The organism is Mycobacterium colombiense CECT 3035 (assembly GCF_002105755.1).
GTDB lineage: Bacteria > Actinomycetota > Actinomycetes > Mycobacteriales > Mycobacteriaceae > Mycobacterium > Mycobacterium colombiense.
Genome location: NZ_CP020821.1, coordinates 1,891,563 through 2,005,899 on the forward strand (window position 1 = coordinate 1,891,563; position 114,337 = coordinate 2,005,899).

The 114,337-nt window shown below is 67.3% G+C and carries 105 protein-coding genes, 2 tRNA genes and 7 pseudogenes (2 of these 114 only partly in view); 53 read left to right on the plus strand and 61 right to left on the minus strand.

The features are described from left to right. On the minus strand, window positions 1-1,125 hold the 5' portion of the coding sequence (locus B9D87_RS08690) for a serine/threonine-protein kinase (protein WP_007770516.1). It extends 348 nt beyond the left edge of the window; 1,125 of the gene's 1,473 nt are visible here — the first part of the coding sequence; it begins with the start codon at window positions 1,123-1,125; its stop codon lies beyond the left edge, outside the window. A gap of 268 nt (window positions 1,126-1,393) precedes the next feature. On the opposite strand from B9D87_RS08690, the gene B9D87_RS08695 reads away from it, so the two are divergent. After that, entirely contained in the window at window positions 1,394-2,779 is a 1,386-nt protein-coding gene (locus tag B9D87_RS08695; protein WP_007770514.1) for an FAD-binding oxidoreductase, read from the plus strand. Window positions 2,780-2,879: 100 nt separating this feature from the next. Here the strand turns inward: B9D87_RS08695 and B9D87_RS08700 are convergent, their stop codons facing one another. Beyond that, window positions 2,880-3,545: a TetR/AcrR family transcriptional regulator gene (locus B9D87_RS08700; RefSeq protein WP_007770512.1), complete on the minus strand. Its 666-nt coding sequence runs from the start codon at window positions 3,543-3,545 to the stop codon at window positions 2,880-2,882. Between the two features lie 120 nt (window positions 3,546-3,665). On the opposite strand from B9D87_RS08700, the gene B9D87_RS08705 reads away from it, so the two are divergent. After that, a complete protein-coding gene (locus tag B9D87_RS08705; RefSeq protein WP_007770510.1) occupies window positions 3,666-4,979 on the plus strand; it encodes a cytochrome P450 in 1,314 nt (437 codons plus the stop codon). Between the two features lie 3 nt (window positions 4,980-4,982). On the opposite strand, the gene trxB is transcribed toward B9D87_RS08705, so the two are convergent. After that, entirely contained in the window at window positions 4,983-5,975 is a 993-nt protein-coding gene (gene trxB, locus B9D87_RS08710; RefSeq protein ID WP_040630182.1) for a thioredoxin-disulfide reductase, read from the minus strand. A 273-nt stretch (window positions 5,976-6,248) separates the two neighbouring features. On the opposite strand from trxB, the gene B9D87_RS08715 reads away from it, so the two are divergent. Both B9D87_RS08715 and B9D87_RS08720 read left to right on the plus strand, forming a co-directional pair. Then, window positions 6,249-7,916 (plus strand): nitrite/sulfite reductase, encoded by a 1,668-nt coding sequence (locus B9D87_RS08715; RefSeq protein ID WP_007770507.1) that lies wholly within the window; start codon window positions 6,249-6,251, stop codon window positions 7,914-7,916. Window positions 7,917-7,923: 7 nt separating this feature from the next. Further along, window positions 7,924-8,640, plus strand: coding sequence for a sirohydrochlorin chelatase (locus tag B9D87_RS08720; protein WP_007770506.1), 717 nt, complete (start codon window positions 7,924-7,926; stop codon window positions 8,638-8,640). On the opposite strand, the gene B9D87_RS08725 is transcribed toward B9D87_RS08720, so the two are convergent. Next, entirely contained in the window at window positions 8,637-9,581 is a 945-nt protein-coding gene (locus B9D87_RS08725; RefSeq protein WP_007770505.1) for a LysR family transcriptional regulator, read from the minus strand. The genes B9D87_RS08720 and B9D87_RS08725 overlap by 4 nt on opposite strands. A gap of 224 nt (window positions 9,582-9,805) precedes the next feature. Here B9D87_RS08725 and fdxA point away from each other — a divergent pair, with 224 nt between their 5' ends. Next, complete coding sequence (gene fdxA / locus B9D87_RS08730) at window positions 9,806-10,132, plus strand: ferredoxin (protein WP_007770504.1); 327 nt, start codon at window positions 9,806-9,808, stop codon at window positions 10,130-10,132. A 6-nt stretch (window positions 10,133-10,138) separates the two neighbouring features. Here fdxA and B9D87_RS08735 read toward each other — a convergent pair whose 3' ends face one another. Next, window positions 10,139-10,495 carry a type II toxin-antitoxin system HicB family antitoxin gene (locus B9D87_RS08735; RefSeq protein WP_007770503.1) on the minus strand — a complete coding sequence of 119 codons (357 nt, stop codon included), beginning with the start codon at window positions 10,493-10,495 and terminating at the stop codon, window positions 10,139-10,141. A 161-nt stretch (window positions 10,496-10,656) separates the two neighbouring features. On the opposite strand from B9D87_RS08735, the gene B9D87_RS08740 reads away from it, so the two are divergent. Further along, window positions 10,657-11,949, plus strand: coding sequence for an alpha/beta hydrolase (locus B9D87_RS08740; RefSeq protein ID WP_007770502.1), 1,293 nt, complete (start codon window positions 10,657-10,659; stop codon window positions 11,947-11,949). Window positions 11,950-11,966: 17 nt separating this feature from the next. On the opposite strand, the gene B9D87_RS08745 is transcribed toward B9D87_RS08740, so the two are convergent. Then, window positions 11,967-12,401 carry a protease inhibitor I42 family protein gene (locus B9D87_RS08745; protein ID WP_007770501.1) on the minus strand — a complete coding sequence of 145 codons (435 nt, stop codon included), beginning with the start codon at window positions 12,399-12,401 and terminating at the stop codon, window positions 11,967-11,969. Window positions 12,402-12,502: 101 nt separating this feature from the next. Between B9D87_RS08745 and B9D87_RS08750 the strand changes: the two genes are divergently transcribed. From B9D87_RS08750 to B9D87_RS08770, 5 genes and pseudogenes are all read left to right on the plus strand, one after another. Next, window positions 12,503-14,107, plus strand: a complete 1,605-nt coding sequence (locus B9D87_RS08750; protein WP_007770499.1) for a Na+/H+ antiporter — start codon at window positions 12,503-12,505, stop codon at window positions 14,105-14,107. Window positions 14,108-14,140: 33 nt separating this feature from the next. After that, window positions 14,141-15,330 (plus strand): annotated as a pseudogene (locus B9D87_RS08755) (AAA family ATPase). A gap of 111 nt (window positions 15,331-15,441) precedes the next feature. After that, a complete protein-coding gene (locus tag B9D87_RS08760) occupies window positions 15,442-16,074 on the plus strand; it encodes a TetR/AcrR family transcriptional regulator (protein WP_007770496.1) in 633 nt (210 codons plus the stop codon). Beyond that, window positions 16,067-17,590 (plus strand): FAD-dependent monooxygenase, encoded by a 1,524-nt coding sequence (locus B9D87_RS08765; protein ID WP_007770494.1) that lies wholly within the window; start codon window positions 16,067-16,069, stop codon window positions 17,588-17,590. The genes B9D87_RS08760 and B9D87_RS08765 overlap by 8 nt, the downstream gene beginning before the upstream one ends. Before the next feature lie 89 nt (window positions 17,591-17,679). Next, window positions 17,680-18,798, plus strand: a complete 1,119-nt coding sequence (locus B9D87_RS08770; RefSeq protein WP_040629752.1) for a glycosyltransferase — start codon at window positions 17,680-17,682, stop codon at window positions 18,796-18,798. A gap of 17 nt (window positions 18,799-18,815) precedes the next feature. Here the strand turns inward: B9D87_RS08770 and B9D87_RS08775 are convergent, their stop codons facing one another. Continuing rightward, window positions 18,816-19,022, minus strand: coding sequence for a hypothetical protein (locus B9D87_RS08775; RefSeq protein WP_007770490.1), 207 nt, complete (start codon window positions 19,020-19,022; stop codon window positions 18,816-18,818). A 141-nt stretch (window positions 19,023-19,163) separates the two neighbouring features. Between B9D87_RS08775 and B9D87_RS08780 the strand changes: the two genes are divergently transcribed. From B9D87_RS08780 to B9D87_RS08800, 5 genes are all read left to right on the plus strand, one after another. Next, on the plus strand, window positions 19,164-20,018 hold the full coding sequence (locus tag B9D87_RS08780; RefSeq protein ID WP_007770488.1) for a sulfurtransferase: 855 nt from the start codon (window positions 19,164-19,166) through the stop codon (window positions 20,016-20,018). Window positions 20,019-20,264: 246 nt separating this feature from the next. Beyond that, entirely contained in the window at window positions 20,265-20,993 is a 729-nt protein-coding gene (locus B9D87_RS08785) for a sulfite exporter TauE/SafE family protein (RefSeq protein ID WP_007770487.1), read from the plus strand. Window positions 20,994-21,047: 54 nt separating this feature from the next. Next, window positions 21,048-21,830, plus strand: coding sequence for an SDR family NAD(P)-dependent oxidoreductase (locus B9D87_RS08790; protein WP_007770486.1), 783 nt, complete (start codon window positions 21,048-21,050; stop codon window positions 21,828-21,830). Beyond that, window positions 21,827-22,705: an LLM class F420-dependent oxidoreductase gene (locus tag B9D87_RS08795; RefSeq protein ID WP_007770485.1), complete on the plus strand. Its 879-nt coding sequence runs from the start codon at window positions 21,827-21,829 to the stop codon at window positions 22,703-22,705. Before B9D87_RS08790 ends, B9D87_RS08795 begins: the two co-directional genes overlap by 4 nt. Beyond that, window positions 22,705-23,433, plus strand: a complete 729-nt coding sequence (locus B9D87_RS08800) for a hypothetical protein (RefSeq protein ID WP_040630176.1) — start codon at window positions 22,705-22,707, stop codon at window positions 23,431-23,433. The genes B9D87_RS08795 and B9D87_RS08800 overlap by 1 nt, the downstream gene beginning before the upstream one ends. 17 nt (window positions 23,434-23,450) lie before the next feature. On the opposite strand, the gene B9D87_RS08805 is transcribed toward B9D87_RS08800, so the two are convergent. Genes B9D87_RS08805 through B9D87_RS08815 form a run of 3 tightly spaced genes read right to left on the minus strand, consistent with a single transcriptional unit; the run spans window position 23,451 to window position 25,716 of the window. Next, on the minus strand, window positions 23,451-23,861 hold the full coding sequence (locus B9D87_RS08805) for an ArsI/CadI family heavy metal resistance metalloenzyme (RefSeq protein ID WP_007770482.1): 411 nt from the start codon (window positions 23,859-23,861) through the stop codon (window positions 23,451-23,453). Between the two features lie 2 nt (window positions 23,862-23,863). Further along, window positions 23,864-25,366 (minus strand): ACR3 family arsenite efflux transporter, encoded by a 1,503-nt coding sequence (arsB, locus tag B9D87_RS08810; protein ID WP_007770481.1) that lies wholly within the window; start codon window positions 25,364-25,366, stop codon window positions 23,864-23,866. Then, entirely contained in the window at window positions 25,363-25,716 is a 354-nt protein-coding gene (locus tag B9D87_RS08815; protein WP_007770479.1) for an ArsR/SmtB family transcription factor, read from the minus strand. Before B9D87_RS08815 ends, arsB begins: the two co-directional genes overlap by 4 nt. A gap of 128 nt (window positions 25,717-25,844) precedes the next feature. On the opposite strand from B9D87_RS08815, the gene B9D87_RS08820 reads away from it, so the two are divergent. After that, window positions 25,845-26,372 carry a lipoprotein LpqH gene (locus tag B9D87_RS08820; RefSeq protein WP_007770475.1) on the plus strand — a complete coding sequence of 176 codons (528 nt, stop codon included), beginning with the start codon at window positions 25,845-25,847 and terminating at the stop codon, window positions 26,370-26,372. Between the two features lie 42 nt (window positions 26,373-26,414). Further along, window positions 26,415-27,404, plus strand: a complete 990-nt coding sequence (locus tag B9D87_RS08825) for an alpha/beta fold hydrolase (protein WP_007770473.1) — start codon at window positions 26,415-26,417, stop codon at window positions 27,402-27,404. A 94-nt stretch (window positions 27,405-27,498) separates the two neighbouring features. Here the strand turns inward: B9D87_RS08825 and B9D87_RS08830 are convergent, their stop codons facing one another. Continuing rightward, on the minus strand, window positions 27,499-28,701 hold the full coding sequence (locus B9D87_RS08830; RefSeq protein WP_007770471.1) for a cytochrome P450: 1,203 nt from the start codon (window positions 28,699-28,701) through the stop codon (window positions 27,499-27,501). A 15-nt stretch (window positions 28,702-28,716) separates the two neighbouring features. After that, window positions 28,717-29,361, minus strand: a complete 645-nt coding sequence (locus tag B9D87_RS08835) for a TetR/AcrR family transcriptional regulator (protein ID WP_007770469.1) — start codon at window positions 29,359-29,361, stop codon at window positions 28,717-28,719. A 227-nt stretch (window positions 29,362-29,588) separates the two neighbouring features. Here B9D87_RS08835 and B9D87_RS08840 point away from each other — a divergent pair, with 227 nt between their 5' ends. Then, the gene (locus B9D87_RS08840; protein WP_007770466.1) at window positions 29,589-30,374 is read left to right on the plus strand and encodes a spirocyclase AveC family protein; all 786 of its coding nucleotides are present in this window, start codon (window positions 29,589-29,591) and stop codon (window positions 30,372-30,374) included. Between the two features lie 172 nt (window positions 30,375-30,546). On the opposite strand, the pseudogene B9D87_RS08845 reads toward B9D87_RS08840, so the two are convergent. Continuing rightward, a pseudogene (locus B9D87_RS08845) lies at window positions 30,547-31,520 on the minus strand (LLM class flavin-dependent oxidoreductase). 44 nt (window positions 31,521-31,564) lie between these two features. Next, a complete protein-coding gene (locus B9D87_RS26485; RefSeq protein WP_415623682.1) occupies window positions 31,565-31,756 on the minus strand; it encodes a hypothetical protein in 192 nt (63 codons plus the stop codon). Between the two features lie 210 nt (window positions 31,757-31,966). Here B9D87_RS26485 and B9D87_RS08850 point away from each other — a divergent pair, with 210 nt between their 5' ends. Beyond that, on the plus strand, window positions 31,967-33,061 hold the full coding sequence (locus B9D87_RS08850) for an NAD(P)H-dependent amine dehydrogenase family protein (RefSeq protein ID WP_040630170.1): 1,095 nt from the start codon (window positions 31,967-31,969) through the stop codon (window positions 33,059-33,061). Window positions 33,062-33,127: 66 nt separating this feature from the next. Then, window positions 33,128-34,276: a MalY/PatB family protein gene (locus tag B9D87_RS08855; protein WP_415623683.1), complete on the plus strand. Its 1,149-nt coding sequence runs from the start codon at window positions 33,128-33,130 to the stop codon at window positions 34,274-34,276. A 30-nt stretch (window positions 34,277-34,306) separates the two neighbouring features. Here B9D87_RS08855 and B9D87_RS08860 read toward each other — a convergent pair whose 3' ends face one another. Further along, a complete protein-coding gene (locus tag B9D87_RS08860; protein ID WP_007770456.1) occupies window positions 34,307-35,035 on the minus strand; it encodes a DUF2652 domain-containing protein in 729 nt (242 codons plus the stop codon). Between the two features lie 111 nt (window positions 35,036-35,146). Here B9D87_RS08860 and B9D87_RS08865 point away from each other — a divergent pair, with 111 nt between their 5' ends. Continuing rightward, entirely contained in the window at window positions 35,147-36,052 is a 906-nt protein-coding gene (locus tag B9D87_RS08865; RefSeq protein WP_007770454.1) for a haloalkane dehalogenase, read from the plus strand. A 197-nt stretch (window positions 36,053-36,249) separates the two neighbouring features. Here B9D87_RS08865 and B9D87_RS08870 read toward each other — a convergent pair whose 3' ends face one another. After that, window positions 36,250-36,978, minus strand: coding sequence for a 3'(2'),5'-bisphosphate nucleotidase CysQ (locus tag B9D87_RS08870; RefSeq protein ID WP_007770453.1), 729 nt, complete (start codon window positions 36,976-36,978; stop codon window positions 36,250-36,252). A gap of 148 nt (window positions 36,979-37,126) precedes the next feature. On the opposite strand from B9D87_RS08870, the gene B9D87_RS08875 reads away from it, so the two are divergent. Then, the gene (locus B9D87_RS08875; RefSeq protein ID WP_007770452.1) at window positions 37,127-37,717 is read left to right on the plus strand and encodes a hypothetical protein; all 591 of its coding nucleotides are present in this window, start codon (window positions 37,127-37,129) and stop codon (window positions 37,715-37,717) included. A gap of 66 nt (window positions 37,718-37,783) precedes the next feature. Here B9D87_RS08875 and B9D87_RS08880 read toward each other — a convergent pair whose 3' ends face one another. Beyond that, window positions 37,784-38,959: a thiolase family protein gene (locus B9D87_RS08880; RefSeq protein ID WP_007770451.1), complete on the minus strand. Its 1,176-nt coding sequence runs from the start codon at window positions 38,957-38,959 to the stop codon at window positions 37,784-37,786. Window positions 38,960-39,107: 148 nt separating this feature from the next. On the opposite strand from B9D87_RS08880, the gene B9D87_RS08885 reads away from it, so the two are divergent. The 3 genes from B9D87_RS08885 to B9D87_RS08895 all read left to right on the plus strand — a co-directional run bounded on the left by B9D87_RS08885 (window position 39,108) and on the right by B9D87_RS08895 (window position 41,624). Beyond that, the gene (locus B9D87_RS08885) at window positions 39,108-40,238 is read left to right on the plus strand and encodes an NDMA-dependent alcohol dehydrogenase (protein ID WP_007770450.1); all 1,131 of its coding nucleotides are present in this window, start codon (window positions 39,108-39,110) and stop codon (window positions 40,236-40,238) included. Between the two features lie 29 nt (window positions 40,239-40,267). Beyond that, on the plus strand, window positions 40,268-40,660 hold the full coding sequence (locus B9D87_RS08890; RefSeq protein ID WP_007770449.1) for a DoxX family protein: 393 nt from the start codon (window positions 40,268-40,270) through the stop codon (window positions 40,658-40,660). A gap of 67 nt (window positions 40,661-40,727) precedes the next feature. Next, window positions 40,728-41,624 carry a DMT family transporter gene (locus B9D87_RS08895; protein WP_007770448.1) on the plus strand — a complete coding sequence of 299 codons (897 nt, stop codon included), beginning with the start codon at window positions 40,728-40,730 and terminating at the stop codon, window positions 41,622-41,624. A 2-nt stretch (window positions 41,625-41,626) separates the two neighbouring features. Here the strand turns inward: B9D87_RS08895 and B9D87_RS08900 are convergent, their stop codons facing one another. After that, window positions 41,627-41,995, minus strand: coding sequence for a bleomycin resistance protein (locus tag B9D87_RS08900; protein ID WP_007770447.1), 369 nt, complete (start codon window positions 41,993-41,995; stop codon window positions 41,627-41,629). A 67-nt stretch (window positions 41,996-42,062) separates the two neighbouring features. On the opposite strand from B9D87_RS08900, the gene B9D87_RS08905 reads away from it, so the two are divergent. The 3 genes from B9D87_RS08905 (at window position 42,063) to B9D87_RS08915 (ending at window position 46,019) form a co-directional block, all read left to right on the plus strand. Beyond that, complete coding sequence (locus B9D87_RS08905; RefSeq protein ID WP_007770446.1) at window positions 42,063-42,812, plus strand: sensor domain-containing protein; 750 nt, start codon at window positions 42,063-42,065, stop codon at window positions 42,810-42,812. A gap of 193 nt (window positions 42,813-43,005) precedes the next feature. After that, entirely contained in the window at window positions 43,006-44,340 is a 1,335-nt protein-coding gene (locus tag B9D87_RS08910; protein WP_007770442.1) for a magnesium transporter MgtE N-terminal domain-containing protein, read from the plus strand. Then, complete coding sequence (locus tag B9D87_RS08915) at window positions 44,337-46,019, plus strand: NRAMP family divalent metal transporter (RefSeq protein ID WP_007770441.1); 1,683 nt, start codon at window positions 44,337-44,339, stop codon at window positions 46,017-46,019. The genes B9D87_RS08910 and B9D87_RS08915 overlap by 4 nt, the downstream gene beginning before the upstream one ends. Here the strand turns inward: B9D87_RS08915 and B9D87_RS08920 are convergent. Then, window positions 46,009-47,030 (minus strand): annotated as a pseudogene (locus B9D87_RS08920) (TIGR03617 family F420-dependent LLM class oxidoreductase). The gene B9D87_RS08915 and the pseudogene B9D87_RS08920 sit on opposite strands and share 11 nt — an antisense overlap. A gap of 167 nt (window positions 47,031-47,197) precedes the next feature. Here B9D87_RS08920 and B9D87_RS27245 point away from each other — a divergent pair. Then, a complete protein-coding gene (locus B9D87_RS27245; RefSeq protein ID WP_238553412.1) occupies window positions 47,198-47,404 on the plus strand; it encodes an excalibur calcium-binding domain-containing protein in 207 nt (68 codons plus the stop codon). 302 nt (window positions 47,405-47,706) lie between these two features. Here the strand turns inward: B9D87_RS27245 and B9D87_RS08930 are convergent, their stop codons facing one another. Together B9D87_RS08930 and htpG are read right to left on the minus strand one after the other, a co-directional pair. Further along, window positions 47,707-47,922, minus strand: a complete 216-nt coding sequence (locus B9D87_RS08930; protein ID WP_007770435.1) for a hypothetical protein — start codon at window positions 47,920-47,922, stop codon at window positions 47,707-47,709. Between the two features lie 68 nt (window positions 47,923-47,990). Further along, window positions 47,991-49,931, minus strand: a complete 1,941-nt coding sequence (htpG, locus tag B9D87_RS08935; RefSeq protein WP_007770434.1) for a molecular chaperone HtpG — start codon at window positions 49,929-49,931, stop codon at window positions 47,991-47,993. A 104-nt stretch (window positions 49,932-50,035) separates the two neighbouring features. Here htpG and B9D87_RS08940 point away from each other — a divergent pair, with 104 nt between their 5' ends. Further along, a complete protein-coding gene (locus B9D87_RS08940) occupies window positions 50,036-50,656 on the plus strand; it encodes a TIGR03085 family metal-binding protein (protein ID WP_007770433.1) in 621 nt (206 codons plus the stop codon). 21 nt (window positions 50,657-50,677) lie between these two features. On the opposite strand, the gene B9D87_RS08945 is transcribed toward B9D87_RS08940, so the two are convergent. The 3 genes from B9D87_RS08945 to B9D87_RS08955 form a co-directional block, all read right to left on the minus strand. Then, window positions 50,678-52,210 carry a class I adenylate-forming enzyme family protein gene (locus B9D87_RS08945; RefSeq protein ID WP_007770432.1) on the minus strand — a complete coding sequence of 511 codons (1,533 nt, stop codon included), beginning with the start codon at window positions 52,208-52,210 and terminating at the stop codon, window positions 50,678-50,680. A gap of 19 nt (window positions 52,211-52,229) precedes the next feature. Continuing rightward, window positions 52,230-53,072 (minus strand): thioesterase family protein, encoded by an 843-nt coding sequence (locus tag B9D87_RS08950; protein ID WP_007770431.1) that lies wholly within the window; start codon window positions 53,070-53,072, stop codon window positions 52,230-52,232. Window positions 53,073-53,189: 117 nt separating this feature from the next. After that, window positions 53,190-53,903, minus strand: a complete 714-nt coding sequence (locus B9D87_RS08955) for a VIT1/CCC1 transporter family protein (protein ID WP_040630168.1) — start codon at window positions 53,901-53,903, stop codon at window positions 53,190-53,192. Between the two features lie 302 nt (window positions 53,904-54,205). Between B9D87_RS08955 and B9D87_RS27705 the strand changes: the two are divergent. Then, window positions 54,206-54,891 (plus strand): annotated as a pseudogene (locus tag B9D87_RS27705) (chitin-binding protein). Between the two features lie 96 nt (window positions 54,892-54,987). On the opposite strand, the gene B9D87_RS08965 reads toward B9D87_RS27705, so the two are convergent. The 5 genes from B9D87_RS08965 to B9D87_RS08990 all read right to left on the minus strand — a co-directional run bounded on the left by B9D87_RS08965 (window position 54,988) and on the right by B9D87_RS08990 (window position 60,528). Beyond that, window positions 54,988-55,623 (minus strand): class I SAM-dependent methyltransferase, encoded by a 636-nt coding sequence (locus B9D87_RS08965; RefSeq protein ID WP_007770428.1) that lies wholly within the window; start codon window positions 55,621-55,623, stop codon window positions 54,988-54,990. After that, a complete protein-coding gene (locus B9D87_RS08970; protein WP_007770427.1) occupies window positions 55,620-56,552 on the minus strand; it encodes a class I SAM-dependent methyltransferase in 933 nt (310 codons plus the stop codon). The genes B9D87_RS08965 and B9D87_RS08970 overlap by 4 nt, the downstream gene beginning before the upstream one ends. Before the next feature lie 566 nt (window positions 56,553-57,118). Then, window positions 57,119-57,550, minus strand: a complete 432-nt coding sequence (locus tag B9D87_RS08980) for a nitroreductase family deazaflavin-dependent oxidoreductase (RefSeq protein ID WP_007770426.1) — start codon at window positions 57,548-57,550, stop codon at window positions 57,119-57,121. A 90-nt stretch (window positions 57,551-57,640) separates the two neighbouring features. Further along, window positions 57,641-57,955: an STAS domain-containing protein gene (locus tag B9D87_RS08985; protein ID WP_007770425.1), complete on the minus strand. Its 315-nt coding sequence runs from the start codon at window positions 57,953-57,955 to the stop codon at window positions 57,641-57,643. Continuing rightward, window positions 57,955-60,528 carry a SpoIIE family protein phosphatase gene (locus B9D87_RS08990; RefSeq protein WP_007770423.1) on the minus strand — a complete coding sequence of 858 codons (2,574 nt, stop codon included), beginning with the start codon at window positions 60,526-60,528 and terminating at the stop codon, window positions 57,955-57,957. Before B9D87_RS08990 ends, B9D87_RS08985 begins: the two co-directional genes overlap by 1 nt. Window positions 60,529-60,673: 145 nt before the next feature. Between B9D87_RS08990 and B9D87_RS08995 the strand changes: the two genes are divergently transcribed. Beyond that, on the plus strand, window positions 60,674-61,414 hold the full coding sequence (locus tag B9D87_RS08995; protein WP_007770421.1) for a Type 1 glutamine amidotransferase-like domain-containing protein: 741 nt from the start codon (window positions 60,674-60,676) through the stop codon (window positions 61,412-61,414). Between the two features lie 37 nt (window positions 61,415-61,451). Then, a complete protein-coding gene (locus B9D87_RS09000; protein WP_007770420.1) occupies window positions 61,452-63,053 on the plus strand; it encodes a bifunctional aminoglycoside phosphotransferase/ATP-binding protein in 1,602 nt (533 codons plus the stop codon). A gap of 58 nt (window positions 63,054-63,111) precedes the next feature. Here the strand turns inward: B9D87_RS09000 and B9D87_RS09005 are convergent, their stop codons facing one another. Further along, complete coding sequence (locus B9D87_RS09005; protein WP_007770419.1) at window positions 63,112-64,032, minus strand: TPM domain-containing protein; 921 nt, start codon at window positions 64,030-64,032, stop codon at window positions 63,112-63,114. 218 nt (window positions 64,033-64,250) lie between these two features. On the opposite strand from B9D87_RS09005, the gene B9D87_RS09010 reads away from it, so the two are divergent. The 3 genes from B9D87_RS09010 (at window position 64,251) to B9D87_RS09020 (ending at window position 67,285) form a co-directional block, all read left to right on the plus strand. After that, on the plus strand, window positions 64,251-65,657 hold the full coding sequence (locus tag B9D87_RS09010; protein ID WP_007770418.1) for an aldehyde dehydrogenase family protein: 1,407 nt from the start codon (window positions 64,251-64,253) through the stop codon (window positions 65,655-65,657). 130 nt (window positions 65,658-65,787) lie between these two features. Continuing rightward, window positions 65,788-67,167, plus strand: coding sequence for a DUF7159 family protein (locus B9D87_RS27195; protein WP_174565071.1), 1,380 nt, complete (start codon window positions 65,788-65,790; stop codon window positions 67,165-67,167). Window positions 67,168-67,211: 44 nt separating this feature from the next. Continuing rightward, window positions 67,212-67,285: transfer RNA gene (locus tag B9D87_RS09020), tRNA-Cys, on the plus strand. A 13-nt stretch (window positions 67,286-67,298) separates the two neighbouring features. On the opposite strand, the gene B9D87_RS09025 is transcribed toward B9D87_RS09020, so the two are convergent. From B9D87_RS09025 to B9D87_RS27200, 9 genes are all read right to left on the minus strand, one after another. After that, window positions 67,299-67,679: a YchJ family protein gene (locus B9D87_RS09025; RefSeq protein WP_007770416.1), complete on the minus strand. Its 381-nt coding sequence runs from the start codon at window positions 67,677-67,679 to the stop codon at window positions 67,299-67,301. Between the two features lie 20 nt (window positions 67,680-67,699). Continuing rightward, window positions 67,700-68,425 carry a hypothetical protein gene (locus B9D87_RS09030; protein ID WP_040629749.1) on the minus strand — a complete coding sequence of 242 codons (726 nt, stop codon included), beginning with the start codon at window positions 68,423-68,425 and terminating at the stop codon, window positions 67,700-67,702. Further along, window positions 68,422-69,327, minus strand: coding sequence for a vWA domain-containing protein (locus B9D87_RS09035; RefSeq protein ID WP_007770414.1), 906 nt, complete (start codon window positions 69,325-69,327; stop codon window positions 68,422-68,424). Before B9D87_RS09035 ends, B9D87_RS09030 begins: the two co-directional genes overlap by 4 nt. Then, window positions 69,324-69,692, minus strand: a complete 369-nt coding sequence (locus B9D87_RS27460; RefSeq protein WP_238553411.1) for a hypothetical protein — start codon at window positions 69,690-69,692, stop codon at window positions 69,324-69,326. The genes B9D87_RS09035 and B9D87_RS27460 overlap by 4 nt, the downstream gene beginning before the upstream one ends. Further along, window positions 69,689-70,300 (minus strand): hypothetical protein, encoded by a 612-nt coding sequence (locus tag B9D87_RS27465; protein WP_238553410.1) that lies wholly within the window; start codon window positions 70,298-70,300, stop codon window positions 69,689-69,691. Before B9D87_RS27465 ends, B9D87_RS27460 begins: the two co-directional genes overlap by 4 nt. Beyond that, complete coding sequence (locus B9D87_RS09045; RefSeq protein WP_007770412.1) at window positions 70,291-70,764, minus strand: hypothetical protein; 474 nt, start codon at window positions 70,762-70,764, stop codon at window positions 70,291-70,293. Before B9D87_RS09045 ends, B9D87_RS27465 begins: the two co-directional genes overlap by 10 nt. Beyond that, a complete protein-coding gene (locus B9D87_RS09050; protein ID WP_007770410.1) occupies window positions 70,754-71,620 on the minus strand; it encodes a DUF58 domain-containing protein in 867 nt (288 codons plus the stop codon). Before B9D87_RS09050 ends, B9D87_RS09045 begins: the two co-directional genes overlap by 11 nt. 8 nt (window positions 71,621-71,628) lie before the next feature. Beyond that, window positions 71,629-72,630 carry an AAA family ATPase gene (locus B9D87_RS09055; RefSeq protein WP_007770409.1) on the minus strand — a complete coding sequence of 334 codons (1,002 nt, stop codon included), beginning with the start codon at window positions 72,628-72,630 and terminating at the stop codon, window positions 71,629-71,631. Between the two features lie 93 nt (window positions 72,631-72,723). Then, the gene (locus B9D87_RS27200; protein WP_174565072.1) at window positions 72,724-73,989 is read right to left on the minus strand and encodes a hypothetical protein; all 1,266 of its coding nucleotides are present in this window, start codon (window positions 73,987-73,989) and stop codon (window positions 72,724-72,726) included. A 475-nt stretch (window positions 73,990-74,464) separates the two neighbouring features. Here B9D87_RS27200 and B9D87_RS09070 point away from each other — a divergent pair, with 475 nt between their 5' ends. Then, a complete protein-coding gene (locus B9D87_RS09070; RefSeq protein ID WP_238553429.1) occupies window positions 74,465-75,151 on the plus strand; it encodes a TylF/MycF/NovP-related O-methyltransferase in 687 nt (228 codons plus the stop codon). 18 nt (window positions 75,152-75,169) lie between these two features. On the opposite strand, the gene B9D87_RS09075 is transcribed toward B9D87_RS09070, so the two are convergent. Then, window positions 75,170-77,716: an excinuclease ABC subunit UvrA gene (locus B9D87_RS09075; protein ID WP_040629748.1), complete on the minus strand. Its 2,547-nt coding sequence runs from the start codon at window positions 77,714-77,716 to the stop codon at window positions 75,170-75,172. Window positions 77,717-77,837: 121 nt separating this feature from the next. Between B9D87_RS09075 and B9D87_RS09080 the strand changes: the two genes are divergently transcribed. The 3 genes and pseudogenes from B9D87_RS09080 (at window position 77,838) to B9D87_RS09090 (ending at window position 81,263) form a co-directional block, all read left to right on the plus strand. Further along, complete coding sequence (locus tag B9D87_RS09080; protein ID WP_040629747.1) at window positions 77,838-78,989, plus strand: alpha/beta fold hydrolase; 1,152 nt, start codon at window positions 77,838-77,840, stop codon at window positions 78,987-78,989. Window positions 78,990-79,343: 354 nt separating this feature from the next. Beyond that, window positions 79,344-80,597 (plus strand): cytochrome P450, encoded by a 1,254-nt coding sequence (locus B9D87_RS09085; protein ID WP_007770402.1) that lies wholly within the window; start codon window positions 79,344-79,346, stop codon window positions 80,595-80,597. Continuing rightward, window positions 80,590-81,263 (plus strand): annotated as a pseudogene (locus tag B9D87_RS09090) (TetR/AcrR family transcriptional regulator). The gene B9D87_RS09085 and the pseudogene B9D87_RS09090 overlap by 8 nt, the downstream one beginning before the upstream one ends. Before the next feature lie 50 nt (window positions 81,264-81,313). On the opposite strand, the gene B9D87_RS09095 reads toward B9D87_RS09090, so the two are convergent. The 4 genes from B9D87_RS09095 to B9D87_RS09110 all read right to left on the minus strand — a co-directional run bounded on the left by B9D87_RS09095 (window position 81,314) and on the right by B9D87_RS09110 (window position 86,746). Next, window positions 81,314-82,486, minus strand: coding sequence for a CaiB/BaiF CoA transferase family protein (locus tag B9D87_RS09095; protein ID WP_007770398.1), 1,173 nt, complete (start codon window positions 82,484-82,486; stop codon window positions 81,314-81,316). Window positions 82,487-82,553: 67 nt separating this feature from the next. Next, complete coding sequence (locus tag B9D87_RS09100; protein WP_007770397.1) at window positions 82,554-84,077, minus strand: aldehyde dehydrogenase family protein; 1,524 nt, start codon at window positions 84,075-84,077, stop codon at window positions 82,554-82,556. A 22-nt stretch (window positions 84,078-84,099) separates the two neighbouring features. Next, window positions 84,100-85,305 (minus strand): amidohydrolase family protein, encoded by a 1,206-nt coding sequence (locus B9D87_RS09105; protein ID WP_007770395.1) that lies wholly within the window; start codon window positions 85,303-85,305, stop codon window positions 84,100-84,102. Window positions 85,306-85,519: 214 nt separating this feature from the next. Then, on the minus strand, window positions 85,520-86,746 hold the full coding sequence (locus B9D87_RS09110) for a cytochrome P450 (RefSeq protein ID WP_007770390.1): 1,227 nt from the start codon (window positions 86,744-86,746) through the stop codon (window positions 85,520-85,522). Window positions 86,747-87,122: 376 nt separating this feature from the next. On the opposite strand from B9D87_RS09110, the gene B9D87_RS09115 reads away from it, so the two are divergent. The 7 genes from B9D87_RS09115 to B9D87_RS09145 all read left to right on the plus strand — a co-directional run bounded on the left by B9D87_RS09115 (window position 87,123) and on the right by B9D87_RS09145 (window position 93,492). Next, the gene (locus B9D87_RS09115) at window positions 87,123-87,812 is read left to right on the plus strand and encodes a TetR/AcrR family transcriptional regulator (RefSeq protein WP_007770389.1); all 690 of its coding nucleotides are present in this window, start codon (window positions 87,123-87,125) and stop codon (window positions 87,810-87,812) included. A gap of 186 nt (window positions 87,813-87,998) precedes the next feature. Beyond that, window positions 87,999-90,347: a CaiB/BaiF CoA transferase family protein gene (locus B9D87_RS09120; protein ID WP_007770388.1), complete on the plus strand. Its 2,349-nt coding sequence runs from the start codon at window positions 87,999-88,001 to the stop codon at window positions 90,345-90,347. A gap of 29 nt (window positions 90,348-90,376) precedes the next feature. Beyond that, window positions 90,377-90,550 (plus strand): ferredoxin, encoded by a 174-nt coding sequence (locus B9D87_RS09125; protein ID WP_238553428.1) that lies wholly within the window; start codon window positions 90,377-90,379, stop codon window positions 90,548-90,550. After that, on the plus strand, window positions 90,547-91,662 hold the full coding sequence (locus B9D87_RS09130) for an NDMA-dependent alcohol dehydrogenase (RefSeq protein ID WP_007770386.1): 1,116 nt from the start codon (window positions 90,547-90,549) through the stop codon (window positions 91,660-91,662). The genes B9D87_RS09125 and B9D87_RS09130 overlap by 4 nt, the downstream gene beginning before the upstream one ends. A 54-nt stretch (window positions 91,663-91,716) precedes the next feature. Further along, window positions 91,717-92,130, plus strand: coding sequence for a limonene-1,2-epoxide hydrolase family protein (locus tag B9D87_RS09135; protein ID WP_040629745.1), 414 nt, complete (start codon window positions 91,717-91,719; stop codon window positions 92,128-92,130). Beyond that, window positions 92,127-93,044, plus strand: a complete 918-nt coding sequence (locus B9D87_RS09140; protein WP_007770380.1) for an SAM-dependent methyltransferase — start codon at window positions 92,127-92,129, stop codon at window positions 93,042-93,044. Before B9D87_RS09135 ends, B9D87_RS09140 begins: the two co-directional genes overlap by 4 nt. Before the next feature lie 52 nt (window positions 93,045-93,096). Next, on the plus strand, window positions 93,097-93,492 hold the full coding sequence (locus B9D87_RS09145) for a nitroreductase family deazaflavin-dependent oxidoreductase (protein ID WP_007770377.1): 396 nt from the start codon (window positions 93,097-93,099) through the stop codon (window positions 93,490-93,492). 308 nt (window positions 93,493-93,800) lie between these two features. Here B9D87_RS09145 and B9D87_RS09150 read toward each other — a convergent pair whose 3' ends face one another. From B9D87_RS09150 to B9D87_RS27000, 3 genes are all read right to left on the minus strand, one after another. Continuing rightward, on the minus strand, window positions 93,801-94,691 hold the full coding sequence (locus tag B9D87_RS09150; RefSeq protein WP_085977792.1) for an NADP-dependent oxidoreductase: 891 nt from the start codon (window positions 94,689-94,691) through the stop codon (window positions 93,801-93,803). An 80-nt stretch (window positions 94,692-94,771) separates the two neighbouring features. After that, complete coding sequence (locus B9D87_RS09155; RefSeq protein WP_007770375.1) at window positions 94,772-95,704, minus strand: alpha/beta hydrolase; 933 nt, start codon at window positions 95,702-95,704, stop codon at window positions 94,772-94,774. Beyond that, window positions 95,704-95,967: a hypothetical protein gene (locus tag B9D87_RS27000; protein WP_007770374.1), complete on the minus strand. Its 264-nt coding sequence runs from the start codon at window positions 95,965-95,967 to the stop codon at window positions 95,704-95,706. The genes B9D87_RS09155 and B9D87_RS27000 overlap by 1 nt, the downstream gene beginning before the upstream one ends. A 112-nt stretch (window positions 95,968-96,079) precedes the next feature. On the opposite strand from B9D87_RS27000, the gene B9D87_RS09160 reads away from it, so the two are divergent. Continuing rightward, a complete protein-coding gene (locus tag B9D87_RS09160) occupies window positions 96,080-96,652 on the plus strand; it encodes a TetR/AcrR family transcriptional regulator (protein ID WP_040629742.1) in 573 nt (190 codons plus the stop codon). 126 nt (window positions 96,653-96,778) lie between these two features. Here B9D87_RS09160 and B9D87_RS09165 read toward each other — a convergent pair. From B9D87_RS09165 to B9D87_RS09195, 7 genes and pseudogenes are all read right to left on the minus strand, one after another. Next, window positions 96,779-96,937 (minus strand): annotated as a pseudogene (locus B9D87_RS09165) (helix-turn-helix domain-containing protein); the annotation flags it as partial. Window positions 96,938-97,050: 113 nt separating this feature from the next. Continuing rightward, a tRNA-Ile gene (locus tag B9D87_RS09170) sits at window positions 97,051-97,124 on the minus strand. Between the two features lie 142 nt (window positions 97,125-97,266). Then, entirely contained in the window at window positions 97,267-97,683 is a 417-nt protein-coding gene (locus tag B9D87_RS09175) for a hypothetical protein (RefSeq protein WP_052002452.1), read from the minus strand. A 334-nt stretch (window positions 97,684-98,017) separates the two neighbouring features. Beyond that, on the minus strand, window positions 98,018-98,443 hold the full coding sequence (locus B9D87_RS09180) for a hypothetical protein (protein WP_007770370.1): 426 nt from the start codon (window positions 98,441-98,443) through the stop codon (window positions 98,018-98,020). Between the two features lie 411 nt (window positions 98,444-98,854). Further along, window positions 98,855-99,712, minus strand: a complete 858-nt coding sequence (locus B9D87_RS09185) for a carboxymuconolactone decarboxylase family protein (RefSeq protein WP_040629738.1) — start codon at window positions 99,710-99,712, stop codon at window positions 98,855-98,857. Between the two features lie 40 nt (window positions 99,713-99,752). Further along, the gene (locus B9D87_RS09190; protein ID WP_007770366.1) at window positions 99,753-101,126 is read right to left on the minus strand and encodes a TldD/PmbA family protein; all 1,374 of its coding nucleotides are present in this window, start codon (window positions 101,124-101,126) and stop codon (window positions 99,753-99,755) included. Between the two features lie 49 nt (window positions 101,127-101,175). Continuing rightward, on the minus strand, window positions 101,176-102,693 hold the full coding sequence (locus tag B9D87_RS09195) for a TldD/PmbA family protein (RefSeq protein ID WP_007770364.1): 1,518 nt from the start codon (window positions 102,691-102,693) through the stop codon (window positions 101,176-101,178). A gap of 73 nt (window positions 102,694-102,766) precedes the next feature. On the opposite strand from B9D87_RS09195, the gene B9D87_RS09200 reads away from it, so the two are divergent. Genes B9D87_RS09200 through B9D87_RS09210 form a run of 3 tightly spaced genes read left to right on the plus strand, consistent with a single transcriptional unit; the run spans window position 102,767 to window position 105,784 of the window. Then, on the plus strand, window positions 102,767-103,636 hold the full coding sequence (locus B9D87_RS09200; RefSeq protein ID WP_174320905.1) for a carbohydrate ABC transporter permease: 870 nt from the start codon (window positions 102,767-102,769) through the stop codon (window positions 103,634-103,636). Then, a complete protein-coding gene (locus B9D87_RS09205) occupies window positions 103,623-104,447 on the plus strand; it encodes a carbohydrate ABC transporter permease (protein ID WP_007770361.1) in 825 nt (274 codons plus the stop codon). Before B9D87_RS09200 ends, B9D87_RS09205 begins: the two co-directional genes overlap by 14 nt. After that, entirely contained in the window at window positions 104,444-105,784 is a 1,341-nt protein-coding gene (locus tag B9D87_RS09210; RefSeq protein ID WP_007770357.1) for an extracellular solute-binding protein, read from the plus strand. The genes B9D87_RS09205 and B9D87_RS09210 overlap by 4 nt, the downstream gene beginning before the upstream one ends. A 7-nt stretch (window positions 105,785-105,791) precedes the next feature. On the opposite strand, the gene B9D87_RS09215 is transcribed toward B9D87_RS09210, so the two are convergent. Genes B9D87_RS09215 through ddaH form a run of 3 tightly spaced genes read right to left on the minus strand, consistent with a single transcriptional unit; the run spans window position 105,792 to window position 109,385 of the window. Beyond that, window positions 105,792-107,246, minus strand: coding sequence for an APC family permease (locus B9D87_RS09215; RefSeq protein ID WP_040629737.1), 1,455 nt, complete (start codon window positions 107,244-107,246; stop codon window positions 105,792-105,794). A 28-nt stretch (window positions 107,247-107,274) separates the two neighbouring features. Further along, window positions 107,275-108,525, minus strand: coding sequence for an ornithine--oxo-acid transaminase (rocD, locus tag B9D87_RS09220; protein ID WP_040629736.1), 1,251 nt, complete (start codon window positions 108,523-108,525; stop codon window positions 107,275-107,277). Further along, window positions 108,522-109,385, minus strand: coding sequence for a dimethylargininase (gene ddaH, locus B9D87_RS09225; protein WP_007770352.1), 864 nt, complete (start codon window positions 109,383-109,385; stop codon window positions 108,522-108,524). Before ddaH ends, rocD begins: the two co-directional genes overlap by 4 nt. A gap of 123 nt (window positions 109,386-109,508) precedes the next feature. Here ddaH and B9D87_RS09230 point away from each other — a divergent pair, with 123 nt between their 5' ends. After that, window positions 109,509-109,955, plus strand: coding sequence for an Rv2324 family transcriptional regulator (locus B9D87_RS09230; RefSeq protein ID WP_007770351.1), 447 nt, complete (start codon window positions 109,509-109,511; stop codon window positions 109,953-109,955). A 3-nt stretch (window positions 109,956-109,958) separates the two neighbouring features. Here the strand turns inward: B9D87_RS09230 and B9D87_RS09235 are convergent. The 4 genes and pseudogenes from B9D87_RS09235 to B9D87_RS09250 all read right to left on the minus strand — a co-directional run. Continuing rightward, window positions 109,959-111,769: pseudogene (locus B9D87_RS09235) on the minus strand (sulfatase family protein). After that, the gene (locus B9D87_RS09240) at window positions 111,762-112,223 is read right to left on the minus strand and encodes an SRPBCC family protein (RefSeq protein WP_007770349.1); all 462 of its coding nucleotides are present in this window, start codon (window positions 112,221-112,223) and stop codon (window positions 111,762-111,764) included. The pseudogene B9D87_RS09235 and the gene B9D87_RS09240 overlap by 8 nt, the downstream one beginning before the upstream one ends. 28 nt (window positions 112,224-112,251) lie before the next feature. Then, window positions 112,252-113,106: a CbiQ family ECF transporter T component gene (locus tag B9D87_RS09245; RefSeq protein WP_007770348.1), complete on the minus strand. Its 855-nt coding sequence runs from the start codon at window positions 113,104-113,106 to the stop codon at window positions 112,252-112,254. Continuing rightward, window positions 113,103-114,337 carry the 3' portion of an ABC transporter ATP-binding protein gene (locus tag B9D87_RS09250; protein WP_007770347.1) on the minus strand. It continues 808 nt past the right edge of the window, so 1,235 of the gene's 2,043 nt are visible here — the last part of the coding sequence; its start codon lies beyond the right edge, outside the window — the gene reads right to left on this strand; the stop codon is at window positions 113,103-113,105. Before B9D87_RS09250 ends, B9D87_RS09245 begins: the two co-directional genes overlap by 4 nt.

Sequence of the window (114,337 nt, forward strand, 5' to 3'; positions counted from 1 at the left end):
CGGTGGCGGCGGAGTCGTCGACGCGGGCGGGGGCGCCGCCTTCAACGTCTGGGACGGCGCCGACGCGTTGTGATGAGTGCCGCCAACCAGATTCATCGACAACACCACCCCGGCGATCAACACCACCACCGCCACCGCGGTCACGATCAGCGGCGTGCGGCCGACCGACGGCCAGTGCCACGTGCGCGCGGGAGGCGGCCCGGGGCGGTCGGCGGGCTCATCGAGTTCGGGGAGGGAGACGGTCGGCAGCGGGCGCGTCCGGGGCGGGGGCCCGCTTCGGCCGGCGGCAACCGGGACCGGCTCGTACGCGGCGAAGACCGCCTCGCTGGCGGCGCGGGCGAGTTCACCCGCGGAACCGAACCGCGCGGCGCCCTGTTTGGCCATGCCCCGGGTGATGATGTCGTCGTACTCCCGGCCCACGCCGCGGCGCATGATGCTCGGCCGGGGCGCCGGCGCCAGCAGGTGCTCGCGCCTCAGCTCCCCCGCGTCCTCGCCCTCGAACGGCGGCTGGCCGGTGAGGCACTCGTAGAGCACGCACGCCAGCGAATAGATGTCGGTCTGCGGCCCGATGCGGCCGGTGGTGAATCGCTCGGGCGCCATGTAGGTGCGCGACAGTTTCTCGTCGCCGGCGGCCTGGGCGATGCCGAAGTCGGCCAGGTAGGTGAAGTGGTCGTGCGTCAGCAGGATGTTCTCGGGTTTGACGTCGAGGTGCACCAGCCCGGCGGCGTGCGCGGCGTCGAGGGCGCGCGCCACCTGCGCGGTGATCGACGCCGCACGCGACGGTTCCAGCCCACCCTGCTCGCGCAGCAGGTCCTTGAGGCTGCCCCCGTCGTCGACCAGGTGCATGTCGATGAAGGGCACCCCGTCGATCTCGCCGAAGTCATGCAGCGGCAGGACGTGCGGCTCCTGCAGCCGCGTCACCTTGCGGCACTCGCGCCAAAGGCGTTGCTGGAAGCCAGGGTCCGCGGCCGTCTCGCCACGTAACAGCTTGAGCGCGACCATCCGGTCCTTAACCGTGTCGTACGCGCGGTAGACCTCGCCCATCGCCCCGGTGCCGATCACCGATCGCAGCTCGTACGGCCCGAACCGGGTACCGAGCCGCGAACCGCGGGACGAGGAGGTCACTGAGCAATCCTTTCTTAAAACGCAGTCCAGCCCGCGGGTTCCCGAATCGGGCGTCGGCATAACGTGCGGAGCCTCACGCGTGTCGCTACCCCGAGACACCACTGATGGCCACTATTGTCCGGCGGCCGGCGCAAACCTGCATCACCAACCGGCCCGCGCGAAACTGCGCCAGACCCACCCTAGCGGCAGCGCACCCGACTTTCCTCCCCGCCGCCATTCGCGGCACCGATACAGTAATTGTCTGGCGCGTAAGAAGGTGAGGCCTTCGATGACCGACATGACGGCGCAGTTCGCGACGATCGTCGGCGAGCACAACCTGCTGACGGGCGACGCCATCTCCGACGACTACGCCCACGACGAGGTGCTGACCAAGCCGCCGCAGAAACCGGCGTACCTGGCCAAGCCGGCGAGCGCCGACGACGTCGCGCGGCTGCTCAAGGTCGCCACGGAAAACGGGGTGCCGGTGACGGCGCGCGGCTCGGGCACCGGCTTGTCGGGCGCGGCGATCCCCCGCGCCGACGGGCTGCTCGTCTCGTTCGAGCGGATGAACGCGGTGCTGGAGGTCGACGTCGCCAACCAGGTCGCCGTCGTCCAACCCGGGGTGACGCTCGCCGAACTCGACGACGCGACCGCCGGCACCGGCCTGCGGTACATGGTGCACCCCGGCGAGCTGTCGTCCAGCGTCGGCGGCAACGTCGGCACCAACGCCGGCGGCATGCGCGCGGTCAAGTACGGCATCGCCCGCAACAACGTGCTCGGGCTGCAGGCCGCGCTGCCCACCGGTGAGCTGATTCGCACCGGCGGCAAGATCGCCAAGGTCTCCACCGGCTACGATCTGACCCAGCTGATCGTCGGCTCCGAGGGCACCCTGGCGCTGGCCACCGAGGTGACCGTCAAGCTGCATCCGCGCCTCGACCACAGCGCCACCGTGCTGGCCCCGTTCGCCGACTTCGACCAGGTGATGGCGGCGGTGCCCAAGATCCTGATCAGCGGCCTAGCGCCCTACATTTTGGAGTACGTCGACAGCGTGACGATGGCCGCGCTGGTGCACACCCAGAACCTGGAGCTCGGCGTGCCCGACGACATCCGCGACAGCTGTCAGGCGTATCTGGTTGTGGCGCTTGAGAACCGGACTGCGGACCGGCTGGACGAGGACGTCGAGACGGCCGGTGAGCTGCTCGCCGAGCTGGGCGCGGTGGACGCCTACGTGCTCGAGGGCGGGTCGGCGCGCAAGCTCATCGAGGCGCGCGAGAAGGCGTTCTGGACGCTCAAGGCGCTCAACGCCGACGACCTCATCGACACCGTCGTGCCGCGCGGCGCGATGCCGAAGTTCCTCTCCGGTGCGCGCGGCCTGGCGGCGGCGGCCGGTGCCGCCGCGGCGGGCTGCGGGCATGCCGGCGACGGCAACGTGCACCTGGCCATCTTCTGCCCGGACCCGGCCATCCGGACCAAGCTGCTGACCGACATCTTCGCGCTGGCAATGGAATTGGGCGGGGCGATCTCCGGCGAGCACGGCCTGGGCCGCGCCAAGGCCCCGTACTTCGTGGAGCTCGAGGACCCGGTGAAGGTCGACCTGATGCGCCGCATCAAGGCGAGCTTCGACCCGGCGGGCATCCTCAACCCCGACGTGGTGTTTACTAGCTCGGGCTCGTAGTCGCGCCCGCAACCGCCCCGATTTGTCGCTATGAGGCGGGCAAAAGATGTGCCGTCTGACGGAGAGGCGCAAGTGGCGCCTGTAACTCACGAACGCCGTATCAGCTCGGCCCCGTGACCATCGGCATCAGATAGTTGCGCACGTACTCGCGGGTGTCATCGATGGTCGCCAGGTTGATGCTGGTGTGCGGAGTCACGATGAACGACAACGTAAGCCGGGTGTGCAGCTCCGCGACGGTGCGCAGGTGACGCTCTTGGGCCGCAGTGGTTTTCGACGCGCCGTACAGCTCGGCGCGCAACAGCCCCACGGTGTGCTCGATCGCGTAATCGAGAATGGCGCCCGCGTCGATGGTCAGGCTGGGCAGGATCGTCTCGGGCTCGGCGCGCAGCAGCTTCTTGAGCAGAGCGTGCTCGCGCATGAACGTCACCGAGAACACCGTGCTGGAGACCATGCGCTCCTCGAACGTCGCGCCGCGCGCCCAGGCCTGCGCGTCGCCCTCGAGGAAGCGGCGCGCCTCGGCCAGCACGACGGCGTCGACGAGCGCGGCCTTGGTCGGGAACCTCCGGTAGAGGGTGGCGCGGCCGACTCCGCTGCGCCGCGCGACGTCCTCCATCGTGATGCGGCGCATGCCGACGTGTTCGGCCTGCTCGATGGTGGCGGCCAGGATGCGGGCGGTGATCTCGTCGGGGTTGACCACCTGGGCGAGAACGACGGGATCGGGTTCGGTGAGGCGCCTGACGAACTCCGCAGTTCGCGTCGTCGTCATCGATCCCTCCTTGCCCGTTCGTCGCGGTCGTCGTATCGTAGCGATCGAAGCTTGTGAGACATTGAGGGTCTCATTGTATCGCACGTATCGCTCGCGGGTCGCCGTTCGGGAGGAATCGTTATGCGAGTCGGACTCAGGGCCCGGTGGGCGGCCATGCACGGTGTGCCGCGGGCCTACTTCGCCGTTCAGGCCCGCCGCGGCGACCCGCTGGCCCGGCTGCTGCGCAGTAACACCTCGGGCGAGGAGCGCTACGCGCTGATGGAGCAGATCAGGGCGCGCGGACCGGTGGTGCGCTCACCGTTCGTGTGGGCCAGCGTCGACCATGCGGTGTGCCGACAGATTCTGCGCGACAAGCGCTTTGGCGTCACCTCGCCCACCGAGATGGAACTACCAGGGCCGCTGAAGAAGCTCATCGCGAAAACCGATCCGGGCGTGGCGAACCCGGTCGAACCGCCGGCCATGGTGATCGTGGATCCGCCCGATCACACCCGCTACCGGCACCTGGTGGCCCAGAGTTTCACCCCGCGCGCCATCGAGTCGCTGGACACCCGGGTGGTCGAGGTGACCATGGAGTTGATCGAACGCATCGCCACCACGCCGCAGCCCGATCTGATCGCCGACTTCGCGATGCAATTGCCGGTCGCGATCATCGCCGAAATCCTTGGCCTGCCGCCCGATTCGTACTCCCGCATGCTGGGGTGGGGCCGCAGCGGCTCTCCGCTGCTCGACATCGGCATCGACTGGCGGACCTACCGCGACTCCATCGACGGCCTGCGGGGCGTCGACGACTACCTGCTGGAGCACTTCCACACGCTGCGCGCCGACCCGCGCAGTGACAACCCGTTCGGCCGGATGGCCGCCGACGGCTCGCTGACCGACCGCGAGCTGACCGCCAACGCCGCGCTGATCGTCGGCGCGGGCTTCGAGACGACGGTGAACCTGATCGGCAACGGCATCGTCCTGCTGCTGCAGCACCCCGACCAATTGGCGCTGCTACACGCCAATCCGGACCTGTGGCCGGGCGCCGTCGAGGAGATCCTGCGGCTCGCCAGCCCCGTTCAAATGACCGCGCGCACCCCGACGTGCGACGTGGAAATCGCCGGAGCCCGCATCGCAGGCGGCGACATGGTCGGCCTGTTCCTCGGCGGCGCCAACCGCGACCCCAAGATCTTCACGGACCCAACCAGATTCGACATCACCCGGCCCAACGCCCGCGACCACCTGGCGTTCGCATCCGGCATCCACGCCTGCCTCGGTGCCGCCCTGGCCCGCATCGAGGGCGCCACCGCGCTGCGCGCGCTCTTCGAAAGCTTCCCCGACCTGCGCCTCACCGCTCCCCCGCAGCGACGGGGGCTGATCAACCTCCACGGGTACTCGCGGCTTTCGGCCCAACTCGGCGGCCGCCGAACGACTTCCGCCGAACTTCCCGTCTAAAGCTCAGCTGCGCAACGGCTCTCGGCCGATTGCCGGTGTGACCGAGGCGTCCACGTCGGTTTCTTCGTGGTCGGCGAGCCAGCGTTCGGCGTCGATGGCGGCCGCGCAGCCGCTGCCGGCGGCGGTGACGGCCTGACGATAGGTGCGATCCACCAAGTCTCCCGCGGCGAACACCCCATCAATCGACGTAGCCGTGGTGCGCCCGCGCACCAACACATACCCCTCGGGATCGCTCTCGAGCACCTCGCGCACCAACTCCGAACGCGGGTCATGCCCGATCGCCACGAACACCCCGCTGACCGCCAACGTCGACACCTTCCCGGTGACCGTGTCGCGCAACCGCACCCCCGTCACGGTCGCCTCACCCTCGACCGCCTCGACCGCCTTATTCGTCACAATCGTGATCTTCTCGTTGGCCCTGGCGCGCTCCAGCATGATCCGCGACGCCCGAAACTCCTGCCGGCGATGCACCAACGTCACACTGCGGGCAAACCGGGTCAAAAACGTGGCCTCCTCCATCGCCGAATCCCCACCCCCGATCACCGCAATGTCTTGATCCTTGAAAAAGAACCCATCACAGGTCGCACACGAAGACACCCCACGGCCCAGCAACTCCTGCTCACCCGGCACCCCCAAATACCGCGCCGCAGCCCCCATCGCCAAAATCACCGACCGCGCCCGCACCGTCTCACCCTCAGCCGTGGTCACCGTTTTGACCCGACCCTGCAACGACACCGACTCCACGTCTTCCATCCGCAGATCCGCCCCGAACCGCAACGCCTGCTCACGCATCTGATCCATCAACTCCGGACCCGTGATCCCCTCACGAAACCCCGGAAAATTCTCCACCTCGGTCGTCGTCATCAACGCCCCACCAAACGACGTCCCCTCAAACACCACCGGCGCCAACTGCGCCCGCGCCGCATACAACGCCGCGGTATACCCAGCAGGACCCGAACCAATAACGATCACATCGTGGACGTCGGAGGAGCTCATAAACGGCCACACTACTGCGAATCCGAGAGGCGCCCGGCCCAATCACTCTGGCCGCCAAGACAAAGACGTGAAGCAGCGCACACAACGCCGCGTTGTGCCTTCACAACACATGACCTCTACTGACGCCGCCATATGGGGTGCACCATGGAAATCGCGACCCGTGGGTCCAACGACGAACCCCGCGGGTGCCTATAGACCCAACATCATCGCGATGCCGCGGCCCGGCAGCCCGCCCCGGGGCCGACAGAGGAATGTTCGCGAAGGAGACATCACATGACCACCGCACGTCCCGTCAAGACCCGCAACGACGGTCAGTGGGCGCTGGGCGATCGCGAGCCGCTCAACCACGCCGAACAGTTCAAGAGCGACGACGCGCCGCTCAACGTGCGCGACCGCATCATCAACATCTATTCCAAGCAGGGCTTCGACAGCATCGCCAAGGACGACCTGCGTGGGCGGTTCCGCTGGATGGGCCTGTACACCCAGCGTGAGCAGGGCTACGACGGCAGCTGGACCGGCGACGAGAACACCGACAAGATCGAAGCCAAGTACTTCATGATGCGGGTCCGCTCCGACGGCAGGGCGATGACCGCGCACACGATGCGCACCCTGGGCCAGATCTCGACCGAATTCGCCCGCGACACCGCCGACATCAGCGACCGGGAAAACCTGCAGCTGCACTGGGTCCGCATCGAGGACGTCCCCGAGATCTGGCGCCGACTCGAGTCCGTGGGCCTGCAGACCACCGAGGCCTGCGGTGACTGCCCCCGCGGCATCCACGGTTCGCCGCTGGCCGGCGACTCGCTCGACGAGGTTCTCGACGCGTCGCCCGCGATCGACGAGATCGTCCGGCGCTCGCTGAACAACCCCGAATACGCCAACCTGCCCCGCAAGTACAAGACCGCGGTCTCCGGCCTGCAGGACGTCTCCCACGAGACGCATGACATCGCGTTCGTCGGCGTCAACCACCCCGAGCACGGCCCCGGCCTGGACCTGTGGGTGGGCGGCGGCCTGTCGACCAACCCGATGCTGGCCCAGCGGCTGGGAGTGTGGGTGCCGCTGGACGAGGTCGCCGACGTCTGGGAGGGCGTAACCCAGCTGTTCCGCGACTACGGCTACCGCCGGCTGCGCGCCAAGGCCCGGCTGAAGTTCCTGGTCAAGGACTGGGGCGTCGAAAAGTTCCGTGAGGTCCTGGAAACCGAGTACCTGAACCGTCGGCTGATCGATGGACCGGCGCCCGCGCCGGTCAAGCACACCATCGACCACGTGGGGGTGCAGCGGATCAAGAACGGCCTCAACGCCGTCGGCGTCGCGCCGATCGTCGGGCGGGTATCGGGCACCGTCCTGTCGGCGGTGGCCGACCTGATGGAGAAGGCCGGCTCCGACCGGGCGCGGTGGACCCCGTTCCAGAAGCTGGTCATCCTCGACGTCGCCGACGACAAGGTCGACGAGCTGGTCGCGGGCCTGGAGGCGCTGGGCCTGCCGTCGCGGCCGTCGTCGTGGCGCAAGAACACCATGGCGTGCACCGGAATTGAGTACTGCAAGCTGTCGTTCGCCGAAACCCGGGTTCGCGCACAGACTTTGGTGCCCGAGCTGGAACAGCGGCTGGCCGACGTCGACTCCAAACTCAACCTGCCGATCAGCGTGCACCTCAACGGATGCCCGAACTCGTGCGCGCGAATCCAGGTAGCCGACATCGGATTCAAGGGCCAGTGGATCGACGACGGCGACGGCAACTCGGTCGAGGGCTTCCAGGTGCACCTCGGCGGCGGCCTGGGCGAGCAGAGCGGCTTCGGCCGAAAGTTGCGCCAGCACAAGGTCACCAGCGCCGAACTGGGCGACTACATCGACCGCGTGACGCGCAAGTACCTCGACGGACGCGAGGACGGCGAGACGTTCGCCGCCTGGGCGCTGCGCGCCGACGAGGAAGAGCTGCGCTGAGGCCGAGATGAACACACTCGTACTCACCGCGCACGGCAGCCGCGACCCCCGGTCGGGCGCCAACGCCGAGGCCGTGGCCGACCGGCTGGCGCTGATGCGGCCCGACCTCGACGTGCGGCTGGCGTTCCTCGAGCTCAACGCCCCGAACTTCGTCGACGTGCTGGCCGGGCTGCCGGATGCCCGCCGCGCGGTGGTCGCCCCGTTGCTGCTGGCCAGCGCCTATCACGCGCGCCTGGACATCCCCCAGCAGATCGCCGACGCCGGCGCCCACGGCATCCGGCAGGCCGACGTGCTCGGCGAAGACGAGCGGCTGGTATCGGTGCTGCGCGAACGACTCGCCGAGGCCGGGGTTTCGGAACTCGACGACGATCTCGGCGTGATGGTCGTCGCCATCGGCTCGTCGAACCTCGCCGCCAACGCGCGCACCGCGAAGGTGACCACCAGGCTGGCCGCCGGCACCCGATGGGCCGGGGTGACAACGGCGTTCGCCACCCGGCCCGAGGCCTCCGTGGCCCGCGCCGCCGACCAGTTACGCCGCCGTGGCGCCCGCCGCCTGGTCATCGCACCGTGGTTCTTGGCGCCGGGCTTCATCACCGACGGGGTATCAAACTTCGCCCGCGACAACGGGATTCCGATGGCGGCGCCGCTGGGCGCACACCGGCTGGTGGCCGAGACCGTGCTGGACCGCTACGACGAGGCGCTCGCCGAGGACGCCGCCGCCTAGCCTTTGGCCGCCGTGCTGAGGATGTGACTGACCAGGTCGCGGATCGCTCCGGCCGGCGGGGTGCGCCCGCCGATCCAGATGGCCCGAAACTTGCGCCGCAGGTCCAACTTCGGGATCTCCACCGCGTGCAGCCGGCCGAACGCCAGGTCGTCCGCGACGGCCAGCCTGCTCATGGTCGCGGGCCCCGCGCCGGCGAGCACCGCGGCGCGCATCGCCGCCGCGGAGGTCAGTTCCAGTACGGGCGGGGCCTGTTGCATGTCCTCGCCGAGCACCTTGCGCAGCGCCACCGTCAGCGAATCGCGGATGCCCGAATGGAGTTCGCGGGCCACCAGCGGCGTCTGCGCGAGTTCGCGCGCGGTCACCACCCGGCCGCGTCGGGCCCACTTGTGGTTGGGCGGCACCACGATCACCAGCTCGTCCTCCCCCACCACGCAGCTTCCCAAACCTTTTGGCGTGCCGGGGTTTTCGACGAACCCGAGGTCGGCGCTGCCGTCGCGGACCGACGCGATGGCGTGGTCGCTGTTGGTGGCGGTCAGGATCACCTGCGGGGCGGTGTCGCCGCGCCGCGTCGCCTCGGCCTGCAGGGAGAGCAGCCAATGCGGCATGAGCTGTTCGGAGATCGTCTGGCTGGCCGCCACCCGGACGCGTTCGCGGCCTTCCTTTCGCAGCGAACCCAGGCCCGCGTCGATCTCGCCCGCCACCTCGAGCAACCGGGTCGCCCAGTCCGCGACGATCAGGCCGGCGGGCGTCAGTTGCGAGCCGCGCGTCGTCCGGACGGCCAGCGTGACGCCGATCTGGGCCTCCATGGTGGCGAGCCGCCGCGATATCGCCTGCTGGGTCAGGCCGAGCTCGCGCGCGGCGCGGCCCAGGCTGCCGGTCTCGGCGATCGCCAAAAACGCCTCGAACGAGGAGAGTTCGGGCAATCGGGGGCTGAGGGGCATGGGCGGCAGCTCACAATCAAATCGTGTGACACAACTATAGCTTGTGACACCACAACGCCAAACCTCTACTCACGCCCCGCGCGAGCCGCAACGATGGGACACATCGCTTCAACCAAGAGGCCGGTAGCCCGCTCGGGCGTCCTCGCGCTAAATTAGCCAGCCAGACCGTGTTTTGACGGCCCGCGGCCGGCTGACCCCGATAGCCAGAAGGAAGGACAACACTCGTGGCCTACGTGATCGCCGAGCCCTGTGTCGACATCAAAGACAAGGCGTGCATCGAGGAATGCCCCGTCGACTGCATCTACGAGGGCGCCCGGATGCTCTACATCCACCCCGACGAATGCGTCGACTGCGGTGCCTGCGAGCCGGTGTGCCCGGTCGAGTCCATCTTCTACGAGGACGACCTGCCGGACGAGCACAGCCAATACCTGCAGATCAACGCCGATTTCTTCACCGAGCTGGGCTCGCCCGGCGGCGCGGCGAAGGTCGGGCTGACCGAGAACGACCCCGCCCCGGTCAAGGCGCTGGAAAGCCGGGCCGAGGCGTCGTAGCCGCCGCTAGTCCCAGCCGGAGAGCCCGAACGTATCGCTGGGCCGTCGTCCCGCAAGCTTCTGAACCACCCACTGGTTCATCGAGACGTGCTGTTCGGCGGCCTCGACGGCCAGGCGGCTGTGCAGCTCCGGGGACGTCCTGATCACGATCGTGCCGCTGTAGTTGCGGTCCGCCATCGGGGTCGGTGGTGTGTCGCCGTCGCTCAGCATGATTTCGACGTGGCGGTCGACGGCCGTCTCGACCTCCTCGATGGCCTCTTGCGCGGTCGGCGCTTCCCGCCGCATGAAGGGCAGCTCGAGGCAAGAGCCGACGTATTGGCCGTGGTACGGCGACCAGGCGACGCGGTAGGTGTAGTGATTCACGCCGGGTTGGTAGCACGGGCGCTAGCGGTTTCGCGAGTCACATATCCACACCGCCGCACCTCTCTCCAGACCAATGTGTCCTTCCCAAATCCGCTAGCGCATGCGCTAGCAGTACAGCTAGCGGATCCGGGGGTCCTCGACCCGTTTCGTAAGGTGAGGCAATGCGGACAGCTCGAATCATCCACGTCATCCGGCAGATCGGGTCGTTGGCGGTCAGCGCCGTCACCGCGGCATCCACCCTCAACGCCTACCGGCCGCTGGCGCGCGGCGGATTCCCCTCGCTGTACGCGTGGATGTTCGGGCTCGTCGTCACCGAATTACCGCTGCAAACCCTGCTGACCCAGCTCGGCGGACTGGCTCTGACGGGGCGCCGCCTGACCCGGCCCGTGCGGATCATCGCGTGGGTTGTCGCCGGCCTCTCAACAGTGGGCCTGCTCAACCTCAGCCGCGCGGGCCATCGGGCCAATGTCCCCCTGGCCGAGGCGCTGGACAGCGGGCTGGGAGACGACCGGCTCACCGAGTCGGCAAACCTGTGGCGCCGCCCGGCCGGCGGCGGCACCGCCAAGACCCCGGGGCTGCTGCGGATGCTGCGCATCTACCGCGACTACGCCCACGACTCCGACATCAGCTACGGCGAATACGGCAGCGCCAACCACCTGGACATCTGGCGCCGCCCCGACCTCGATCCGGCCGGCAAGGCGCCGGTGCTCTTCCAGATCCCCGGCGGCGCGTGGACGACGGGAAACAAACGCGGACAAGCGCATCCGCTGATGAGCCACCTCGCCGAGCTCGGCTGGATCTGCGTGGCCATCAATTACCGGCACAGCCCGCGCAACACCTGGCCCGACCACATCGTCGACGTCAAGCGCGCGCTGGCCTGGGTCAAAGAGCACATCGCCGAATACGGTGGCGACCCCGACTTCGTCGTCATCACCGGCGGCTCGGCCGGCGGCCACCTGACGGCGCTGGCCGCGCTGACGCAGAATGACCCGCAGTTTCAGCCGGGATTCGAAGACGCCGACACCCGGGTGCAGGCGGCGGTGCCCTTCTACGGCATCTACGACTTCACCCGGTTCGACAAGACGCTGCACCCGATGATGCCGGGGCTGCTGATCAAGTCGATCATCAAGCAGAAGCCCTCGACGCACCTGCAGACCTTCGAGGCCGCGTCACCGGTCAACCACGTGCACGCCGACGCTCCCCCGTTCTTCGTCCTGCACGGCACTAACGACTCGCTGGCCTACGTCGAGCAGGCCCGCACGTTCGTCGAGCGACTCCGGCAAGCCAGCACCCGGCCCGTCGTCTACGCCGAATTACCGCTCACCCAACACGCTTTCGACATCTTCGGATCGGTTCGCGCCGCGCACACCGCAGTGGCCGTCGAGCAATTCCTCGCCGAGATCTACGCGGCGCACCTGGGGGCCGACGTCGTTGCGGCGCCCGAGGTGTCGTAAGAGCTAGCGCCGGGGCCCTATTGCACCGTGACGGCCAGCGTGTAGGTGCACGCCGGTTTGGCGTCCTTGCCCACGAAGCTGGTGTAGGCCGTGCTGATCGTGGTGCTCCCCGGCTTCAGCGCGCTGAACGTCCACTCTTCGATGCCCGGTGCTCCCAGCGCGTCGGAGGTGGGCTGGATGAACTGGTGGGTGAGCTGCTTGATGACCGACGAATCGCCGATCTTGGTGTCGGGCGTCCACCGGTACGGAGTGGTGTAGTTCGAACCCAACTCCACCACCAGGGTGTTGCCGACGGCGAGGGTGACGTTCTGACTGATCTCGCTCTGCGTCAGCACATCGGTCATGGGGACCTGGAGAGTTTTGGTCGACGGGGGGTTCCTGGACGCGAAGTGGCAGCCCACCACCGTCGACAACATCAGCACGGCGACTGTTACCAGCAGCCTGACTTTCACCAGATCCCCCTTCCGATTCCGCTCCGGAGCCTAATAGGTCTCGACCCAGACCGAAGATAGGCGCCGAAGCCGCCGAGCGCCGCGTCCGGCAGGATGGGCTGGTGTTTGGCCTCGTACTGATCGTCGCCCTGGTGTCCACCGTCATCGTGGGGACGGTCATCGGCCGGCGCTATCGCGTCGGTCCCCCGGTGTTGCTGATCGTGCTCGGCGCCCTGCTGGGCCTGGTTCCCCAGCTCGGCCAGATACACGTCAACGGCGAGGTCGTGTTGCTGCTGTTCCTCCCCGCGATCCTCTACTGGGAGGGCCTGAACACCAGCTTTCGCGAGATCCGGGCGAACGCGCGCATCATCGTGTTTCTCAGCGTCGTCCTGGTGATCGCCACCGCGGTGGCGGTGTCGTGGACGGCGCGGGCGCTGGGCATGAACCCGCACGCGGCCGGCGTGCTGGGCGCGGTGCTGTCGCCGACCGACGCGGCCGCCGTCGCCGGTCTGGCGAAGAAGCTGCCCCGCCGGTCGCTGACCGTGCTCAAGGCCGAGAGCCTGATCAACGACGGCACCGCCCTGGTCCTGTTCGCCGTCAGCGTGCACGTCGCGGTCGGAGGGGCCGCGATCAGCCCGCCCGAGGTGACCGCCCGGTTCATCGGCTCCTACCTCGGCGGCATCGCGGCCGGGCTGCTGGTCGGCGGCGCGGTGACGTTGCTGCGCAAGCGAATTGACGCGCCCCAGGAGGAAGGGGCCCTGAGCCTGGTGACGCCGTTCGCGGCCTTCCTGCTGGCGCAGTCGATGGACTGCAGCGGTGTCGTCGCGGTGATGGTGTCGGCCCTGGTCCTGGCCTACGCCGGGCCCGTCGTGATCCGCGCCCGCTCCCGGCTGCAGTCCTCGGCCTTCTGGGACATCGCGACCTTCCTGCTCAACGGCTCGCTGTGGGTGTTCGTCGGGGTGCAGATCCCGGGTGCGCTGCGCGGCATCGCGGGCGTCGACGGCGGCATTCGCCACGCGTTGTTCGTTGCGCTGGTGGTGACCGGCGTGGTGATCGTCTCGCGCATCTTCTGGGGCGAGATCACCACGCTGCTGATCCGGCTCATCGACCGCCGCCAGGTGCAGCGCGAACGTCGCATCAACTGGCGCCAGCGCTTCGTCACGGTGTGGGCGGGATTCCGTGGCGCCGTGTCGCTCGCCGCGGCGGTGGCGGTGCCGATCACGACGCTGAACGGCGACCCGTTCCCGGACCGCAGCCTGCTGATCTTCATCGTGGTCGTCGTCATCCTGGTGACCGTCCTGGTCCAGGGCAGCACGCTGCCCGCCGTGGTCCGGTGGGCGAAGATGCCCGAGGACGCCACCCACGCCGAGGAACTGCAACTGGCGCGTTGCCGCGGCTCCCAGGCCGCGCTGGCCGCCCTGCCCACGGTCGCCGACGAGGTCGGCATCAGCGACGAGCTGAGACGCCGGCTGCAAAAGGAATACGAGGAGAAGGCCGCGCTGGTCCTGGCCACCGAAAACGGCTCTCCAGACAATCGCATCCTCAAAGGCCGCGAGAAGGTCCGGCGGGTGCGGCTGGGCGTGCTCGAACACAAGCGCCGGGAGATCACCGCGCTGCGCAACCAGAACCTGATCGACGACATCGTGTTGCGCGAATTGCAGAACGAGATGGACCTCGAGGAGGTGCAGCTCCTGGCCGCCGCGATCGACGACGGCGACGAGGAATAGGGCGCGTCGGTGGCCGACCGTACAGTCGGCCCCATGCTGCACACCGTCGCGATCCGCGGGTATCGCTCGCTGCGCGAGGTGATTCTGCCCCTGGGGCGTCTTTCGGTGATCACCGGAGCCAACGGCGCCGGCAAGTCCTCGCTGTATCGCGCGCTGCGCCTGCTGGCCGACTGCGGCCGCGGCGAGGTGATCGGATCGCTGGCCCGCGAGGGCGGGCTGCAATCGGTGCTGTGGGCCGGCCCGAGCAGCTGGCCGACGCCCGGCGCACCGGTAAGGCCCAGGGCACCGTGCGTACCCGGCCGGTATCGCTCGAATTGGGCTTCGCCGCAGACGATTTCGGCTATCTGGTGGATCTGGGCATCCCGCAGTCGGCCGGGAAGTCGGTGTTCGCCCGCGACCCGGAGATCAAACGGGAGTTGTTGTTCGCCGGTCCCGTGCTGCGGCCCAGCTCGACACTGGTGCGACGGTCGCGTGTGTTCGCCGAGGCCAGTGCGGACTCCGGCGGCGGTTTCGACGAGCTGTCCCGGTCCCTGCCGTCCTACCACAGCGTGCTCGCCGAATACGCCCACCCGCACGCGCTGCCGGAGCTGGCGGCCGTGCGAGAACGGTTGCGCGGCTGGCGGTTCTACGACGGCTTCCGCGTCGACGCGGCGGCACCGGCCCGGCACCCGCAGGTGGGCACCCGCACCCCGGTGCTGGCCGACGACGGCAGCGACCTCGCCGCCGCGATCCAAACGATCCTCGAGTCGGGATTTGACGACCTGAACCGGGCCGTCGCCGAGGCGTTCGACGGTGCCACCGTCTCGGTGGCTATCCACGATGGCCTGTTCGACCTCCAGCTGCGGCAGCGCGGCATGCTGCGCGCGTTGCGCGCCGCCGAGTTGTCCGATGGCACACTGCGTTTCCTGCTGTGGGCCGCCGCGCTGCTGAGCCCGCAGCCGCCCTCGCTGATGGTGCTCAACGAACCGGAAACCTCGCTGCACCCCGACCTGGTGGCCCCGCTGGCGTCGCTGATCCGTACCACCGCCGCTCAGACGCAGGTCGTCGTGGTCACGCACTCCCGCTCACTGCTGGAATTCCTGGACACGACGCCGGTCGCGGATACGGCGGACGCCGCCGACGGCCGGGCCATCGAGATCGAGCTGTACAAGGACTGGGGCGAAACACGGATCAGCGGCCAGACTTTGGTGACGACGCCCCGGTGGGATTGGGGAACCCGCTAGCCGCGGTTCGACGGGTGTGCCCTCGAGGGTGAATCCCGGGGATCCATCCAACGCAAACTTGCCCGTCAGGAAATATTGCCCACTAGGCAAGTTTGGCGTACGTTGGTCGCTGTGACCGGACTCCGCGAGCGCAAGAAGGCCGACACCCGGCGCGCGCTCAGCGACGCCGCGTTGCGACTGGCCTTCGAGAACGGCCTGGAAAACGTGACGCGCGAAGACGTCGCGAACATGGCGGGCGTCTCGCTGCGCACGTTCAACAACTACTTCAGCGGCAAATACGAGGCGCTCGCCTACCGGCAGGCCGAACGCATGCGGCGCAGCGTTGCGGTGCTGCGACAGCGCCCCGCCGACGAACCGCTGTGGGCGGCGCTCACCCATGCGGTGCTCGAACCGTTGGAGGCCGACTTCGGCGACGTGCACGGCGACGAGAACCGCGCGCCCAGCCGCCAAGAGCTTGTCGAGGTCCGCAAGCTCGTCATGCACCCGCAGGTACGAAACTCGGTGCCACACGACCTGTTCGACGAGTTGCTCCACGTGATCGCCGAACGCACGGGCACCGACCCCGACCGTGACCTCTATCCACGATTGGTGATGTCCGTCGTGCGCGCGGTCGGCGACGCCGCCGCCGACGCCTACGTGCGGGCCGACCCGCCGGTGGCCATCACCGCACTGATCCGCGAGGGCTTCGCCGCTGTCAGCGCGGGGCTACCCGAGCCTCCCAGAAAGAAGGCACGCCATGGCTGACGAACAAGCCGACGTTGTGATCGCCGGAGCCGGGCCCAACGGGCTGCTGCTGGCCTGCGAGCTCGCGCTGGCCGGCGTGCGGCCCGTCGTGCTCGATGCCCTGCCCGGCCCCAGCTCCGAGCCGAAGGCCAACGGCCTTGTCGGACAAGTCATTCGACTGCTCGACATGCGCGGCCTGTATCAGGCCTTCACCGGTGACGACGCGCCGCCGCGTCCCAATCCGGGGTGGATTTTCGCGGCCATCGGGCTGAACTTCTCTGACGTACCCGAAAATCCGCTGCATCTCTTGCCCATGCAGCAGCCCCGGCTGGTGCGGCTGCTGGAAAAGCACGCCCGCGACCTGGGGGTTGATCTGCGCTGGGGCCACGCACTCGTCGACATCGAACAGGGTACGGAATCCGTTGCGCTGACGGTCTCGTCTCCCGAACGGGACTACGTTGTCACCGCCGACTACGCCGTCGGCGCCGACGGCGGGCGCAGCCTGGTCCGCAAGACGCTGGGCATCGACTTTCCCGGTTTCACCTCCCCGATGATCGGCCGACTGGCTCACGTCCATATCCCCGACGAGCTCCGCCGACCCAACAGCTGCATCGAGATCCCCGGATTCGGCCTACTACCCTTCGGGCACAACCGGTTTGACCGGGGCGGGATCATCTACGCCGAATTCGAGCCGGGCCGGGCACTACTCGGGACGCTCGAATTCGGCCCACCGGTCCCCGACGTACCCATGACCCTGACCGAGCTGCGCGACAGCGCGCGCCGCGTGTTGGGCGTGGACATCCCCTTCGAGGAGCCGAAAGACGGAGGGACGCATGCCCTTCGACGGATCAACGGGCAGAACACCCGCCAGGTCGAGCGCTACCGGCAGGGCCGGGTCCTGCTGCTCGGGGACGCCGCGCACGTGCACAGCCCGCTGGGCGGCCCGGGTTTGAACCTGGGCCTGCAAGACACGATGAACCTGGGCTGGAAGCTGGCGGCCGAGATCAACGGCACTGCCCCAATTGGATTGCTCGACACCTACCAGTCCGAGCGCCACCCGGTCGGCCGGCGCGTGATGATGCACTCGCTGGCCCAGATCGCCCTCATGGCGCCGGGCCCAGAAGTCGGCGCGCTGCGAACGCTGATGGGCGAACTGTTCAACTTCCCCGACACGCAGCGGCACATGGCCGCCCTACTCGCGGGCGCCGATGTCCGCTATGACGTGGGTGACGGCCATGCTCTATCGGGTCAACTCGTGCCCGATCTGACGCTCGACGACGGCCGGCGGGTCGCCGACCTGCTGCACGAGGCCCGCCCGGTTCTGCTCGACCTCGGCGCGGGAGTCGCGGGCGCGGCGCGCGACTGGGCGGATCGCGTCGACACCGTCTGCGCGGGCATGGCTGACCGGCCGGCCGCGGCGCTGCTGATCCGGCCGGACGGCTATGTCGCCTGGGCAGCCGACGAATTCGGGCCGGCCGACGAGGCCGCCCTGGGCGCTGCGCTGCGGCGCTGGTTCGGGCCGCCGACCGGCGAATAGCGGCGCACCGACGCGAAGTTCACAGAGAGTTCAGGCACGCGTCGGTTCAGCATTGATGAGTGCACACGCGCGACGCGTGTCCTCACGTTATGCGCGTTGTACAGGTCGCCAATTTCTATGGCCCTCGCTCCGGCGGCCTTCGCACCGCGATCGACAGGCTGGGTGCGGAATATTGCGCCGGCGGGCACGAGGTCCTCTTGATCGTCCCCGGCCGCTGCGCGGAGCGTACCCGGCTGCCTACCGGCGTAATCCGAATTACCTTGCCCGCCCGCCTGATTCCTTTCACCGGTGGTTACCGTGCGGTGATGCCGGGTCCGGTCAAAGCGCTACTGGAAGCGCTGCAGCCCGACGCGTTAGAGGTCTCTGATCGGCTCACGCTGAGGTCGCTCGGGCCTTGGGGCCGCGAATACGGCGCGCGGACCGTGATGATCTCGCATGAGCGCCTGGATCGCCTTGTGGGACAGGTACTTCCGCGCCGCCCCGCGCAGAAGTTCGCCGACGTCGCCAACAGGCGCACGGCGGCCAACTATGACACCGTCGTGTGTACGACCGCTTTCGCGCGCGAGGAATTCGACCGGATCGGCGCCCACAACACCGTCACCGTGCCACTCGGCGTGGACCTGCAGACGTTCCACCCGCGCCGGCACTCCCCTCTGGTGCGCGAGCGGTGGGCCGCGCCGCAGCAGATGCTGCTGGTTCACTGCGGCCGCCTGTCGGTCGAAAAGCGCGTCGACCGCAGCATCGACGCACTGGGCGCGCTGTGTCACGCCGGCGTCGACGCTCGGTTGGTCGTCGTGGGCGAGGGACCGCTGCGAGCGAAGCTGCAGCGACAGGCCTCCCGACTTCCGATCGACTTCACCGGCTTCATCAACGACCGGCATACCGTCGCGGGATTGCTGGCATCCGCGGATGTGACGCTGGCGCCGGGCCCGCACGAGACATTCGGGCTGGCCGCGCTGGAGTCACTGGCGTGCGGAACACCGGCCGTGGTGTCGCGCACGTCGGCGCTCACCGAGATCGTCACCCCGGACAGCGGCGCCTTGGCCGACAACGACCCGTTCGCCATGGCGTGGGCGGTCGGCACAATCGTCGACCGGCCCGAACAGCACCGCCGCAGCTCTGCACGACGCCGGGCGGAGAACTTCACCTGGGAACGAGCGGCGGCGGGCATGCTCGCGTCGTTGGGGACTGCTCAGGAAAGCGCTTAGCCGAATTCCTTTCCGCCCTATCCCCCGACCATCGCTTCGACCTGTGCACGCGTCAGCGTGGTGACGCTTCCGTCCGGTAGGCCCAGTATGCGGTCGACGGCGATCCCGTGCAGCCTGAAACGCGTTGCGAGAGCGTCGATCGCGCGCGATCGCGCGGCATCGTCGCTCGCCTCGAGCACATCGAGGACGGCCGAGTTCGTGCGCGCGGCGAGTCCATAGATCATGTCGGCGACCCCTTGGGGGTCGAAGGTGTCGAAGTGTGCGTCGGGTACCCGACGCGGGTGCAGGTGGCTAGGGCGGCCCCGCAGGCGGCAGTTTGCTCGCCGCGCTGGCTAGGCTCGCTGGGGACCGACAAGGAGGATCCGGTGGGAACACGCAATCAGGTACTGATCACCGCCACCGAACTGGCGGGCGTCATCTCCGCCGGTGATCCGGTCACCGTCCTGGACGTGCGGTGGCGAATCGACGCTCCGGACGGGCGGCAGGCCTACCTGGGCGGGCACATTCCGGGCGCCATCTACGTCTCACTCGACGACGACCTGAGCGACCACACGGTCTCGGGCAAGGGCCGGCATCCGCTGCCGTCGGGACGCGACCTGGAGACCGCCGCGCGTGGCTGGGGAATCCGGCAGGACGCGTTGGTGGTGGTGTACGACGACTGGAACCGCGCCGGTTCCGCGCGGGCGTGGTGGGTGCTGACCGCGGCCGGGCTGGACAACGTGCGCATCCTGGACGGCGGGCTGGCCGCGTGGCGCTCGGCGGGACAGTCCCTCGAGACCGGACCCGTGCAACCCCGGCCCGGGAATGTCACTGTGCCGCACCATGATCTGTATGCGGGGAGCCGCCGTACGCTGACGGCCGAGCGGGTCGCCGAGGACACCGTGACGCTGCTCGACGCGCGCGCACCGGAACGCTACCGCGGCGACGTCGAACCCCTCGACCCCGTCGCCGGTCACATTCCCGGCGCGAAGAATCTGCCCAGCACCTCGGTCCTGGCGCCCGACGGCACCTTCCTCGGCGACGACCCACTGGCACAACTGTTGTCCGATCGCGCAGTCGAGCGTCACGACGCGGTGGGCGCCTACTGCGGATCGGGCGTCACCGCCGCGGTCACGATCGCCGCGCTCGCCGCGACGGGCCGGGAGGCCGCGTTGTACCCGGGGTCGTGGTCGGAGTGGAGTTCGGATCCCGATCATCCGGTGGAACGCGGCGACGCGTAGTCGCCTTTGGTCCCCCGGCGGCCGAACATAGGGCGACTCTGGAGAGCGCCAGCCGATCTGCGAGAGACCGCATGGGCGAGAGCGCGAATCTTTGTTAGCCTGTGGTCGACAGCGCCTAGGGTTCCGACGTCACGTGCCTGGTCCGAGCGGCGCCACCGCATCCCCCGACGGGATGCGGTCATCTGAACGGACAAAAGCCTGGAGGACCCCGGCCGGTGCGCGTCGCGCCGGCCAGAAGGTCCTGTCATGCTGGCTCTTGTCGTCCTCTTCGTCATCGCCCTGGCCGCCGGTGCGCTCGGCGGACTGGTAGGCACCGGGTCGTCTTTGGTACTGCTGCCCGCGCTGGTCATGATGTACGGCCCCCGAATTGCGGTGCCCGTCATGGGCATTGCGGCGGTCATGGCCAACGTCGCCCGTGTCGCCGCCTGGTGGCGGCATATCCGCTGGCGGCCGGTGCTCGCCTACGCGCTGCCCGGAACTCCCGCCGCCGTGCTCGGCGCCAACACCCTGCTGAGCATTCCGCAGGCGGTGGTCGACGGACTGCTCGGCGCGTTTTTTCTCGCGATGATTCCGGTGCGCAGGCTCGCGCACGCCCGGCAGTGGCGGGTCCGGCTCTGGCACCTCGCCATCGCGGGCACCGTCGTCGGCTTCCTCACCGGGTTGGTGCTGTCGACGGGACCGCTGAGCGTTCCGGTCTTCACCGGGTACGGACTCACCGGCGGCGCCTTCCTCGGGTCCGAGGCCGCCAGCGCGCTCGTCCTCTACGTCGGCAAGATCAGCACCTTCGGCCAGCTGGGTGCGCTCAACGTGGCCGTCGTGGCCCGCGGCCTTGTCATCGGCGCCGCGTTGATGATCGGCCCCTTCGTCACGCGTTCGCTCGTGCGCCGGGCCCATCCGCGTCACTACGCAATGCTGATCGACCTGGTGCTTCTCGTCGCGGCGGCCGGCATGTTCCTTGCAACCGCGTCGGCGTGAATCACGCGGGCGCTAGAATCTGCCCGGCATGAATCCGCCTGGGAACACGACGTTATGACCGGCCGGCTCGACGGCAAGGTCGCGATCATCACTGGGGCCAGCACCGGTCTGGGACCGGTGCTGGGCTCGCTGTTCGTCCGCGAAGGCGCGAAGGTCTTGCTGGCCGCCCGGCGTGCCGAGCTGGTCCGCGCGGCCGCCGAGGCCGCCGGCCCCGGCGCCATCGCCATGCGCGCGGACGTCACCGACGAGAACGACGTCGCGGCCATGGTGGCGCGGGCGGCCGACGAGTTCGGCCAGGTCGACATCCTGTGCAACAACGCCGCCGCGCCCGGGCAGGACCGCTGGATCTGGGAACAGACGCTGGACAACTGGAACGCCACCATCGCCATCGACGTCACCGCCGCGATGCTGTGCACCCGTGAGGTGCTCAACCAGTCGATGCTGCAGCGCCGCCGCGGCGTCATCCTGAACTTCTCCTCCACGGTCAGCTACACCGGGATGGTCCGCAAAACGCACTACGTCACCGCGAAGGCGTCACTGCGGGCGTTCACCAAGGCCGTCGCGCTCGAGGTCGGCCCCCATGGCATCCGGTGCAACTGCATCGTGCCCGGGGCCATCGACACCGAGCTGTGGCGCAAATGGGTGCAACGCACGGCGGACGAGCAAGACGTCGACGTCGAAACCGTTCGCAAGAAGCAACTCAAAGGCGTTGCATTGCAAGATATCTCCTCGACCCACGACATCGCCAACCTGGCGCTGTTCCTGGCCAGCGACGAAAGCCGCACCATCACGGGCCAATCGATTCCCGTGGATGCCGGGGGGTACATGCAGGGATGAGCGGACACGCCAAACTGTCGGTGGCCACCCCGGTGGTGACGATGTTCCCCGGCAGCAGCGGTGAGTGGGAGAAGACCGCCACCATCGAGGATCTGGCCCAGATCGCCGAGGCCGCAGACCGGCTCGGCTATCACCACCTGACCTGCAGCGAGCACATCGCGTTGCCCGCGGCCGAACGGGCCCGCCGCGGCACCCGCTATTGGGATCCGCTGGCCACCTTCGGCTACCTCGCCGCCCGCACCCAACGAATTCGGTTGGCCACCAACGTGCTGGTGCTCGCCTATCACCATCCGCTCGAGATCGCCAAGCGCTACGGCACCCTGGACCAGATCAGCGGCGGCAGGCTGATCCTGGGGGTCGGCGTCGGCAGCCTGAGGGAAGAATTCGATCTGCTCGGCGCACCCTTCGACGATCGTGGCCCGCGCGGCGACGACGCGCTACGGGCGCTGCGCGCGTCGCTGTCGGTCGACGAACCGGCGTACCACGGCGAGTTCTATTCGTACGGCGGCATGGTCGTCGATCCCTGCGCGGTCCAGCAGCACGTGCCCATCTGGATCGGCGGGCGCACGCTGCGATCCCTGCGCCGCGCCGCATCCCTGGCCGACGGGTGGGCCCCGTTCAACGTGAGCCTGCAGCAGGCGCGGGATTGGCTGGGCCGCTTCGAGCTTCGTTCCGGATTCGACGTCGTCCTGCCCGCCCCGGCACTTCTGGACCCGATCGGCGAGCCGGAACGGACCCGCGACTTGCTGGGCGAGACCTCCGCGCACGGGGCGACGATCGTCAGCGCCGCCTTCCGCCACACCTCGCTGCGGCACTACCTGGACAACCTGCGGGCGCTCGCCGAGCTCCATCCTCCCGCCGACGGTCCCGCGTGATCCGCGTCAGGGCAGGCATTTTCAGCCTCACCGCCGCAACGCCCGACGACGGTGACGGCAGTTACCTGCGCTGGCACCTGCTGGACCACATGCCGGAGCAATACCAGCTGCCGGGCATCGTCCAGGGGCTGCGCTGGATCGCCGACGGCGATTACCCCGCCCACCGCCTGGCCGCAACCGGCCCCCTGGCCGACATCGGCAACGCGGTGCACTACCTGGTCGGCGAACCCGTCGAGGAAACCTTCGACGACTTCGTCACCCTCGGCCGGGCGCTACGCGACGGCGGTCGCTTCCCCGTCTGGCGACCGCCGCTGCAAGTGGCCGGGCTGCGCCTGCTGCAGTGGCAATCCTCGCCGCATGCGCTGGTTTCGCCCGAGGTGGTGCCGTTTCGGCCGCACCGCGGCATCGTGCTGATCGTCGAGGAGCCCACCGGCGGCCGGCCGGATGACTGGCTGCGGTGGTTGCATGCCGAGCACTACCAGGCCCTGCTCGCGACCCCGGGCACGGCCGGCGCGTGGACGTTCGGTTCCAGCGCCGGGTGGAACCGCCTACCGCGCGGCTGGCGAACCGATCACCAGTACATCACCGTCGTCTACCTTGACGAGGATCCGCTGACGACCATCGGGGCGCTCGCCCCCATCATCGAAGAGCGTTGGCGTTCAAGCGCGGTGCGGCCGGTGTTCGCCGGCCCGCTGCGCAGCATGATCAGTTGGGAAGCCTGGCCGTAGCCCACCACCGCCGAATATCAGGCGCTGCAGGTGCACTCCGGCTGGTCGTCGGGCCCGAACGTCTCGGAATCGGCTTTCACCGTGTAGATTTCCCATCGCTCACCGCCCGGACCGGTCACCCAGACTTTGTCCTGGGTCGCGAAGCAGCACGTCGTGTCGATCTCATCGTCGGTCAGCAAGCCCACCCCGGCGAGCCGTTGGCTTTCGTCGCGCACGGTGTCGCTGGAGCCGACCTCGACGCCGAGGTGGTTGAGGGTGCCGCCATGGCCGGGGTTCTCCAGCAATACCAGTTTCAGCGGCGGCTCGTCGACGGCGAAGTTGGCGTAGCCGGGCTTGACCTTGGCCGGTTCGACGCCGAAAAGCTTGGTGTAGAACGCGATTGCCTCGTCGATGTTGTCGACGTTGAGGGCGAGTTGCACGCGTGACATGGTTACCTTCCTTTCCCGGCGGGTATCTCGCTCGTCATCGTGGTTCCGAGGAGTTCCTCGATGAGAGCACGGACGTGCTCGGCGATGTCCTCGCGAATGGCCCGCACCGTCTCTATGGGCTGACCGGCGGGATCACGCAGCCGCCAATCTCGGTACGAGACGCCCGGGAAGTGCGGGCAGGTGTCGCCGCAGCCCATCGTGATCACGACGTCACTGCCGCGCACCGCGTCGGGGGTGAGAACTTTCGGGGTATCGGTGAGGTCAATCCCCCACTCGGCCATCACCGCCGTCGCGGCCGGATTGATCTGATCGGCGGGCTCCGTTCCGGCGGAGCGGACTTCGATGCGGTCACCGGCCCAATTTCTCAGCAGCGCAGCGGCCATCTGCGAGCGCCCGGCGTTGTGCACGCAGACGAACAGAACACTGGGCCTCGCGGCGCCGCCCGAGCCGGCGTCACCAAAGAGCCGCGGCCGCAAGGCCAGCGAGACGTACACCAGCGCGACCAGGACCGGGACTTCGATCAGCGGCCCCACCACGCCGGCCAGGGCCTGGCCGGACGCGGCGCCGTAGGTGGCGATCGCCACCGCGATCGCGAGTTCGAAGTTGTTGCCGGCGGCGGTGAAGGCCAGGGTGCTGGTGCGGGCGTAGCCGAGTCGCAGCGCGATTCCCAACCCATATCCCCCGGCCCACATGATCGCGAAATACACCAGCAGCGGCAGCGCGATGCGCGCGACGTCCCAAGGCCGGGAGGTGATCTGGTGACCCTGCAGCGCGAAGAGGATGACGATGGTGAACAGCAACCCGTACAGCGCCCACGGCCCGATCCGGGGCAGGAAGCGACTCTCGTACCAGCCGCGGCCCCTGGCGCGCTCACCGAGGCGCCGCGACAGGTATCCGGCCAGCAGCGGGATGCCCAGGAAGATGAGCACGGATTTCGCGATCTGCCAGGCGGATACGTCGATGCCCGTCGTGCTCAACCCCAGCCACCCGGGTAACACCGACAGGTAGAACCAGCCCAGGGCGGCGAACATGGCGACCTGAAAGATCGAATTCAGCGCGACCAGAACCGCGGCGGCCTCGCGGTCCCCGCACGCGAGGTCGTTCCAGATGACGACCATGGCGATGCAGCGCGCCAGACCCACGATGATCAGCCCGGTGCGATATTCCGGCAGATCCGGCAGCATCAACCAGGCCAGGGCGAACATCACCGCGGGCCCGGCCAGCCAGTTCAGCACCACCGACGCCACCATGAGCCTGCGGTCGCCGGTGACGCTGCCGAGTCGGTCGTAGCGCACCTTGGCCAGCACCGGGTACATCATCACCAGCAGGCCGATCGCGATGGGCAGCGAGATGCCGTCGACCTCAACGGCGCTGACCGCCCGCCCCACGCCGGGCACCAACCGGCCGAGCAGCAGCCCCGCGACCATCGCGATCGCGATCCAGCCCGGCAGGAACCGATCCAACCTCGAAAGCCGGGCGCCCACCGCCGTGTCGATCGAGTTCATGACCCACATTCCGCGGTCAGGCGGTCATCGACGCTCAGCACCGACGAAAGTTGTTGCAACGCAGCGGGAACCACCCAGTAATACACCCACGTGCCGCGCCGTTCGCAGTCCAGCAGCCCCGCCGACCGCAGCGTCTTCAGATGGTGGGAGATCGTCGGCTGCGACACGTCGAATGTCTGGGAGATCTCGCACACGCAGGCCTGACCACCGGGGTGGCTGGCGACCAGGCTCAGCAAGCGCAGCCGCACCGGATCGCCGAGCGCCTTGAACATGGTCGCCAGCTCGGCGGCTTGCGGCTCGGCCAACGCGCCCGCCCCCAACGCCGGGCAACACTCCGCCTGGATCGACATCTATCTATATAAGCACTCATCGAATCAATGCGCCAGCGGTGGAGTTTTTCCCGCGCTCCAGTTTTAGTCAGGCAGGGGAAACGAACGGGACCTATAGTCCTCGTGACGAGCTAGCTCAAGGGGGTGCCATGACCAATACCGGCAATCGCCGCAGCCAGCGGTGGGTCGTTCGCGCGGGCGCCGCGCTCGGCCTGGCTGCACTGGCGGCCGGCCTGCCGGCCTGCTCCGGCAAGGGGGATCACCCGGCCGCCGCCCCGAGTTCGGCCCCCCCGTTGGCAAGCACCACCGTGATGATCGACGGAAACAAGCACACGATGATCGCCGCGGTGGACTGCACCCGCTCGGCGGCGCAGCCCAGCGCGTCGCCCCCGGAATCCGGCGACCTGACCACCCGGATCAGCGTGCACGACGATTCCGCATCGGTGTCGCTGGCCGTCTCCGACGAGCAGCCGCCCAGCGTCGACGGCTTCGCCATCTCGCTCAGGCTGGACAGCGGCCTGTACCAATTGCCTTATCAGGGAACGAAATCACCGACTCAGGTCCAGGCGACCAAGGACGGCAACAGCTACACGGTCACCGGGACCGGCCAGGCGACCACGCCCGGCCAAAGCAGCCTGCGGGATGTGACTTTCGGAATCCACGTGACGTGCCCGTGAGCGCGTATTGTCTCCCGCGATTACCTCTGGGATGCTGACAGCTTGGACATCTTCGCGCAGTGGCAAGCCGGCGGCACCGAGCTTCGTTGGCGCTCGACAACCGCCGCCAACGACGGCCAAGAGGTCGCGGTGTTCAGTCGCCGATGCGGCACTGCGGGGGCGCCCGCGTTGGTGTTGGTGCACGGCTTTCCCACCAGCAGCATCGACTATTTCGGGCTGACGAACGAACTGGGCGCGGAGTTCGACATCTACCTGCTCGACTTTCCCGGCTACGGGCTCTCCGACAAACCCCCTGAGCCCTACAGGTACTCGCTCTACGACGACGCGCGCCTGCTCGTCCACGCGATCACTCAGGTGTGGGGGCTCACCCAATACCGCATGCTCACCCACGACCGCGGCAGCAGCGTCGGGATGATCGCGGTGGGCATGCTGGCCGCGCAGGATCCGCCGGCCGCGCCCGTCGAACTGATTGTGACCAACGCCAACATCTACCTTCCGCTTTCCAACCTCACCGCCTTTCAGACCGCGCTGCTGGACCCCGCGACCGCACGGGCCACCGCGGCGGCCACCACGCCGGAGATGCTCGCGGCCGGCATGGGCGCGAGCACGTTCATGCCGCGACGCACGCTGGACGATCCGGAGATCGCCGCGCTGGCCAAATGCTTCGCCCACAACGACGGCGTCCGGGTGCTGCCGGACACCATCCAATACCTGCACGAGCGGGCGGCCGACGAAACCGGTTGGCTGGAAGCGCTTTCCACGAGCCACGTCGACACGACGGTGGTGTGGGGCCTGCACGACAACGTGGCCCCGTTGCGCGTCCCCAACCACGTCTGGCAGACGTATCTGAAGAACAAGCCGGGCCGCAATCGCTTCTGGGTGGTGCCCGGCGCCGACCACTACCTGCAGTGCGACGCGCCCGCGCAACTAGCCCAGATCGTTCGCCTCACCGCCCAGGGCGGCGATATTCCGTTGCAGACGTTGGGCAATCAGCCCGACGGCGCGGTCCTGGTGGACCAGAGCTCCACCTAGCCGGCTCTCCTCGGCCGAGTGTGCGGCTAGCCGCTCACTCGAGTCCCAGCGTGCGGCTGGCCGCACACTCGCGCCGAAACCCGCCGGCCACGAGCTACCCCACGACGACGGGCAGGCGCGCCCAGCCGCGCACGCTGGCGGTGTGCGCCCGCTGGGCGTTGGCATAGTCGACTTCCCAGTCCGGCCAGCGCTTCAACACCTCTTCGAAGGCCACCCGCGCCTCGAGCCGGGCCAGCGCCGAACCCAGACAGAAATGCAGGCCCTGCCCGAAGCTGAGATGGCTTCCGCGGCGGTGGATGTCGTAGCGATCGGCGTCCGGGAAGTGGCTCTCGTCCCGGTTGGCCGACGCGTTCAGCAACAGCATGAACGATCCCTCGGGCACCGTGCGGCCATAGTGCTCGGCATCGCGCGCGACGTAGCGGGCCTGCACCGGCGACGGCGGCTCATAGCGCAGCGTCTCTTCGATCGCGCCGGGGATCAGCGACGGGTCCGCGACGAGTTCGCGGCGTTGGTCCGGGTGATCCGACAACAGCTGGCCCATGAAACCGATTAAGCGAGCCGTGGTTTCGTTGCCGGCGCCGGCGATCATCGCGGTGTAGGCCAGCACCTCGGTGCGCGTCAACGGGCGCCGCGTGCCGTCCGGCTCGTCGATCTCGGCCCGCAGCAGCTCGGTCATCAGGTCGTCGGAGGGATGGTCGGCCCGCCATTCGATGTACTCGGCGAACAAGGCGATGGAATTGGCGAAGACGTTCGCATCGACCGCGGCCGGGTCGCTGTCCTCCGACAAGGAGATGTTGGCGACGCTGCGGTCCCGGATCTTTTCCTGGTCGGCCTCGGGAATGCCCAACAGATATCCGATGGTCCGCATCGGCATCATCGCGCCCAGGTCCGCGATGAAATCAAAGCCGCTGCCGCCGACCAGCGGGTCGAGCTCGCGCACACAGAACCCACGCACCAAATCCTCGACCGCCAACATCCGCCGGGGTGTGAAGACGCGGGACAACAGCTTGCGGTGCAGGTCGTGCAGCGGCGGATCCTCGAACAGCAGAATGCCCGGCGGCACTTCGATGTTCGCGAACAGGATGTCGGCGGTGGTGCCCTTGCCGGAGCGGTAGGTCTCCCAGTTCGGCAGTTCGCGCACCACGTCGTCGTACCGGCTCAACGCGTAAAAGTTGTACTTTTCGTTGTAATAGAGCGGCGCTTCCTCGCGCATCCGCTTCCACACCGGGTAGGGATTCGCGTCGATCTCGACATCGAATGGGTCGTAATACAATTCGATGGCGCTGGGGCTTGTCATTGCCGGATCCCTATCTCAGTCGTTGCGGTGCAAGAAACCATGCAGGAGTGCTTGGACGAGTTCCTCAACGATCACCTCCCGCGGCGGTGGACTGTTGCCGAAGTAGGTGGAACGCAGCGCGGCCATGCCGGCGATCATCGACACGGTCGAGTGCGCGGGCAGGTCGGGATGATCGGATTGCAACCCGCGCAATTGCATGCCTTCCACGCTGATTTGGCCCAGGACCGTGACCGCCCGGCGGACTTCGGCGATGCCGGCGTCGGCCTTCTCCTCGTCGCTGAGACTCTCGGCGGCCATCAGGGTCAACAGCAGGCCCTGGTGCTCGACGAACACGTCGTAGAGCCTCGACACGAACAGCCGGGCCAGCTCCCGCTCGTCGGTCTCCTCCGGAACCACCGACTGCCAGGTCTGGCCGAATTCGTCGACGAAGCTCACGAAGGGCACCACGAGCGCCTCGCGGAACAGCGCGGCCTTCGAACCGAAGTTGCGGAACAGCAGATGTTCGGTAACCCCGGCGGCCTGGGCGATTTCGCGTGTCGTGGTGCTGCGATAGTCCTGGCCGGCGAAGAGCTGCCGGGCAGCGTCGAGCAGCAGCCGGCGCGGCTCGCCACGGGGTCGACGCGCCGCCGTTGTCGGCCGCTTGATTGCTCGCTGGGGCACCGCTGTCCACTCCTCCGAACGGCCATAGGGTCGGCCGCCTTGGGGATAGTATCCGCTATCTCCGTAGGATAGTATCCACTACCCTAAGCGCGAAACCATCGGAAGGGGGACACCATGGGCGCCGTCATCATGCTCGGCACGCTGTTCGGGCTGATCGTGCTGATATTCGGGCTGGTACTCCGCTTCGATCCCGAGGCGCGTCGCGCGCCGAACGACGAGGGCCGCCAGTGAACACCGAGATGACGCCAGTGATGGCCGGAGCCCAGTACTTCTCCTACGCCGCGAGCATCGCGTTCCTGATCGCGGGGATCTATCTGAGCTACCGGCGCCGCCGCATCCACCCACTGTTGCTTCTGGGCATCTCGGCGATCTCGTTCTCCTGGATCGAGTCGCCCTACGACTGGGCGATGTACGCACAGTTTCCGCCCGCGCTCCCTCGGATGCCCTCGTGGTGGCCGTTGAACGTGACGTGGGGCGGGTTGCCGTTGGCGGTGCCGATCGGCTACGTCTCCTATTTCATCATTCCGGCCGTGACCGGGGCCGCCGTCGGCCGGTGGCTGAGCGCAAAGTTCAACTGGCGCAGGCCGATCACCCTGCTGGTGGTCGGCCTCGTCGTCGGCATCTGCTGGGCATTGTTCTTCAACGCCTACACCGGCGCCCAGCTCGGCAACTTCTATTACGGCTACGTGATTCCCGGCCTGGCGATCTTCGAGGGCACCAAGCACCAGTACCCGCTCTACGACTCGCTGGCCATGGGCATCCAGATGATGCTGTTCACGTATCTGCTCGGCCGCACCGATGCCGAAGGGCGCAACGTCATCGACATGTGGGCGGACAAGAGGGCGAAGAACCGGGGCCAGTCCGCGGTGCTCTCCGTCGTGGCCGTCATCGTCGTCGGGCATCTGGTGTATGGCGCCGTGTTTGCGCCACACCTCATCACGAAGCTCGGCGGCTACGTCACCGCGGGACCGACCGCGCAGCTGTATCCGGGCGTCCCCAACCAACCCCGATAAGGCAGCGATCACGTGGGCGACGAGAGCACCGCCGAGCCGATCAAGGTCGGCTACCTGATGGACTTCTCACTGCCGCAGGGCTTTCCGCAAACGTACTGACCCGCCGGCGCGCCGACTCGACGCCGACGGGGTCAATTCCCACCTCGTCGGTCGGTTCGGCGAACAGTAGCGGTCAGCCGAGCGCCGCCGGCAGCACCACTTCGCCGACGCGCCTGAGGTACGGCCACGCGATGTCGGGTGGCAGGCCGCCGCACAGCGGCGACAGGTTGAGCACCTGTCCGGCCTTCACCCGCGAAATCGCTTCTGGCACTGAGATGATCACGTGCGACGTCCCGGTCTCGCGCAGCTCGTCGATGGTGTTGACGTGGCTGAAGCCCGCCGTCGTCTCGTCCCCCGGGTTCCACGCGGCGTAGGTGCGCACGTCGTGCAGCAGGTGCTCACCGATCTCTTTCCACGCCTGGTCGACGTCCTCGGCGACGAACACGACCGAGGGCGTGTTGCGGTCGGGGAACATCGTCGGCCCGGGGGTATGGCCGTGCTCGCGGCAGGCCTCCTCGTAGGCCTCCTGCATGCCCGGCGCGTTGGCGTTGCCCAGCATGCCCAGGCCGTAGCGGCCGGCACGCCGCGCCGCGGCGACCGTTCCGCCGCCCCACATCAGTCCCGGCCCGCCGGGAGTCAGCGGGCGGGGCGTCACGCTGATCCGCCGTCCGTCTTCGACGACGGTTTCGCCGGCCAGCAGCCGCCGCAGCAGCGCGAGTTTCTCGTCGCACAGCCGGCCGCGCTTCTTGATCGGCAAGCCGAAGTGCTCGAACTCCTCGGGCCGGTAGCCCAGGGCCAGGATGTAGGAGGCCCGCCCGTTGCTGATGATGTCGAGCACCGCCATGTCCTCGGCGAGGCGCACGGTTTCGTAGAACGGCAGGATCAGGATCAGGCTCATCGCCAGCCGCTGCGTCCGCGCGGCGACCGCGGCGGCCAGCAGGAAGGGCGACGGTAGGTAGCCGTCCTCGGAGCCGTGGTGTTCACACAGGACCGCGGCCAGGCCACCGTGGTCCTCGGCCCACGCGGACATTTCGGGCGCCGCGGCGTACAGATCGGCTGGGGCGCGGCCCATTCGGGATCGCGCATGTCGAAGCGCAGTGTGTACACGGCAAACTCCTAGCTGGCCTATCTTTGCGACGTACGTTACACGTTCAGCCGAAGGCGTAAAGCGGCAGCGTGGTCGGGAGGTCCAGCGAGCCCAGCAGGCCCGGGGGCGCGTAGACGACGTACGGGATCGCGTTGACGCCGTGGACGCCATCGCGGCTCGCCCCGCCCCGCGACCCGCACTCTCGCCCAGCGTCATCTCGCAGTGGATAGCCGAACTGTCGCTCGGAGGTGGGCAAAACGCGGGCCGGCCGTCACAGCCGCACCCTAACCTAAAATTTGTTCGTTAAGATAGTGTCTGCTTTCCTAAACCCTTGACCGCGTACCTCCGCGGCGGTAGTTTCCAAGTCGGACGCCGGGCCACCGCGGCCGCCGTCGTCGACGTAATGGCAACGGCCGCTCCGGCTTTCGTCGTGCCGCGTCACCCGCGCACACCCGAGGAGGACAAGATGACGGCTCATCGCGTGGTGGTGTGGGCGACCGGTGGCATCGGCTCGATCGCGATCCGCGCGATCCAGCGGCGCCCCAACCTCGACCTGGTCGGCGTGTGGGTGCACTCGGACGACAAGGTGGGCAAGGACGCGGGTGAGCTGGCCGGCGGCGAACCGATCGGCCTGAAAGCCACCAACGACGCCGATGCGCTGATCGCGCTCAAACCCGATTGCGTCGTGTATGCGGCCAGCGGCCCGGAGCGGGACGCGCTGGCCATCCCGGATTATGTCAAGCTGCTCGAAGCCGGGGTCAACGTCGTGACCACCAGCACCACCCGATTGGTCAACCCGCACGCCTACGAGCCCGCGCAGTGGCGCGACCAGCTGGCCGCCGCCGCCAAGCAGGGCCAGGTGTCGCTGTACGCCTCGGGGATCGAACCGGGCTTTGCCGCCGACTACCTGCCGCTGGTGCTGTCCACGCAGTCGTCGTCGATCGACAAGATCCACTCGTTCGAGATCGGCCTGTACGACGACTACGGGGTTCCCGACATCATGAGCGACGCGCTGGGCTTCGGCCGCCCGCTCGACTACCAGCCCTGGATCGGCTACCCCGGCGCCATCGCCGGCGAATGGCAGGGCCAGATCCGGCTGATCGCCGACGCGTTGGGGGTCGAAGTCCAGGAAGTGCGCGAAGGTTTCGACCGCGCCGTCACCAACCGGACGCTGGAGGTCGCGATGGGCACCGTCGAGGCCGGAACCTGCGGCGCGCTGCGGATGCAGGCGATCGGCGTGGTCGACGGCCGGGAGGCCATCGTCATCGAGCACGTCACCCGGCTCGCCCACGACGTCGCCCCCGACTGGCCCACCGGGATCGGCGATCTGTCCTACCGCGTCATGATTTCCGGCGATCCCGACATCGACTGCACGCTGGCCGCGACCCTGAAGGACCCCGCCAAGGCCGGCATCGGCGGGATGACCTCCGGGGCGGGCGCGATGGTCGCCACCGCGATGCGCGTCGTCAACGCCGTGCCGTACGTCGTTGCCGCCCAGCCGGGGTTACTCAGCTCGGTCGACCTGCCGTTGACGATTCCGCAGCACGCGTTCGCCACATAATCTGCCCGAGTGACATTCAATCCCCTCGAGGAGCTCACGCTCGAGCGCCTGCGGCTTCGCACCAGCATGAAATGGCGGGCGCATCCCGCCGACGTCCTGCCGCTGTGGGTCGCCGAGATGGACGTCAACCTGGCGCCGACGGTGGCCGAGGTGCTGAAGAGGGCCGTCGACACCGGCGACACCGGATACCCCTGCGGCACGGCGCTGGCGGAAGCGGTCCGCGACTTCGCGGCGCGGCACTGGCGGTGGCATGACCTGGAGGTGGGCCGCACCGCGCTGGTTCCCGATGTCATGCTCGGCATCGTCGAGGTGTTGCGCCTGCTCACCGATCGCGGTGACGCCGTCGTCGTCAACCCCCCGGTTTACGCGCCGTTCTACGCATTCGTCACGCACGAGGGACGCCGCGTCATCGAGGCGCCCCTCGCCGATGGGCGAATTGACTTGAACGCCTTGGAGAACGCCTTCGCCCGCGCCCGCGCCGGGGCCGTAAGGGACGCAAAGGTCGCCTATCTGCTGTGCAATCCGCACAACCCGACCGGATCGGTGCACACCGCCGACGAACTCCGCGCGGTCGCTGAGCTCGCCCGGCGATTCGGCGTGCGCGTGGTGTCCGACGAGATTCACGCCCCCGTCATTCTGAGCGGGTCCCGGTTCACTCCCTTCCTCACCGTCCCGGGCGCCGAGAACGCCTTCGCCCTCACGTCGGCGTCGAAGGCCTGGAATCTGTCCGGCTTGAAAGCGGCGCTGGCCATCGCCGGACCCGAGGCCGCCGCCGATCTCAACCGGATGCCGGAGGAGGTCAGTCACGGCCCCAGCCACCTCGGCGTCATCGCCCACGCCGAGGCGTTTCGCAGCGGCGGTGACTGGCTCGAGGCCACCCTGCGGGGTCTGGACGAGAACCGGACACTGCTGGGCGAGTTGGTCGCCGAGCACCTTCCGGGCGTGAAATACCAATGGCCGCAAGGCACTTACCTGGCGTGGCTGGATTGCCGGGAGCTCGGCTTCGACGAAGAAGCCGCCGACGGCCTTGCGGTGGTTGCCGATCTGTCCGGCCCGGCCCGCTGGTTTCTCGATCACGCGCGGGTGGCGCTCAGCTCCGGGCACGTGTTCGGCACCGGCGGAGCCGGACACGTGCGACTGAACTTCGCCACCTCGGGAGCCGTTCTCACCGAGGCGGTCTCACGGATGGGACGGGCTTTGGCCGACGCCCGATAGCGGGCGACGCGGGGCCCCAGGGGTTTTCGGCTATGCGGAGACTTCCTCGGCGCCCCGGCCCAAGTTGCGGAACCCCTGGGCGGGCTCTTTCATGCCGAGGGTGAAGGGCAGGCTGTCGAGTTCGAACCTCGTCGTCGCGCCGAGCCGGCGCAACAAACTGCGTCGCGGCGCCACAACGGGAACCTGCACCGCCGCAAGGTCGATGTAGTGCGTCGAGGTTTCCCCGATGCCGTCGAAGACGTGCACCAACGGCATGCAGAGCTCGCGCATCGGCTCATCGAGGCATTCCGCGACGGGATCGGTCATCAGCACGTATTCGGCAACCGGCACCATGTTTTTCAGCATCCGGTGCACCAGGATGACGTCGAGGCCGGCCAGCTCGACGTGGCGCTTCACCTTCTGATCCGCCACCTCGCCCACGTGCACGACGAACTTGAGCGACAGCTTCTCCAGCTGTTCACAACTCGCGCATTCGCAGGCGATGTCGGCTTTCATCCGCTCGCGGCGCTCCAGGAACGACGCGCGCATCCGTGACAGGCGATCGCACACCACCTCTTTGGCGTGACTGTCCGGCGCCCAGAAGAACGCCGCGTCACCCTCGAGTTTGGCCAGCTTCAGACCCTTGGCGGCGTTGATGACCGACTCCAACAGGCCGGCAACCGTCAGCTGGGCATGGGCAAGGTGCGTCCGGTTCCACTGCATGTAATGCGTGTACCCGCCGATGTCGGCTATGAGCAGAACCGCGCGCCGAATTGCCATAAATAAGCCAGTTTAGTAGCCCTTCGGGCCCAGCTCAATGAATCTGCTACTAGACGAATTCGCGTCGGCGCGAGAGGCTAACAGGGGTGCCGGTTCACCGGAGGAGCTGATATGCATGTGCTGCGAACCCCGGACTCCCGATTCGAAAACCTGGAGGACTACCCGTTCGTTGCGCATTACCTCGATGTGACCGCGAGCGACTCCCGGCCGCTTCGCATGCACTACCTCGACGAGGGCACCATCGAAGGGCCGCCGATCGTTCTGCTGCACGGCGAGCCGACGTGGAGCTACCTCTACCGCACGATGATCCCGCCCCTGACCGATGCCGGGAACCGCGTGCTCGCGCCCGATCTGATCGGCTTCGGCCGTTCGGACAAGCCCAGCCGGGTCGAGGATTACACCTACCAGCGTCACGTGGAGTGGGTGATCTCGTGGTTCGAGCATCTCAACCTCAGGGACGTCACGCTGTTCGTGCAGGACTGGGGGTCGCTGATCGGGCTGCGCATCGCCGCCGAACAGCCCGACCGCATCGGGCGGCTGGTGGTCGGCAACGGTTTCCTCCCGACGGCGCAACGACGCACCCCACCGGCCTTCTACGCGTGGCGCGCCTTCGCGCGCTACTCCCCCGTCCTGCCCGCCGGCCGCATCGTCAGCGCCGGGACCGTCCGCCGGGTGCCGTCGAAAGTGCGGGCCGGTTACGACGCACCCTTCCCGGACAAGACCTATCAGGCCGGGGCCCGCGCGTTTCCTCAGCTCGTGCCCACCTCGCCCGCCGACCCGGCGATCCCGGCCAACAGGAAGGCGTGGGATGCCCTCGGCCGCTGGGAAAAGCCGTTCCTCGCCATCTTCGGCGCGCGGGATCCCATCCTCGGGCGGGCGGACAGCGCGCTGATCAAGCACATTCCCGGCGCCGCGGGCCAGCCACACGCCCGGATCAACGCCAGCCACTTCATTCAAGAGGACCGCGGACCCGAACTGGCCGAGCGCATCCAGTCGTGGCAGCAGGCCTGGCTCTGAGCGCCGTTAGCAGGTGTCGACCGGCGCCGGAACCCAGGGTCAGACGATAGTCACCGTTGACGTGCGCCCGATGTGAATCGCGTTGGCAACAGCGGTAATCCGCCCTGCGGAGCCAGTCCGCGCGTGGATCCACCTGGGGCTGAATCGATCTCCCGGCACACGGGACGACGGGCCACCCGGCGCCACCCCCGGTGACGTCAACGGGTAACCGCGAGTACGGCTTCCGCGAGCTCGGGGCGGCACACCACCAGATCGGGCAGCTTGGGGTCCGGCTGGTTGTAGGCCAGGGCCGACCCGTCGATGCGAGAGGTGTGCAGCCCGGCGGCCCGCGCCACGGCCACCGGTGCGGCGGAGTCCCATTCGAACTGACCGCCGGCATGCACGTACACGTCGGACAGTCCTTGGACGATCGAGGCGACCTTGGCTCCGGCCGAACCCATTTCCACCAGGACTCCGTCCAGAGCGTCGCGCACGTTCAACGCGACGGCCGGTGGACGGGTCCGCGACACCACGATGCGCGGCTTGCCCGGCGCGGCGGGAGGCGAATTCACGTCGGGAGTCGCCAGCGTGATGCCCTGGGCCGGTAGCGCCACGGCGCCGGCGACCAGCTCGCCGGACTGCCACAGCGCGACGTGCACCGCCCAGTCGTCGCGTCCCAGCTCGGAGAATTCCCGCGTGCCATCCAGCGGATCGACGATCCAGACGCGGTCGGAGCGCAATCGCACCGGGTCGTCGGCACCCTCCTCGGACAGCACCGCATCATCCGGCCGCTCGGCGGCAAGCGCCTCCATCAAGAAGTCGTGGGATCGCTTGTCCCCCGCGGCTTTCCGGTCGTTCGCTTCGGCGCCGGCGAACTCTTCCCGGACCCCGAGTAATAGCCGACCGGCCTCGGTGGCCAACCGTGCGGCCAGATCATGGTCATTCATCGACAGCTCCACGGAATCCTTAATATGTTGGTAGCGATGACCAACTTTACCCTGTCATCCCTTCGGCGGGCACCCACCCCAGCGGAAAAGTTTCACCCGTAATCTGGTGATCGTGAGCGGCAACGCCAACGTCCCATTATTGAGGCGGTTGCGGCACACCTCGCGGGGGCGATTGACCGGGGCCGGCATTGTCGCGGCGGTGGTGCTGGTCGGGGTCCTCACCGTGGTGGGCGTGCAGCTGACCCAAGGCCAGCACAGCGCGACGGCACCCAGCACGCAGCCGTCGCAGTCAGCCCCGGAGAGCTTCGCCATTCCGGGCTGCTACAACCCGTCCGTCCCGCCGGTTGCGCGGCCGAAGCGGCTCAACGTGCTGGGCTGCGCCAGCGTGGCCGTTGCGCTGCAGGACATGTCGTGGAGTTCGTGGGGGCCGCAGGGCGCCGACGGGACCGGCACGGCGGTGTTCAAGCTCTGCGACCCGAACTGTGCGGCGGGATCTCAGCTGACCGAACCGGTGGTCGTGCACGCGTGGAATCCGCAGCAGCCGCGGCGCGAGGCCATCTGCCAGGTCGGCCTGGAAATTTTCGCCGACATGATTCTGGCCTTCCCCCACGGCACGCCACCACCGAACGTGCAGAAGATGAACACTCAGTACAACGGCGCGCCGGCCGTGCACTTCGCCAATTATTCGAGCGGCGACACGCGCGGCACCCAGTTCATCGGCTACACGTTCTGCAACTAGCCGGTGGTGAACTGCCTTGCGCCGGTTCAGGCTTGACGGCGGCGACCCGCCTTCGACCCGGCGCCGCTAGACCTCGATGACGACAGCGCCACCCTGGCCGCCGCCGGCACACATCGCGGCGACACCGATGCCGCCGCCGCGGCGGGCGAGCTCGTAGACCAACGTGGTCACCATGCGCGCACCCGAGGCCGCGATCGGGTGACCGAGGCTGCAGCCGCTGCCGGAGAAGTTCACCTTCTCCTCGTCGATGCCGTATTCGCGGCACGCCGCGATCGGGACGGACGCGAACGCCTCGTTGATCTCCCACAGCGCCACGTCGCCGGGCGACAGGCCGGCCCGCTGCAGCACCTTCCCGATGACCTTGACGGCACCGAGACCACAATCGCGGGCCGGGACGCCCGCGGCGGCCCACGCCTTGACCGTGCCCATGACGTTGAGCTTGTTGGCCGCGGCGTAATCGCGATCGACCAGGGCCACGCCGGCGGCGGCGTCGTTGGTGCCACTGCTGTTACCCGCGGTAATCGAGAAGCCCTCGATTTCGGGGTGCAGCACCTTGAGGCCGGCGAGCTTCTCGACGGTGGTGTCGCGCCGCGGATGCTCGTCCACCGCGAACTCGGTGACCGAGCCGTCGAACTGGGTGATCTTCAGCGGCAGGATCTCGTCGACGAACTTGCCGGCGTCCTGGGCCGCAACGGCGCGTTGATGCGAGCGGGCCGCCCAAGCGTCCATCTCCTCGCGTGTGATGCCGACCGCCTGCGCGGTGTTCCAGCCGACCGTGATCGACATGTCCTTGGCGGGCGCGTCCGGCGTCTCCACGTGCGTCGGCGGCATCCAGCGCTCCTCGAACTTCAGCTCGGGGCCGGGGATCCGCCAGTTGGTCAACGGCGTCATCGACAGCGACTGCACACCGCCTGCGATGAGCACGCGCTCCATGCCCGAGCCGATCTGCGCCGCGGCGTTGCCGATGGCCGTCAGGCTGCCCGCGCAGTGCCGGTTGACCGACTGCCCCGGGACGTGGTCCAGGCCCGTCGCGGTCGCGGCGTAACGCGCGAGATCTCCACCGCCGTAATGTGATTCGGCGAAGATGATGTCATCGATATCGGCGGGGTCGACGCCCGACCTGCGGACCACCTCGGGCAGCACGGCGGTGATCAGGGTCTCGGGCGGCGTGTTGACCAGCGTGCCCTTGAACGAACGGCCGATCGCGGTCCTGGCGGCTCCGACGATGACGGGTGTTCCCATGTTCTCAACCTCGTTGTTGTGGGCGGTCAGACGCCGCGAATCGTATCAAATACTGTATAGGCAATAGTAATGGTCTAAATTCAGTGGGCCGGGCTCCTGTGACGGCGCTAACAATTAAGCGGTTCGGGTAAACACGGAGGCCAAGCCGTTGAAGACCAAAGGTGCGCTGGTCTGGGAACTGAACGAGCCGTGGTCGGTCGACGAGATCGAAATCGGAGATCCGCGCCGTGGCGAGGTGACCGTCCAGCTGGAAACGGCCGGGTTGTGCCACTCCGACCACCATCTGATGACGGGTGACTTCCCCATCCCGAGCTATCCGGTCCTGGGCGGTCACGAGGGTGCCGGCATCATCACCGAGGTCGGCGATGGCGTCGAGCACCTGGCCGTCGGCGATCACGTCGTCATGTCCTTCATCCCGTCCTGCGGGGAATGCACACCGTGCCAGACGGGGCTGCGCAACCTGTGCGACCTCGGCATGGGCCTGTTGTCGGGTCAATCGGTTTCCGACGGATCCTTCCGCGTCACCGCACGGGGCCGCGACGTCATCCCGATGTCGCTGCTGGGCACCTTCGCCCCGTACGTGGTGGTGCACCACACCTCGGTGGTCAAGATCGACCCGTCGATCCCGTTCGACGTGGCCTGCCTGGTGGGCTGCGGGGTGACCACCGGCTACGGCTCGGCGGTGCGCAGCGCGGCGGTCTCGCCGGGTGAGGACGTCGCGGTCATCGGCATCGGGGGCGTCGGCGTCGCCGCCCTGCAGGGCGCCCGCATCGCCGGGGCCCGGCGCATCTTCGCCGTCGATCCCTACGAATGGAAGCGTGAGCAGGCACTCAAGTTCGGCGCCACAACGGCTTTCGCGGACGTGGGCAGCGCGGCGGCCGGCATCGCCGAGGCGACGCGAGGGTTCATGTGTCACAAGGTGATCGTCACCGTAGGCCACGTGGAGGGCAAGGACGTCGAGTCGTGGATGGGGCTGACGGCCAAGGGCGGGGTGTGCTGCCTCACCGGCATGGCCAGTGTGCTGGCCAACGAGGTCACGCTCAATCTCGCGGGACTCTCGCTGTTGCAGAAGAGCTTGCAGGGCAGCATCTTTGGCGGCGGAAACCCCCAGTACGATATTCCCGCGATCCTCGAGCTCTACAAGCTGGGCCAGCTCAACCTCGACGACATGGTGACGCGCGAATACACCCTCGATCAGATCAACGACGGCTATCGCGACATGCTCGAGGGCCGCAACGTGCGCGGCATCATCCGCTACACCGACGCCGACCGCGCGTGAGCACTGGCCGCAATGGGCACAATGACTTCATGACCATCAGACCTCTCGATGCCCGTGACACCACGCAGCAACTCGCCTACCGGGTCGCGGCCATGCTGCTCGGCATCGGAACCCTGCACTTCGTCGCGCCCAAACCGTTCGACTCCATCATCCCGGCAGAACTGCCCGGAAGCCCGCGGCTCTACACCTACGGATCGGGCGTCGCCGAGCTGGCGGTCGGGGCGCTGCTGGTGCCACAGCGCACCCGGCGCTCGGCCGCGCTGGCCGCCGCGGCCCTGTTCATCGGCGTCTTCCCGGGCAACGTCAACATGTGCCGGTTGTGGTGGAGCAAACCGTGGCCCATGCGGATCGTCGCCTTGGCCCGCCTGCCGCTGCAGATTCCCATGATCACCACGGCACTAAAGATTCGGCGCAACAGCTGAAGCGGTGATCGCGGCAAACCGATTGCGCCGCAAGCGGAATCCTCAGCCAAGCGCACGGGAGGACTAAGTGAGCAGAACGGCGATCGCCGCAGTGCTCGCGATGGCGGCCGCGCTGATGGTCGGCGCCGGCGACGTCGTCCAGCAGCGATCCGCGCAACAGGTCACAGACCAGCCCGTCGGCACCTTCACCCTGTTCCGCCGGCTGCTGCGCGACCGGCAATGGTGGACCGGCAGCCTGGTGGCCGGCGCCGGATTCGGGTTCCAGGCCGCGGCACTGGGCCTGGGCTCGGTGGTGCTGGTGCAGGCGCTGCTGGTGACGTCGTTGCTGTTCGCCTTGCTCATCAGCGCGAGGGTGAACCACCGCAGAATCACACGCCGGCAAGGCATTTGGGCGGTGTTGCTTGCCGCCGCGGTCGCGGTGGTGGTGACGGTCGGTGATCCCCAGCAAGGCGCCCCGCGCGGGTCGGTGCAGACATGGACCATCGTGGCGTTGGTCATGGGCCCCGCGCTGATCCTGTGCGTGATCGGTGCGCGGATGTTCCCCGGTTCGGTCGGCGCACTGTTGCTGGGCCTGATGTCCGGTTCGCTGTGGGGGCTGTTTTCGGTGCTGACCAAGGGCGTGGTGGACCAACTGGACCGCGGCATCCCGGCGCTGTTGCGCACACCGGAGTTGTATGTGTGGGTGGTGCTGGCGATCGCGGCCACCGCCTGGGAGCAATCGGCGTTTCGGGCCGGCCCACTCACCGCGTCGCTGCCGGCGGTCACCGTCGCCGAGCCCATCGTGGGCTCGGCGCTCGGTATCACGGTGTTGGGTGAGACGCTGCACACCAACGACATCGGCTGGGTGGCCCTGGGCGTGTCGGTGGGCCTGATGGCGGCGGCGACGGTGGCGCTGGCCCACAGCCAGGCCAGCTACGCCCCGACCACTGACGAAAAGCCTTCTCCCGCAACGGAGAAGGCCTGAGGTCAACTCAGCCGTGAGCCGACCCGGTGGGCGGTGCCGTCGGGATCGACGTAGGCGAACTCCCGCAGGCCGTACGGTGTGCCCTGGGGGGCGAAAAGGCGCCCGTCGAGGTTTTCCAGTGCCGCCCACTCCGCATACAGCGCGTCGGCATCACTGACATAGAGGTACACGCTGGCGGCGGTGCGCAGCGGGTCGTGCTCGGCCCATTCGGTGAGGTGGATCGACACCGGCCCGCGGTCGGCGAACCCGTACCGTTCGGGCCCTTCGTATGCGCGGGCGTCGAAGCCGAGCCGGCGATACCGGCCGAGTGCGACGTCCAGGTCCCGGACCGGGACGATCGGGGATACCGAGGTGAAGTCGACTGCGGACACACAGCGAACATAGCCTTTAACTGCGATCTCGCTCGTGACGTCGGGTGCCGTCGTATGCTCCATGCGCATGAGGAGCCAGCTGACCGCGGCGGTCGTCGTCGCCACCACGATAGTGGTCGCGGGGTGCGGCGGTGGCCACCAGGGCGGCGGTGCTGCGTCGTCGACCACCACCACGACGGCCTCGTCGAAGGCTCCGCTCGAGCAGGGCGCGCTGCCCGATCTGATGCTCTCGCCGAGCGACATCGACACCGTGCTGGGTGCCACGGGGACGTCGAGCGATCCACCGATCACCAAGTTGCTGGAAGACCCGTTCAAGCGCGAGGACTACACCTTCCCCGCCGAATGCCGGTACACCATGCACGCGGCGCTGGCGTCCGTCTACGCCGACAGCGGGAACACCGCGGTCTACGGCTACCACGACCAGGCGCCGGCGCCCGCGGGCGCGGATCAACTGGAAAGCCCCGATGTCTATCAGGTCGTCGTGCTGTTCGGGTCCCCCGAACAGGCGAGCGCATTCTTCGCGACGTCGGCCCAGCGCTGGCCCGCCTGCGCCAACCGTCAGGACACCGTCCCCGCCGCCGACGGCAAACCGGAACTTCAGTGGAAGGTGGGCCAGGTTTCCAACGCCAACGGCGTTGTGAGCGTTCCGGTGACCCTGACCATCGTCGGGAACGGCGCGAGCGTGACCGTGCCCTGCCAGCGGGCGCTGACCGTCCGTAACAACGTCGTCATCGATATCGACGCGTGCCGCAAGGACATCGGGGACCTCGGCGTGAGCATCGCCAACCAGATCGCCGGAAAAATCGACAAGCAATAGTGTCAGCGGGATGCGGTGAACCCAATAGCCTTCTGCCGTTTACCTATTGGCTGTAGTCGTCGGCGGCCGCGGGAGCGTATGCTCTGGCGGCCGTGACGGTCCGACGATCGATTTGAAGCCGCATCGCGCCGCGATACCCGGTTTCGGGGTAGGTTGTCCGCGGGTTAGGTCGTACCGCCTTGAGGAGGGATACGTGGGCACATCGGAAAAGGCGTCCAAGCCGCGCGCCGGGCAGCCGGTCATCCACCTCTCGCAGCTGTTGCGCGCGCCCGTGCTGGCGCGCGCCGGAGAAACCGTGGGGCGCGTCGAGGACGTGATCGTGCGGCTGCGCGGCGCCGAGGAGTATCCGTTGGTGGCCGGCATCGTGGCCGGGGTCGGCGGACGCCTGGTGTTCATCGGCGACAAGTCCATCGACGAGTACTCCGCGGACCGGGTTCTGTTGACCAAGAACAAGGTTGACCTTCGCGGGTTCGAACGGCGCGAGGGCGAGGTGTTGTTGCGCACCGATGTGCTGGGCCACCGGTTGATCGACGTGGCGACCGTCGAGCTGGTGCGCGCGTACGACGTCGAGCTGGAAGAGACCGGCGAGGGCTGGATGGTCACCCGCCTGGATACCCGCCGTCCCCCACGGTTGTTCGGGCTGATCAAGCATTCGGGCGGGCACGCGTCGCGCGATTGGAAGGCATTCGAGCCGCTGATCGGTCACGCGCGTTCCGATGCCGTGCGGCGTCTGTCGGATCGGTTCGGTGACCTCAAGGCCGCCGAAATCGCCGACCTTCTCGAGGAAGCGGACAAGGCCGAGGGCGGCGAGATCCTGGATCGGGTGCACAGCGACCCGGAGTTGGAGGCCGACGTCTTCGAAGAGCTGGATCCCGAGAAAGCCAGCCGGCTGCTCGATGACATGCCGGACAACGAGGTCGCCGCGCTGCTGGGCCGGATGCGCGCCGACGACGCCGCGGACGCCATCGTCGACCTGCGCCAGTCGCGGCGCCGCCGTGTGCTGGAGCTGATGCCGGCCCCGCAACGCACCAAGGTCATCACCTTGATGGGGTTCAACCCCGAAAGTGCCGGCGGGCTGATGAATGTCGACTCGGTGACATGCTCGCCCACCGCGACGGCGGGCGAGGCGTTGGCGTTGATTGCCGCCTCGCGCAGCATCCAGCCGGAAGCGCTGATCAAGGTGCACGTGCTCGACGAGGACAAGCGTCTCGACGGCGTCGTTTCGGTGATCACCCTGCTGCAGGTCGACCCTTCCGAAAAGCTGGGAGCCCTAATGGATTCCGATCCGGTGCGGGTGAACGCCGTCGCGGATCTGACCGATATCGCGCTGCTGATGGCCGACTTCAATCTCTACTCCATCCCCGTCGTCGACGAGCAGGACCGCCTACTGGGGGTGGTGACCGTCGACGACGTGCTGGAGGCGACCATTCCCGAAGACTGGCGACGCCGCGAGCCCGCGCCGCGGCCCATCCGCGAAATCGCCGCCGACGACCGTGACACACCGCCCACCGGAGGTAGCCCGCAGTGAGCTCCGGCGGCGAGAACACCACCGAGGCCGACCCGCAGGGTGCGGACGTGCAGCGCCCCGAGTCGGCGCAACGGCGCACCGCGGTGCTGGACAGCGCCCACCTGGGTGACATCGAGGGGGCGTTCGGGCGCATCAGCGTCGGCGAGACCGAGCACGCCCGGACCTGGCGGACGCGGCTGCTGACCCTGCTCGCGATCGTCGGGCCCGGCATCATCGTGATGGTCGGCGACAACGACGCGGGCGGGGTGGCCACCTACGCCCAGGCCGGCCAGAACTACGGCTACTCGCTGCTGTGGGTGTTGCTGCTGCTGATCCCGGTGCTCATCGTCAACCAGGAAATGGTGGTGCGACTCGGCGCGGTCACCGGGGTCGGGCACGCCCGGTTGATCAACGAACGCTTCGGCCGCGGCTGGGGCTGGTTTTCGGTCGGTGACCTGTTCCTGCTCAACTTCTTGACCATCGTCACCGAGTTCATCGGCATCAGCCTGGCCGCCGAATACATCGGCGTCTCCAAATACGTTGTGGTACCGATCTCGGCGGTCGCGTTGGTGGCGATCATGGCCAGCGGCAGCTTCCGTCGATGGGAGCGAGCCATGTTCATCTTCATCGCGGTCACGCTGCTGCAGATCCCGATGCTGCTGATGTCGCATCCACAGTGGGGGCACGCGGCGAAGTCGTTTGTGGTGCCCAGTATTTCGGGCGGCGTCAGTTCGGACGCGGTGCTGTTGATCATCGCCATCGTCGGCACCACCGTAGCGCCGTGGCAGCTGTTCTTCCAGCAGTCCAACGTCGTCGACAAGCGCATCACCCCCCGGTTCATGGGCTACGAACGCGCGGACACCGTGCTGGGCGCCTTCGTGGTGGTGGTCGGCGCGGCCGCGCTGATGATGACCGGTGAGTGGGCGGCGCGCTCCACCAACACCATTGGCGGCTTCACCGATGCCGGCGCCACGGCGCATCTGCTGGGCGCGCACCGCCCGATACTCGGCTCGATCTTTGCCATCGTGCTGATGGACGCCTCGATCATCGGGGCCGCCGCGGTGACCCTGGCCACCAGTTACGCCTTCGGAGACGTGTTCGGCCTCAAGCATTCGCTGCACCGTGGCTTCTCCGACGCCAAGCAGTTCTACCTGTCCTACACCGCCATGGTGGTGCTGGCCGCGGCCATCGTGCTGATTCCGGGCGCCCCGCTGGGATTGATCACCACCGCGGTGCAGGCGCTGGCCGGTCTCTTGCTGCCCAGCGCCAGCGTGTTCCTGCTGCTGCTGTGCAACGACCGAGAGGTGTTGGGGCCGTGGGTGAATCGGTCCTGGCTCAATTGGGTGGCCGGGCTGATCGTGGGCGTGCTACTGCTACTGTCCGGAATCTTGATGGCTACCACGCTGTTTCCCGACCTCAACGTCGTCGCGGTCGCGGGCTATCTGACGCTGGGGCTGGTGATCCTCGCGGCGGGCGCGGCGCCGGTGCTGCGCTGGGTGGCGCGCCGGCAGCCGTCGCGGCCCCAGCCACAACTTCCGGCCCGCGGCGTCGATCGCAACACCTGGCGCATGCCCCCGCTGGCGCTGCTCGAGCCGGTCACCTGGTCACCCGGAACCCGGCTCGCGATGATCGCGCTGCGCGGCTACCTGGTGGTCGGGGCGTTGCTGTTGGTGGTCAAGGCCATTCAGCTCAGCCGCTGACCGCTTGTATCCGGCGGGCCACCTCGCCGTATCGCTCGAAGCGGTCCTGATCGGCGACGGAGTTGTACATCACCAACCGCGTTGCCGTTCCGGCGTATTTCGCGATCAGCGCGTCGGCGAGCCCGTCCCAGGTCGACTCGGTGGCGAAGACCGCGATGTGATCGTCGCTGACCTGGGCCGCCATTCCCGCGTAGTCTCCGGCCTTCTGCTTCTCCCGGATCCGGGCGGTGGTTCCCTCGAAACCCGCCTCGTCCCAGATGAATGCGTAGTTGGGCGTGCTGCCGTAGAAGGCCATGCTGGCGCGCACGACCTCGCGCTGCTTTGCGCGCGCTTCGTCCGTGTCGCCGACGATCGTCATGACGGGCACGATGATCGCGAGATCCGACGATGAACGGCCCGCTTTGGCCGCGCCTTCGGCGACCGTCGGCAGCACGTGCCGGGCCAGGTAGCCCGGTTCGCCGATCGGGTGGACGTGGACACCGTCGGCAACTTCGCCGGCCATCCGCAGCATCCACGGATTGACCGCTGCGATATCGACTTTGGGGTCCGGGGCGTCGATCGGCCCGGGCTCCACTGCGGGGTGATGAAGTCGAGGTCGTAGAAGTCACCGTGGTGGTCCAGCGTCCCGGAGCGGAACGCCGCGAAGCATGCCTTCACGGCGAGCAAGTAGTCGCGCAGCCGGGGCCCGGGCCGCTCGAAGGCCGTGCCGTAGCGCCGCACCACGTGGGTGCGTACCTGGGTGCCCAGGCCCAGCCGGAACTTCCCCTTGGTGGCCTCCTGCAGTTCCCACGCGGCGGCGGCCGTCACGAACGGACTGCGCGGAAACGCCACCGCGACGCCCGTCGACAACTCCAGATCCGGTGCGGCCTGCGACGCCACGGCGGCGTTCAGGTACGCGGTGCGGCCGGTCTCGGTGAACAACAGACCGGAGAACCCGGCGGATTGGGTCTTCCGGGCGAGGTCACCGATTTGGCCGAGCGGCTGGGGAATCGTCATCGCGTCGACATGCATGGTGGGAGCGTACGTCGAACGTCAGATCGCGATGCGGACCGCAGTAGCCTCTTGCTCAACAGTCGAGTCAGGGTGTTAGCTCTGTAGTCGTCAGCAACCATCGTTGTTTTGCTAACAGGAGGACCCCGAACGTGTTTCGTGGATTATTCATCGTTGGAGCAATCGCCGTGGGAATTGCGGGGGCGCCCGCCGCCCAGGCCGCTCCCCCGACGACCACAACGTCGCCGTCGCCGACGACCGGTGGCAGCGCGTACTACCCCACCTGCAGGGCTGCCTGCGCCGCGGGTGTCGCGCCGATCTATCGCGGCCAGCCGGGCTACCGGCCCGGACTCGACCGCGATAACGACGGCGTGGCCTGCGAAGTATGCCACTGAAGTGGGTTGGCGCGTAAGGCGATTCGACGCCGCACCGCGCCTGTGGGCCCTCGCCGCGATCGCCTGCGCGGGGCTGGCGGCGTGCGGGTCGCAGCACGCCGCGCCGTCCAACACGTCCGGCCCAACCTCGACGAAGTCGCCGGCGGCGGTGAGCACGAGCGTTGCGCCCAGCACACCTGCCGCCGCGCCCGCCGCCCCCGGTTCGGCCAGTGCCCAGCCATGCGTCGGGCTATCGATCTGCGCGCCACCACCGCCGGACGCCGAGGGCAATCCGCCGTGCTATTACGCCGACGGCTGGCGCGTCAGCGCCGTTTCGGCCGGTGGCTCACCGGCGCGGTGAAGCCCTCGGTGTCATCGAAGAATGCCCACTGCCCGTCGTCGTTGACCTCCATGCGCCAGCCCAGCTCGGTATTGCCGCCGACGGAGTTGACGAACCAGGCGTGCGCGGCCTCCGCGTTGGCAAAATTCTTCGTCGCGACGACCCGGCCCCGCGGGTCGATAACGCGAAACGTAGGCATGGGATCTAAGTATCCCTGCCAGCAAGTTTTCAATCCCGGAAATGGCGTATTTGCCGGTAAATGCCCAGTTACACCGTGCGGGCCAACCGGCCGGCGAGTATCTCGGCAAACCTCGCCGGATCGTCGAGCGCGCCGCCTTCGGCAAGAAGTGCTGTGCCATAGAGCAATTCCGCGGTCTCCGCGACAGAGGGGTCGTCGCTGCGGTCCTGGTGGGCTTGGCGCAGGCCGGTGACGAGCGGGTGGGTGGGGTTGAGTTCGAGGATCCGCTTGCCCACCGGGATGTCCTGCCCGGAAGCGCGGTACATGCGCGCCAGCGCCGGCGTGATCCCGAAGGCGTCGGTGATCAGGCAGGCGGGCGAGTCCGTCAGGCGGTTCGACAACCGGACCTCCTTGACGTGGTCACTCAGGGTTTCCTTCAGCCAGGCGAGCAGATCGGCGAATTCCTTCTGCTGCTCCTCGCGCTCGGCCTCGCTCTCGTCACCGTCGGCGCTGAGGTCCACCTCGCCCTTGGCGATGGACTGCAGCGGCTTGCCGTCGAACTCCGTCACGGTCCCCACCCAAACCTCGTCGACCGGGTCGGTGAGCAGGAGCACCTCATAGCCCTTGGCCTTGAACGCCTCGAGGTGCGGCGACTTCAGGATCTGCTGACGTGACTCCCCCGTGGCGTAGAAGATCTGCGTCTGGCCCTCCTTCATGCGCTCGACGTATTGGGCGAGGGTGGTGGCCTCCTCCTCGCTGTGCGTCGAGGCGAACGACGAGATCTGCAGCAGCGTCTCCTGGTTGTCGAAGTCCGACAGCAGGCCCTCCTTGACGACCCGCCCGAATTGGGTCCAGAAGGTGCGGTAGTCCTCCGGGCGCTCGGACTGCAGATCCTTGATCGTGGCGAGCACCTTCTTGGTCAACCGCCGCCGGATGGCCTTGATTTGCCGGTCCTGTTGCAGGATCTCCCGCGACACGTTGAGCGACATGTCCTGCGCGTCAACGACGCCCTTGACGAAACGCAGGTATTCGGGCATGAGCTCGTCGCAGTCGCCCATGATGAACACGCGCTTGACGTACAGCTGGATCCCGGTCTGGCCGTCGCGGTTGAACAGGTCGAACGGGGCGTGCGACGGGATGAACAGCAGCGCCTGGTACTCGAAGGTGCCCTCGGCGCGCATCGCGATGACCTCGAGCGGGTCGTCCCAGGCGTGCCCGATGTGCTTGTAGAACTCCTTGTACTCCTCCTCGGAGACCTCTTCTTTGGGCCTGGCCCACAGCGCCTTCATCGAGTTGAGCGTCTCGGTCTCGATGGTGACGGTCTCCTCGCCGCCCTCTTCGTCGGAGGCGGGCGGTTGACGTCGCTCGACCTCCATCCGGATCGGCCACGAGATGAAGTCGGAGTACTTCTTCACCAGGCTTCTGATCTTGAACTCCGAGGTGTAGTCGTGCAGCTCGTCCTCGGCGTCTTCGGGCTTGAGGTGCAGGATGACCGACGTTCCCTGCGGGGCGTCGTCCACCGATTGGATGGTGTAGGTGCCCTCGCCGCTCGATTCCCATTTGGTGGCCTCGCTCTCGCCGGCCTTGCGGGTGAGCAGTTCGACCTTGTCGGCGACCATGAAGCTGGAATAGAAACCGATGCCGAACTGACCGATGAGTTCCTCGGAGGCGGCCTCGTTCTTGGCGTTCTTCGCCTCGCGCAGTTGCTTGCGCAGTTCGGCGGTGCCGGACTTGGCCAGCGTGCCGATCAGGTCCACCACCTCGGCGCGGGTCATCCCGATGCCGTTGTCCCGGATGGTCAGGATGCGCGCATCCTTATCCACGTCGATCTCGATGTGCAGGTCGGACGTGTCGACGTCGAGGTCCTTGTTCCGGAACGCCTCCAGCCGCAGCTTGTCCAGGGCGTCGGAAGCATTGGAGATCAACTCCCGCAAAAACGAATCCTTGTTGGAGTAGACGGAGTGGACCATCAGATCCAGCAGTTGCCGGGCCTCTGCCTGAAACTCCAACTGCTCGACGTGCGCGCTCATGACATTCCCTTCGACAGCATGACGTTTCAAATTTACCGAGCCGCCGACCACCGGTGTCCGGTGGACCCGTCCTCTTCGGGCGCGACCAGCTCTAGGCTGAACGCATGTCTGTTGCGCAACGCGAACGTGCCGCCCTCGTGGAAACCATGCGCGGCGTCGGGCCGGACGCACCCACCCTGTGCGAGGGATGGACGACGCGGGACCTGACCGCCCACCTGGTGATCCGCGAGTACCGTCCCGACGCGGCGCCCGGCATCCTGATCCCGTTCTTCGCCTCCCACACGCAGAGGGTGCAGAACCAGGTGGCCGAGCAGAACGACTGGGACGAGCTGGTCGGAAAGCTCGCCGCGGGCCCGCCGGTCTACTCGCCACTCAAATTGCTCGACCCGGTGGCCAACGTCGCCGAGATGTTCGTCCACCACGAGGATGTGCGCCGCGCGCAGCCCGGCTGGGAGCCGCGCTCGCTGGAGCCCGCGCTGGGCAAGATGCTGCGGCGCACCCTGCCGCTGATGGCCCGGCTCACGCTCGCGAAGGTGCCGGGCCGGGTCGCGTTGCGTACCCCGGAGGGCAAGACGGTGCTCACCGCCGGTCAGGGGCCCGCGGTGACGGTGACCGGTGCGCCCGAGGAGCTGTTGCTGTTCTCGGTGGGGCGCCAGGCCAACGTCGACTTCGACGGCGATGCCGCGGCGGTGCAGGCCGTCCGCGACGCGCCCAAGGGGCTGTAGGCGCTGCGGGCACGTTCCCGCTTACCCGAAGGCCTGACGCAGATCCTTTTTGATCACCTTGCCGAACTGATTGCGCGGCAGCGTATCAACGACCACCAGGTGCTCGGGGTGTTTGTAGCGGCTGAGGCCGCGTGATCGGCAATGCCGCACAAGGGATTCCAATGACACGCCGTCGGCCGTGGCGGGTACCACGACGGCGCAGACGCGTTCGCCGGTGCGCGGGTCCGGGATCCCGATGACGGCGACATCGGCGACGGCGGGATGGGTGGCCAGCGCGTTCTCGATCTCGAGGGCCGAGATGTTCTCGGCGTTGCGGATGATCGCATCCTTGGTGCGGCCGGTGACGCGGACGTTGCCGTCGACATCGATCAGGCCCAGATCGCCTGTGCGCAACCAGCCGTCGCTGTCGAACGCGTCGGCGTCAAGCGTGGGGTCGGCGTAGCCGAGGAAGCACTGGGGACCTTTGAGCCGCAGCTCCCCTTCCTGTCCGGTGCCCAGCTCGACGCCGTGGTTGTCAACCGCGCGGACCTGTACTCCCGGCACCGGAGGCCCGACGGTGTGGTCGAGCACCTCGGGCGCGGCGGTCAGCGGGGGCGAAGTCGCGCAGGGGAACTCGGTCATCCCCCAGGCGTTGGCGATTCCGGCCAGCCCGAAGGTTTCGCGCACCTGGCGGCCCAGTTCGGCGGTGACGGGTGCGCCTCCGGCCAGGCAGCCCCGGACCGAGGGAAACAGCGGCCGATCGCCCTGGGCGCGTTGGGCTTCGAGGAAGGCGACGAAGAAGGGGGTCGCGGTGCCCAGGAACGTCGGATTGTGTGCGGCGATGGCCCACGGTGTGGTGGCCGGATCGAACGCCTCGAACAGGGCCAACCGCATGCCGGTCAGCAACGCGGTGGCCAGCATCGCGGCTCCGCCGATATGCGCGATCGGGAAGGCGATCGGATCCACGTCGCTGCTGTTGGCCCCCACCATGCCCACCACTCCGGCCGAGCCGGCGATGACCGACCTGTCGGTATGACGGATCCCCTTGGGGGCCGCGGTGGTTCCCGAGGAGTAGTAGATCCAGCGTGTGTCGTCGGCGGATGCCGGTGGCGCCGGCAGGGCCTCGGCGTCGGCGCCGGGCAGCCGCAGCTCGCCGGCGGCCGGCGGTGTTGCCAGGTCGAGGGTGATGACCTCGAAGCCCCGGGCCGCCGACAGCCCCCGGGCCAGCTCGCCGTGGTCGAACCCGCGCCAAACCTCTGGGGCCACAAAGAATTCGGTGTCCAGCTGGCCGGTGATGAAGCCGACTTCGCTTTCCCGCAGTATGGGGATGATCGGGTTCTGCACCGCACCGAGTCGCGCGAGTGCGGCCATCACCACCATGGTTTCCAGCGTGGTGGGCAGCTGCCAGGAGACGACGGTGCCCGCGCGGACGCCGCGTTCAGCCAGGGCGGCGGCGGTCGCGCACGCGGCGTCGTGCAGCTGCCGGGCGGTCAGCCTTCGTCCGTACTCGTCGGCGAGCAGGGGCCGGTTCGATCCCCGCTTCGCCGCCTCGGCGATCAATGCCCAAAACGTCACCGCGCCTGCCCTTCCGGCCTCACCCGGCCGACGGGCCGGCGGAGGGAGGACGAAATCCCGAGTGCGCGATCCCGACGGAGACACCGGTGCCGATCGGACCCTTCGCGTCCACCAGGACCGCCGAGCCGCTGGCCACCCCGTCATGGCTGTGATGCGTGAGCGAGGCGAGCCCGATCTGGTCGCCCTCGGGCAGCCGGCTGAGCGTGAGCGTGTAGTCGACGTTGATGAACTGCAGGGAGTTGGTGCCCCAGTTGGCAATCGAGGCCGTGATATCACCGGCCATCGCCACGCGGGTGAACGCGGTGAGCGGTTCGTCGTCGATCAACGGGCGCGTCTCGTGGATCCACGTGTATTTCGGGCCGTCGGTCTGCGGCCAGCCCGGGTCGGGGTTTTGCACGTCGGCGCCCCAGCCGTAGGTTCGCATGAACAGCGTCGAGTACGCCTCGTCCAGCGGGATCGGCGGCATCTGCACCGGCAGAGACCAGACGTGCCCCTCGGGCTGCGCGCCGCGCCGCAGGAACAGGGCGCTCGCCTGTGCCACCGCGGCACCGTCCTGAATGATCACGGTCTCGACCAGCCGCAGCCGCCGTCGGTCCTGTCGCACCTGCGTGTGCACCTCGAGCGGCGCCAAGGCCGTCGGCCGGGGCAGATCGACGGTCAGCCGCGCAGGTTGCAGTTGGGGATCCTGAACCGCATCCTCGACCGCCCACGCCAGGAGTCCGCCGACGACATGGCCGCTCAGCGATGGGCCCCATCCGCCGCGCGCGATTTTGGTTGGCACGAAGTACTTTTCGTCGCGCTCGAAATACGGCACCGATTCCGCCCATTGAGCTTCATCGGGCACGATATTGGGCTCGGCCACTGCATGACCCTCCGCGTGATGGGATTGCGGGCTCTGCTGAGGACCGCAACTGTCGATGTTACAGTTGCGCTTCCAGTCACCCGACACGCACCGCACCGCGACGCCCGGGTTCGGTGGTCAGCCGAGTGCGGCGCCCACCAGATGGCCGATCAGGTAGGTGACCGCCAGCGCGAGACTGCCGCCGATGGCGTTGCGCAGGACCGCGCGCCCCTTCCGGGCCCCGCCCAGACCGGCGGAGACCGCACCGGTGATCACCAGCGCGATCAGCACCGCGACGACGGTGACCGGGACCCGCCACGTCGCGGGCGGAACCAGGATCGCGACCAACGGCAACAAGGCGCCGACCGCAAACGACAGCGCCGATGACGATGCCGCCTGCCACGGGTTCGTCAGCTCCTCGGGGTTGATGCCCAATTCGACCTCGGCGTGGGCGAGCAGCGGATTGTGATCGGTGAGCTCTTCTGCGACCGTGCGGGCGGTCGCCGGCGTCAGGCCCTTCGCCTCGTATAGCGTGGCCAGCTCGTCCAATTCGGCGACGGGATCTTCGCGCAGTTCGCGACGCTCTTGCCTCAACAGCGCCTTCTCGGTGTCGCGCTGGGTGCTCACGGAGACGTATTCGCCCAGCGCCATCGACACCGCACCGGCGACAAGTCCGGCGCTGCCGGCGGTCAATATGGGGGCGCGTTCGGCGGTGGCCGCCGCGACCCCTACGACGATGCCCGCGGTGGAGACGATTCCGTCATTGGCGCCCAGGACGCCCGCGCGCAGCCAATTCAGCTTCGATGACACCGAGCCGACGTGGGGTTCATGGGGATGTGACGCACTCGACACGGGCGCAACCATATAGAGGAAAACCCGGGCAGACTAGCCAACGTAGCCTTCCCAAACCAGCCCGCGCGCCGGCTGAGAAGTGCCTGGATCTGCAGTCCAATCGCCTGGTAGCGACGGGTACGGCCGCCGCGGCGCCCCGGCCCAGATGTGCGGCAAACCACCGTGGGGCGGGCCGCCCGGCCAAAAGTTCTGCATGGGCGAGTCACAGCCAGTCCATAGGGAGGCTATCTAGCGTCGGGACGTAACGGGGGGTGTTCCAAGGAACTTCCTTGCAAAGATCCCTAGTGGATAGGTGAAGCATCATGAAGTTGAAGCAACTTGTCGGAGGGGTGACCATCGCCGGAGCGCTCAGCGCTGCGGCCCTGGGAATGGGCGCCGGGTTTGCCAACGCTGCTCCCGGAGCGCCACAGCCTCCGGGTAATCATGGCGGGCCGGCGGCCCCCGGCGGTGGCCACGCGCCCACCGGTCCGAACGATCCCGGCGGCCCCGGTGGCCCCGGCGGTCCTGGTGGCCCCGGTGACCACCCCGGCGGTCCAGGAGGCCCCGGCGGTCCAGGAGGCCCGGCGGTCCTGGCGGGCCCGGTCACCCTGGCGGTCCCGGTGGCCCGGCCGGACCCGCTGATCACCCCGGCGGCCCTGGCGGGCCCGGCGGGCCTGGCGACCACCCCGGTGGCCCCGGCGGTCCTGGCGGCCCCGGCGATCACCCCGGTGCTCCCGGCGGATTCGGTGGACCCGATCCCCACCCCGGCGGCCCCTGGCATGGAGACGCCCAGCGCGGCTACTTCCACGGCGCCCCGTGGGGCGACGGACCCGGACCCTGGGGCGCGGGCGAACCGCCGCGGCCGGCGTGGGATCGACCGCTTCCCCCGCCCGGTGGGCGCTGGGACTACGGCCCGATCAACTACTGGGGCTACCAGGAAACCCCGATCTGGGATCCCGGTTTCAACCAGTGGGGCTTCTGGCTCTTCGGAGTGTGGATCCCGCTGTGATCGATAGCTGACAAGACGCCCGCTTCGCCGATTGGCGAAGCGGGCGTCTCCAGTTAAGGCGTTGGCACCGGGCGGTTTTCACGCCCGGTGCTGCATTCAGCTTTTGGTGCCGACAGTCAACAGGTCGGACACGAGCGCCGTCCACACCGGTCGCGGGATCCGGTGTTGATCGGTGATCACAAACCCGGCGTTCTCGAACAACGTCCGCATCTCGGGTGCGGACGCGTTGTGTTGTGGCTTCCACCGAGAGCTCGCGGAGGACTGCAGCCGGGGTTGGCGCGTACTCAGCGCCGAGACGGCCACCAATCCCCCGGGTGCCAGCACACGGTGGAACTCACGCAACGCCGCCGGCTGGTCGAAGAAATGGAAGGCCGAGGTCGTCACGACGGCATCGAGAGCGCCGTCGGCAAACGGGAGCTGCTCGGCCGGGCCGCGCATCCACTGCACCCGATCCGACCTGGCGCGCGCCTGGCCGAGCATGCCTTCGGACATGTCGACGCCATAGATCTCGTCGGGCTGCAGTTCACGCTGGATCCGGTCACTCAAAATGCCGGTGCCGCAGGCAATATCGGCGATCTTGCGCGCGCCGTGGTTGCGCAGCTGGGCGATCACCTCGTTGTGCGGAGGCCGGTACACCCACTGTTGCAGGAAGGGCAGATCGTAGGCCGGCGCGAGGAAGCTCCATATCCGCGTGACGGCCTCGTTGAGCCCTCGCCGCTGCGGTGCCGTCATCTGCTCAGCACCGAGCTGTAGTAGATGGTGTCGGCCACCGAGACGGAGTCGTTGGTCTGCGGGATCGCATCCAGACCGGAGTCGGCCAACAGTTCGGTCATCCGGATGCCGTGCGACTGCCATCCCAGGTTGTCCAGATAGACGGCGACGTCGTTGCGCTCGCCCTGGTAACCGAGCTCGCCGAATTCCAGGTCGAAGCCGTGCTCACGCCATTTCGCGGTGGCCCGTTGCATCATCTCCTGGGCTTTCTCCGTGTCGACCTCTGACATGTCCGGAATAGCTTCGCACGCCAGCCGACTGCCGTCAGCGCTGAGTGCGGTGATGTTGTCTAGCAGGCGATCTTGCGCCTCCGGCGGCAGGTACCCGAAGAGCCCCTCCGCGATCCACGCGGTGGGCTGGCTCTTGTCGAAGCCGGCTTCTACCAACGCCTTTGGCCAGTCATGGCGCAGGTCGACGGCGACCGTGCGCAGCTCGGCCCGCGGGGCCGCACCCAGCTCGGCCAGCGTGGCTGCCTTGAATTCGATCACCTGCGGCTGGTCGATTTCGAAGACAGTCATGTCGGCCGGCCAGTCCAACCGGTAGGCGCGCGCGTCGAGGCCCGATGCCAGGATCACCGCCTGTCGGATCCCGGCCCCCGTCGCGGCCTGGAAGAACGAGTCGAAGAATCGTGTCCGGGCGGCCATCGCTACCGGCATGTGCTCGAGCTTCCAGCCGGATTCGTGGTCATCGACGTCGGCGGCCACCAGGTCGCCGGAGACCCAGCGAGTGAAGAAGTCCACCCCGACGGCACGGACCAGCGGCTCGGCGAAGCGGTCTTCGATCAGCGGGTTGTCGGCGTTGGTCGCGATCGCTCGCGCGGCTGCGACCATCGTCGCGGTCGCGCCCACACTGGTCGCCAAATCCCAGGTGTCGTTGTCTGTGCGTGGCATGCGGTTGTCGTCCCCCTCGGAATCACCGGTTACTTAGCCGGTATAACGACTGACAGACGCGTGGAGTTCCCCCGCCCCGCCGTCCGGCCGGTTCACCGGTCCGAGCGCCGCGTTTCCGCAGTTAGACGAGATGTCTAGTGTGGGCCGGGACGCCCGGGGCCGCCAGGGCCTCCGGGGCCTCCGGGGCCTCCGGGCCCGCCAGGGCCACCCGGTCCCCCAGGCCCGCCGGGGCCCCCTGGTCCGCCCGGTCCGTTGGCGGCCGGGAGCAGGAAGACGCATTGATTCAGATCGACGCTCCAGCCCCAACCGGGCGCGCATTCACCGTCGGCGCGGCCGATCGCCGGGGTGGCGATCACCGTCACCGGCAACCCGGCCAACACGCACGCGACCGCGCCGATCACAGGGCGCCGCAAGTAATGTCTCATCGCCGACCTCACTTCGTCGTTTGGGCAAGGCGGGCGGTGATGACCGGTCGCATCCGACGAAACCCGCGCCCATCATTGTGCGGCAATGGACCCGTTAACGTGCCGAATTCACGAGCTGAATGCCGTTGGCGGGCCGTGTCTTCAGTCGGTCACCAATTCGAAGACCGGGATCAGCCGATCGGTGCGCTGTTCGTATTCGCCGAACCCGGGGGCGCGCTCGACCACCACTGGATAGATCGAATCCCTTTCGTCGCGCGGCAATTCGCGCGCGGTCGCGGGCTTGGCGGGCTCCGAGCCGATCTCGATCGACACCTGCGGATGGGCGCGGATGTTGTGCACCCAGGCGGGATTGTTGTCCCGGCCCGCCGCGGAGCCGACGATGTAGATTTTGCCGTCGATATCGAAGTAGGCCACCGGGTTGACCCGCTGGGCGCCGCTTCGCGCACCGGTCGACGTGAGGAGCAGCAGCGGGAAACCTTCGAATTGCCCGCCCACCTTGCCGCCATTGCGGCGAAACTCTTCGATGTTCCGCTCGTTGAATTCCCGCTCCGAGCTCAGCGCGTCGTCACCCATGACGCCATCGTCGCATGCGGCACGGACCCCTGCCAGCGGCCGCCGCAGTTACGCTGCACCGCAACGTGATTCAGAATGCCGGGGTCGGCGTCAGTGCCCCGCTGCCGGCGGCGCGGCCTGGATGGTGGTCAGTTCGGTGAGACCGCTGACCCTGAGCACGGGCATCAGGACGGGGTGCGCGACGAGTTCGATCCGATCGGCGTGGGCGGCCAGGGTATTGATGGCGGCGCTGTCCAGGTACTCCACCGCGCTGAGGTCGACGAGCAGCGCCCCGTCGCCGGTCGCGGCGCTGGCCAACGCCAGGTTGAACTCGTCGATGTTGCTCAGGTCGATTTCCCCCTCGGCGACCAGCACGAACTTCCCGTCGCTGCCGCGCGCGGTGTCGAGCGTGAGCGGGGTGGTCATCAGGTGATCCTCGCGGACAGGTGAACGGTGGTTCCGTTGGTGTCCGGACGGATGTCGACATCCTGCATCAGGCTGCGCATCAACGGAATGCCGCGGCCGCGGTGCGGGTAGGAAGACGGTTGCGGAGCCTTCCAGGAGCCCGTGTCGGTGATGGTCAGCTGGACCTCGTCACCAACCGCGACCGCTCCGAGGCGAATCATGCCCTGCGGTCTGTGACGGTGGCCGTGCTCGATGGCGTTGGCGACGGCTTCGCCGGCGGCGACGAGCACGTTCATGGTTTGGTCGGGGTCCAGCCGGGCTCGGCTCAGCCAGTTACGCAAGGCACTCCGGGTGGGAGCGAGCTGACCGACGTCGGCGGGAAAGTTCAGCTCCAGCGGGGCCGGGTGCCGGTAGAGCAGCAGCACGACGTCGTCCTGGTAGCCGCCGTGCGGCGCGACGCGGGACATGACCTGGTTTGCCAGATCCTCCAGCGCCAATGCGCGCGAATCCTGGGCGATGCCTGCGACGCGGGAGATGCCGTGGTCCAGCGGAACCCGCCGCCGTTCGACCAGGCCGTCGGTGTAGAGCACCAGGGTCGAACGCGCCGGGATGGTCACACGGGCCTCCGGGCGAATCCAGTTGCCCCGTATCCCCAGCGCGATGGTGTGGCCCTGATCGAGTATCTGGGTGCTGCCGTCGCCGTGCACCAGGATGGGCGGCGGATGACCGGCGCTGGAGTACACGAGTTCACCGGTCTCGGGGGTGAGCACCGCGCAAACCGCGGTCGTGCACTGCGCGCCGGGCAGCCGCGCGGCGAAGCGGTCCATCCCCGCGAGAGCCGCACCAGGACTTGGGTTTTCGAACAGTAGCGCGCGACAGGCGCTGCGCACCTGGCCCATCACGGTCGCGGCGGCCAGGCCGTGGCCGACGCAGTCGCCGACGATCAGCGCGATGCGCCCGTCATCCAGGTCGACGACGTCGTACCAGTCACCACCGACCTGGAGGGGCCGGGTTGCGGCCTGATAGCGCACGGCGAACCCGTTGGGCAGATCCGCGGGCCCCAGGATCGCGTGCTGCAGGGCCAGTGCCGTCTCGCGCTGTTGATCCACCTGGTGCACCCGTTGCAAACCCTGGCCGAGGCGACCGGCCAGCACGGTGAACAAGGTCTGGTCCTCCAGGGTGAACGGGCGCTGCGCGGTCAGATCCATCCAGACCACGAGCACGCCGTCGGGGTGCCGCAGCGCGATGCCCGCCGTTCCAGGTTGCGTCGCGTTGGGGGTCAACAGGTCGCCGTCGCGCAATGAGCTGAGCGCCTGCTGGGTGTCCGGCGGCAGGGAATCCCAGTCCCCGGGCCCGCCGACCGCCACCACCCGCGGTGCACCAAAGGCGGTTTCCGTGGTGGACGAGGATTGCGTCGGGAAGGTGACGGCCAGAACGCGGCGCGCCCGCCAGAGCCGGCGCAGTTCTTCCGCGGCGGCTTGCACCGCCTCATCGACGGTGTCGGCTTCGGCCAGTTCCTGGTTGAGCGCGTGTTCGCGGCCGGCCGCCAGCGCCAGGGCGATCGCCGCATGCCGGGCGAAGTCGCTGACCAGGTCGAGGTAGTCGTCGCCGAACGCGGGCTGATGCGGGTCGCGGGCGACGGCGATGACGCCAAGCACCGCGTCGTCGGCGATCAGCGGCATGACGATCGCCGAGCGCTCACCGACATCGGTGAAGCCCTCGATCGGGTATTGGAACGAATCGGTGATCAGCGGCAACCCGCGCCTGGCCACACCGCCGGTGGTCGACCCGTCCATCGGAACCTGCCGACCGATCACCTCCGAGGAGTACCGGCCGGCCGTCGCGGCCACCACCAGGGTGTCGACCTGGTCGGCGGGCAGGTCGGCCTCCTGGGGAACCAGCAGGATGGCCTGCTCGGCGCCGGCCAGCTCCAGCGCCCGGTTCACGATCAGCTGCAGCGGCCCCGTCTGCGGATCGCCGGACAGCAACGCGGTGGTGATCTCGCGGCTGGCCTTCGTCCACTTCGCCGATTCACGCTCGCGCTCGAACAGTCGGGCGTTGTCGATGGCGGCGGCCGCGGCCGTGGCCATGGCGCGCACGGCGCCTTCCTGCGTATTGGAGAAGACCCGACCCGACCGATCGTCGGCAAGGTACAGGCTGCCGAAGTTGGCCGCCCGCACGGTGATCGGGATGCCGAGGAGCGCATGCATGGGCGGCTCCCGTCCGGCCAGCGCGCGGGTCGCCGGATGGGAATTCAGATCGTCGACGCGCAGGCCGTCGCCGACCGGCAGATCGCCGAGCCGGCGTGCGGTCTCCGCATCGATCCCGGCGTACACGAAAGAAACGAGGGTGCCGTCGGCTGCGCGGATGCCGAGCGCGGCGTAGCGGGCGCCGGTCAGCTCCATCGCGGCTCTGAGGACTCGATGCAGCGTGACATCCAGGTCCAGATCGGAGCCGATCTCGACGATGACCCGCACCAGTTGTTCCATCTGGTCGCGCGCCGCGACCAGCTCATCGAGCTGGTCATGCATCCGGCTCACCAGTTCGCGCCGGCCCTGCCAGGTGAAGGCGGAGTCACTCCGGTCGCTGTCCATAGGTACCAACGGTAAACGTTCGGGTGAACACCGACGTTCGGTATGTGGATGAGCGCGGCGCGACGCCGGCCTTCTGGGTGCACCGGCCGGTGCAGTAGCTGGTGGACATCCGTCGCGGTCACCATTGCGCCGATAGGGTGACAGCATGCCGGATGCCGCGGGGAGATCGGCGACGGCGCCGCAACCCCAACCGCTCTATCTGCTGGCGGACAGTCAGCTGCTGTTCTGGAAGCGTCACGACCGGCTGCTCCTCGAGGCAGCCATGGACGCGTTGCCCCAAGCCGCGCCGATCAGCGCGGCCTACATCGGCGCCTCCAACGGGGACAACCCGGAGTTCTACGAAATCTTCGAGGCGGCAATGGACGCAGTGGGCGTCGTCGACCGTCGCATGATCGGGTCGTCATTCGACCGCGACGACCGCGCCTTCCTGGAGCGCGCCCTTTTGATCATCCTCGCGGGTGGCGATGTGCGTCTTGGCTGGGACACGTTCGTGAAAACCGGCATGCGAGAAGTGATCCTGGACCGCTATGCCAAAGGGGCGGTGCTGGTGGGCATTTCGGCCGGCGCGGTCCAGCTCGGACAGTACGGGGTTCTCGAGGCACCGGACTCCGGGGCAACGGAGTTGCTCGACGTGTTCAAGCTCGTGCCCTTAGTCATCGACGTGCACGACGAGCGAGCCGGCTGGGCGCGGCTGTCGCGGGCGATTCAGATGCTCGAGGGCTCGGTCGGCGGTGTCGGCATCCCCACTGGCGGTGGGGCTATTGCCCACCCGGATGGCACTATTGAGCCAGTGCGTTATCCCGCGCACGCATTCACCCTCGAGGGCATCAACGTCACGCACTCGCCGCTGATCGCCGACGTTCGGCCGGCATACGAAAGCCCTTGACGGGCGACCAGATTGCCTGCAATCGTTCGGCGAGACCATGACGCACGCCTTCGACCCGACCGGACCCGACGGCCACCCGCGGATCGTCGCCGATCTGCTGCGACCCGATGCCTACGACCCGCCGGCCGCCGACGTGCGTCTGCACGAAACCCACAGCTCGTGGGTGTTCCTCGCCGGCGACTACGCCTACAAGCTCAAGAAGCCGGTGAACCTGGGTTTCCTCGACTTCACCAGCATCGAGCGGCGCCGCGCCGACTGCGAAGAGGAGCTGCGCCTCAATCGGCGGTTCAGTCCGCAGATGTATCTGGGCGTCGTCGAGGTCACCGAGGGTGATGGCCACTACCGGATAGGCGGCGAAACCGGTTCCGGAGAGCCGGCCGTGTGGATGCGGCGTCTGCCCGAAGAGGGCATGCTGCCGGCCAAGCTTGCGCGCGGCGACGTCGACATGCGTCTCGCGCGACGGATCGGGCGCACGCTGGCCAAGCTGCACAGCCGGGCTGAAACCGGTGCCGACATCGACGTGTACGGGCGCCCTTCCAGTGTGATCGCGAACTGGCGGGAGAACTTCGACCAGATAGGTCCTTTCGTCGGCCGGACCGTTTCGAGCGACGTCAACGAAGACATCCGAGCCTATGTCGACCAGTTCGTGCACGAACGAGCGTCATTGCTTGAGCGGCGCGTGGCCGACGGGCACGTGCGAGACGGCCACGGCGACCTGCACGCCGCCAGCATCTGCATCGATGACGGCCAGATCCTGTTGTTCGACAGCCTGCAGTTCGCACCCCGCTACCGGTGCGCCGACGTCGCCTCGGAAGTGGCTTTTCTGGCAATGGATTTCGAGTACCACGGCCGCGCCGACCTGGCTTGGGGATTCGTCGAGTCCTACGTGCGCGCCAGCGGCGACGACGGGCTGGCCGGCCTGCTCGACTTCTATATCTGCTACCGGGCCTACGTGCGCGGCAAGGTCCGCAGCCTGCGGCTAGCACAGGCCGAACACGCATCCGGTGGTCAAACGCGTCAGCTCATCGCCGAATCGCGGGCGTATTTCGATTTGGCGTGGGCACACGCGGGTGGCCTGCCCCGCGCGCCGATGGTGGTCACCATGGGTCTGCCGGCTAGCGGCAAGACCACCCTGGCGCGCGCGCTCGCCGGGCGACTGGGGCTGGTGCACCTCTCGTCGGATGTGGCGCGCAAGAGAATGGCGGGCATTGAGCCCACCCGGCACGGTAACGACGAATTCGGCTCGGGGCTCTACGATCCGGCGATGACGCGGAGCACCTACGCCGCGCTGCGTCGCGACGCCGCCCGCTGGTTACGTCGCGGCCGCGGCGTGGTCGTCGATGCGACATTCGGCAATCCGCGTGAGCGGTCCCAGGTGCAGCAACTGGCGCACCGGCTTGGAGCCGACCTGCATGTCGTGCTGTGCGAGGCGGACGACGCCACGCTGATGGCCCGGCTCGAGCGGCGCGCCACCGAGCAAGGTGTTGTCTCGGATGCGCGGATCGAGCTGTGGCCCGAGCTGCGGGCCGCGTTCACGCCACCCGATGAGCAGCCGTCCCTGCTGCGGGTCGACGCGACGCGGGACATGGAGGAGACCGTCGAGCAGACGCTGACGCTGCTGCGTGCCGCATACCGCTGACGGCGGTGGTCTGCGACCAAAACGATTGACGCGCCTAGGGTTTGGGCGATCCGGCCGGTCAGCGCTTGGGCGCGGTGCCCCGTCGCCGCGGCGTGCGGTGCGCTTCCAGGACATCGCCGTTGGCCAGGCTTTGTGCCTGAGCGGCCAGCGTCGATGCCCTGTTGGCATACGCGATGGCATCGCCGTCGTTGCTCGTCTCCACGCCGCGCGCCGCGGCCAAATGCCGTTTCGCGTCGTCGAGCCGCGCCTGGGCCTCGGAGCCGATGTTGGAGCGATACCTGTCAACATAGCCGGAGATCTGACGCACCCTCGCCTCCGCGATGGACAACGCCTGCTGCACCGGATGATCGCCCGCGCCGATGCCCGGCTGTCCGCCACCGCGCGCGGCGCGCCGGCGGCGGCGTGCGCGCAACAACACCAGGAGCACCACGACGACGAGCGCGACCACGATGACGCCGATCGCGATCATCGGCCAGATCGGCTTCGACGGGCTCGTCGGATTCGATGAGCCCGTCGACTTGTCCAACCCGTCGGCCGCGGCGACCGCGGCGCCGCCCCAGTTCCTGGCGCCCAGTACCGGCTCAATCTGGTTGGTTTTCAAGCTGTTCAGCTCGGCCGGCGTCAGCCCCTGCACCTGCGGCGGCACGCTGAACGCGTACAGCTTCGTGTTCGTGGCCACGGCCAGCAGCGCGTCATGGTCGCCCATTCCGGTGGCACTGCGGGTGCGGTCGGCCCAGTTGTCGGGTTTGAACCTGTTGAAGTTGTCGACGTAGACGACCCACAGCTGGATGTGGCGGTCGCGGCTGAGCCGGTCGATGGCGGCGCCGACCGCCGCCCGGTCGGAGGCCGTCAACACCCCGGTGCTGTCAGTGATGTGATCGGTGAGCTTGGACGGCGGTTGCGCCCCGGCGGGAGATGCCCACAGCAGACCCGCCGTGAGAATTGCCAGGACCACACCGAACAGGCGAAAAACCCGCATGTGGGTAATCTAGCCGCCAACTCACGCTGGCGCGGGCTCGGTTCAGACCCGCCGCCGACAAATCGTCGATCCGGTGTCATCAGCCCGGTGACCAGCACAATCCGCCCATATCGGACGCTACGCGTGACGCCGACGCATGCTGGACACCCTATGGTTAAGCGCGTAACCTCTGTCGCGCGACGACAGCATTTCCCGCGAGCGAAGGACCATGAGAAACATTGAGTAACACCATTGCGGTCTTCAACCCGTCCACCGAGGAGCAGATCGCGGAGGTCCCCGATTCGGACCAGGCGGCCGTCGACGCGGCGGTGGCCCGGGCGCGCGAGACCTTCGAGTCGGGCGTGTGGCGCAAGGCGCCCGCGTCGCACCGCGCCAACGTGCTCTTCCGCGCCGCGCGCATCATCGAGGAACGCAAGGACGAGCTGGCCGCGCTCGAGGCCCAAGACAACGGCATGAACCTGACGGCCGCCGGCCACATCATCCCGGTGTCGGTGGACATGCTGAAGTACTACGCCGGCTGGGTCGGCAAGATCCACGGCGAGTCGGCCAATCTCGTCTCCGACGGCCTGCTCGGCACCTGGGAGACCTACCACACCTTCACCCAGCTCGAGCCCGTCGGCGTCGTCGGCCTCATCATCCCTTGGAACGGACCGTTTTTCGTCGCGATGCTCAAGGTCGCGCCCGCACTCGCCGCGGGGTGCAGTGCGGTCCTCAAACCCGCCGAAGAGACGCCGCTCACCGCGCTGAAATTGGAAGAGATCTTCCGCGAGGCAGGTCTGCCCGACGGCGTCCTGAACGTCATCACCGGCTACGGCGAGACGACGGGTGCGGCACTCACCGCGCACCCGGACGTCGACAAGATCTCGTTCACCGGGTCGACGGAGGTCGGGCGGCTGATCGTGAAGGCGGCCGCGGGCAACCTCAAGCGACTGACCCTGGAGCTCGGCGGCAAATCGCCGCTGATCATGTTCGACGACGCCAACCTCGACAAGGCCATCATGGGCGCCGGCATGGGCCTGCTCGCCGGCTCTGGGCAGAACTGCTCGTGTACCTCGCGCATGTACGTCCAGCGCGGCATCTACGACCAGGTGGTCGAGGGTCTCGCGGGCTTCGCGCAGATGTTGCCGATGGGCGGCAGCGAGGACCCCGACTCGGTGCTGGGCCCGCTGATCAGCGAAAAGCAGCGCCAGCGCGTGGAAGGCATCGTGAACGACGGCGTGGCCGGCGGCGCCCAGGTGCTCACCGGCGGCAAGCCGATGGACCGCAAGGGCTACTTCTACGAGGCGACGATCATCACCAACACCACGCCGGACATGCGGCTGATCAAGGAGGAGATTTTCGGCCCGGTCGGCTGCGTGATCCCGTTCGACGACGAGGACGAGGTGATCGCCGCGGCGAACGACACACACTACGGGCTGGCCGGCTCGATTTGGACCGAGAACCTCAGCCGCGCCCATCGCATGGTGAATGAGCTTCGCGCGGGCCAGATTTGGGTGAACTCCTCGCTGGCGGCCGACCCGTCGATGCCGATCAGCGGGCACAAGCAGTCGGGGTGGGGCGGCGAGCGGGGCCGCAAGGGCATCGAGGCCTACTTCAACACCAAGGCCGTCTACATCGGGCTCTGATTCCTCCGCGAGCGGCGGCGGGATCCGCGAGCACCTCGACCGCTGACGACGGCGACTCAACTCCGACCGCGCAACGAGGGATACGCTGGATGTCGGGTCAAGATCCGCATCAAGCCATGTGGGAGGGGCGGTGGAAACCGTACTCGGTGTGTCGATGACGCCCACGGCGGTCCATATGGTCGTGGTCGAAGGGGAACACGCCGACGGTGCCACGGTCGACACGGACGAGTTCGAAGTGTCCCCAACTCAGAATCGGGCAGATCAGACGGCGCCCCATCAGGTGGTCTCGGCAATCCTGGGAACGCGGCAGGCGGCGGCCGAAACCGGTTGCCAGCTGGCTTCGATCGGCGTGACGTGGACCGATGCCACCGAGGCCGCCGCCCTGGAAGAGTTGCTGTCCGGCCAGAAGCTCGAGAAAGTCATGCTGGTCTCGGCATTTCTGGCGGCGGCCGCGTTGGCGCAGACGGTGGGCGACACGACCCGGTACGCGCAAACCGCGTTGCTGTTCGTTGAGCCGACCACCGCGACGATGGCTGTGGTGGACACCGCGGACGGTTCGGTCACCGATGTGCGTCGGCAGGAACTCCCCGAGGACGAATACGAGGCGTTGGCCACGTTGACCGCGATGGCCGCTGACGCCGCGGCGATGGAACACCGGCCAGACGGCTTGTTCGTGGTCGGCAGCGACGGCGTCGACATCGCCGCGATCCGAGAGGAGCTGCAGGCGGCCAGTTCCCTGGTGTTGAGCACACCGGAGGAGCCGGAGCTCGCTCTGGCCAGGGGCGCGGCGCTGGCATCGGCACATCCGCCGTTGTTCTCGTCCTCGACCGCAGCGATCGCTTACGCGCAAGATCCTGCGAGCGGCGCGATGGTTCCGCATGCGTTGGCCGTCGGCGGCGCCGACAATGCGCCCACCGTGGAACGTGGTGCTGAGGCGCTGGCCTATAGCGCCGACCCCGCAGAGGGCGGCACATTCGACACCGGCGCCTATCCCGGGTTTGTCGACGACTCGCCAGCCGGAACGCGGACCGGCTTCGGTGCTTCGCCGTACGAGCAGCGGGCCACTCGGCCGTTCTTGGTGGCGTTGAGCGTATTGGCGTTATTTGTCGGCGGCGTCTTGGCCCTCGTCATTGCGCTGGCGATCGCGATTCGACCGCATTCCGACACCAGACCACAAATCGGCGCACGCGTCGTCGCGCCGACTGCGCCCCGCCTCCCAGCGCCCCGGCCCCGGCGCCGGCACCAGCACGTGTCGCGCCGGCGCCGGCGGCACCAGCGCCCGCTGCCCCGCCTGCGCTTCCGGCGCCCCCTCCAGGATTGCCCTTGCCTGCGCCCCGGCTTCCGGGCCGGCCGCACCACCGCCCGGCGCACCCGCTCCTCCGATCCCCGCCCTACGTCCCCCTATCCCCGCCGGGCCGCCGGCCCTGCCCGTCCCGCACATCCCGGTGCCCGGCATTCCCCATCTGTAGGACATGGCCTCTCGCCCGTCCGAAATGATCGGGCCGAGTAAAAGACTGGGCTATCCCCGTATCCGCTGGCATGGTTGCGAGTTGTGCGGGTGTGGCTGAGTGGTTAGGCAGCGGCCTGCAAAGCCGTACACACGGGTTCAAATCCCGTCACTCGCTCCACGACAGACCGCCGCTACGAGTCGACGGCGTCCAGGTAGAACCATCGACCGGCGCGGCGTTCGAAGCGGCTGCGCTCATGCAGGCGGCCGGCGCGGCCCGCGGACTCGTATCGGGCCGTGAACTCCACTTCCCCGGAATCATCGCCCGCGCCGCCCGCCACGGTGTCGATCACCTGTAAGCCGGTCCAGGTGATGCCCGCGTCGACGGACACGTCGGCCGGGCGGGTGCGCGGGTGCCACGTGCGGAACAGATAGTCGGCGTCACCGTAGGCGAATGCCGAGTACCGCGACCGCATCAATTCCTCGGCCGTTCGGGCCTGCGACTTGCCCTCGTGGAGCGGTCCGCAGCAGGAGCGATAGCTGTGGTCGCTGCCGCATGGGCACGGTTCGTTCATACCAAGAGTCTCACAGAGCGTTACGGGGACGCGGCGTCCTGCAGCACCTGCTGCAGCTTGTCGAGCGGATCGCCTCCCGCGGGATCAAGCGTGCGCGGTGGGATCTCGCGGCCGTCGGGCGCGACGGTGGCCACCAGCGGCGGTGGTGGCGGTGGCGCCGCGGGGGGCGGAGGTGGCGGGGGCGGTGGCGTCGCCTGGCGCGGTGTGTTGAGCGCAGTCCGCTTGGCCGCCAAACGGTTTGCCGCGTCGTCGCGGATGGCGTGCCGCTGCGCGTCCGGGTCGGTGTTGCCGGCGAAGCACGCGCGCGGCGCCGCGTCGACGACGGCCAGAGCGCTCGCGTAGCGCTCGTCGGCACGTTCGCGGTCCCCTGCCGCCGCGGCCCGATCCCCCTGGGTTTCGCGGACGAGTTCGAGGTTGACGCGCACCGGGCACGAGCCCGCCAGGTCGGTTCGCGTGAGCGCATCGGCGAATTGGGAGTCGGCGTCCTCGAGCCGGCCGTCGAGCACGGCGGCTGCGCCCGCCGCAAACGGCGCCCTCGCCGGTTCCACCACATTGACGACGCCGAGGATCGCCGCATCGGCCGACACCGCGGCTCCGTCGCGGTCGGCGAACGCGTCGGCCGCCGAATCACCGGCCAGCACAACCGAAAACAGCTTGATTGCGGCCAGCAGCGCGACGGCGACGGCGGGGGCCGAGTAGACGAGCAGGCGCCGCCGCAGCCGCAACCGGGCCGGTCTGCGCGTCATGAGGCCAGGTCCCGTCGGGCGATGCGGCCGCGCCGGAATTCTCGGACCGACAGGTAGATCTCGACGAGCAGCAGCCCGGCCGCGAGCAGTGCGGGCAGCCAATACAATTCGGTCCGGTCGGCGGCATCCCCTGCGTTACCCGGCGCCTCGGGCAGCCCAGCCCGGAAGGGTTGACCGGGCTCGCGGTGGACGAAGGGAACGTCGAGTTGCGCCGCGATTCGGTGCAATTCGGCTTCGTCGATCGCCTCGCCGCCGCCATAACCGAGCACCGCTCCCCCGGCGACGGTACCCCGCATGACGTTGAAGTCGCCTTGCGGCGCCCGCGATCCGGGCCCGCCGGAGCCGAAGTAGAGCACCACGTTCCGCGAACCCGGGTATTGCTGCGTCGCCTGGATCAGCTGGTATCGCAGCACGTTGTCCGCCGCACCCGCGTTCACGCCGGAACTCGCGTCCTGCGTGCCGAGCGCCGCGACGGTTGGTCGCAGACTCCAAACGTCCTCCGACAGCGGCCAATCCAGGGAGGCCTTCGAGGCGAAGCCGATGAGCGCGTATCGTGCCGCCGGGTACTGCTTGATCAACGCCGCGATGTCGTCGCGCACGCCCGCGATCCGCGGTTCGCCCTCGGCGTCCGCCGTACGGTCGACGACCAGGAAGACGTTGAGATTTGCGCCCGCGGCCGCCGTTGCGCCCTGGCCGTTTCCGTGGGCGTAAAGCGCCGGACGAGTGGTCGCCGCGATGAGCAGCAGCACCGCCAGCGTCACGCCACTCCAGCGCAGTACCGCGCGCCCCCGCCGGCGTCCCGCCGAGAGCAGCACCTGGCGCAGCGCCACCACGCGCGCCAGCAGCAGCGCGCCGGCCACGACCGCAAGGATCGGCCACGGCAGTACGGGCTGAAACGTCATCGGCGCAACACCAAGAGGGCCACCGACAGCACGGCCGCCGACAAGAGGGCGATCACCAGCGGTGCCACCGGCGCATCGTGGAAATCCGCGGTCACGACGGAACCGTCGGCACGGCGCGCCGGCGGGGCGTGCGCGCGAATCTCGTTGAGCGCCGCGGTCACCGACTTGGCGCCCGGGGCGACGTACCGGCCGCCGGTCTGCTGCGCGAGCCTGGCCAGCGCGGCGCTCCCGGGCGAGGCGGCGGTGTCGATCACATTGACTTGGGCCCCGACCCGCTCGACCAACGCCCGGACGCTGCCATCGGTGAACAGTGCGGGCCGCTCCTCGCCCGCGGCACGCAGATCCGACGGCCCGAGATAGATCACCGAGCGCCGGTGCGTCGCGCGCTGCTCGGCGGGAGGAAAGCCGGAGAGGCACAACGCAAGAACGTCATCCGCGGTCGCGGCGTAGTCGGTGTAGGGAACCGCGGGGGCGAACGACGACGCCGGCGCCGCGCGGGCGCCGGCATAGTCCCGAACCGGCCGGCGGCGTACTGGTGATCGCGCGTCAACGGCACCACGCGGCGGTTGGCCGATGTCAGGCCGATGCGCTGCGCCTGAGGGGAATTCGCGGTCTGGCGCGCGAAGTAGTCGAGCAACTCCGCCGTCGGCGCGTCGCCCACCGGCTGCCCGACGCACACCATGATGTCCTCGGGGTGGGCGGCGTCGAAATCGTCGCTCGCCACGCTCGGACGGGCCGCCGCCCACGTCGCGGCGCCGAACATGACCGTCAGCACCACCAGTGTCACAATCGTCGACAGCGAGCGCAGCCGCGCGACTTTCGCGTACTCGGGCAGCCGGGTCAGCCGCGCCACGTTGGCCAGCGGTCGCAGTTGCCGGCGGGTAGCGGTCATCGACAGCAGCGCGGCCAGCGCCACGACGCCGACGAAGCAGGTCAATCCGATGACCGCGATCGGCCACCACCTCAGCTCCACGAGCGGATCAACTCCTGCGCCCGGGCACTCACGTCGTCGACGTCGACGCGTGTCTCTGCGTTGAATTGCCCGTCACCGAGCCGGGTGAGCAGTGGCGCGGCCGCGGCCAGGTCGCCGTCGGCCATGGCGGCGACCTGTAGATACTGCGCCGGGATGCCGGTCGCTTGATGCAGAAAACTGCGCAGCGTCCGGCCGATCGCCGCACACGCCGCCGGAGCCGACGTGCGCCCGGCAGTGTGCTCGTCGGCGATATTCTGCACGCGGCGGGCGAATCGGTCCCGGATCAGCCAGGCGTGCAGTCGCCGCGCAGCCGGGATGCGCCGCAACCGGTCCGACGGCAGCGTCCACACGAAAACACCCGCACACCAACCGAACACGGCAACCGTCAGTAGCACGGCCAGCCACAACCAGCCCGACGAGTACGGCTGCGGACCGAACACATGGCGCAGCAGGTCATCCGGCACGGGCGGCCACCTCGGTCAGGCGAACGAGCTCGCGCCGAATGTCCTTGCTGCCGGCGACAATCGAGTAAGGAATGGCGTGGGCGGCCAGGAACGCATCGAGGCGGTTGCGACGCTTCTGCTCGGCACGGCGGTACGCGGCGACCACCCGGGGCCCGAGGTCGGCGCCGTTCAGGACGAAGCGACCGGTGGCGACGTCGTATCCGTCGGTGTTGTCGGGGCCCACCGCGGGCATGTCGGACACCATCGCCCACATGAAATCGTGGCGCCCGGTCAGTCTGGTGAGCACTTCGCTGAGCGGGTCGTCGACCTCCGGTTCGTCAGAGACGACGATGATCAGCATGGTGTGCCGGTAATGCGTTGCGACGTAGTCGAGTTGGGCGGTGACGTCGCTGCCACCGGGATCGCTCGTGGTGTGGTGATACCAGCGGTGTAACAGACCCTCGATGTACGACTCGCCACGCCGCTGCGGGATGTTCACGCTGCCGCGGCGGTCGCCGTAGACCATGCCGATCTGGTCGGACCGGCGTAGGCCGATCAGCCCCACCGCACCCATGATGTGCGCGGCGACGTCGCGTTTGCACTCCCCGCTCGGGGCCAGTGCCGACATGTTGCGGCCGGCGTCGGCGACGAGCAGGATCTTGTGGTGCTTTTCGGACACAAACCGTTTGATGAGCACTCCGCCCGAGCGTGCGGAAGCCTTCCAGTCGATGTCCCGGACGTCGTCGCCCGGCACGTACGGACGCAGATCGTCGAATTCCATGCTGCGCGTATGCAATAGCGCATAGCGGCCCCCCTCGAGCAGACCGCGGGTGTCGGTGTCGAAGTGCGCCTTGGCCCGGTTGAGGTGCTTACCCACGATCGGCCTCAGGGCACGCGCACGGCCCGCAGCGCGGCGTCGACCACGACCTCGGGAGTGATGTCGGCGCTGGCCGCTTCGAAGCCGAGGATGAGCCGGTGCCGCAGCACCCGGTGGGCGAGCTTGGCGATGTCTTCGGGAAGCACGTGCGCGCGCCCGGACAGCACCGCCTGTGCCCTGGCCGCCTTGCAGAACGCGATGGTGGCACGCGGGCTGGCGCCGTACTCGACCAGGCGTGCGATCTGCTTGGGCAGCGCCAGCCCGGGGTGACGGGTCACGTCGACCAGTTGGCTGGCGTAGAGCATCAGCGCGCGGTCCATGTGGACGTGACGCACCACCTCCTGCAGGCGCAACACGTCGTCGAGGCTGACCACCGGCGCCGCCGGATGCCCCCTGTCATAGATGCCGGCGTCGATCCGCGACATGACCTCCACCTCCTCCTGTGGGGAGGGGTAGCGCACGATCTCCTTGAGCAGGAACCGGTCGGTCTGCGCCTCGGAGAGCGGATAAGTGCCTTCCTGGTCGACGGGGTTCTGGGTGGCGATGACCAGAAACGGATCCGCGAGGGGGTGCACCCGCCCGGCGATCGTGGTCTGCCGCTCCTCCATCGCCTCGAGCATCGCGCTCTGCGTCTTGGCACTGGACCGGTTGATCTCGTCGAGCAGCACGATGTTGGCGTGCACCGGGCCCAGCTGGGTGACGAAGGAGTTGGTCGCCGAGTCGTAGATCTGGGTGCCGATGATGTCGCTGGGCAGCAGGTCGGGCGTGCACTGAATGCGTTGAAAGCGGCCATGAATCGATTCGGCGAGCACCTTCGCCGCGGTCGTCTTGGCCAGGCCCGGCACGCTTTCGAGCAGGACGTGGCCGCCCGCGAGCAGACCGATCAGCAGCGACTCCCGAAGCTCACGCTGCCCGACGATCTTGGCGGCGAACGCCTGAGAGATGGCGTCGACGATCCGTCGGACGCCGTCGAGTTCGCGCTGATCCGGTTGTGTCCGTGCTGTAGACATACGCCCGCTAAGATACCCAGGCGCCGACTTTCCACACCTCGGGGTGATTGGCCCCGCGTTCGCTCGTCGTTGTCGAAGTGACCGCCGTACCGGCTACGGCTGGTTCCCTTGCGGGGGCCACTTGTTCTTGACTTCAGCCTCAAGCCGCAACCGAATTGCCTTCGCCCGCGCCTCGGCGGCCCGGGCTTGGGCCTCGGCGGCTTCCGCTCCCGCCCACACCTCGGCCGCCCGCGCACGGGTTTCGGCGGCTTCCGCGCGCGCCCGCTCCTCGGCGGCCAGGGCCTCGGCTTCGGCGGCTTCCGCGCGCGCCCGCTCCCGCGCTCGCGCCTCGGCGGCCAGGGCCTGGATTTCGGCGGCTTCCACGCGCGCCCGCGACTCGGCCACCAGCGCTTCCGCCTCGGCGGCCTTCGCCCGCTTCCGAGCTTCGGCCGCCAGGGCCTCGATTTCGGCGGCTTGGGCCCGCTTCCTCGCCGCGGCGGCCAGTGCTTGGGCTTCGGCGGCTTCCGCCTGCTTGCGGGCCTCGATGGCCAACGCCTCGGCTTCCGCAGCTTTTGCGCGCGCCCGTTCCCGCTCCCGCGCCTCGGCGATCAGGGCTTGCGTCTCGGTGGCTTCCGCCTGTGCCCGCGCCTCGGCGGCCAAGGCTTCGGGTTCGGCGGCTTTGGCCCGCTTGCGGGCTTCGGCGGCCACGGCGTGGGCTTCGGCGGCCTTGGCCTGCTTGCGGGCCTCGGCGGCCAGGGCCTGGGCCTCGGCGGCCTCTGCCCGCTTGTGCGCCTCGACGGCCAGCGCTTCGGCGGCCGCGGCTTCCGCGCGGGCCCGCTCACGCGCCCGTGCCTCCGCGGCCAGCACCTCCACCGCGGCGACCTCTGCCTGTGCCTGCGCCTCGGCGGCCACCGCTTCGGGCTCGGCGGCCAGCGCCTCGGCCGCGGCGGCCTCGTCCTGCGCCCGCGCCTCTGCTGCCAGCGCTTCGGCCTCCGCGGCCAGGGCTTCCGCTTCGGCGGCCAGGGCCTCGGCCGCGGCCGCGTCCGCCCGCGCCCGCGCCGCGGCGGCCACCGCTTCGGCTTCCGCGGCCTGCGCCTGGGCGGCGGCGGCTTCGGCCTGCGCGCCCGCCTGAGGTTCCACCTTGAGTCGCGGCGGCTTCTGTCTGGACGGCGGCCTGGGTTGATTGACGAGCGGCTGACGGTTACGCATCGGGGTGCCGGCCGCGGCCCGCGCCTTCTGCTCGGCCACTCTGTATGGGCCCGCGAGGAAATCGGTCAATACCAGGACCACGCCGACCAGGAGCACCAACGGCAGGGCCAGGGATGGGCGGGTGACCATTCCCCAGATGCCGGCGACCGTGAGCGGCGCCGCGAGCAACACCGCGGCCCCGGATAGCGGCCGCCCAGGTCGAGGATCGTCGCGGGCACCGCCGAGGCGCGAGCGGCCAACGGGAGCCGATCCGGCCGACTGACGACGACTCTCTGAGACCGCACGATCCCGCTCCTTTACGGAGATGCTGGGACATAAGAGTACTGCGCTATCGGCCGTTTCGGTGGTTCAAATTTTCGTGTCTGAGTAGCAATGTCGCCGCAGTACCGTAGCCCGGCCGGACGACGTGGGAGGTGACGGTAGTTCGCGCGATGGCGCGCGCGGGGTGGCCGTCGAGCGCGGGGATCCGGACCGTCTACCACCGGCGCCGATGGGATTTCACAATCCGTCGTGAATGAGGTGTCAGGCATCTACGCTGCCGAATAATCATGCTGCGTCTTCCGGCGAGGAGGTTGAGCGCATGGAACCGGCGGCGGAGTCAGATTTTCCGTGTAGCAACGGATTCAATTGGGCTCAATTGGTGAAGATGCCGATCGTGAGTGATGAATGGCGTCATGGGCACCAAATCCTCAATTTCTACCCGATGGACAAGGACTATCGAGAATCGCCGGCAGCCCGGACGATGGTGGCCGAGCACTTCGGCAATGCCCAGGCTCTCGACACTGATGCGGAATTGCTCAAATTCGGCTCTGACCACGTCACGTTGCCGGGCGCGTTCCTGGAGATGGGCGTATGCACCGGACGAACCATCAATTTCATTGCCGCGCTCAATCCCCGGCAACGCATCTGGGGATTCGATTCCTTCGACGGCCTTCCTGAACGATGGGCCCGGACCGATATCACCGTCCCACAAGGCACATTTCGGGCCAACGTCGAGGGCTGGATGCCACCGGTCCTTCACAACGTAGCCCTGGTAAAGGGCATGTTCCACGAAACCCTTCCGGAGTTCAAAAGGCGAGTCCTGAAATCCACGCCGATCGCTTTCCTGCACGTGGATTGCGACATTTACGCATCGACGAAAGAAATTCTTGGCCAGTTGGTCGACAACATCCTGCCGGGCACCGTAATCGTATTCGACGAGTTTTATAACTACCCCGGCGCCGAGGAACAGGAATTCAGGGCCTTCCAGGAGTTTCTGGACCGGACCGGGAAGAAACCGGTCTACCTTGCCTACAACCAGTACTTCGAACAAGCGGTTGTCCAGATCGCCTGACGCGATTTGGGATGGCGCCTACGCCGACTCGGCACGCGCCAGCCGCTTCGCCAGATACGGCGCCGTGCGGCTGTGTTTCGCACGCGCCACCTTCGTCGGCGGGCCCGCCGCAACGACCCGACCCCCGTCGCTGCCGGCTCCCGGCCCCAGGTCGATCACCCAGTCCGCCCCCGCCACCATCCGCATGTCATGTTCGGCCACCACGACGGTATTTCCCGCGTCGACCAGGCGGTGCAGTTGACGGTCGAGCAGATCCACGTCGGCGGGGTGCAGCCCGGTGGTCGGCTCGTCGAGGACGTAGAGGGTGTGGCCTCGCCGGGGCCGCTGCAGTTCGGCGGCGAGCTTGATCCGCTGCGCCTCGCCACCCGACAGCTCGGTCGCGGGCTGTCCGAGACGCAGATAGCCCAGTCCGACCTCTTGCAGCGTGGTCAGGCTCCGCGCGGCGCTGGCGACGTCGGCCAAAAACTCCGATGCCTCGTCCACGGTCATCGCGAGCACGTCGGCGATCGTGCGGTCGCGATAGCGCACCTCGAGTGTCTCGTCGGAGTACCGCGCTCCTCGGCAGGCCGGGCATGTGGCGTATGTGCCTGGCAGAAACAACAATTCGACCGAGACGAACCCCTCACCCTGACATGTGGAGCAGCGACCTTCGGCCACGTTGAACGAGAACCTGCCCGCCGTCCACCCGCGGCGACGCGCCTTCGGGGTCGCAGCGAATTCACGGCGCACGGCGTCGAACAAGCCGGTGTAGGTCGCCAGCGTCGAGCGCGGCGTGCGTCCGATCGGGCGCTGGTCGACGGATACCAGCCGGTTGATCTCCTCGGCCCCGTCCGCCCGCACGCCGACACTGGCGTCGTGATCGAGATCAATGATCCCGCTGTCGGTTTCGTCGTCATCGGGGTCGGCCGGCTCGGCGGCTCGTCCGGTGCCGAGATGGCTGTGCACGACGTCGCCGAGGACCTTGACGACGAGCGTCGACTTGCCTGAGCCGGACACTCCGGTGACCGCCGTGTACACGCCGAGTGGCAGGTCCACGTCGAGGTCTCGCAGGTTGTGGAAGCAGATTCCGCGCAGCCGCAGCCGCCCGGACGGCGTGCGCGGCTGACGGCACGGCGGCCCCGATCCGTCGAAAAGGTACCTACGAGTGACCGAGCCCTCGATGTCGGCGAGGCCCGCCACCGGGCCGCTGTAGAGCACACCCCCGCCAAGCTCTCCGGCCCCAGGTCCCACGTCGACGATCCAATCGGCACGGCGTACCACGTCCATGTCGTGCTCGACCACGAACAGCGAGTTGCCCGCGCGCCGAAGCCGATCGAGCACCTCGAGCAGCGGTTCGGCGTCGGCGGGGTGCAGGCCGGCCGACGGCTCGTCCAACACATAGAGCACGCCGAACAAGCCCGCGCGCAGTTGGGTGGCGAGCCGCAACCGCTGCAGTTCGCCGGGTGACACGGTCGGAGTGCGGCGAGAAAGCGTGAGATAGCCGAGGCCGAGATCGATGAGGACCTGCAGGCGTGCGACGAGGTCGGCGGCGATCATGGTCGCCACTTCCGTCAGCTCACCGGATTTCGTGGACTCGTACGCGGCGGCCGCATCGGTCCGAGAAGCCGTCGGGCGCAACGCATCAGCAAGCTCGGCCAACGGCATCGCGGTGTAGTCGGCGATGGTTCGCCCGGCGAAGGTCACCTTCAGCGCCTCCGGCCGCAACCCCGAGCCGTCGCATACGGGGCACTCGACGCTGTCGACGAACTGCAGCACGCGGCGACGCATCATCGCGCTGTGGGAGTTGGCCAATGTGTGGCGGACGTGACGTTCGGCGCTGGAGAACGTGCCGTTGTAGTAATAATCGGCCTGCACGGGGTGCTGGCTCGGATCGATTTCGACCGTTGGCTGCTCATCGGTGAACAGAATCCAATTGCGTTGCCGCTTCGGGAGTTTGCACCATGGCTTGTCGATGTCATACCCCAGCGTGACGAGGATGTCGCGAAGGTTTTGGCCCTGCCATGCGCCCGGCCACGCGGCAACGGCGCCTTCGCGAATGGTCAGCGCGGGGTCTGGTACCAGCGTCTCTTCGGTCACCCGATGGATCCGTCCCAACCCGTGGCATTCGGGGCACGCCCCCACTGCGGTGTTCGGTGAGAACGCATCGGAGTCCAGGCGTTCCGTGGCCCCCCGGGGGTAGGTGCCGGCACGGGAGAACAGCATCCTCAGCAGGTTCGACAGGGTGGTGACGGTGCCGACCGTCGATCGCGACGTCGCCGAACCGCGGCGCTGCTGCAGCGCGACGGCAGGCGGTAGTCCGGTGATGTCATCCACCTTCGGTGCGCCGGTGGGCAATAGCAGCCGACGGGCGTACGGGGCGACCGATTCGAAGTACCGGCGCTGCGCCTCGGCATAGATGGTCCCGAAGGCCAACGACGATTTTCCGGATCCGGAGATTCCGGTGAACGCGACCAGCGCATCCCGCGGCGCTACGACGTCGACACCCCGCAGATTGTGGACCCGCGCCCCGTAAACACGCACGCATGGGTCGATTTCGTCCGCGCTTCGATCGGGCATTTGCGTCATCTTGCTCAGCGGTGTACCCCCGGGTGCGGCCGCGCAAGCGCGATGCTTGCAGGTAGCCACTAGCGGGGTCCGGCCGCGATCCCGTTTTAACGCCTGGCCGGCCGGGAATCCCGCCGAGGCCATGACGGAGACATCACCAAGCCGCATCCGCCTGAGCCATCACGTGGTGGAACTCGATGACGGGCGCCGGATTGGACTTTCAGTCGGCGGCCGCGGAGTGCCGTTGTTGTTCATGCACGGCCTCCTGCTGAGTCGTAAGGCGTATCTGCGGATGCTCAGCCGGATCGCCGGGATGGGGTTTCTGGTCGTGGCCGTCGATGCCGCCGGCCACGGCGACACCGGGCGACTGCCCGCCGACGCGTGCGGCTTCACCGACCGCGCCGATTCGGTGTTGCGCACGCTGGACGCCCTGGGCATCGGGCAAGCGCTGTTCGTCGGCCACTCGATGGGCGGCCGAATGACCATTCAGCTGGCGGCACGCGCGCCCGAGCGGGTACTCGCCGCCGTGCTCTTCGACCCGGCGGCGGGAGGCCGGTTCGACACGACCATCCCCAAGCTGGTCAGGTCGCCGACCAAGGCGCTGGGCGCGGCCTACACCGCGGTCCGCGACACCCTGGGCGACCCGACGCAGCTCTCGCCCAGCGAGCAACTCGGATACTTCCGCGTGCTGGCCGCGGTGGCGGTGCCCAACCTGCGTGATCCCCTCGCGGCCGTCCGGACGATCAAGGCCATCATCGAGTCCGGCGACTACACGCCGATGCTGCACACCATGCGCGACGAGGGCATGCCCACGATGGTGGTGCACGCCGAGAAAGACATGATCGTGCCCTTCCAGCACGCGCGCGACATCGCCGACGAGTCCGACGCCACGCTGTACAAGGTGCCCGACGCGTACCACTCGTGGATGATTGCCAATCCGCGCCAGGGCGCCGACGCGTTTCGTCAACTGCTCGACGGCGAACTCGGCGAGGTGCTGCGCGAGGCCGCCGACACGATGGGCATCACGGGCCTCGACGACCACGAGGCCTGGGAGCGTGCATTGTTGGACCCCGATGCGCTGGTGTTGCAGTTCATCCACGATCGCGACCGCATCGAAATCGGGCCCGAGGAGCTCGACCATCTCGACCTCGAGCTGGTGCGCCAGACGGAACGTTCGCACGAGCGGATGTCCTGGGCTCGGCGAACGTATCGCCGGTGGGCGGCCAAGCACCTGCATCAGGCGCGATCGCTAATCGGGCAGAACACCCGGATTCAGCCGGAAGACCGCGAGTAGGGCTCGGAGCCGCGGCCACCGGATCCGGTTTTGACGCTTTTCGTCGGCGGTTGTTGATGCTTGTTATCTTGGTGGCTCAACGGCTTTCGGCCCCTAGAGATCCTGGTGAGAACTGCCGCTTCTCACTCGGATCCGGGTCATACTCACTGTCCATCTTGGTATGTACGGGGCCCGCCGGGGTCGTTCGGGCATCCATACGGACACAGAATGTCGATTCGTATGACCTCGATTTGTCGTTTGCGCCGTTGAACTCGGCTTACCTTGGCGAGCCTTGACGATCACACTCGGTGGTCATACGCTCTGAACATAAACGTCCGTACGCCCGTCTAGGCGCCCGCTGAAGTTGGGACATCGATGAACGCGCACAGCACCGCCCCCAACGTCTTCGACGCTGGTCTCCCTACGTTCGATTACGGCCTCACGGCCACTCCGCACGACATCCTCGACGATGTCCGAAAGGCCCAATCGCGCGCGCCCATCGCCATCGGACCCCTCGGCCCGGAGATCCTGTCCTACGAACTGGCTCGCGACATATTGCGCGACAATAGATTCCGCTTGCCACCCGGTATCACTCTGGCGGCCCAGGGCATCACGTCGGGTCCGTTGTTCGACAAGATGGCGAACAGCCTCCTGGGCCTCGACGGAGCGGCACATCTTCGGTTGCGGAAGCTGGTTTCCAAAGCGTTCACTCCCCGCGCGACGTCACGTCTGCAAGACACGATCCACGAGGTGGTGAACGGGCTGATCGACCGCGTGGTGGACGCCGGACGCTGCGACGTCGTGACCGACATCGCGCGGCCCTACCCCACCCCGATCATGTGCGCGCTGCTCGGTGCGCCTCGCGAGGATTGGCAATTGTTCGCGGACTGGACTGAGGACGTCTTCAAAGCCCTCAACTTCCAGCCGGACGCCAACTTCGATGAGTCCGCGATCATGCGTGCGTGGGGCGAACTCGACGCCTATGTCGACGGAATGGTCGCCGCCCGCCGAGACAATCTGACCGATGATCTGCTGTCGGAGCTTATTCGCGCCGAAAGTGACGGCGAGCGGCTGAATCTCGACGAACTCCGGATGCTGGTGGCCGGCTTCTTAATGGCGGGAACGGATACGACGCGAAACCAGCTGGCGGCGTCGGTTCAGGTGCTCTGCGAGCACCCAGATCAATGGGAGAAGCTGCGCGACCATCCAGAACTTGCCATGCAGGCGGTCGAGGAGAGCATGCGCCACTCACCGGCGGCCAGCATCGTGCCGCGCGCGGCCACCGAGGATGTCGAGTTCGGTGGCTATATGTTCCCGGCAGGAACCTTCGTTTTCGCGAACACCTTTGCAGCCAACCGAGATCCAGCGATCTATCGCGACGCTGACCGCTTCGACATCGCGCGCAAGGACGTTCCCCCAATTCTGACGTTCGGCGGTGGCGCGCACTACTGCCTAGGGGCAAACCTGGCACGCCGGGAATTGGCGGAAGCGCTCACCGTCCTCACCCGCCGCCTCCCCGCCCCGCATCGCGCCGGTCCGGCCCCATGGAAATCCCTGCTCGGAATGACCGGCCCGAAAACTCTTCCGATTGAGTTCGCCAGCGAAAGGTTTGTGACGGCGGATGCGTAGTCGAGGCTGGGCGGGTGTGACACCCTCGTCGGACGAGGAGGCGATTTCGCGCATTCTGACGGCGGTGGACGAAGAGGTCGCCGAGCATGGGGCGGCAATACGACTTGCCGACGTCGCCCGCCGGCTCGGTGTCACTCGCCAGACGGTGTACCGCTACTTTCCCAACGCTGATGCGCTCCTAATCGCCAGCTCAATGCGTGCGGTCAACGGGTTCATCGATCAAATCGCTGAACGCGTTCGCGGATTCAACGACCCAGTCACCGCAATCGTCGAAAGCGTGTCGTTTGGAATCGAAAACCTCGCTGGTGATCCACAACTGGAAAACCTGCTGACCCGGCGACAGGAGGGCGAAGCCGCCACATCGCTGAGCTCCGACACCGCGATCACATTCGCCCTGTCACTTTTCCACCGCTTCGATGTTGATTGGGAGCTCCACGGCTTCGACAACACCACGCTCCGTGAACTTGCCGAAATGACCCTGCGCGCTGTGCAGTCCCTCCTGACCGATCCGGGCAGCCACCCCGCGATGGAGTCGCGCTGCGCCGCTTCGTTGCTCGATGGCTCGGTCCAGCAATCCTCTATCCAAGAATGGCGTCGCTGTCGATTTACGGACAAGTCGCAACGTTCGACAGAGGTGGGGAGCACGCCACTCGGCCGGGCCCATAAGACGCCGAACCTCCTCGTTTCTGGACCGTGAGTGGGGCATGCGCTGATGTTCAGATTGCACCCGACGAACGAAGGCGCTCCATTCCGGCCGCGTCGTAGCCCGCCAGGGCGCAGAGTAGCTCTTCTGTATGCTGCCCAACGTGCGGCGCTGGCGGCGGTGCAAATCCTTCGCCGGGCTTGGTCTTGATGCACGTCCCCATCATCCGCTGCGACGTCCCGTCCGGATGGGCCTGCTCGTAGACGAGTCGACGGTCTTTGGCATGGTCGTCGTCGAAAAGATCCGCTCCCAAAAAGGCCGGCGCCCCGGCGATGTCGGTCGCGATGAAGAAGTCGGTCCACTCCTTGCGTGTTCGGCTCTCGAAGATTGCTGTGAGTTCTTTGCGCAGCCGGGCCTCCGCCGCCGGGTCCTCCCCCGGCTTGCGGCGCCCCGGTTCGTAGAGATCCATCCTGTCGAGTGACTCGCAGAACCTCCGCCAGAACTTGTCCTCCAAGGCGTTGAACACCACATAGTTACCGTCGTGAGTGCGGTAGTACTGGTAGCGAAGCGAGGCGCGGATGCCCTCACCGTAGGAGGGTCGACCGTTCGCCAGCGCCGTGAGGTGCTGAAAGTTCCAGTTGATCGCCGCATCGACCTGCGCTACTTCGATGTACTGCGGCTCGCCGTCGCGCCCGGCGGCATGCAGTGCTGCGAGGACGCCCATCGCGGCGTATAGCGGTCCCGCCAGAACACCTGTCGTGCCGGTGGCCGCCCCCGAAAGGCGTGGCGTCCCATCCGCATCGATGATCGGCGGACTCAAGCCGGCGAAGCAATCGAAAGACAGCCCGTGTGTGGCCAGTCGGGTGTAGGGCCCATAACTGCCCATGCCGTTGAGCACGCAGTAGACCACCGTCGGGTTGACCGCGACGACGTCGTCGTAGCTGAAGCCGAGCCGGTGCGCGGTTCCATAACGTAATCCGTCGATCACCACCGCCGACGTCGCGGCCAGGCGCCGAAACGCCTCCTGCCCGTCCGGCGTTTTCAAATTGATCGCGACACTCTTCTTGCCGCGATTCCAGTGCGAGTCCTGCAGCTCGCCGCCGGAAACCGCGGAACCGCGAAACCCACCGCCGCCAGGCGGCTCGACCTTGATCACCTCTGCGCCCAGGTCAGCCAGATGTCCGCCCAGTGCATCGGCGGAGAAGAGTGACACCTCGAGGACGCGGACATCCTTGAGCAGTTCCATAACGCGACCTTTCCAGCTGGAGCCCGGACGCAATGCAGTGCGGCGCGTCCCCGAAAGGGGTGATCTGCTACATCATGGTGATCGATTTCAGCTCGGTGTATTCCTCGAAGCCCCACCGACCCTGCTCGCGGCCGAGTCCACTTTGCTTGAAGCCACCGAACGGCCCTCCGCCGTTGAACATGCCGCGTGCCGGTAGAGACCAGCCGGGGCCCTGCCCGCCACCCGGATTTGTTCCCAGGTCGGCACCGGGTGCGACAGTCTGCACCATGATGGTGCCGGTTCTGACCTGCCTGGCGACGTTGAATCCCCTTGCGGCGTTGCGAGTTACCACCAACCCTGCCAGGCCGTAGATGGAGTCGTTCGCGATGCGGATGGCTTCGTCTTCGGAGCGATAGGTCATCACTGCCAGGACAGGCCCGAAAACCTCTTCCTGGCATAACCGCATCTCGCTGCGGCAGCCGACCAGGGCCGTCGGTTCATAGTAGAAGCCGCGTTCAAGATGTTCCGGACGCCTACCGCCGACCACCAGCTGCGCGCCTTCCTGCAGGGCCGACTGAACGAAGGTCTCGACTTTCTGACGTTGCTGATCCCTGATCAGCGGACCGACGACAGTGGCGGGATCACGCGGATCCCCGACCGTGATCATCGGAGCCATGGCTTTGAGGCCTTCGACATACGCGTCGAGCAGGTGCTCGGGCAACAGGAGCCGCGATGTGACTGTGCACGCCTGTCCGGCATGCATCAATACTTGTCCGAATCCTATTCCAGCAACGTCACTCTCGGTGACATCGTCGAGGACGATGTGCGCACTCTTGCCACCGAGTTCGAGTTGTGCGCGTTTCATCGTCGCCGCCGATAGTTCGCGGATGCGGCGACCGGTAGCGGTCGAACCGGTGAACCCAATCATGTCGACGCCCGGATGGGTACACAGCTCCTCGCCGACACCAGCACCTCCCACCACCACGTTGAACACTCCGGGCGGGAGGCCCGCTTCCTCACCGACCTTGGCCAGCTCCAAAGCGTTCATCGGGGTCCACGGGTGGGGTTTGAGTACCACGGTGCAACCGACGGCCAATGCGGCCAAGCACTTCTGAATGTTGATCGAAAACGGGAAGTTGAACGGCGTGATGACTCCGACTACCCCGACCGGTTCGCGGACCACGGTTACGCCGCCGACGCCAGTCGGTGAAACCACGGGCCCGCCCGGTGTTTCCACCCATATCACATCGTGTTCGACGAACTCGCCGTAGTAGTGGGCCGCCTCGATAGCACCCCCGACCTGAATCAGGTCGGTGATGAAGCCGGTCGAGCCGATCTCGGCGACGACGAGCTCCCTCAGTTCCGCTTTGCGCTCGTCCAGTATCTCAGCGAACCGCGTGATGACCTTTGCCCGTTCCCGAACGGACATCCACGGCCACGGCCCTTCGTCGAAAGCTCGCCGGGCGGCTTCGATCGCCATGGTCGCCTGCTTGGGTCCACCATCGACGACTCGCCCGATCAATTCCTCGGTCGCCGGATCGATGACGTCGATGGCGCCGAGGGCGTTGTCGCTCGACCACTGACCGTCGATGAAGCTCTGATACTCCCGCATTCGATGAATCCGTACGCGCCGACTAGGCCGCCGTCGGATACGGGGCCGGCTCGAAGTCGAAGACCCGGCGGGCATTACCCTGCAGCACTTTGTACTTGTCGAGGTCGGACCTGCCGTCGAGTGCCTTGTGGGCGGCCTGGAGGGAATGGGGCCAGAGGCTGTCGGTGTGCGGATAATCCGTCTCGATCATTACGTTGTCGATACCGATGGAGTCGAGATTCGCTGCGCCGAAGTCGTCTTCGATGAAACAGCCGTACATGTGGTCGCGGAAGAGCTGGCGCGGCGATTCCGGGAAAATCGCGGGATCGGTGGGTACCGGGGTCAGGCGCATCGTGGCCGGGTCGACCGCCCAGTTGTTGGCGCGCAGGTATTGGTAGTCGGCGGCGACATGTTCCGCACGCTCGATGAGGTATGGAATCCAGCCGATGCCGCCCTCGGCCAGCACGATCTTCAGGTCGGGGTACTTCTGTAGCTTGCCCGAGAACAACCAATCGGTAGTCGAGTTGGCCAGGTTGAGGTTGATGTTCACGGCCTGAACCCCAAACGGTGCGTCGGGCGAGGTGGTGGGACTAACCGAGGAAGATCCGATGTGTGTGCACAGCGGCATCTTCGTCTCGTTCACCACCGCGAAGAAATCGTCCCATGCGCCCGAATGGATGGACGGAAACCCTAGCGGGTGCAGGTTCTCCGAGAAGGCAATGGCTTTGGCGCCCTTGCCGGCGCACCGCAGTGTCTCCTCGACAGCCAATCCGGTATCCCACAACGGAATGATGACCATCGGGATGTAGCGGCCCGGCGCCGCCGCGCACCACTCATCGATGACGAAGTCGTTGTAGGCCTGCACGCACTTGAGACCCAGATCGCGGTCACCGAGGTGGGCGAACATCTGGCCACAGAACCGGGGAAAGAACGGAAAGTTCAGTCCCGCGATCACGTGGTCCTCGTCCATGTCAGCGATGCGGGCCACCGGGTCGAAGTATGCGCGCGGCATTTCGTCGTAATTGACCGGCAGCGGTGAGTACTCGGCCGGACGTTGGTGAGCCGCGACCAAGATGCCCATCACCGACGCGCGCGCCTGGTCGTAGATCCACGTATCGACGCCGTCGATGCGTTCGACGCGTGGCACTCGATCGCGGTCGGCGGCCGAGGCGCGGTCGACCCATAGGTTCGGTGGCTCGATGATGTGGTCATCGACGGAGATCATCCATTGAAGGTCTTGCTTGTCCACGGGATCCTCCCTGATTTCACCGAACCGGTTAAGCGGGCGCGGAGCGCGAGCAATGGGGCGGCTTCACGCAAGACGGATGCCGAACTACCGGCTGACCTGATGCTAAGAGCGGCGCGGGCGCACTGTCAAGTAGCACTCGATAACTTGGCGCGTCCTGTGCCGGGTCTGTTATTCCGCTGGCTGACAGCCGATGTCGACGATGGCCCGCCATCGCTCACTGGGCGACACGGGCACCTGACGTGAACACGACGGGCAGGGCGCGGTAGCCCCGGGTGACCGAGTTCCCGTGAAAATCAACTTTTGCCCCAGGGGGGATGGCGTAGTCGGGTATCCGCTTCAGGGTCTGTTCGACGCCCACCCGGAATTCGAGTCGGGCGAGGTTGGACCCCAGGCAGCGATGGACGCCGGCTCCGAATCCGAGGTGGCGATTTGTCTGTCGATCGAGAATGCACTTGTTCGGCTCGTCGAACTCGCGCGCATCGCGGTTGGCCGCCGCATAGTTCACGACGACCGTCTCACCGGGACAGAACTTCTGCCCGCTCAGTTCAACCTCTTCAGCGACTGATCGATGGAGTCCGTGGACCGAACCGGCGAACCGGACGAATTCCTCTATCGCCGTGGGCATCAACTCCGCGTCGTGTACCAGGCGGTCGCGCTCCGAAGCATGGGTACCCAGATAAAATAATGCGAACGACATTGCACTAGAGGTTGTTTCGAGCCCCGCTTGCACCAGCAGCATCACATTCGCGACAACGTCGTCGAAGCTCAATTTCTCACCGTCTATCTCGGCTGCGAGCAAGACATCGATCAGGTCATCGCGAGGCGGCTCACTACGACGTTTGTCGATCTCCTCGCGTACCCGTACGTAAAGGTTCGTCATCGACGCGTTTCGGACCTCTTCGCTTTCACCATTGATCGCGAGGTCGGCTGTCTCGATGTAGAGCGGCACGTCCTCAACGGGCATGCCGAGTAGATACCGAAAGAACACGATCCCAGGTTGCTGCCAGGCGACGTCGGCAAGATCGCCGCGGCCCAACTCGATGAAATTGTCGATCAACCCGTCGGTGACCGCACACACCTGGGGCTCCAGCTCCTTCATCCGACCCGGAGAGAAGTACGGGTTGAGAACTTTACGAAGCTGCTGCTGCCGTGGAGGATCCAAGGTGATCACGATGTCGCCAAACGACATCGGGGAACCTTCCATCCCAAGGGGCTTGCTGGAGAACCTGCGCCAGTCACGCAAGATCTCGTAACAATCGTCGTAGCGGGTGGCGACCCACGCGCCCCCCGGCGTAGCGCCCAGGAAGGGGACATCCTGGTGGCTGAACGGCCCGCTCTCCCGCATCACTGCGTAGACCTCGTAGAGGAATTCTTGGTCGTTGAAATCTTCGTGACGAAGATCGAGGTTCCGCGCGTGTTCCTCCGGTGATTTGCTCACCATGGGTAGTCCTTTCCGCCCCCGGATGCGGGCATGCCGACCTCGGGACAATGCCGACGCCAGCGGTCAACCTCGACAGACGGCCCCCAACGAGGGGGCGTCCACATTCCAGTTACACCGCAAGTGCGCCACCGTCCATGTGCCATCTGCGCCGGCCCTCGCGTTTCTAGCACACGCAGAAATTCGCTTTGGCAGCACAGTAAATCGTCGAATACGTGGAGTCAAGTCGCACTCGATAACTGCCTGCGCCCACCTATGACCCGCACGCCGCCGTACGTGTGAACAAACACGTATGCGGCCGAAGACGGCTGGGAGGCGCGTGGGGCGGCACGCAAGCGAGCTTTCCCTCAGCCGACGGGTGCTCGCTACAGTATGTGTGATGACCACAGGTGCGCGGCGGCGAGTTCGCGACAAGGACGGCAAACAACGAGCCCTCCTTGAAGCGGCTGCTGAGGTCTTTGCCGAAGCGGGATACGCGGCCGCGGCGACGAAGGAGATCGCCCGTCGCGCCGACTGCTCTGAGGCCATGCTGTTCCACTACTTCGGGGACAAGCGAGGCATCTTCGAGCAGGTTGTTTCTCGACAGATCGCGGACCTCGTCAGTGAGGCCGAAGAGCGGGTCGTGACGGCCCTGCCTGCGCGCGTCGAGGACTATATCGAGCAGCTTTTCTTTGCGAGACTCAGGATCGATGACCGGGACAGCGGTGTTCCCGGCTGGGACATTTCCGGTCGGGCGTTATCAGATCCGGACTTCTCGCTGCGCGTGCTGCAACCCAATCACGCGCGCCGTTCGGCCGTTATTGCCGAAGGCGTTCGCCACTACCAAGCCGCGGGGCAGATCAGGGCCGAGGTCGACGCCGACCTGTTCGCCGAACTGCTGGCTAATTTCATCATCTTCACAACGAGCCTCGGACCCCGCTGGTTTGGTACGGGCGAGTCAGACATCCGCGCGCAGATCGAACTTGGTTCGCAGATCCTCGCCAAAGGCGTAAGCACATCGATTACGAAGCCTCCCGCCAAGCGACGCGGACGGGTTCAACGGGCCCCTAAGGTGCGGGCGGCCGAGTAACGGCTCCAACGGAACTCAACCGCAGCCATTGTTATCGAGCGACACTTGACACTGTAGCTTTACCCTCGCTAGCGTCGTTGCCAGCCAGGCTATCGGCACGAGCGCGAGGACAGGAAGTGGCGTGTGTGCACTCATCGGCGCGAGTAACTCACTTCCGAAAACATTGACGCGGAAAGTCGCACGGCGATGAACGCCCTGCGGGGGGTTCGCGTTGTCGAATGGGCCACGGAAATCGCCGGCCCGTATTGCACCAAGTTGTTCGCCGACCTCGGAGCGGAGGTCATCAAGATAGAAGCCCCGGAAGGGGATCCCTTCCGGCACAGAATATCTGGTGATCGAAACGACGCCGACGCGCTGTTCAAATTCTTAAACGCCGGCAAGCGTTCCGTCGTCGGCACTGCGCTGCCCGACCTGGAGCCGCTCATCGCTTCCGCCGATGTGTTCGTCGAGTCCCTCGGCCCCGGGGCACTCGACCGCGAGGCCCTCCTCCGGCGTGCGCCACACCTGGTGATCGTGGCGTTGTCTCCGTACGGATTGACCGGACCGTACCGGGACCGGCCCTCAACGGAGTTCACGATCCAGGCCGAGAGCGGAACCCTCGCGCTGCGGGGCCGTCCGGACCAACCGCCCATTCAAGCGGGTGGTCGAGTCTTCGAATGGGTCATGGCCGGCTATGCAGCCGTCGGGGCGCTTGGTGCATTGCGTCGGGCTCAACTCGGCGGACCGGGTGAAATCGTCGACTGCTCATTGTTGGAGTCTTGTCATCTCAGCGCCAGCGGATTCGCCGACCTCTACCACGAGCTGGCCGGTCGTCCGCCCTTGCCGGTGCCGGCCCGACAGGTTGAGATCCCGTCCATCGAGCCGACCGCAGACGGATGGGTGGGCTTCAATACCAATACGCGTCAGCAATTCGAGTCGTTCCTGGCAATGATCGAGCGACAGGACCTGCTCGACGAGGACCCGGCCTGGGCGCTCGCCACGACCCGGTGGGATCGCCGGGAGAAGTGGAATCAGATTGTGCGGGAATGGACTACGCGGCGTTCCACTGACGAGATCGTCGCGTTGGCCTCCGATCTGCGGATCCCCGTCTCACCCGTCAACGATGGCCAGACCGTGCTGGACCACCCCCAATTCGCCGCGCGCGGCGTGTGGGGCACGTATGCCGACGGCAGCTTCACCCACCCATTGGCGCCCTACCGGATCGATGGCCGGCGACCCGCGCCGACAGCCGGCGCTCCCCCGCTCGGCGAAATAGCAAAAGTACCGGCCCACAGCAGGATTGGTGCCGTTGCCGACCGCGCACCGGGACTTCCGCTGAACGGCGTACGAGTCCTCGACGCGACGGCATGGTGGGCGGGCCCCTCCTCCACGCACATTCTCGCCGCACTGGGCGCTGAGGTCATTCACCTGGAGTCGACGCGCCACCCCGACGGCGCGCGGATGGCGGCCGCGGCGTTCGCCGATCGGTCTCAGTGGTGGGAGCGGTCGGGGATGTATTTGGCCACTAACACCAATAAACGAGGGCTCACCCTCGACCTGTCCTCGGCCGAAGGACGGGAGTTGCTGTTCGGACTCGTCAAATGCTCCGACATTCTGGTCGAGAACTTCTCGCCACGCGTCTTCGACAATTTTGCCATCACGTGGGAGGCCGTCAGTAAGCAGAACCCTCGAATCGTAATGGTTCGTATGCCCGCGTTCGGGCTCGACGGGCCATGGCGTAATAACGTGGGTTTCGCGCAAACGATGGAACAGATGACCGGAATGGCTTGGGTGACCGGCCACGAGCACGACCAGCCGCGAATCCCCCGCGGACCGTGTGACCCACTGGCAGGGATGCACTCCGCCTTCGCCACGCTCGCAGGACTCCGGCGACGCGACGAGACGGGCCGAGGGTCCCTCATCGAAGTATCGATGGTTGAGGCCGCGCTCAATGCGGCCGCCGAACAGGTTGTCGAATTTACCGCCTACGGGAACCTGATCTCGCGACTGGGAAATCGCAGCCGTGACGCCGCTCCGCAAGGGCTCTACCCATGCGCGGGGACCGAGCGGTGGCTGGCGATTTCGGTCGCCACGGACGAACAGTGGCGCCGATTGAAGTCGGCTCTGCGTGAACCGGATTGGGCGAACGACCCCGCGCTGGACACCCACGACGGGCGGGTCCGGGCACACGATGTGATCGACAAGCATCTCGAACAGTGGGCTAGCCAGCACGATTCCTCGGCCGCCGCCGAGTTGCTCGTCGAACATGGTGTCCCGGCTGCGGATTTGGCAGACGCCAGGGTCAGCTCGACGCACCCTCAGCTCGCCGCACGAGGCTTTTTCGAAAGCCTCGACCATCCCGTCGTGGGACGCCATCACGTGCCGACGATTCCCTTCAAGTACCGCAGCGTCGACAAGTGGTACCGGTCAACGGCGCCGACGTTGGGCCAGCACAACGCGAGCATCCTCGGCGAGCTGCTCGGCCTCGACGCCGCATCGATCACGGCGCTCACAGAAAGGGGCGTCATCGGGACCAGACCAGGCGGATTGGATTAGACAGCGTGAAACTTCATGTCGACAGGGAAATGTGCCAAGGCCACAGCCGTTGTCACGCAGCGTATCCCGAACTGTTCGACATCGACGACGAAGGGACCGCTTTCGTCACCGTGGAAAATATTCCTCCCGGATGGGAAGACCGGGCACACAACGCAATCGCGAACTGCCCCGAGCGTGCCATACATATCAAGGAGTCGCCATGAAGACCAAGGGAGCAGTTCTGTGGGGGCTGAACGAGAAGTGGTCGGTGGAAGAGATCGAACTCGATCCGCCGCAGGAAGGCGAGTTACTCGTCGAGTTCGCCGCCACGGGGCTATGCCATTCCGACCACCACATCCGCACCGGCGACATGTTCGGGGTGAGTTTTCCCTTGATAGGTGGACACGAAGGGGCGGGCATCGTGCAGGAGGTCGGCCCGGGAGTGCGCGACGTCGCCGTGGGAGACCACGTGGTCACCTCTTTCCTGCCGGCGTGCGGACGCTGCCGCTGGTGCGCCAGCGGGCATCAGAACCTCTGTGATTACGGGGCGACCATACTCGCGGGAGTCCAGGCCGACGGCACCTTCCGGCGCCGGGCCAGAGGGCAGGGCATCGGCGCCCTCTCCGGCGTCGGGAGTTTCGCGCAGTGGGGCGTGTTGTCGGAAGCCTCAGTGGTCAAGGTCGACAACGATGTGCCGCTGTCGCGCGCATGTCTTCTCGGCTGCGGCGTAACCACCGGCTGGGGTTCGGCCGTCAATACCGCGAACGTCAGTCCCGGCGACGTGGTGCTCGTGGTTGGCTGCGGAGGGATCGGCAGCGGTGCCATTCAGGGCGCGCGGTTGGCGGGAGCGGAACACATCGTCGTGGTCGATATTGCGCCGAGCAAGCGCGACAAAGCGTTTCAGTTCGGAGCCACTCACTTTGCCACCTCGATCGAGGAAGCAACCGAATTGCTTGGCGAGATTACGCGCGGCGTCATGGCCGACTCGGCCATCCTCACGCCAGGCGTGCTCGAAGGCGCGATGATCAACGACGCGCTCAATGCGGTCCGGAAGGGCGGTGCCGTCGTGGCCACCGCCCTGGCTTCGATGTCCGACGTGACGCCGACGCTGCCGCTGACGTTGTTCACGTTGTTCCAAAAGCGCCTGCTGGGCAGCCTGTACGGCGAAGCAAACCCGCGGGCCGACATCCCTCGACTGATCAGCCTGTATCGAAGCGGCAAGCTGCTGCTCGACGAAACCGTCACCACCGAGTACAAGCTCGACGACATCAATGAGGCCTACGACGACATGCTCGCCGGGCGCAACATCCGTGGGGTGATCATCCACGACCACTGAGTCGGCGGGACACGGTCGAAGTTTAGTCACGCACTCTCCGAAAGGAATTCACTCATGTCTTCACCAGTCGATGTAGTCCGCCACTTCTGCGCCTTGATGGAACAGCGCGACGCCGAAGCGTTGCGTCCCCTGCTCGCCGATGGGGCCGTTTATCAGAACGTGGGAATGCCCGCATTCAGCGGACCCGACGCCATCGTGGAGAACATGGCCGCCCAATTCGCGATGTTCCCGGACGCCTACGCCTTCGAAATCGTCAACCTCGCCAGCGACGGTTCCGTGGTGCTCACCGAACGCCTGGACTACATCCAGGCTCCGGACGGAAGCAAGCCGGCCATCCCGGTAATGGGGACCTTCGTCGTGGATGACGAAGGAAGGATCACTCGCTGGACCGACTATTTCGACCTGAATCTGATCATGAAGCTGATGCAGGGCGAAGACATCAGCGCCCTGGTGCCAGCGACCGCATGAGTTGGGACGTCACCACCGATCTGGGATCGACAGCGCTTGCGGTCGCTGCGCAACGCGCAGCGGAAACAGCACAAGACGACCCGTTGATCCACGACGAGTTTGCCGCGGTGCTGGTGGCGGCGGCCAATGAGCCGGGTTGGCAACAGATAGCGTGTGGCGACCTGTCGTGGATGGGCGCAGAGGACGATGTCGGGCGGCGGGTCGCGCGTACGGGCAGGGAGTACGTCGCCGCACGGACGGTCTTCTTCGACGAGTTCTGTGCTGACGCAGCGGGTTTAGGGATCAGCCAATTCGTCATCCTCGCGGCCGGCCTCGACGCCCGCGCCTACCGCCTCGTCGCTCTCAGCGACAAGCGCGTGTACGAAATCGACCAGCCCGCGGTCCAGGCGTTCAAAACCGCCGCCTTGACAGCGCATGGCGCTACTCCGCTGGCCGACCTGCGTTGGGTTCCTGTCGACCTGCGCGACGAGCGTTGGCCGCTGATGTTGAAGGAAGCGGGATGGGACAAGTCCCTGCCGACCGCCTGGCTCGTCGAGGGCCTACTGCCCTACCTCTCGTCAACCGAGCACAACGCGCTCTTCGACACGCTCACCGCGCTAAGCGCGCCGGGTAGCCGGCTGGCCGCCGAGGTTTATCACCACTCGACAATGCATTTCGGCGACGAACGGCTGACCGCTTGGCGCGACGGGGCAGCCGAGATCGACGACGCGCTGGGCGTAGACGTGGATGTAACGGCCTTCATCAAAAACCACGATGCCAGCGATACGGCGTCGTGGTTGTCGCAGCACGGATGGAGGGTGGATTCTCTGGACAGCCGCGAAATGATGTCGCGCCTCGGCAGGCCGATCCCACCGGACCTCCGCGACGTTGCGCCGGCCAGCTCGCTGGTAACAGCGATCCGCTGCGGGCCGTAGCCTTCCAACGGATACTGGTCATTTCTAGATTGGTTGTGAACAAGGGGGATCCATGCGAGTGCCAAGAGCCGTCGCGAACTTCAATCGACGAGTCACCAATCCAGCGGCTCGCTCGATCACGCCATGGCTTCCGGGCCAAGGGACACTTGAGCACGTCGGACGCAAATCAGGCAAGCGTTATCGAACGCCGCTGCTGGTTTTTCCCACCCGCGACGGCTTCGTCATTCTCATCGGGTACGGGCTGAAATCGGACTGGTTGAAGAATGTCTTCGCGGGTGGACAGGCGCTGCTGCACAAGCGCGGCAAGGGCATCGCGCTCGCCAATCCCCGCCTCCTGAGTAAGGCCGAGGCCGCAACGCTCGTTACCGGGCCTTCCGGTGTGTTCTACCGCCTGTTTCCGTACAACGAAGCGGCGCTGGTGTTGACCAAAGTCAATTCCACGCCGTGATTCTGGCGATAGAACGACGAAGTTGAGTCAGTGGGGTCGCCCTAGATGGCGACCCCACGATCAAGCGACACCGTTCGCTATAACCTCTAATCGTCTGCAAGACAGGGATTTCAGGCGTTGTCGTTGCGACTTTGCTACGGGCTAACCTGCATCAGATGAACCCCCGCCGAGAGCTATTGAGTGGCGAACGTATGGCGTAGGTCGTGCATGCTGACCCCCTGCACGGCGGGCATGCGCTTCGTCCCGAGTCCTCTCGTGCCCAACCGTGAACGGTCAATGATCCGCGACCGGCCATCCGGAGCGCCGTCCTATCCGGGCACGATGATGAGCTTGCCTCGCTTGGCTGTTCCGTTTTGTTCTAGGTTCGTCAGTGCTGGGATTGCTTCCGACAGGGGCACCACTTGCGCGATGGGCAGGCTGAGATGACCATCACCAGCAGCTTGCGCAATCGCTTCGAGGTCGGCCGTCGACGATTGGCCCACGACGACGCGGAATGGACCGGGCAAGGCGCTTCTAGCCATGTTGACCGGACTGGGTTTCACAGTGACGATGCGGCCTTTCCGAGCCAATATCTTTCGGGCGGTTTTGACCGGTAGCGTGCCGGCGGCGTCTAGGACGACGTCGAATTTCTGCTGAAGGACGTCGGGGGCGAAGTCGAAATCAACGATGGGATCGACTCCGAGTGCGCGGGCCTCACCGGCTGAACCGGGACGGCAACTGCCGGCCACAGTTGCCCCGCGGGCAGAGGCCAATTGAACCGCGGACCGTCCGACTCCCCCGAGGCTGGCGTGCACGAACACTGAGCCTCCTCGGCGCAGGTTGCCCTTGTTGAACAGCGCTTGATAGGCGGTTATGCCGACGACGGGGATCGCAGCCGCTGCTTCGAATGACAACCCCGCAGGCTTCTTGACGAGGTCATCCTCGCGGGCCACAACCACGTCGGCGAAGGCGCCCGATTCCTTGATCGACACCCCACCGAGAACGTCGTCGCCGATTCGCACTCGCGTGACGTCGTTACCGACAGCCTCGACGGTGCCGGCGAAGTCATAGCCCATCCCTCGCGGAAAGTTCCGACCCGTCAGTGTTTTCATCCGACCATTGCGGATGCCGAAGTCCATCGGGTTGGCGGAGGCCGCCCGCATCCGAACGCGGACATCCCGCGGCCCGATTTCTTTAGGCTGAAAGTCTTCGAGCCGCATGACTTGGGGTCCGCCGTATTGGTGGTATTGAATTCGCTTCGTTGTGGGCACCAGATATCTCCGATCAAAGGGGTTGAGTGTCAACGGTTCAGGGCTAGTGCAAGAACGGACTCGAGGAACGCCAGGGTTTTCTGGTGCAGCGGCGCAGCGTTGAAGTGTGGTGAGCCGTGGTCGCCGCCGGCGATCTCGACCAGCTCGGCCGAGGCACCTGTCGCGGTGAGTGCACGATGAAGCCGCCGGCTTTGCTCGATGCCGACGCGACGGTCGTGGTCGCCGTGGACAATCAAGAAGGGCGGGGCGTCGTGGTGTGCGAGGTGGCACAGGTTTGCCCGTTGCACAATGTCTGGCCGGCTAGAGGGGACAAACCCGAAGAAGCGTGCCAATGTGCTGTCTGGCCCATCCATCGCTTCGATGGCGTCGGGGCGTGCGTCCTCATCATGTGTGAGGAAGTCCGAGGGACCGTAGTGCTCCACGACGGCCGTCAAGCGGCATGACACCTCCGAGTAGGGCTCGATGCCGCCGACCAGGTCGCTACCGTCGCCGGCGAGCGCGACCGCGCTGATGAGATAAGCGCCTGCGCTGGAACCGAATCCGACGATGCGGTCGGGATCGAATCCGTAGTGTGGGGCACCGGCTCGCACACAACGCACCGCTGCGGCGACATCGTGAAGAGCAGCGGGGAAGACAGCCTCGCCGCTGAGCCGGTACTGAACCGACACCACGGCCAGGCCCGCATCGAGCAGAAACTTCCACGGGCCCATTTGCTTGATCCCGGCGAAGAATCCTCCTGGATGTGCGTATATAACAACAGGAATGGGTGTCGCCGCCGGGCTCTGTGGGATGTGCACATCCATCGTCAGTGGCCGAAACCCGATGACGGTGGCGTATGTGCGGTCCAAATAGCTCGCCACGCCGGGGAAGACCTCAACTGGAGCCAAACCGTCGAACTCAGGTCGAAGCAACGATGTGATCATCTCGGACGGAATGTCAACGGGCATTCCAGCTGTCTGCATCAGAGTTCCTTTCGAATCATGCTGTAGCAGAATCTGTCTCGGTCCCAGCGCGGTGTGGTGTCGGTGAGGGCACGCTTGAGCATCCATCCGAATGCCTTCACCGATACTGAGCGCGGCAGCACATGCTTGACCAAGAGGTCGCCGATCCGGTTTGACACACCGGGCACGGCGTAGGAGCGCCAGCCAGCGAATTGTTCACCAACGCCCGAAGACGCCCCCGTGACGATCGCGTACTCGCCATAGGTCGCGCCAACATTCTTCATCTCACACATTCCCTCTGCACTTGAGCTACCCGATCTATGACACCAAGTGCCATCACCCTACATCGCGATGGCACTTGGTGTCATCATCGCCCGGACGATCTAAAATGTGGCAATGAGTCGGTGGGAGCCCAATGCGGCATCGCGTTTGGGGGTCGCCGCCGTGGAATTGTTCGCCGAGAGAGGCTACGAGAACGTCACGGTCATGGACATCGCTGAGCGTGCAGGACTGACCAAGCGAACCTTCTTTCGTCACTTCGCCGACAAACGCGAGATTCTCTTTCACGGCCAGGACTCTTACCGGGACGGGGTCGACACGGTGGTTGCCAACGCACCTGCCGCTGCCACTCCGATGGAAACGATCGGCGCAGTGCTCGGCGCGATCGCCACCGGTTTCAGCGACGACCGTCGCGACCTTCTCGCTAAACGCCAGAAGGTCATCGCCAGTACCCCCGAACTCAAAGAGCGCGACCTCCTCAAGAATGCCGCCCTCATCGCGGCGATGACGGAGGCCCTGGTCAAACGTGGAGTGGACCCGTCGACCGCGAATCTTGCCGCCCACGTCGGCGCTCTCGCATTCAGCGATGCTGTGCAGCGCTGGCTGGAACCTGGCAATCGCAAATCCATGGCCACACTTGCCGAAGAAGCATTGTCCCGGGTGAGCGCCGCCATCGAGACACTGAACTGACATGTCTGATGCTGAGGCGGTATCGCATAGGTGGTCGAGTTGACGGCGGGTCCCGGGCTACCTGCTTCCGTCCGATAGCGACTGTCTTGCAACGCTTTTACGACCAATGACCAACGGCGGTGCACCCAGCCCGTCGAGACCCTCCGCCTCATACCGGGCTAACCACGAGTGCAGCGTCTGGCGCGACACCCCGACCTTCGAAGCGACTTGCGAAATCGACAACCCATCACTGATCACCGCCAACACGGCCTGATACCGCTGCTCAGCCACGCTCAACTCCCCCATCTCGGGAGTGTCAAGGATCAACCGAAGTAGCTGTCAAGCATCAGCCGAAACACTGTCAAGCATCACCCGGCATAGATCCGTCAAGGATCAACCGAGGTCATACAAGAGAACGGTGGGGCGGGCGGGGCTCGAACCCGCGACCAACGGATTATGAGTCCGCGGCTCTAACCAACTGAGCTACCGCCCCCGACAGGGGTGTCCGTAGAAACCGTAGCCGAAGACGGAAGTCAGGGTGCGTCGGGCGGCGTCGCCGCCTCGACCTGAGCCGGCGTGCAGGTGGGCGTCCCACATCCAGAGCGCCCACCGGCACCGCGACTATGCCGCCAAGGTCAGGCGGGCGCCGGCCCCGCCTGAGGGGCTTGAGACTTGATCTTGGGGATCATCTCTGGCGCGTAGACGAAAATTGCCGACTCGACCTCCCACTCGGCCTGGGCCTGACTCATGGGCGTCGTACGCGTGATCATGTTGATCAGCTCCTGGCCCTCGCCGTACGGGTTGGGATTGGACCGCACCTGATCGGCGAACCAGCGCCCCTCGGCAACTTCACTGCAGTCGTTGAAGTCGGCGTTGTGGACCATCTTGTTCTGCGCCAGCAGTTTGATGTACTGGTCGTCGGCGGGCGTCATATTGCAGGACGCCGAGGCCTGCGGCGCCGACACCACAGCCCCACCGAACGTCGCGGCCCCCAGTGCAAGGCCGGCGGCCCCTACCGCCAGCACCCGCGCACGCGATCGTGTCGTTCTCACTTTTCCGGACCCCCTTATCGTGGAATTTGCTACCTTCCCTTCGCAGCAGGGTTCGGGTACCACCGGTGTTCAGACCGGCAAACGGTGATTCCACCAAACAACGCGTGAACAGCAACTCGCTGAAATTACTGTGCGAGAAACTGTTCGGGTCAAACCGGTAACGGAGCGGGTCAATACGGGCAATGGGGTGCGCCTCGGCGGCGCCGCGGATCAAGGGTGGCCGTTGCCGCAGATTCGAGTTAGCTGACGTGGAATACGAAAACGGCCGGAGGAAAACCCTCACGGCCGCTTACGTCCAAATTACGAGATCTGTTGCGCCGCAGCGCCTCACCACTTAGTGCTCGGCGGGCCAGTTCGCCTGCGCGGCTTGATCTTTGATCTTGGGGATCAGTTCGGGCGCGTAGACGTAAATCGCCGACTCGACCTCCCACTCCGCCTGCGCCTGAGTCATCGGGGTGGTGTTCGTGATCATGTTGATCAGTTCCTGGCCCTCACCGAACGGATTGGGATTGGACCGCACCTGATCGGCGAACCAACGCCCCTCAGCGGCCTCGTGGCAATCGCTGTAGTCGGCGTTGTGCACCATCTTGTTCTGGGCCAGCAGTTTGATGTACTGATCGTCGGCCGGAGTCAAATTGCAGGTAGCCGAAGCGATCGGGGCTGACAGCACGGCGCCGCCGAGCATCGAGGCGCCCAGCGCGAGGCCGGCAGCCCAGACCGATGACACGCGAACGCGCGAGCGTGTACGGGTGCTTGTCATTTCCGAACCTCCCTCTGCGCGGGAACGCTGTCGCGTCCGACGCAACCCAAGCTAGAAATCCTGCAAACGAACTGACCGAAGAAGCCATCTGGACCGCAAGCCAATGACGCACGATCCATGGCCATCCGGCTCGGGCCACGCTGCCATCTCGTTACCGTCACTTCTCGGTGTCGTATCAGTGTCGGCGAACGCGCTAAAAGTAGCGAATGACCCCAACACACAGCGGAAACAGACGCTTGCGCGGCAGTGTACGAATGGTTAACATTTCGTGCCCTCGGACCCGACCCGCCTAGGGGCCAAGCGGCCGACCACGCCGCGCCACGACGCCTGTGGCCAGCCGCGACCCGTCCTCGCCACCCCGTCAGCTAAGACCGGCCCGGCCCGGCGCCGCCCAGCGCGCGTCGGCGAACGTCAGCTGAACACCGTCCGGCCGTCGGCGGCGAGCAGGTACCGCTCGGTGCCGGTGTCGACGCGCGGCGCGTCGGCACCCAACGACACGGCGACCTTATTGCTGGCATTGCGCATGATGTCGAAGGTGAGCTCCACGGCCTCCGCCTCGGAGAACCGGGAGCGCACCTCGGCGACATCGTCGGCGGCGAGGTGCGCAGGGGTCCAAATTAACGCATCGGCATACCGCAGCGCTGCTTTAGCACGCCCGTCGAGCAAACTCGACGATTCGAAGCGCGCGATCTCCTCGTACAGCGTTTCCGAACCACCGGCGTCGAGCGCGCCGCCCTCGCGCAGGGAGTTGCACAACCGGCAATTGTGCTGCGCCGCCCCGCGCAGCCGAACCAACTCGGACGTCAGCGGGTCGAGCGCACGCATTCGCGCCACCGCGATTAAAAATTCGTTGAACACCGCATACGACGGATTGGTGGTGCGGTCCCAGGTGATCGGATCGGCGACCCAGCCGAGGTACTGCGCGCCGACCCCGAGCGCTTCCAGACCGGCCCGCACCCGGGGAACGAAGTCGGCGATGTACATCTGCACGACAACCTCAAAGGTGTCGTCCCCCAGGTGCTTCCAGAGCCGCGCTCGTTGCTCGGCGGTGACCGAGGCGACGTCGGCGCTGAATTGTTCGGCGAATTCCGCGACCGCGGCCGCGACGTCCGAGTCCGGCTCGCCGACACCGGCTTTCGCGGGCAGCGGGGGCAGCGACATCGTCTGCGCGCAAACCCGGCGAACCAGCGCCGCCAAGCGACCGTCGCCTGGAGCCAACGACACCAACCGCGTGAGCTGATCTTCTCGAACAGAAACCGGAGCCGTCATTCGTCACACGCTAGAACGTGCGCCGCCCTGCGGCAATGGATTACTGGGCCTGGCTCACCGATGACATGTGGAAGTCGGGTATCCGCAGCGACGGCATCGCGGCGCGGGTGGCCCAATCTCCCCACTCGCGCGGCAGGGTCTTTTCGCTGACGCCCGCCTCGGTGGCCCGGCGCAGCAGGTCCAGCGGACTCTCGTTGAACCGGAAGTTGTTGACCGCCGCTGTCACCTGGCCATTTTCGATGAGGTAGACACCGTCGCGGGTCAGCCCGGTGAACAACAGGGTGGTGGGGTCGACGACGCGGATGTACCACAGCGTGGTCAGCAGCAGGCCGCGCTCGGTGGCCGCGATCATGTCGCCCTGACTGGCCGTCCCCCCGGTCATCACCAGGTTGTCGGCGGCCACCGCGACGTCGACGTCGTATTTGGCGGCGGTGGCCCGCGGATAGGCCAGCGCGTTGATCACTCCCTCGCGGATCCAGTCCACCTGATTGATCTCAGCGCCGTTGTCGAACACCGACACCGTCTCCGACGAACTGCTGACCGCGACGAACGGCGTGCAGGCCAGTCCCGGCGCCATGGGATCGGAGTAGAGCGTCAGCGGCAGATCGGTGAGCCGCTCCCCCACCCGGGTCCCGCCGCCGGGTGCGGAGAACGCGGTCCGGCCCTCCTGTGCGCCGCGGCCGGCCATCGACCACGCCATGTAGATCATCATGTCGGCCACCGTCGACGGCGGCATGATCGTCTCGTAACGTCCCGCCGGCAATTCGACGCTGCGCCGCGCCCAGCCCAGCCGCGTCGACAGCTGCTCGAGCAGCGAATCGGTTGGCACATCGACGAAGTCGGGTGTCCCGACGCCCGCCCAGGCGCTGGCGTCGCCGCGTTTGGCGTTGATCTCCACCGCCCCGGTGGGCTGGGTGAAACGCCGCCGCAATCCGGTCGACGATGCCAGGAAGGTGGTCGAAACACTATGGTGGGCAAAGCCATACAGCCGGTCTTCGCCGCGGAAGCCGCGGGTCAGCGAGTCGGCCACGTCGGAGAACACCAGCGGCCCGGTGCCGGGCACCGGCGCGTCCCAATCCACGGGCACGCCGGTGTCGGTCAGCAGCGGCGCGGCGTCACCGGCCTCCGGCGCCGCGCCGGCCGCCTCCTGGGACGCGGCCACCAGCCCGGGCAGCACGCGCGGGTCGGCCTCGGCGGACACCACCGTGCCGATGCGCGCGCCGGACCCGCGACGCACCACCGAAATCACCGTCACGCTGCGGCTCACCGAAACCCCGTTGGTGGTCATCGAATTGCCCGCCCAACGCAAGGTGGCCTCGACCTTGTCGGTGACCAACACCATCGTCTCGTCGGCGCGGCCGAGCTTGGCCGCCTCGTCGAGCACGATGTTGACGACGTGCTGTGCGGTGATCATCGGCGCCGCTCCTCAGCATCTTGGCGCCCTGCATCGTCGCCGGCGCGGATCATCGGCCGCCCTCGGTGCGGGTGTTCAGCACGTTGACGCCGCGGAACAACGCCGACGGGCAGCCGTGGCTGACCGCCGCGATCTGCCCCGGCTGCGCCTTGCCGCAATTGAACGCACCGCCCAGGCGCCAGGTCGACGCTCCCGCCACCACCTCCATCGAATTCCAGAACTCGGTGGTGGTGGCCTGATAGGCGACGTCGCGCAGCTGACCGTCCAGCCGGCCGTTGCGGATCCGGAAGAATCGCTGGCCGGTGAACTGGAAGTTGTAGCGCTGCATGTCGATTGACCATGACTTGTCGCCGACGATGTAGATGCCGTCGTCGACCCGGCCGATCAGGTCGTCGGTGCCGATGTCGTCGGGCGCCGGTTGCAGTGACACGTTGGCCATCCGCTGGATCGGCACATGGTGCGGTGAGTCGGCATACGAGCAGCCGTTGGAGCGGGCCTGCCCCAGCCGCCGCGCGAACACCCGGTCGAGCTGGTAGCCGGTGAAGATGCCGTCGCGCACCAGGTCCCAGCTTTGCGCGGCCACCCCCTCGTCGTCGTAACCGATGGTGGCCAAACCGAATTCAACGGTGCGGTCGGCGGTCACGTTCATCACCGGCGACCCGTACCGCATGGTGCCCAACTTGTCCGGCGTGGCGAACGACGTGCCGGCATAGGCCGCCTCGTAGCCGATCGCGCGGTCGTATTCGGTTGCGTGCCCGATTGATTCGTGGATCGTCAGCCACAGGTTGGTGGGGTCGATCACCAGGTCTTTGCGCCCCGGATCGACGGTGGGCGCCTTGATCTTCTCGGCCAGCAGTGACGGCAGCTGCGCCAGCTCGTCGGTCCAGTTCCACACCTGGTCGCCGGCCAACACCTCCCAGCCCCGGCCCATCGGCGGCGCGAGCGTGCGCATCGAATCGAAGCTGCCGGCCGCGGGGTCGACCGTCACCGCCTCCAGCGAGGGCAGCACCCGCACCCGCTGCTGGGTGATCGAGGAGCCGAAGCTGTCGGCGTAGAACGTCTGCTCCTTGACGGCGGTCAAAATCGCCGACACGTGGTTGACGCCGTCGGCGCTCAGCAGCCGCCCGGAGTAGTCCTCCAGCACGGCGATCTTCTCGGTGGTCGAGACGTCGAACGGGTCGATCCGGTAGTCCGACACCCAGGACGCGTCCGCGTAGACCGGCTCGGGCGCCAGCTCGACGCGCTCGCTGCTCAACGTCGCCAGCGTGGTGGCCACGTGCACCGCGCGGCGCGCCGTCTCGGCGGCCACCGCCGGCGCCAGCTCCGCGTGCGAGGCGAATCCCCAGGTGCCGTCGACGATCACCCGCACCGCCAGGCCGACCTCACGATTGATCACCGCGGTCTCCAGCTCGCCGTCGCGCAGCTGGATGATCTCGGTAATGATGCGATGAACCCGCAGGTCGGCGTGCGTCGCCCCGGCCGCCTTGGCCGCCGAGAGCGCGGCGTCGGCCAGGTCGTGGCGTGGCAGGTCCAGGAAGTCGGCATCGATCCCCCGGTTCGGTGTCACGCTTCCACCGTAACGGCCGGTCGCCCCAAACCCCGGCGGCGCCCGCTTTAATTAGCCTATGGCCAGCGCGGTGCTGAGGAAACAGCCTCGATCCACCGCGCTGGGCTACGCGCTGCTGGCACCCAGCCTGTTCGGCGTGCTGGCCTTTCTGCTGCTGCCCATCCTGGTGGTGCTCTGGCTGAGCCTGTGCCGATGGGATCTGCTCGGCCCCCTGCACTTTGTCGGCCTGTCCAACTGGCGATCGGTGCTCACCGACGCCGGGTTCGGCAACTCGCTGATCGTCACGGTCGCCTTCGTGGCGATCGTGGTGCCGGCGCAGACCGCGCTGGGATTGCTGGCCGCGACCATGCTGGCCCGCCAGCTGCGCGGCACCAATCTGTTTCGCACCCTGTTTGTGCTGCCGTGGATCTGCGCGCCGCTGGCCATCGCGGTGCTGTGGCGCTGGATCCTGGCTCCCACGGACGGCGCCGTGAGCACCGCGCTCGGGCACAGCATCGGGTGGCTGTCGGATCCCAGCTTCGCGCTGCCGCTCGTGTCGGCCGTGGTGGTGTGGACCAACGTCGGCTACGTCTCGTTGTCCTTCCTGGCCGGCCTGCTGGCCATTCCCGACGACATCTACGCCGCGGCACGCACCGACGGCGCCACCGGGTGGCAGCGGTTCTGGCGCATCACCATGCCCATGCTGCGCCCGACGACCTTCTTCGTGCTGGTGACCGGGATCGTCAGCACCGCACAGGTTTTCGACATGGTGTACGCGCTGACCGGCGGTGGACCGGCCGGCAGCACCGACCTGGTGGCCCATCGCATCTACGCCGAGGCCTTCGGTTCGGCATCCATCGGCCGGGCGTCGGTGATGGCGGTGGTGCTGTTCGTCATTCTCATCGGGGTCACCGTGGTTCAGCATCTGTACTTCCGGCGACGGATCAGCTATGACCTCACCTAGTCGCACCACCAACGTCGCGATTTACGCCGGGCTGTCGCTGGGTGCGTTGATCACGTTGGCGCCGTTCGCACTTGGATTGCTGACGGCGTTCACCTCGGCGCACCAGTTCGTCACGGGCACCCCGCTGCAGCTGCCGCGACCCCCCACGCTGTCCAATTTCGCCGACCTGGCCGGGGCCGGGTTCGGTCGGGCGGCCGCGGTGACCGCCTCAATGGCGGCGGTGATCCTGGTGGGCCAGTTGACCTTTTCGGTGCTGGCCGGATTCGCGTTCGCGCGCCTGCAATTCCCCGGACGTGACGCGCTGTTCTGGGTCTACATCGCGACGCTGATGGTGCCCGGCACAGTCACGGTGGTGCCGATGTATCTGATGATGGCCCAGCTCGGTCTGCGCAACACGTTCTGGGCGTTGGTGCTGCCGTTCATGTTCGGCTCGCCGTACGCGATCTTCTTGTTGCGCGAGCACTTCCGGATCATCCCTAATGACTTGATCCACGCCGCCCACCTGGACGGGGCCAACACGCTGGACGTGATCGTGCACGTGGTGATCCCGTCCAGCCGCCCGGTCCTGGCCGCGCTCGCGTTGATCACGGTGGTCTCGCAGTGGAACAACTTCATGTGGCCGTTGGTGATCACCAGCGGGCACAAGTGGCGGGTGCTCACCGTCGCGACCGCCGACCTGCAGTCGCGGTTCAATTCCCAGTGGACCCTGGTTATGGCGGCGACCACGATCGCGATCGCCCCGCTGATCGCGCTGTTCGTCGTCTTCCAGCGTCACATCGTGGCGTCGATCGTCGTCTCGGGACTCAAGTGACCCGGCCCCGCTTCTCCACCCTGGTCGCGGGATCGGTTGCGCTGGTGGCGGTGCTGCTGGCGGCGATGGCGGTGCTGCTGGATTACTCCGGCCAGCCCCACGGCGGCAAGACCGTCGTCACGGTGCGCATCTGGGGCGACCAGATCGGCGCGGCCTACCGGCAATCCTTCGAGGCCTTCAGCCGCGCGCACCCCGACATTGAGGTGCACCTGAACCTGGTGGCGTACTCGACCTACTTCAACACGCTGCGCACCGATGTCGCCGGCGGCAGCGCCGACGACATCTTCTGGCTGTCCAACGCCTACCTCGCGGCGTACGCCGACAGCGGCCGGCTACTGAACATCGGCGAAGCGTTGGGGCACAACGCGGCCTCGGATTGGGAGCGGCCGGTCGTCGAGCAGTTCACCCGCAACGGCACGCTGTGGGGCGTGCCGCAACTGACCGACGCGGGAATCGCGTTGTACTACAACGCGGATCTGCTCGCCGCGGCCGGCGTCGATCCCGCTCAGCTGAACGCGTTGCGGTGGAGCCCCGACGGCGGCGACACGTTGCGTCCGATGCTAAGCCGCCTGACCGTCGACGCCGACGGAAACCGGGGCGACACATCGCGTTTCGACGCGGGGCGGGTGCGGCAGTGGGCATACAACGCGGCCAACGACCCCCAGGGCATCTACCTGAACTACATCGGATCGGCCGGCGGCGTGTTCCAGCGGGGCGATGAGTTCGCGTTCGACAACCCGGCTGCCGTGACCGCCTTTCGGTATCTGGTCGACCTGATCAACCGCGACCACGTCGCGCCACCCGCCGCCGACACCAACGACAACGGCGACTTCTCCCGCAACCAGTTCCTGGCCGGCAGGATGGCGCTCTTCCAGTCCGGCACCTACAACCTGGCTCCGGTGGCGCGCGATGCCCGCTTCCACTGGGGTGTGGCGATGATGCCCGCCGGGCCGGTGGGCCGGGTCAGCGTCACCAACGGCATTGCCGCGGCGGGCAATGCGGCGACGAAACACCCCGACGCCGTGCGCCAGGTGCTGGCCTGGATGGTCAGCAAGAAGGGCAACGAATACCTGGGCAGCTACGGCGCGGCCATCCCGGCGGTGACCTCGGCCCAACCGGTCTACTTCCGGTACTGGGCCGCGCGAGGCGTCGACGTCACACCCTTTTTCGCCGTCCTCGACGGTCCGCGCATCGCTGCGCCCGGCGGTGCCGGCTTTGCGGCCGGCAATGACGCCCTGCAGCCGTACTTCGCCGAAATGTTCTTGGGCCGAGGCGATGTCGCGTCGACGCTGCGGCGGGCTCAGGCCGCGGCCAACACCGCCGCTGCGCGCCAGTAGGGGCCCGTCACCGGGTGTCGTCCGCTGACCGCGCGACCGTCTCGTCGTTGAGCGCGCTGTGGTGGCGGCCCCAGACGAAATAGAAGATCAACGCCAGTGACACCCAGCCGCTGAACGCGATCCAGGTGTACCAGTGCAGGCTGGCCAGGATGTAGCCGCAGGCCGCCACCGACAGGAGCGGCGTGACGGGATAGCCCGGGACCTTGAATCCGCGTGGCAGGTCGGGCTCGCGCACCCGCAAGACGATCACCCCGACGGAAACGACGACGAACGCGGTGAGCGTGCCGATCGACACCATGTCGGCGAGCTTTTGCAGCGGGATGAATGCGGCCAGAGCCGAGGCCACGATCGCAACGATCACCGTGTTGTTCACCGGCGTCATGGTGCGTGCGTTCACCGTCGCGAACCTCGCGGGCAACAGCCCGTCGCGGCCCATGGAGAACAGGATGCGGGTCAGGCCGTACATGGTGACGAGCGTGACGCTGAAGATCGAAATGACCGCTCCGGCAGCCAGAATCGTGCCCGCCCAGCCGCCGTGCGTGACGTTGTCGAGAATGGTGGCCAGCCCCGCCTCCTGTTGGCCGGCGAAGTTCTGCCACGGCTGGGCGCCCAGCGCGGCTACCGCGACGAGGACGTAGACACCGGTGACCGTCAGCAGCGCGCCGATCAAGGCGCGCGGCATCGTTCTCTGTGGATCTTTCACCTCGTCGCCCGCGGTCGACACGGCGTCGAGGCCGATGTAGGAGAAAAAGATGGTGCCGGCGGCCGAACCGATCCCGGAAACACCGAAGGGCGCGAAATCACGAAGATGGCTCGCGTCGAACGCCGTGAAGGCAACGACGGCGAAGACCACCAAGACGCCGAGTTTGATCATCACCATGATGGCGTTGACCTTGGCCGATTCGCTGGCGCCGCGGATGAGCAGCAACGCGCACATCACGATCAGCAGCACCGCAGGCACGTTCACGTAACCCGGCTGGGAATCCCAGGGCGCGGCCGACAAAGCCTGCGGCAGCTGGAATCCCAGCACGTTGCTCACCAGCTTGTTCAGGTAGCCACTCCAGTTGACGGCGACCGCGGCGGTGGCCACCCCGTATTCCAGCAGCAGGCACGCCGCCACGCCCACGGCCACCACCTCGCCGAGCGTGGTGTAGGCATACGAATACGACGACCCCGAAACCGGCACCGCCGAAGCCAATTCGGCGTAGCAGACGGCCGCCAGCCCGGCGGCGAAGCCCGCGAGAAGGAAGGAGACGATCGCCCCCGGTCCGGCCTGCGGCACGGCTTCGGCCATGACGAAGAAGATGCCGGTGCCGACGGTCGAGCCGACCCCGAACATGGTCAGCTGGAATGTTCCGATACCGCGTTTGAGGTGATCGGCGGCCCCATGGGCGACGTGCGCACCCACCACCGGGCGCCGCCGGAGCATCTGCTCTTTCAGGCTGATCGACGTGGCTGGCAAGCGCCCCTCCTGTGGCCGGATCAGCTGATTATGAGGCAGCCTCCCGCAATACCGCAGCAAGCCGGCCCACCGCCCACTCGATCTCCTGGGCGGTGACCACCAAAGGTGGAGCGAAGCGCAGCGTCGAGCCGTGGGTGTCTTTCACCAGGACGCCGCGGTCGGCCAGCCGCAGGCTGATCTCCTTGCCGGTGCCCAGCGAGGGGTCGACGTCGACGCCGGCCCACAGACCCAGGCCCCGCACCTCGTGGACGCCGTGGCCGATCAGCTGTCTCAGCCGCCGATGTAGGTTGGCGCCCAGCGCGGTCGCCCGGGCCTGGAATTCGCCGCGGGCCAGCATGGACACCACGGTGGTGCCGATGGCGGCGGCCAGCGGGTTGCCGCCGAACGTGGAGCCGTGCTCGCCGGGATGCAACACGCCCAGGACGTCGCGGTCGGCCACCACCGCCGACAGCGGAACCACCCCGCCGCCCAGCGCCTTGCCCAGCAGGTAGACGTCGGGGACGACCCGCCATCGATCGCACGCGAACGTGTAACCCGTGCGCGCCAGGCCCGACTGGATCTCGTCGGCGATCATCAGCACGTTGTGCTCGCTGCACAGCGCGCGGACCGCCGGCAGGTAGTCGTCGGGCGGGACGATGATGCCGGCCTCGCCCTGGATGGGCTCCAACAGCACCGCGACGGTGTTGTCGTCGATGGCTTGCGCGAGGGCGGCGGCGTCACCGAACGGCACCGAACGAAATCCCGGGGTGAAGGGCCCGAACCCGTTTCGCGCGGCCGGATCCGAGGAGAAGCTCACGATGCTGATCGTGCGGCCGTGAAAGTTGTTGTCGGCGACGATGATGTTGGCCTGGTCCGCGGGTACGCCCTTGACGTCGGCGCCCCACTTGCGGGCGACCTTGAGGCCGCTTTCGACGGCCTCGGCGCCCGAGTTCATCGGCAGCACCATGTCCTTGTCGCACAGATAGGCCAGCGCTGCGCAGAAGGGCCCGAGCTTGTCGGAGTGAAATGCGCGGCTGACCAACGTCACGGTGTCGAGTTGCGCATGCGCGGTCGCGGTGATCTCCGGGTTGCGGTGGCCGAAGTTCACCGCGGAATAGGCGGACAGGCAGTCCAGGTAGCGACGGCCCTCGATGTCGGTGATCCACGCACCCTCGGCGCTTGCGGCGACCACCGGGAGCGGCGAATAGTTGTGCGCTGCGCGCTTTTCCGCCAACCTGATGGCGGCATCGATCCGATTGGCGGTGACCTTCTGCGACGTCTGCGCATCGAGAATCGTCATGGGAATACCTCCAGGGTGCAGCACTTGACGGAACCGCCGCCCTTGAGCAGCTCGGACAGATCGACGCCGATCGGCTCGAAGCCGGCCCGGCGCAGCTGCGCGGCGAAACCCGTTGCCGCGCTGGGAAGCACCACGTGCAGGCCGTCCGAGACGACATTGAGACCCAGCACGTAGGCATCGGCCGTGTCGGCGATGATGGCGTCCGGGAACAGCGCGCCCAGCTGCTCCTGGGCGTCGGCGCTGAACGCCGGCGGGTAGAACGCGATGGTGCGATCGTCGAGAACGGCCAGGGCGGTGTCGAGGTGGTAGAAACGAGGGTCCACCAGCTCCAGTGAGATCACCGGCGCGCGCAGCGCCGCGGAGATTTCGGCGTGCGCGCGCCGGTCGGTGCGGAATCCCCACCCGGCCAACACGATGTCGCCGACCTTCAGCAGGTCACCTTGCCCCTCGTTGACGTGGCGGGTGTGCACCGGCCGGTAGCCGAGCGACGCCATCCACCGGGCGTAGGCGCGCGATTCGCCGGCCCGCTCGGCGAACCGGAACCTGGCGACGATCGCGACATCGTGCGCGACGAACCCGCCGTTGGCGGCATACACCATGTCCGGAAGCCCCGGCACGGGTTCGATCACCTCCACCTGATGCCCCAGCCGTACATAGGTCTCGCGCAACCGTTCCCACTGCGCCAGTGCGAGGCCGGCGTCGACGGGCGTGGTGACGTCCATCCACGGATTGATCGCGTATTCGACCGCGAAGAAGGCCGGCGGCGTCATCGCGTACCGACGGACACCGGGCGTGCGACCGGGCGCGGCGGGCCGGGCCGGCCCTGCGGCCCGGGGCGTCAGCACGTGTTGTTCCGTCATGAATCAACGATATTTAGCGTGCTGTCGTTAATCAAACCACGTATATTGCGTGTCTAGCGTCGATTTATTGCGTTACAGTGCTGAAGTCGTCGATTTGTTGCATCGCCGTAGGAAAGGGGTGCCATGGAGCGCTTGGACGAAACCGACGAGCGCATCCTCGCCGAGCTGACCGAGCATGCGCGCGCCACCTTCGCCGAGATCGGTGAAAAGGTGAATCTGTCTGCGCCGGCGGTGAAGCGGCGCGTGGACCGGATGCTGGACAGCGGCGTCATCAAGAGTTTCACCACGGTCATCGACCGCAACGCGCTCGGCTGGAACACCGAGGCTTATGTGCAGGTTTTCTGCCACGGCCGGATCGCACCGGACGAGTTGCGAGCGGCCTGGGTGGACATCCCCGAGGTGTTCAGCGCCGCGACGGTGACCGGGACCCCCGACGCCATCCTGCATGTGCTCGCCCGCGACATGCGGCATCTGGAGGCGGCTTTGGAGAAAATCCGGTCAAGTGCGGACATCGAGCGCAGTGAGAGCATCGTCGTGTTGTCCAACCTTATCGACCGGACGCGCCCGTAACGCTCAGCGCCGACGGAACGCCCGCAACCGCCGCGTGCGGGCCGGTGCCGGGCGGCGAGATGCGTACGGCCACGGGTTGTTTCGCTCGGGAATCGAACTGGCCCGGACGTGTTTGAGTTGGGTGCGCAGGTGCTGGCGCAGGTCGTGCAGTAGCGGATCGGTCCACCGGTTCGCGGCTTCGATCGGGTCGGTGGTCAGGTCGTAGAGCTCCCATTGGTCGTCGACCGGCGACGTCCGGTAGGCCTCTCCCCCAAGCCCGTTGGCGGCCAGGTGACGGACTCCGGGTTCGGTCCACGTTCCCGGGTCGTCGAAGGTGCGGACCAGCTTCCACAGATGCCCGCCGCCGCCGGCGGCCGTCGCCTCGTCGACGCGGACGACGAGTCCCTCGAAATTGGATGCGGTGTGAGCCGGAATCCGGATTCGCAGTGGCGCCGGTGGATTGACGGTACGTTTCAGTTGTCGCGCCAAACCCGAAGCCCCGCTGTCTCCCTCGAGCATGTTGTCGCGGGTCATCAGGTAAACGGCCCGGGTTTCGTCGGCGGCCGCGCCGTCGACGATCGGCATCAGGTCGCGGCCCGGCAGCCGGTGCACTTCGGAGAACGACTCCGCGAGCGTGGCCGCCACCGCGTCCACGTCGATGCCGGCCGCGCCGAGCAACGTCGGGACCAGATCCACGTGCGAGGTCGGCGCCTCGACCACCCGGCGCTGCGTCGTGCGCACGCCGACGCGCGCGATGACGAACGGCACCCGAGTGGCTTCGTCGTAGAGGTTGAACCATTTCTGGTGCAACCCACCGTGCGCACCCAGGAGGTCGCCGTGATCGGCGGTGCGCACCAGCACCGCGTCGCGTGAACCATTGTCGGTGACGGCCCGCCGCACCCGATCGATCGGCCCGTCCACCTCGGCATGCAATCGGTAGTACAGGTCGCGGTAGCGCTGCGCGTTGCGCCGGTAGGTCCATTCGATCGCGGGCGCCGGGCCGTACCCGGAGTAGTACGCCTCGCGGAAGGCGATCTGGGCGGCGGGCTTGCTGGACAGGTCCTCCTCCGCCGTCGGGGCGGGGGCACCGGCGGCGGGTCCAGCGGTGACGGCTTGACCGGGCCGCGTCGTGACCACGTCGGAAACAGCACGATGTCATGGGGATTCACAAAGCTGGCCACCAGCAGAAACGGACGCAACGCGGCCGGGTCCCCGGCGCGACGGCGGGCGTAGCGGTCGGTGAGCCAGGCGACGATGCGATCGGCGATCAACGGGTCGCGGCGAATGCCGGCGTTGGCCAGCGCCGCCCCGTGCGGCTCTGGGCCGACCCAGCCCGAGAAGCCGAACGGTGCAAGCGGATCCGCCTCCAGGTAGCGGCGTACGGCACCGGGGTCGACGTTCCCGTCATCGTCGTTGGTGGCCAGCGACCGGCCGGTGGCCGGGTCGATGAGATCGGCATGCGAGATGTGCCACTTGCCGTCGTAGTGGGTGTCGTAGCCGGCGGCGCGAAACCAGTTGCCCAGTGTGGGCACCTCGCCCTGGCGCAGCCACCGCATGCGCGAGTCGCCGGCGGTCTTCCCGATGCCGTCGGTCTGGGTGACCCCGTGCAGATCGGGATAGTGCCCGGTGAAAATCGTTGGGCGGCTGGGCACGCAGGCCAGGGAGCCGGTGTAGTGCCTACCGAAGCTGACGCCGTGCTCCTCAAACCACCTGCGCCCGGACAGTATCCGATCGCGCCACGCGAGCACCTCGGGCGCCTCGTAGGGCGGCACCGCGCGTTCTTCGTCCGTAACGATGACGATGACGTCGGGGCGGGGGCCGGGGCGATCAGACACGGCCGTCCTCCAATCGGTTTGCCAGGCCGGCCAGCATCGCGTCGAACTGTCGTGCAAGGAAGCGGCACAGGATCCGTTCGGCCAGCCGGTGCGTTGGGCGAGGGCCGATTTCGACGGTGCTGGTCAGCGTCACCCGGGTTTCGGGGACCGCCGCGCCCGCGGCCGCGGCGAGCGTCCAGCGATTGGACACCCTGCGCAGGCGGCGCGGCAGGCCGTCGATGTCGTACGCGAGGGCGCGGGGTGGCTCGAATTCGGTGATGCGCTCGACCAGGGCGTCGCGCTTGACCTGGACCCGCCGGGCGGTGCCGACCGGCTGCCCGTTGCGTCCGGCGTGCAGGATGCACGAGTGGTCGACGTTGCCGGCCCACGCGCTGATCGAGCCGAAGTCCGCCAGCACATTCCAGATGTCGTCGACGCGAGCCGCGATGGTGCGCGTGCGCTGGATCGCGGTCATCTGTTCACGCCGCCGGACCCCGAGTTGCCTAATGGAACTGCAACATCGCGTCGATCACCACTCCGATGGCGCCGGCCGCGATGGTGATGCCCAACGCCACCCAGTCCGCCAGTTTCGGTCGCGCCGGTGCGGCCGCCAGCTGGCCGATGCCGCCGCGGGCGGTGATCGCGTCGCCCATTTCGTCGGCCCGCCGCAGCGTGACAACGATTGCCGCCGTGAGCAAATCGATCATGTCGCGGGCCTGCTGGCGCCGGCGGGCCCGGCGGTTCCGCGGTTCCTGGTTGGGGCGCAGCCGCCGGGCGGCGTAGAGCACCTGGAATTCCTCGATCAACATCGGGAAGGCGCGCAACGCAAGCGCCAGGGCGACGGCCCATTCGTCGCTCGGAATCCGCAGCCATCGCAGTGGCCGGCCCAAAGCCGCCAGCGCCGGACCCATTTCGGCGACGTTGGTGGTCCACGACAGCATCGCGCCCAGGCCGATCAACACGATCGACAGCGCGGTCACCCGCACGAAGTGCAACGTTCCGCCCAGCCCGATGTGCACCCCGGCTATCTCGATCACCGGACTGCCGGCGCCGAGCGCGGCGGTGACGGCGCCCACCGCCAGGGCGATCCAGATCCAGCGCCGCGGCGACGGCAACGCGCCGCGGGGAATGTGGGCGAGCCGGGCGGCGGTGATCAGCAAGACCAACATCAGCCCGACTGTCACCCAGCCCGGGTACAAGGTCAGCAGTATCGAAACGCCCAGGACCACAAGTAGTTTGGTACCGGCCCACAACTCGTGGATCTTCGACGTCCCGGGCACCGGCACCAGCAGCACCACCGGACGATGCGTGCGCCGGGTGCGGCTTGGCGCCGGCTTGGCGTCCGCGGGTGCGGTCATGACATACCCCCCGCCGCGGTCGACGCCGTTTCCAGCATGCCGTCGCGCAGGAACAGCGTCCGCGGGCAGAGCTCCTCGAGCCCGACGATGTCATGGGAGATCACCACCACCGTCAGGCCGCGTTCCTTGCGCAGGCTCTCCAGCAGCCGCAGCAGGCCGCGCTGGCTGCCGATGTCCAATCCCGCCAGCGGCTCGTCGAGGACCAACGCCCGCGGGGAGCGCGCCAGCAGACCGGCCAGCACCACGCGGCGCATCTGGCCGCCGCTGAGTTGGTCGATCCGGCGCTTGCCCATCGCCGGGTCCAGCCCGACCGAGATCAACGCCTCGGCCACGCGGTCGGTGTCGAGGTGCGAAAAGCCCGCCGCGGACGCGACTTCGGCATCGACGTGATCGCGCATCAACTGCAACCGGGCGGACTGGAACGACAGCGCGACCTCGCCCACGCGCTCGTGGGTGGGTTCGCCGTCGATCAGGCAGGTGCCGGCGGTCGGGTTGGTCAGGCCGGCCATGATCCAGGCCAGCGTCGACTTACCCGACCCGTTGCCGCCGTGGATCAACACCCCGTCGCCCTGCTCCACCACAAAGCTGACATCACGCAGGGCGACCTTGGACCATGGTGTGCCGCTGGCGTATTCGTGGCTGACGTCGATGAGTTCCAGCACCGGCGTTCGCGCGCCGTCACCGACGGCGCCGGCCTGGACGGGCGCGGCCGCGGTGTCGCTCGTCACCGCGTTGTCCGGTGAATCGCTGAGCTTGATGATGCGGTCCGCGGATGCCGCCTCGTTGTCGTAGTGGGTGATGTGCACCAACGCCGTCTGGTGCCGCTTGGCCAGGCCAGAGAGCACGCCCAGCAAGGCATCTCGCCCCTGCTGGTCGACCATGGTGGTGACCTCGTCGGCGATCAGCAGCGCGGGATCCCGCGCCAGCGCGGCCGCGAGGGCGAGGCGCTGCAGTTCCCCGCCGGACAAGCTTCCGGTGTCGCGTTCGGCCAGCCCATCGAGGCCCACCTCGTGCAGCAGTTGATCGACGTCGATCTCGGCGTCCGGGGGCAATCCCCACACCACATCGTCGGCGACACGCGTGCCCAGGACCTGGCTTTTGGGGTGCTGCAACACAATTGCCGTGCCGCCCATCTCGCCGAGTCCGACGGTTCCCGGGCGCTCGACGCTGCCTGCCGTCGGCTCCCGGCCGGCCAAGATCAGCATCAACGTCGTCTTCCCCGAACCGTTGG

Coding starts and splice junctions, on each gene's coding strand:
- B9D87_RS08695 (WP_007770514.1), top strand. CDS start 1,394: ATGACCGACATGACGGCGCAGTTCGCGACGATCGTCGGCGAGCACAAC.
- B9D87_RS08700 (WP_007770512.1), bottom strand. CDS start 3,545: ATGACGACGACGCGAACTGCGGAGTTCGTCAGGCGCCTCACCGAACCC.
- B9D87_RS08705 (WP_007770510.1), top strand. CDS start 3,666: ATGCGAGTCGGACTCAGGGCCCGGTGGGCGGCCATGCACGGTGTGCCG.
- trxB (WP_040630182.1), bottom strand. CDS start 5,975: ATGAGCTCCTCCGACGTCCACGATGTGATCGTTATTGGTTCGGGTCCT.
- B9D87_RS08715 (WP_007770507.1), top strand. CDS start 6,249: ATGACCACCGCACGTCCCGTCAAGACCCGCAACGACGGTCAGTGGGCG.
- B9D87_RS08720 (WP_007770506.1), top strand. CDS start 7,924: ATGAACACACTCGTACTCACCGCGCACGGCAGCCGCGACCCCCGGTCG.
- B9D87_RS08725 (WP_007770505.1), bottom strand. CDS start 9,581: ATGCCCCTCAGCCCCCGATTGCCCGAACTCTCCTCGTTCGAGGCGTTT.
- B9D87_RS08740 (WP_007770502.1), top strand. CDS start 10,657: ATGCGGACAGCTCGAATCATCCACGTCATCCGGCAGATCGGGTCGTTG.
- B9D87_RS08765 (WP_007770494.1), top strand. CDS start 16,067: ATGGCTGACGAACAAGCCGACGTTGTGATCGCCGGAGCCGGGCCCAAC.
- B9D87_RS08770 (WP_040629752.1), top strand. CDS start 17,680: ATGCGCGTTGTACAGGTCGCCAATTTCTATGGCCCTCGCTCCGGCGGC.
- B9D87_RS08775 (WP_007770490.1), bottom strand. CDS start 19,022: ATGATCTATGGACTCGCCGCGCGCACGAACTCGGCCGTCCTCGATGTG.
- B9D87_RS08785 (WP_007770487.1), top strand. CDS start 20,265: ATGCTGGCTCTTGTCGTCCTCTTCGTCATCGCCCTGGCCGCCGGTGCG.
- B9D87_RS08790 (WP_007770486.1), top strand. CDS start 21,048: ATGACCGGCCGGCTCGACGGCAAGGTCGCGATCATCACTGGGGCCAGC.
- B9D87_RS08795 (WP_007770485.1), top strand. CDS start 21,827: ATGAGCGGACACGCCAAACTGTCGGTGGCCACCCCGGTGGTGACGATG.
- B9D87_RS08805 (WP_007770482.1), bottom strand. CDS start 23,861: ATGTCACGCGTGCAACTCGCCCTCAACGTCGACAACATCGACGAGGCA.
- arsB (WP_007770481.1), bottom strand. CDS start 25,366: ATGAACTCGATCGACACGGCGGTGGGCGCCCGGCTTTCGAGGTTGGAT.
- B9D87_RS08815 (WP_007770479.1), bottom strand. CDS start 25,716: ATGTCGATCCAGGCGGAGTGTTGCCCGGCGTTGGGGGCGGGCGCGTTG.
- B9D87_RS08820 (WP_007770475.1), top strand. CDS start 25,845: ATGACCAATACCGGCAATCGCCGCAGCCAGCGGTGGGTCGTTCGCGCG.
- B9D87_RS08830 (WP_007770471.1), bottom strand. CDS start 28,701: ATGACAAGCCCCAGCGCCATCGAATTGTATTACGACCCATTCGATGTC.
- B9D87_RS08850 (WP_040630170.1), top strand. CDS start 31,967: ATGACGGCTCATCGCGTGGTGGTGTGGGCGACCGGTGGCATCGGCTCG.
- B9D87_RS08855 (WP_415623683.1), top strand. CDS start 33,128: ATGAAATGGCGGGCGCATCCCGCCGACGTCCTGCCGCTGTGGGTCGCC.
- B9D87_RS08860 (WP_007770456.1), bottom strand. CDS start 35,035: ATGGCAATTCGGCGCGCGGTTCTGCTCATAGCCGACATCGGCGGGTAC.
- B9D87_RS08865 (WP_007770454.1), top strand. CDS start 35,147: ATGCATGTGCTGCGAACCCCGGACTCCCGATTCGAAAACCTGGAGGAC.
- B9D87_RS08870 (WP_007770453.1), bottom strand. CDS start 36,978: ATGAATGACCATGATCTGGCCGCACGGTTGGCCACCGAGGCCGGTCGG.
- B9D87_RS08880 (WP_007770451.1), bottom strand. CDS start 38,959: ATGGGAACACCCGTCATCGTCGGAGCCGCCAGGACCGCGATCGGCCGT.
- B9D87_RS08890 (WP_007770449.1), top strand. CDS start 40,268: ATGACCATCAGACCTCTCGATGCCCGTGACACCACGCAGCAACTCGCC.
- B9D87_RS08905 (WP_007770446.1), top strand. CDS start 42,063: ATGAGGAGCCAGCTGACCGCGGCGGTCGTCGTCGCCACCACGATAGTG.
- B9D87_RS08930 (WP_007770435.1), bottom strand. CDS start 47,922: ATGCCTACGTTTCGCGTTATCGACCCGCGGGGCCGGGTCGTCGCGACG.
- htpG (WP_007770434.1), bottom strand. CDS start 49,931: ATGAGCGCGCACGTCGAGCAGTTGGAGTTTCAGGCAGAGGCCCGGCAA.
- B9D87_RS08940 (WP_007770433.1), top strand. CDS start 50,036: ATGTCTGTTGCGCAACGCGAACGTGCCGCCCTCGTGGAAACCATGCGC.
- B9D87_RS08965 (WP_007770428.1), bottom strand. CDS start 55,623: ATGACGGCACCGCAGCGGCGAGGGCTCAACGAGGCCGTCACGCGGATA.
- B9D87_RS08970 (WP_007770427.1), bottom strand. CDS start 56,552: ATGCCACGCACAGACAACGACACCTGGGATTTGGCGACCAGTGTGGGC.
- B9D87_RS08980 (WP_007770426.1), bottom strand. CDS start 57,550: ATGGGTGACGACGCGCTGAGCTCGGAGCGGGAATTCAACGAGCGGAAC.
- B9D87_RS08985 (WP_007770425.1), bottom strand. CDS start 57,955: ATGACCACCCCGCTCACGCTCGACACCGCGCGCGGCAGCGACGGGAAG.
- B9D87_RS08990 (WP_007770423.1), bottom strand. CDS start 60,528: ATGGACAGCGACCGGAGTGACTCCGCCTTCACCTGGCAGGGCCGGCGC.
- B9D87_RS08995 (WP_007770421.1), top strand. CDS start 60,674: ATGCCGGATGCCGCGGGGAGATCGGCGACGGCGCCGCAACCCCAACCG.
- B9D87_RS09000 (WP_007770420.1), top strand. CDS start 61,452: ATGACGCACGCCTTCGACCCGACCGGACCCGACGGCCACCCGCGGATC.
- B9D87_RS09005 (WP_007770419.1), bottom strand. CDS start 64,032: ATGCGGGTTTTTCGCCTGTTCGGTGTGGTCCTGGCAATTCTCACGGCG.
- B9D87_RS09025 (WP_007770416.1), bottom strand. CDS start 67,679: ATGAACGAACCGTGCCCATGCGGCAGCGACCACAGCTATCGCTCCTGC.
- B9D87_RS09030 (WP_040629749.1), bottom strand. CDS start 68,425: ATGACGCGCAGACCGGCCCGGTTGCGGCTGCGGCGGCGCCTGCTCGTC.
- B9D87_RS09035 (WP_007770414.1), bottom strand. CDS start 69,327: ATGACGTTTCAGCCCGTACTGCCGTGGCCGATCCTTGCGGTCGTGGCC.
- B9D87_RS09055 (WP_007770409.1), bottom strand. CDS start 72,630: ATGTCTACAGCACGGACACAACCGGATCAGCGCGAACTCGACGGCGTC.
- B9D87_RS09070 (WP_238553429.1), top strand. CDS start 74,465: ATGCCGATCGTGAGTGATGAATGGCGTCATGGGCACCAAATCCTCAAT.
- B9D87_RS09075 (WP_040629748.1), bottom strand. CDS start 77,716: ATGACGCAAATGCCCGATCGAAGCGCGGACGAAATCGACCCATGCGTG.
- B9D87_RS09080 (WP_040629747.1), top strand. CDS start 77,838: ATGACGGAGACATCACCAAGCCGCATCCGCCTGAGCCATCACGTGGTG.
- B9D87_RS09085 (WP_007770402.1), top strand. CDS start 79,344: ATGAACGCGCACAGCACCGCCCCCAACGTCTTCGACGCTGGTCTCCCT.
- B9D87_RS09095 (WP_007770398.1), bottom strand. CDS start 82,486: ATGGAACTGCTCAAGGATGTCCGCGTCCTCGAGGTGTCACTCTTCTCC.
- B9D87_RS09100 (WP_007770397.1), bottom strand. CDS start 84,077: ATGCGGGAGTATCAGAGCTTCATCGACGGTCAGTGGTCGAGCGACAAC.
- B9D87_RS09110 (WP_007770390.1), bottom strand. CDS start 86,746: ATGGTGAGCAAATCACCGGAGGAACACGCGCGGAACCTCGATCTTCGT.
- B9D87_RS09115 (WP_007770389.1), top strand. CDS start 87,123: ATGACCACAGGTGCGCGGCGGCGAGTTCGCGACAAGGACGGCAAACAA.
- B9D87_RS09120 (WP_007770388.1), top strand. CDS start 87,999: ATGAACGCCCTGCGGGGGGTTCGCGTTGTCGAATGGGCCACGGAAATC.
- B9D87_RS09125 (WP_238553428.1), top strand. CDS start 90,377: ATGTGCCAAGGCCACAGCCGTTGTCACGCAGCGTATCCCGAACTGTTC.
- B9D87_RS09130 (WP_007770386.1), top strand. CDS start 90,547: ATGAAGACCAAGGGAGCAGTTCTGTGGGGGCTGAACGAGAAGTGGTCG.
- B9D87_RS09135 (WP_040629745.1), top strand. CDS start 91,717: ATGTCTTCACCAGTCGATGTAGTCCGCCACTTCTGCGCCTTGATGGAA.
- B9D87_RS09140 (WP_007770380.1), top strand. CDS start 92,127: ATGAGTTGGGACGTCACCACCGATCTGGGATCGACAGCGCTTGCGGTC.
- B9D87_RS09145 (WP_007770377.1), top strand. CDS start 93,097: ATGCGAGTGCCAAGAGCCGTCGCGAACTTCAATCGACGAGTCACCAAT.
- B9D87_RS09150 (WP_085977792.1), bottom strand. CDS start 94,691: ATGCGGCTCGAAGACTTTCAGCCTAAAGAAATCGGGCCGCGGGATGTC.
- B9D87_RS09155 (WP_007770375.1), bottom strand. CDS start 95,704: ATGCAGACAGCTGGAATGCCCGTTGACATTCCGTCCGAGATGATCACA.
- B9D87_RS27000 (WP_007770374.1), bottom strand. CDS start 95,967: ATGAAGAATGTTGGCGCGACCTATGGCGAGTACGCGATCGTCACGGGG.
- B9D87_RS09160 (WP_040629742.1), top strand. CDS start 96,080: ATGAGTCGGTGGGAGCCCAATGCGGCATCGCGTTTGGGGGTCGCCGCC.
- B9D87_RS09180 (WP_007770370.1), bottom strand. CDS start 98,443: ATGACAAGCACCCGTACACGCTCGCGCGTTCGCGTGTCATCGGTCTGG.
- B9D87_RS09185 (WP_040629738.1), bottom strand. CDS start 99,712: ATGACGGCTCCGGTTTCTGTTCGAGAAGATCAGCTCACGCGGTTGGTG.
- B9D87_RS09190 (WP_007770366.1), bottom strand. CDS start 101,126: ATGATCACCGCACAGCACGTCGTCAACATCGTGCTCGACGAGGCGGCC.
- B9D87_RS09205 (WP_007770361.1), top strand. CDS start 103,623: ATGACCTCACCTAGTCGCACCACCAACGTCGCGATTTACGCCGGGCTG.
- rocD (WP_040629736.1), bottom strand. CDS start 108,525: ATGACGATTCTCGATGCGCAGACGTCGCAGAAGGTCACCGCCAATCGG.
- ddaH (WP_007770352.1), bottom strand. CDS start 109,385: ATGACGGAACAACACGTGCTGACGCCCCGGGCCGCAGGGCCGGCCCGG.
- B9D87_RS09230 (WP_007770351.1), top strand. CDS start 109,509: ATGGAGCGCTTGGACGAAACCGACGAGCGCATCCTCGCCGAGCTGACC.
- B9D87_RS09240 (WP_007770349.1), bottom strand. CDS start 112,223: ATGACCGCGATCCAGCGCACGCGCACCATCGCGGCTCGCGTCGACGAC.
- B9D87_RS09245 (WP_007770348.1), bottom strand. CDS start 113,106: ATGACCGCACCCGCGGACGCCAAGCCGGCGCCAAGCCGCACCCGGCGC.